Origin of the sequence: Zunongwangia profunda SM-A87, assembly GCF_000023465.1 — a bacterium.
Lineage (GTDB): Bacteria > Bacteroidota > Bacteroidia > Flavobacteriales > Flavobacteriaceae > Zunongwangia > Zunongwangia profunda.
The window spans coordinates 3,316,446-3,431,788 of the sequence record NC_014041.1; the positions used below are offsets into that span (position 1 = coordinate 3,316,446).

108 protein-coding genes (1 of these 108 only partly in view) are annotated in these 115,343 nt (G+C 35.7%); 50 read left to right on the top strand and 58 right to left on the bottom strand.

Annotation, left to right across the window (positions count from 1 at the left end):
- The first annotated feature begins 158 nt into the window (after window positions 1-158).
- Both ZPR_RS14475 and ZPR_RS14480 read left to right on the top strand, forming a co-directional pair.
- Window positions 159-1,787, top strand: a complete 1,629-nt coding sequence (locus ZPR_RS14475) for an acyl-CoA carboxylase subunit beta (RefSeq protein ID WP_013072472.1) — start codon at window positions 159-161, stop codon at window positions 1,785-1,787.
- An 82-nt stretch (window positions 1,788-1,869) separates the two neighbouring features.
- Window positions 1,870-3,501 carry a M1 family metallopeptidase gene (locus ZPR_RS14480; RefSeq protein ID WP_013072473.1) on the top strand — a complete coding sequence of 544 codons (1,632 nt, stop codon included), beginning with the start codon at window positions 1,870-1,872 and terminating at the stop codon, window positions 3,499-3,501.
- Window positions 3,502-3,568: 67 nt separating this feature from the next.
- On the opposite strand, the gene ZPR_RS14485 is transcribed toward ZPR_RS14480, so the two are convergent.
- The 10 genes from ZPR_RS14485 to holA all read right to left on the bottom strand — a co-directional run bounded on the left by ZPR_RS14485 (window position 3,569) and on the right by holA (window position 10,772).
- Window positions 3,569-3,787, bottom strand: a complete 219-nt coding sequence (locus ZPR_RS14485; RefSeq protein ID WP_013072474.1) for a PLD nuclease N-terminal domain-containing protein — start codon at window positions 3,785-3,787, stop codon at window positions 3,569-3,571.
- A gap of 64 nt (window positions 3,788-3,851) precedes the next feature.
- On the bottom strand, window positions 3,852-4,052 hold the full coding sequence (locus tag ZPR_RS14490; RefSeq protein ID WP_013072475.1) for a helix-turn-helix transcriptional regulator: 201 nt from the start codon (window positions 4,050-4,052) through the stop codon (window positions 3,852-3,854).
- Window positions 4,052-4,447: a hypothetical protein gene (locus tag ZPR_RS14495; RefSeq protein ID WP_013072476.1), complete on the bottom strand. Its 396-nt coding sequence runs from the start codon at window positions 4,445-4,447 to the stop codon at window positions 4,052-4,054. The genes ZPR_RS14490 and ZPR_RS14495 overlap by 1 nt, the downstream gene beginning before the upstream one ends.
- 149 nt (window positions 4,448-4,596) lie before the next feature.
- Complete coding sequence (locus tag ZPR_RS14500) at window positions 4,597-5,694, bottom strand: AMP-binding protein (RefSeq protein ID WP_013072477.1); 1,098 nt, start codon at window positions 5,692-5,694, stop codon at window positions 4,597-4,599.
- 76 nt (window positions 5,695-5,770) lie between these two features.
- Window positions 5,771-6,757 carry a CPBP family intramembrane glutamic endopeptidase gene (locus tag ZPR_RS14505; protein ID WP_013072478.1) on the bottom strand — a complete coding sequence of 329 codons (987 nt, stop codon included), beginning with the start codon at window positions 6,755-6,757 and terminating at the stop codon, window positions 5,771-5,773.
- A gap of 8 nt (window positions 6,758-6,765) precedes the next feature.
- Entirely contained in the window at window positions 6,766-7,800 is a 1,035-nt protein-coding gene (locus tag ZPR_RS14510) for an o-succinylbenzoate synthase (RefSeq protein WP_013072479.1), read from the bottom strand.
- A gap of 107 nt (window positions 7,801-7,907) precedes the next feature.
- The gene (locus ZPR_RS24060; protein ID WP_187288236.1) at window positions 7,908-8,006 is read right to left on the bottom strand and encodes a hypothetical protein; all 99 of its coding nucleotides are present in this window, start codon (window positions 8,004-8,006) and stop codon (window positions 7,908-7,910) included.
- 90 nt (window positions 8,007-8,096) lie between these two features.
- A complete protein-coding gene (locus tag ZPR_RS14515) occupies window positions 8,097-8,777 on the bottom strand; it encodes a metal-dependent hydrolase (RefSeq protein WP_013072480.1) in 681 nt (226 codons plus the stop codon).
- An 87-nt stretch (window positions 8,778-8,864) separates the two neighbouring features.
- Window positions 8,865-9,767, bottom strand: a complete 903-nt coding sequence (menA, locus tag ZPR_RS14520; protein WP_013072481.1) for a 1,4-dihydroxy-2-naphthoate octaprenyltransferase — start codon at window positions 9,765-9,767, stop codon at window positions 8,865-8,867.
- Window positions 9,768-10,772, bottom strand: a complete 1,005-nt coding sequence (gene holA / locus ZPR_RS14525; protein WP_013072482.1) for a DNA polymerase III subunit delta — start codon at window positions 10,770-10,772, stop codon at window positions 9,768-9,770.
- 83 nt (window positions 10,773-10,855) lie between these two features.
- Between holA and ZPR_RS14530 the strand changes: the two genes are divergently transcribed.
- The 3 genes from ZPR_RS14530 (at window position 10,856) to ZPR_RS14540 (ending at window position 13,240) form a co-directional block, all read left to right on the top strand.
- Window positions 10,856-11,305, top strand: a complete 450-nt coding sequence (locus ZPR_RS14530; RefSeq protein WP_013072483.1) for a type I restriction enzyme HsdR N-terminal domain-containing protein — start codon at window positions 10,856-10,858, stop codon at window positions 11,303-11,305.
- On the top strand, window positions 11,306-12,301 hold the full coding sequence (locus ZPR_RS14535; RefSeq protein ID WP_013072484.1) for a glycosyltransferase family 2 protein: 996 nt from the start codon (window positions 11,306-11,308) through the stop codon (window positions 12,299-12,301).
- A gap of 93 nt (window positions 12,302-12,394) precedes the next feature.
- The gene (locus ZPR_RS14540; RefSeq protein WP_013072485.1) at window positions 12,395-13,240 is read left to right on the top strand and encodes an OmpA/MotB family protein; all 846 of its coding nucleotides are present in this window, start codon (window positions 12,395-12,397) and stop codon (window positions 13,238-13,240) included.
- An 83-nt stretch (window positions 13,241-13,323) separates the two neighbouring features.
- Here ZPR_RS14540 and ZPR_RS14545 read toward each other — a convergent pair whose 3' ends face one another.
- Window positions 13,324-14,160 carry an alpha/beta fold hydrolase gene (locus ZPR_RS14545; RefSeq protein ID WP_013072486.1) on the bottom strand — a complete coding sequence of 279 codons (837 nt, stop codon included), beginning with the start codon at window positions 14,158-14,160 and terminating at the stop codon, window positions 13,324-13,326.
- 253 nt (window positions 14,161-14,413) lie between these two features.
- On the opposite strand from ZPR_RS14545, the gene ZPR_RS14550 reads away from it, so the two are divergent.
- On the top strand, window positions 14,414-15,292 hold the full coding sequence (locus tag ZPR_RS14550; RefSeq protein WP_013072487.1) for an AraC family transcriptional regulator: 879 nt from the start codon (window positions 14,414-14,416) through the stop codon (window positions 15,290-15,292).
- 190 nt (window positions 15,293-15,482) lie between these two features.
- On the opposite strand, the gene ZPR_RS14555 is transcribed toward ZPR_RS14550, so the two are convergent.
- The 7 genes from ZPR_RS14555 to ZPR_RS22605 form a co-directional block, all read right to left on the bottom strand.
- Window positions 15,483-17,267: a RagB/SusD family nutrient uptake outer membrane protein gene (locus ZPR_RS14555; RefSeq protein ID WP_013072488.1), complete on the bottom strand. Its 1,785-nt coding sequence runs from the start codon at window positions 17,265-17,267 to the stop codon at window positions 15,483-15,485.
- 17 nt (window positions 17,268-17,284) lie between these two features.
- Window positions 17,285-20,497: a SusC/RagA family TonB-linked outer membrane protein gene (locus ZPR_RS14560; RefSeq protein ID WP_013072489.1), complete on the bottom strand. Its 3,213-nt coding sequence runs from the start codon at window positions 20,495-20,497 to the stop codon at window positions 17,285-17,287.
- 814 nt (window positions 20,498-21,311) lie between these two features.
- The gene (locus ZPR_RS14565) at window positions 21,312-22,031 is read right to left on the bottom strand and encodes a hypothetical protein (RefSeq protein WP_013072490.1); all 720 of its coding nucleotides are present in this window, start codon (window positions 22,029-22,031) and stop codon (window positions 21,312-21,314) included.
- Between the two features lie 12 nt (window positions 22,032-22,043).
- Entirely contained in the window at window positions 22,044-23,963 is a 1,920-nt protein-coding gene (locus tag ZPR_RS14570; protein WP_041578962.1) for an OmpA family protein, read from the bottom strand.
- An 11-nt stretch (window positions 23,964-23,974) separates the two neighbouring features.
- Window positions 23,975-24,913, bottom strand: a complete 939-nt coding sequence (locus ZPR_RS14575) for a PorP/SprF family type IX secretion system membrane protein (RefSeq protein ID WP_041578963.1) — start codon at window positions 24,911-24,913, stop codon at window positions 23,975-23,977.
- 39 nt (window positions 24,914-24,952) lie between these two features.
- Window positions 24,953-30,355 (bottom strand): Ig-like domain-containing protein, encoded by a 5,403-nt coding sequence (locus ZPR_RS14580; RefSeq protein WP_013072493.1) that lies wholly within the window; start codon window positions 30,353-30,355, stop codon window positions 24,953-24,955.
- A 481-nt stretch (window positions 30,356-30,836) separates the two neighbouring features.
- On the bottom strand, window positions 30,837-32,180 hold the full coding sequence (locus tag ZPR_RS22605; protein WP_187288237.1) for a transcriptional regulator: 1,344 nt from the start codon (window positions 32,178-32,180) through the stop codon (window positions 30,837-30,839).
- A gap of 1,395 nt (window positions 32,181-33,575) precedes the next feature.
- Here ZPR_RS22605 and ZPR_RS14590 point away from each other — a divergent pair.
- The 3 genes from ZPR_RS14590 to ZPR_RS14600 all read left to right on the top strand — a co-directional run bounded on the left by ZPR_RS14590 (window position 33,576) and on the right by ZPR_RS14600 (window position 36,680).
- The gene (locus tag ZPR_RS14590) at window positions 33,576-34,922 is read left to right on the top strand and encodes a clostripain-related cysteine peptidase (protein ID WP_013072495.1); all 1,347 of its coding nucleotides are present in this window, start codon (window positions 33,576-33,578) and stop codon (window positions 34,920-34,922) included.
- Window positions 34,923-35,301: 379 nt separating this feature from the next.
- Window positions 35,302-35,835, top strand: a complete 534-nt coding sequence (locus ZPR_RS14595) for a DUF1003 domain-containing protein (protein WP_201765793.1) — start codon at window positions 35,302-35,304, stop codon at window positions 35,833-35,835.
- On the top strand, window positions 35,832-36,680 hold the full coding sequence (locus ZPR_RS14600; RefSeq protein WP_013072497.1) for a mechanosensitive ion channel family protein: 849 nt from the start codon (window positions 35,832-35,834) through the stop codon (window positions 36,678-36,680). The genes ZPR_RS14595 and ZPR_RS14600 overlap by 4 nt, the downstream gene beginning before the upstream one ends.
- 58 nt (window positions 36,681-36,738) lie before the next feature.
- Here ZPR_RS14600 and ZPR_RS14605 read toward each other — a convergent pair whose 3' ends face one another.
- Window positions 36,739-37,314 (bottom strand): Crp/Fnr family transcriptional regulator, encoded by a 576-nt coding sequence (locus tag ZPR_RS14605; protein ID WP_013072498.1) that lies wholly within the window; start codon window positions 37,312-37,314, stop codon window positions 36,739-36,741.
- Window positions 37,315-37,392: 78 nt separating this feature from the next.
- Between ZPR_RS14605 and ZPR_RS14610 the strand changes: the two genes are divergently transcribed.
- Together ZPR_RS14610 and ZPR_RS14615 are read left to right on the top strand one after the other, a co-directional pair.
- A complete protein-coding gene (locus ZPR_RS14610) occupies window positions 37,393-38,079 on the top strand; it encodes an HAD family hydrolase (protein WP_013072499.1) in 687 nt (228 codons plus the stop codon).
- Window positions 38,079-38,708: a CatA-like O-acetyltransferase gene (locus tag ZPR_RS14615; protein ID WP_013072500.1), complete on the top strand. Its 630-nt coding sequence runs from the start codon at window positions 38,079-38,081 to the stop codon at window positions 38,706-38,708. Before ZPR_RS14610 ends, ZPR_RS14615 begins: the two co-directional genes overlap by 1 nt.
- Before the next feature lie 112 nt (window positions 38,709-38,820).
- Here ZPR_RS14615 and ZPR_RS14620 read toward each other — a convergent pair whose 3' ends face one another.
- On the bottom strand, window positions 38,821-39,006 hold the full coding sequence (locus tag ZPR_RS14620; RefSeq protein ID WP_013072501.1) for a CsbD family protein: 186 nt from the start codon (window positions 39,004-39,006) through the stop codon (window positions 38,821-38,823).
- Window positions 39,007-39,117: 111 nt separating this feature from the next.
- On the opposite strand from ZPR_RS14620, the gene ZPR_RS14625 reads away from it, so the two are divergent.
- Entirely contained in the window at window positions 39,118-40,224 is a 1,107-nt protein-coding gene (locus tag ZPR_RS14625; RefSeq protein WP_013072502.1) for an esterase-like activity of phytase family protein, read from the top strand.
- Between the two features lie 47 nt (window positions 40,225-40,271).
- Window positions 40,272-40,817: a SixA phosphatase family protein gene (locus tag ZPR_RS14630; RefSeq protein ID WP_013072503.1), complete on the top strand. Its 546-nt coding sequence runs from the start codon at window positions 40,272-40,274 to the stop codon at window positions 40,815-40,817.
- Between the two features lie 348 nt (window positions 40,818-41,165).
- Here ZPR_RS14630 and ZPR_RS14635 read toward each other — a convergent pair whose 3' ends face one another.
- The gene (locus ZPR_RS14635) at window positions 41,166-42,566 is read right to left on the bottom strand and encodes an NAD-dependent succinate-semialdehyde dehydrogenase (RefSeq protein WP_041580031.1); all 1,401 of its coding nucleotides are present in this window, start codon (window positions 42,564-42,566) and stop codon (window positions 41,166-41,168) included.
- A gap of 185 nt (window positions 42,567-42,751) precedes the next feature.
- Here ZPR_RS14635 and ZPR_RS14640 point away from each other — a divergent pair, with 185 nt between their 5' ends.
- The 3 genes from ZPR_RS14640 to ZPR_RS14650 are packed head-to-tail and all read left to right on the top strand — an operon-like array spanning window position 42,752 to window position 44,919.
- Window positions 42,752-43,600 (top strand): hypothetical protein, encoded by an 849-nt coding sequence (locus tag ZPR_RS14640; protein WP_013072505.1) that lies wholly within the window; start codon window positions 42,752-42,754, stop codon window positions 43,598-43,600.
- A gap of 18 nt (window positions 43,601-43,618) precedes the next feature.
- Entirely contained in the window at window positions 43,619-44,395 is a 777-nt protein-coding gene (locus tag ZPR_RS14645; RefSeq protein WP_013072506.1) for a class I SAM-dependent methyltransferase, read from the top strand.
- Window positions 44,396-44,415: 20 nt separating this feature from the next.
- Window positions 44,416-44,919, top strand: coding sequence for a DUF4269 domain-containing protein (locus tag ZPR_RS14650; RefSeq protein WP_013072507.1), 504 nt, complete (start codon window positions 44,416-44,418; stop codon window positions 44,917-44,919).
- On the opposite strand, the gene ZPR_RS14655 is transcribed toward ZPR_RS14650, so the two are convergent.
- Entirely contained in the window at window positions 44,911-45,654 is a 744-nt protein-coding gene (locus ZPR_RS14655) for a DUF6503 family protein (RefSeq protein ID WP_013072508.1), read from the bottom strand. The genes ZPR_RS14650 and ZPR_RS14655 overlap by 9 nt on opposite strands.
- A gap of 245 nt (window positions 45,655-45,899) precedes the next feature.
- On the opposite strand from ZPR_RS14655, the gene smpB reads away from it, so the two are divergent.
- Window positions 45,900-46,361 carry an SsrA-binding protein SmpB gene (gene smpB, locus ZPR_RS14660; RefSeq protein WP_013072509.1) on the top strand — a complete coding sequence of 154 codons (462 nt, stop codon included), beginning with the start codon at window positions 45,900-45,902 and terminating at the stop codon, window positions 46,359-46,361.
- A 39-nt stretch (window positions 46,362-46,400) separates the two neighbouring features.
- Here smpB and ZPR_RS14665 read toward each other — a convergent pair whose 3' ends face one another.
- The 4 genes from ZPR_RS14665 to ruvX form a co-directional block, all read right to left on the bottom strand.
- The gene (locus ZPR_RS14665; protein WP_013072510.1) at window positions 46,401-46,748 is read right to left on the bottom strand and encodes a hypothetical protein; all 348 of its coding nucleotides are present in this window, start codon (window positions 46,746-46,748) and stop codon (window positions 46,401-46,403) included.
- A gap of 269 nt (window positions 46,749-47,017) precedes the next feature.
- On the bottom strand, window positions 47,018-47,440 hold the full coding sequence (locus tag ZPR_RS14670; RefSeq protein ID WP_013072511.1) for a DUF5606 family protein: 423 nt from the start codon (window positions 47,438-47,440) through the stop codon (window positions 47,018-47,020).
- 57 nt (window positions 47,441-47,497) lie between these two features.
- The gene (gene def, locus ZPR_RS14675; protein WP_013072512.1) at window positions 47,498-48,088 is read right to left on the bottom strand and encodes a peptide deformylase; all 591 of its coding nucleotides are present in this window, start codon (window positions 48,086-48,088) and stop codon (window positions 47,498-47,500) included.
- Window positions 48,089-48,270: 182 nt separating this feature from the next.
- A complete protein-coding gene (gene ruvX / locus ZPR_RS14680; protein WP_013072513.1) occupies window positions 48,271-48,675 on the bottom strand; it encodes a Holliday junction resolvase RuvX in 405 nt (134 codons plus the stop codon).
- Window positions 48,676-48,763: 88 nt separating this feature from the next.
- Between ruvX and ZPR_RS14685 the strand changes: the two genes are divergently transcribed.
- Genes ZPR_RS14685 through ZPR_RS14695 form a run of 3 tightly spaced genes read left to right on the top strand, consistent with a single transcriptional unit; the run spans window position 48,764 to window position 51,687 of the window.
- Entirely contained in the window at window positions 48,764-49,579 is an 816-nt protein-coding gene (locus ZPR_RS14685) for a 2,3,4,5-tetrahydropyridine-2,6-dicarboxylate N-succinyltransferase (protein WP_013072514.1), read from the top strand.
- The gene (locus ZPR_RS14690; protein ID WP_013072515.1) at window positions 49,580-50,629 is read left to right on the top strand and encodes a glycosyltransferase family 9 protein; all 1,050 of its coding nucleotides are present in this window, start codon (window positions 49,580-49,582) and stop codon (window positions 50,627-50,629) included.
- Window positions 50,626-51,687 carry a UDP-N-acetylglucosamine 2-epimerase gene (locus ZPR_RS14695; RefSeq protein ID WP_013072516.1) on the top strand — a complete coding sequence of 354 codons (1,062 nt, stop codon included), beginning with the start codon at window positions 50,626-50,628 and terminating at the stop codon, window positions 51,685-51,687. The genes ZPR_RS14690 and ZPR_RS14695 overlap by 4 nt, the downstream gene beginning before the upstream one ends.
- Window positions 51,688-51,733: 46 nt before the next feature.
- On the opposite strand, the gene ZPR_RS14700 is transcribed toward ZPR_RS14695, so the two are convergent.
- Both ZPR_RS14700 and ZPR_RS14705 read right to left on the bottom strand, forming a co-directional pair.
- On the bottom strand, window positions 51,734-52,489 hold the full coding sequence (locus tag ZPR_RS14700; protein WP_013072517.1) for a lipopolysaccharide kinase InaA family protein: 756 nt from the start codon (window positions 52,487-52,489) through the stop codon (window positions 51,734-51,736).
- 96 nt (window positions 52,490-52,585) lie between these two features.
- Window positions 52,586-53,674 (bottom strand): glycosyltransferase family 4 protein, encoded by a 1,089-nt coding sequence (locus ZPR_RS14705; RefSeq protein ID WP_013072518.1) that lies wholly within the window; start codon window positions 53,672-53,674, stop codon window positions 52,586-52,588.
- Window positions 53,675-53,774: 100 nt separating this feature from the next.
- On the opposite strand from ZPR_RS14705, the gene ZPR_RS14710 reads away from it, so the two are divergent.
- The 5 genes from ZPR_RS14710 to ZPR_RS14730 all read left to right on the top strand — a co-directional run bounded on the left by ZPR_RS14710 (window position 53,775) and on the right by ZPR_RS14730 (window position 58,604).
- Window positions 53,775-54,344, top strand: a complete 570-nt coding sequence (locus ZPR_RS14710; RefSeq protein WP_013072519.1) for an L-threonylcarbamoyladenylate synthase — start codon at window positions 53,775-53,777, stop codon at window positions 54,342-54,344.
- A gap of 93 nt (window positions 54,345-54,437) precedes the next feature.
- The gene (locus ZPR_RS14715) at window positions 54,438-55,889 is read left to right on the top strand and encodes a CCA tRNA nucleotidyltransferase (protein WP_013072520.1); all 1,452 of its coding nucleotides are present in this window, start codon (window positions 54,438-54,440) and stop codon (window positions 55,887-55,889) included.
- Window positions 55,890-55,932: 43 nt separating this feature from the next.
- On the top strand, window positions 55,933-56,958 hold the full coding sequence (locus tag ZPR_RS14720) for a COX15/CtaA family protein (protein WP_013072521.1): 1,026 nt from the start codon (window positions 55,933-55,935) through the stop codon (window positions 56,956-56,958).
- 24 nt (window positions 56,959-56,982) lie between these two features.
- A complete protein-coding gene (locus ZPR_RS14725) occupies window positions 56,983-57,495 on the top strand; it encodes an IS1096 element passenger TnpR family protein (RefSeq protein WP_013072522.1) in 513 nt (170 codons plus the stop codon).
- 50 nt (window positions 57,496-57,545) lie between these two features.
- The gene (locus tag ZPR_RS14730) at window positions 57,546-58,604 is read left to right on the top strand and encodes a nucleoid-associated protein (protein WP_013072523.1); all 1,059 of its coding nucleotides are present in this window, start codon (window positions 57,546-57,548) and stop codon (window positions 58,602-58,604) included.
- Window positions 58,605-58,663: 59 nt separating this feature from the next.
- Here the strand turns inward: ZPR_RS14730 and ZPR_RS14735 are convergent, their stop codons facing one another.
- Window positions 58,664-59,215: a hypothetical protein gene (locus tag ZPR_RS14735; protein ID WP_041578965.1), complete on the bottom strand. Its 552-nt coding sequence runs from the start codon at window positions 59,213-59,215 to the stop codon at window positions 58,664-58,666.
- 148 nt (window positions 59,216-59,363) lie between these two features.
- Entirely contained in the window at window positions 59,364-60,428 is a 1,065-nt protein-coding gene (locus tag ZPR_RS14740) for a hypothetical protein (RefSeq protein WP_013072525.1), read from the bottom strand.
- Window positions 60,429-60,624: 196 nt separating this feature from the next.
- On the opposite strand from ZPR_RS14740, the gene ZPR_RS14745 reads away from it, so the two are divergent.
- From ZPR_RS14745 to ZPR_RS14765, 5 genes are all read left to right on the top strand, one after another.
- Entirely contained in the window at window positions 60,625-61,527 is a 903-nt protein-coding gene (locus tag ZPR_RS14745) for an ABC transporter ATP-binding protein (protein WP_013072526.1), read from the top strand.
- Complete coding sequence (locus tag ZPR_RS14750; protein WP_013072527.1) at window positions 61,527-62,363, top strand: ABC transporter permease; 837 nt, start codon at window positions 61,527-61,529, stop codon at window positions 62,361-62,363. Before ZPR_RS14745 ends, ZPR_RS14750 begins: the two co-directional genes overlap by 1 nt.
- A 12-nt stretch (window positions 62,364-62,375) precedes the next feature.
- A complete protein-coding gene (locus ZPR_RS14755; protein WP_013072528.1) occupies window positions 62,376-62,963 on the top strand; it encodes a hypothetical protein in 588 nt (195 codons plus the stop codon).
- A gap of 101 nt (window positions 62,964-63,064) precedes the next feature.
- Window positions 63,065-65,071: an excinuclease ABC subunit UvrB gene (gene uvrB / locus ZPR_RS14760; protein WP_013072529.1), complete on the top strand. Its 2,007-nt coding sequence runs from the start codon at window positions 63,065-63,067 to the stop codon at window positions 65,069-65,071.
- A gap of 116 nt (window positions 65,072-65,187) precedes the next feature.
- Window positions 65,188-66,414, top strand: coding sequence for a hypothetical protein (locus ZPR_RS14765; RefSeq protein ID WP_013072530.1), 1,227 nt, complete (start codon window positions 65,188-65,190; stop codon window positions 66,412-66,414).
- A 57-nt stretch (window positions 66,415-66,471) separates the two neighbouring features.
- Here the strand turns inward: ZPR_RS14765 and ZPR_RS14770 are convergent, their stop codons facing one another.
- The 8 genes from ZPR_RS14770 to ZPR_RS14805 all read right to left on the bottom strand — a co-directional run bounded on the left by ZPR_RS14770 (window position 66,472) and on the right by ZPR_RS14805 (window position 74,301).
- A complete protein-coding gene (locus tag ZPR_RS14770) occupies window positions 66,472-67,638 on the bottom strand; it encodes a sigma-54-dependent transcriptional regulator (protein ID WP_013072531.1) in 1,167 nt (388 codons plus the stop codon).
- A complete protein-coding gene (locus ZPR_RS14775) occupies window positions 67,638-68,546 on the bottom strand; it encodes a DUF6268 family outer membrane beta-barrel protein (protein ID WP_013072532.1) in 909 nt (302 codons plus the stop codon). The genes ZPR_RS14770 and ZPR_RS14775 overlap by 1 nt, the downstream gene beginning before the upstream one ends.
- Before the next feature lies 1 nt (window position 68,547).
- Entirely contained in the window at window positions 68,548-69,441 is an 894-nt protein-coding gene (locus ZPR_RS14780) for a mechanosensitive ion channel family protein (RefSeq protein ID WP_013072533.1), read from the bottom strand.
- A 1-nt stretch (window position 69,442) separates the two neighbouring features.
- Window positions 69,443-70,738 (bottom strand): ABC transporter permease, encoded by a 1,296-nt coding sequence (locus ZPR_RS14785; protein WP_013072534.1) that lies wholly within the window; start codon window positions 70,736-70,738, stop codon window positions 69,443-69,445.
- A complete protein-coding gene (locus ZPR_RS14790) occupies window positions 70,731-71,660 on the bottom strand; it encodes an ABC transporter ATP-binding protein (RefSeq protein WP_013072535.1) in 930 nt (309 codons plus the stop codon). Before ZPR_RS14790 ends, ZPR_RS14785 begins: the two co-directional genes overlap by 8 nt.
- 140 nt (window positions 71,661-71,800) lie before the next feature.
- A complete protein-coding gene (locus ZPR_RS14795) occupies window positions 71,801-72,340 on the bottom strand; it encodes a fasciclin domain-containing protein (protein ID WP_187288238.1) in 540 nt (179 codons plus the stop codon).
- Window positions 72,341-72,563: 223 nt separating this feature from the next.
- The gene (gene dnaJ / locus ZPR_RS14800) at window positions 72,564-73,682 is read right to left on the bottom strand and encodes a molecular chaperone DnaJ (RefSeq protein ID WP_013072537.1); all 1,119 of its coding nucleotides are present in this window, start codon (window positions 73,680-73,682) and stop codon (window positions 72,564-72,566) included.
- Between the two features lie 31 nt (window positions 73,683-73,713).
- Window positions 73,714-74,301: a nucleotide exchange factor GrpE gene (locus ZPR_RS14805; RefSeq protein ID WP_013072538.1), complete on the bottom strand. Its 588-nt coding sequence runs from the start codon at window positions 74,299-74,301 to the stop codon at window positions 73,714-73,716.
- Between the two features lie 168 nt (window positions 74,302-74,469).
- Here ZPR_RS14805 and ZPR_RS14810 point away from each other — a divergent pair, with 168 nt between their 5' ends.
- On the top strand, window positions 74,470-75,144 hold the full coding sequence (locus tag ZPR_RS14810) for a YceI family protein (protein ID WP_041578966.1): 675 nt from the start codon (window positions 74,470-74,472) through the stop codon (window positions 75,142-75,144).
- A 156-nt stretch (window positions 75,145-75,300) separates the two neighbouring features.
- On the opposite strand, the gene ZPR_RS14815 is transcribed toward ZPR_RS14810, so the two are convergent.
- The 3 genes from ZPR_RS14815 to ZPR_RS14825 form a co-directional block, all read right to left on the bottom strand.
- On the bottom strand, window positions 75,301-76,203 hold the full coding sequence (locus ZPR_RS14815) for a TIGR01777 family oxidoreductase (RefSeq protein ID WP_013072540.1): 903 nt from the start codon (window positions 76,201-76,203) through the stop codon (window positions 75,301-75,303).
- A gap of 72 nt (window positions 76,204-76,275) precedes the next feature.
- A complete protein-coding gene (mnmD, locus tag ZPR_RS14820) occupies window positions 76,276-76,947 on the bottom strand; it encodes a tRNA (5-methylaminomethyl-2-thiouridine)(34)-methyltransferase MnmC2 (RefSeq protein ID WP_013072541.1) in 672 nt (223 codons plus the stop codon).
- Between the two features lie 3 nt (window positions 76,948-76,950).
- Window positions 76,951-77,460: a DUF4920 domain-containing protein gene (locus tag ZPR_RS14825; protein WP_013072542.1), complete on the bottom strand. Its 510-nt coding sequence runs from the start codon at window positions 77,458-77,460 to the stop codon at window positions 76,951-76,953.
- Between the two features lie 106 nt (window positions 77,461-77,566).
- Here ZPR_RS14825 and ZPR_RS14830 point away from each other — a divergent pair, with 106 nt between their 5' ends.
- Together ZPR_RS14830 and ZPR_RS14835 are read left to right on the top strand one after the other, a co-directional pair.
- Window positions 77,567-78,634: a branched-chain amino acid aminotransferase gene (locus tag ZPR_RS14830; RefSeq protein ID WP_013072543.1), complete on the top strand. Its 1,068-nt coding sequence runs from the start codon at window positions 77,567-77,569 to the stop codon at window positions 78,632-78,634.
- Window positions 78,635-78,837: 203 nt separating this feature from the next.
- Window positions 78,838-80,706 (top strand): BamA/TamA family outer membrane protein, encoded by a 1,869-nt coding sequence (locus ZPR_RS14835; protein ID WP_013072544.1) that lies wholly within the window; start codon window positions 78,838-78,840, stop codon window positions 80,704-80,706.
- A gap of 1 nt (window position 80,707) precedes the next feature.
- Here the strand turns inward: ZPR_RS14835 and ZPR_RS14840 are convergent, their stop codons facing one another.
- A complete protein-coding gene (locus tag ZPR_RS14840) occupies window positions 80,708-81,094 on the bottom strand; it encodes a pyrophosphohydrolase domain-containing protein (protein WP_013072545.1) in 387 nt (128 codons plus the stop codon).
- A 283-nt stretch (window positions 81,095-81,377) separates the two neighbouring features.
- On the opposite strand from ZPR_RS14840, the gene ZPR_RS14850 reads away from it, so the two are divergent.
- The 5 genes from ZPR_RS14850 (at window position 81,378) to ZPR_RS14870 (ending at window position 85,791) form a co-directional block, all read left to right on the top strand.
- Window positions 81,378-82,412 (top strand): SRPBCC family protein, encoded by a 1,035-nt coding sequence (locus ZPR_RS14850; RefSeq protein ID WP_013072547.1) that lies wholly within the window; start codon window positions 81,378-81,380, stop codon window positions 82,410-82,412.
- A 6-nt stretch (window positions 82,413-82,418) separates the two neighbouring features.
- Window positions 82,419-82,793: a fluoride efflux transporter CrcB gene (crcB, locus tag ZPR_RS14855; protein ID WP_013072548.1), complete on the top strand. Its 375-nt coding sequence runs from the start codon at window positions 82,419-82,421 to the stop codon at window positions 82,791-82,793.
- 172 nt (window positions 82,794-82,965) lie between these two features.
- The gene (locus ZPR_RS14860) at window positions 82,966-83,304 is read left to right on the top strand and encodes a P-II family nitrogen regulator (protein ID WP_013072549.1); all 339 of its coding nucleotides are present in this window, start codon (window positions 82,966-82,968) and stop codon (window positions 83,302-83,304) included.
- A gap of 29 nt (window positions 83,305-83,333) precedes the next feature.
- The gene (locus ZPR_RS14865; RefSeq protein ID WP_013072550.1) at window positions 83,334-84,548 is read left to right on the top strand and encodes an ammonium transporter; all 1,215 of its coding nucleotides are present in this window, start codon (window positions 83,334-83,336) and stop codon (window positions 84,546-84,548) included.
- 157 nt (window positions 84,549-84,705) lie between these two features.
- On the top strand, window positions 84,706-85,791 hold the full coding sequence (locus tag ZPR_RS14870; RefSeq protein WP_013072551.1) for an outer membrane beta-barrel protein: 1,086 nt from the start codon (window positions 84,706-84,708) through the stop codon (window positions 85,789-85,791).
- A gap of 87 nt (window positions 85,792-85,878) precedes the next feature.
- Here ZPR_RS14870 and ZPR_RS14875 read toward each other — a convergent pair whose 3' ends face one another.
- The 3 genes from ZPR_RS14875 to ZPR_RS14885 all read right to left on the bottom strand — a co-directional run bounded on the left by ZPR_RS14875 (window position 85,879) and on the right by ZPR_RS14885 (window position 88,511).
- Complete coding sequence (locus ZPR_RS14875; protein WP_013072552.1) at window positions 85,879-86,499, bottom strand: DUF1684 domain-containing protein; 621 nt, start codon at window positions 86,497-86,499, stop codon at window positions 85,879-85,881.
- A 136-nt stretch (window positions 86,500-86,635) separates the two neighbouring features.
- A complete protein-coding gene (locus ZPR_RS14880; RefSeq protein ID WP_041578968.1) occupies window positions 86,636-88,099 on the bottom strand; it encodes a hypothetical protein in 1,464 nt (487 codons plus the stop codon).
- Window positions 88,100-88,313: 214 nt separating this feature from the next.
- Window positions 88,314-88,511: a DUF1328 domain-containing protein gene (locus ZPR_RS14885; protein ID WP_041578969.1), complete on the bottom strand. Its 198-nt coding sequence runs from the start codon at window positions 88,509-88,511 to the stop codon at window positions 88,314-88,316.
- Window positions 88,512-88,716: 205 nt separating this feature from the next.
- Here ZPR_RS14885 and ZPR_RS14890 point away from each other — a divergent pair, with 205 nt between their 5' ends.
- Window positions 88,717-89,610: a class I SAM-dependent methyltransferase gene (locus ZPR_RS14890; RefSeq protein WP_041578970.1), complete on the top strand. Its 894-nt coding sequence runs from the start codon at window positions 88,717-88,719 to the stop codon at window positions 89,608-89,610.
- Here the strand turns inward: ZPR_RS14890 and ZPR_RS14895 are convergent.
- Window positions 89,594-90,052 carry an Lrp/AsnC family transcriptional regulator gene (locus ZPR_RS14895; protein WP_013072554.1) on the bottom strand — a complete coding sequence of 153 codons (459 nt, stop codon included), beginning with the start codon at window positions 90,050-90,052 and terminating at the stop codon, window positions 89,594-89,596. The two genes, ZPR_RS14890 and ZPR_RS14895, sit on opposite strands and share 17 nt — an antisense overlap.
- 118 nt (window positions 90,053-90,170) lie before the next feature.
- On the opposite strand from ZPR_RS14895, the gene ZPR_RS14900 reads away from it, so the two are divergent.
- Complete coding sequence (locus tag ZPR_RS14900) at window positions 90,171-90,557, top strand: hypothetical protein (RefSeq protein ID WP_013072555.1); 387 nt, start codon at window positions 90,171-90,173, stop codon at window positions 90,555-90,557.
- On the opposite strand, the gene ZPR_RS14905 is transcribed toward ZPR_RS14900, so the two are convergent.
- Complete coding sequence (locus ZPR_RS14905) at window positions 90,554-91,183, bottom strand: MarC family protein (RefSeq protein WP_013072556.1); 630 nt, start codon at window positions 91,181-91,183, stop codon at window positions 90,554-90,556. The two genes, ZPR_RS14900 and ZPR_RS14905, sit on opposite strands and share 4 nt — an antisense overlap.
- 174 nt (window positions 91,184-91,357) lie before the next feature.
- Complete coding sequence (locus ZPR_RS14910; RefSeq protein ID WP_013072557.1) at window positions 91,358-94,804, bottom strand: methylmalonyl-CoA mutase family protein; 3,447 nt, start codon at window positions 94,802-94,804, stop codon at window positions 91,358-91,360.
- 349 nt (window positions 94,805-95,153) lie between these two features.
- Here ZPR_RS14910 and purU point away from each other — a divergent pair, with 349 nt between their 5' ends.
- Window positions 95,154-96,005 (top strand): formyltetrahydrofolate deformylase, encoded by an 852-nt coding sequence (gene purU / locus ZPR_RS14915; RefSeq protein WP_013072558.1) that lies wholly within the window; start codon window positions 95,154-95,156, stop codon window positions 96,003-96,005.
- 45 nt (window positions 96,006-96,050) lie between these two features.
- Here purU and ZPR_RS14920 read toward each other — a convergent pair whose 3' ends face one another.
- On the bottom strand, window positions 96,051-97,541 hold the full coding sequence (locus tag ZPR_RS14920; RefSeq protein WP_013072559.1) for a catalase: 1,491 nt from the start codon (window positions 97,539-97,541) through the stop codon (window positions 96,051-96,053).
- A 134-nt stretch (window positions 97,542-97,675) separates the two neighbouring features.
- Between ZPR_RS14920 and ZPR_RS14925 the strand changes: the two genes are divergently transcribed.
- Window positions 97,676-98,380 carry a DUF4197 domain-containing protein gene (locus ZPR_RS14925; RefSeq protein ID WP_013072560.1) on the top strand — a complete coding sequence of 235 codons (705 nt, stop codon included), beginning with the start codon at window positions 97,676-97,678 and terminating at the stop codon, window positions 98,378-98,380.
- A gap of 128 nt (window positions 98,381-98,508) precedes the next feature.
- Complete coding sequence (locus tag ZPR_RS14930) at window positions 98,509-98,706, top strand: Lacal_2735 family protein (RefSeq protein WP_041580033.1); 198 nt, start codon at window positions 98,509-98,511, stop codon at window positions 98,704-98,706.
- Here ZPR_RS14930 and ZPR_RS14935 read toward each other — a convergent pair.
- Genes ZPR_RS14935 through prfA form a run of 3 tightly spaced genes read right to left on the bottom strand, consistent with a single transcriptional unit; the run spans window position 98,703 to window position 101,412 of the window.
- On the bottom strand, window positions 98,703-99,476 hold the full coding sequence (locus ZPR_RS14935) for an ABC transporter substrate-binding protein (RefSeq protein ID WP_013072562.1): 774 nt from the start codon (window positions 99,474-99,476) through the stop codon (window positions 98,703-98,705). The two genes, ZPR_RS14930 and ZPR_RS14935, sit on opposite strands and share 4 nt — an antisense overlap.
- 2 nt (window positions 99,477-99,478) lie before the next feature.
- Entirely contained in the window at window positions 99,479-100,300 is an 822-nt protein-coding gene (gene pyrF / locus ZPR_RS14940) for an orotidine-5'-phosphate decarboxylase (protein ID WP_013072563.1), read from the bottom strand.
- Window positions 100,301-100,335: 35 nt separating this feature from the next.
- Window positions 100,336-101,412, bottom strand: coding sequence for a peptide chain release factor 1 (prfA, locus tag ZPR_RS14945; RefSeq protein WP_013072564.1), 1,077 nt, complete (start codon window positions 101,410-101,412; stop codon window positions 100,336-100,338).
- Window positions 101,413-101,854: 442 nt separating this feature from the next.
- On the opposite strand from prfA, the gene ZPR_RS14955 reads away from it, so the two are divergent.
- A complete protein-coding gene (locus tag ZPR_RS14955; RefSeq protein WP_013072565.1) occupies window positions 101,855-102,505 on the top strand; it encodes an ATP-binding cassette domain-containing protein in 651 nt (216 codons plus the stop codon).
- Here the strand turns inward: ZPR_RS14955 and ZPR_RS14960 are convergent.
- From ZPR_RS14960 to ZPR_RS14970, 3 genes are all read right to left on the bottom strand, one after another.
- On the bottom strand, window positions 102,502-103,206 hold the full coding sequence (locus ZPR_RS14960) for a hypothetical protein (protein ID WP_013072566.1): 705 nt from the start codon (window positions 103,204-103,206) through the stop codon (window positions 102,502-102,504). The genes ZPR_RS14955 and ZPR_RS14960 overlap by 4 nt on opposite strands.
- A gap of 120 nt (window positions 103,207-103,326) precedes the next feature.
- Entirely contained in the window at window positions 103,327-104,508 is a 1,182-nt protein-coding gene (locus ZPR_RS14965) for an AIR synthase related protein (protein ID WP_013072567.1), read from the bottom strand.
- 104 nt (window positions 104,509-104,612) lie between these two features.
- On the bottom strand, window positions 104,613-106,799 hold the full coding sequence (locus ZPR_RS14970) for a glutamine synthetase III family protein (RefSeq protein WP_013072568.1): 2,187 nt from the start codon (window positions 106,797-106,799) through the stop codon (window positions 104,613-104,615).
- Window positions 106,800-107,024: 225 nt separating this feature from the next.
- On the opposite strand from ZPR_RS14970, the gene ZPR_RS14975 reads away from it, so the two are divergent.
- Window positions 107,025-108,035: a glutamine synthetase beta-grasp domain-containing protein gene (locus ZPR_RS14975; protein ID WP_013072569.1), complete on the top strand. Its 1,011-nt coding sequence runs from the start codon at window positions 107,025-107,027 to the stop codon at window positions 108,033-108,035.
- A gap of 418 nt (window positions 108,036-108,453) precedes the next feature.
- On the opposite strand, the gene ZPR_RS14980 is transcribed toward ZPR_RS14975, so the two are convergent.
- Window positions 108,454-109,401, bottom strand: coding sequence for a calcium/sodium antiporter (locus ZPR_RS14980; RefSeq protein WP_013072570.1), 948 nt, complete (start codon window positions 109,399-109,401; stop codon window positions 108,454-108,456).
- A 115-nt stretch (window positions 109,402-109,516) separates the two neighbouring features.
- On the opposite strand from ZPR_RS14980, the gene ZPR_RS14985 reads away from it, so the two are divergent.
- From ZPR_RS14985 to ZPR_RS15005, 5 genes are all read left to right on the top strand, one after another.
- Window positions 109,517-110,512, top strand: a complete 996-nt coding sequence (locus ZPR_RS14985) for a carboxypeptidase-like regulatory domain-containing protein (protein ID WP_013072571.1) — start codon at window positions 109,517-109,519, stop codon at window positions 110,510-110,512.
- Between the two features lie 77 nt (window positions 110,513-110,589).
- Window positions 110,590-110,955: a BlaI/MecI/CopY family transcriptional regulator gene (locus ZPR_RS14990; protein ID WP_013072572.1), complete on the top strand. Its 366-nt coding sequence runs from the start codon at window positions 110,590-110,592 to the stop codon at window positions 110,953-110,955.
- Window positions 110,956-110,958: 3 nt separating this feature from the next.
- A complete protein-coding gene (locus ZPR_RS14995; protein WP_013072573.1) occupies window positions 110,959-112,200 on the top strand; it encodes a M56 family metallopeptidase in 1,242 nt (413 codons plus the stop codon).
- A 17-nt stretch (window positions 112,201-112,217) separates the two neighbouring features.
- The gene (locus ZPR_RS22610; RefSeq protein WP_013072574.1) at window positions 112,218-114,359 is read left to right on the top strand and encodes a M56 family metallopeptidase; all 2,142 of its coding nucleotides are present in this window, start codon (window positions 112,218-112,220) and stop codon (window positions 114,357-114,359) included.
- 157 nt (window positions 114,360-114,516) lie between these two features.
- Window positions 114,517-114,669 (top strand): hypothetical protein, encoded by a 153-nt coding sequence (locus tag ZPR_RS15005; RefSeq protein ID WP_013072575.1) that lies wholly within the window; start codon window positions 114,517-114,519, stop codon window positions 114,667-114,669.
- Window positions 114,670-114,682: 13 nt separating this feature from the next.
- Here ZPR_RS15005 and ZPR_RS15010 read toward each other — a convergent pair whose 3' ends face one another.
- Together ZPR_RS15010 and ZPR_RS15015 are read right to left on the bottom strand one after the other, a co-directional pair.
- Window positions 114,683-115,339 (bottom strand): response regulator, encoded by a 657-nt coding sequence (locus ZPR_RS15010; RefSeq protein WP_013072576.1) that lies wholly within the window; start codon window positions 115,337-115,339, stop codon window positions 114,683-114,685.
- A protein-coding gene (locus tag ZPR_RS15015; protein WP_013072577.1) for a tetratricopeptide repeat-containing sensor histidine kinase crosses the window boundary here: on the bottom strand, window positions 115,324-115,343 show its 3' portion. The gene runs 2,005 nt beyond the window's last position; only the last 20 of its 2,025 coding nucleotides appear in the window; the start codon falls outside the window, past its right edge; the stop codon is at window positions 115,324-115,326. The genes ZPR_RS15010 and ZPR_RS15015 overlap by 16 nt, the downstream gene beginning before the upstream one ends.

Here is a 115,343-nt window from a genome sequence, read left to right on the forward strand (position 1 = left end):
CGGATATTTTGATTAGTAATTTAAAAATTGAATACTCCGTATTTTGTATTTTAGCCAATATTGTGAAAATTTTTAAATTATTTTTGAAAACAATTAAGCAAACTAAGGTTAAAATTCATTTTTACTCATTTTAAAATTGCTTCCAAAAAACTGTCTATATGGATATTACCTTCAATAAAAATGAAGATCATAATAAATTATTAGTTTCAGACTTAAATCACCACCTAAAAAGAGTGTATTTGGGAGGTGGCGAGAAACGTATCGAAAAACATCACGCCAAAGGAAAAATGACCGCCAGGGAGCGGATTGATTTTTTACTGGATACTCCTGAATCTGCGATAGAAATTGGCGCTTTTGCCGGCGATGGCATGTACAAGGAACATGGCGGTTGCCCCAGTGGTGGTGTAGTCGTAAAAATTGGAAAAGTTTCTGGCAAACAATGTATTGTAGTGGCTAATGATGCCACCGTAAAAGCAGGAGCCTGGTTTCCTATCACCGGAAAGAAAAACCTGCGTGCCCAGGAAATTGCTATTGAAAATAAGCTTCCCATCATTTATCTCGTAGACAGCGCAGGTGTTTATTTACCGATGCAGGATGAAATTTTCCCAGACAAAGAACACTTTGGAAGAATCTTTAGAAATAATGCCGTAATGAGTAGTATGGGCATCACTCAAATCGCGGCCGTAATGGGAAGTTGTGTTGCCGGGGGTGCTTATTTACCCATTATGAGTGACGAAGCTATTATTGTTGAGAAAACCGGAAGTATTTTTCTTGCCGGAAGCTATCTGGTTAAAGCGGCGATTGGCGAAACCATCGATAACGAAACACTTGGCGGTGCGACCACACATACCGAAATTAGTGGCGTGACCGATTATAAGGCCAAAGACGATAAAGATGCACTCACCAAAATTCAAAATATTATGGATAAAATTGGCGATTTTGATACTGCTGGTTTTAGCCGAAAAAAGGCGTTAAAACCAAAATTAGAACCTAACGAGATTTTTGGGATTTTACCTAAAAAGCGTTCCGATCAATATGATATGATGCAAATCATTGAACGTTTGGTTGATGGATCTGATTTTGAAGAATATAAAAAAGGTTATGGCGAAACGATCATCACCGGTTATGCTCGTATAGATGGTTGGGCTGTTGGCATTGTTGCCAATCAGCGTAAAATCGTTAAAACCAAAAAAGGGGAAATGCAGTTTGGCGGAGTCATTTACTCTGATTCCGCAGATAAAGCCACTCGCTTTATTGCAAATTGTAACCAAAAGAAAATCCCACTAGTGTTTCTTCAGGATGTTACCGGATTCATGGTGGGCAGCAAAAGTGAGCATGGCGGCATCATCAAAGACGGTGCGAAAATGGTAAATGCAGTAAGCAATTCAGTAGTTCCAAAATTCACTATTATTATTGGTAATTCCTATGGAGCCGGTAACTACGCCATGTGCGGTAAAGCCTATGACCCAAGATTGATCGTTGCCTGGCCAAGTGCAGAGCTGGCCGTTATGGGCGGCACGCAAGCCGCAAAAGTGCTGGCTCAGATAGAAACTGCTTCATTAGAGAAAAAAGGGGAAAAAGTAGATGCTGAAAAAGAAAAAAAGGTTTTTGAAGCCATTAAATCCAGATACGACGAGCAAACCTCAGCATATTATGCAGCAGCCAGGCTATGGACAGATGCGGTGATTAATCCTATGGATACCCGCAAATGGATCTCAACCGGAATCGAAGCTGCAAATCATGCCCCAATCGAAAAAGATTTTAATTTAGGGGTTATTCAAACTTAACCTCAAAATGATAAGTTTGGAAAATCGCACCTAAATTATAGAATTTAGTCACAAACCACATTGTTTAATTTAATCATCAGGAATGAAAAAACTTCTTTCTACATTTTTGTTTTCAATACTTGCTTTTACGGCTTCCTCACAAGTCCTAAGCAATAAAGAAAAATATACCGAAGCTGATACCCTTCGCGGTTCTTTACGAGCCGAGCGTGCGTATGATGCGTTAAGATACCATTTAAAACTGAAGGTAAATCCTTCAGAAGAATTTATTGATGGTAGCAACATTATCACTTTTAAAACCGAACAAAAATTACCGGTAATGCAAATCGATCTATTTGAAAATATGAACATCGATTCGATTGTTTTTCATGGTAAAAACTTAAAATATAACCGAAAATACAACGCTGTTTTTGTTGAATTTGAAGAAGCTCTGGCCAAAAACACAACAGATTCTTTAGAGTTTTTCTATTCTGGGCACCCCATAGTAGCCAAAAATGCGCCCTGGGACGGCGGTTTTGTCTGGACACAGGACAAGCAGGGAAATCCCTGGGTTGGTGTGGCCGTTCAGGGAACCGGCGCCAGCTTATGGTATCCCAATAAAGATCACCAAAGCGACGAGCCAGAAAGTGTGCAATTGGATATTGCAGTACCAAACGGACTAATGAATGTATCAAACGGTAGAATGATTGGCAAAAAGGAGCTTGGTAATGGTTATACCGAATGGAGTTGGAAAACCGTAAATCCAATCAATAACTACGATGTAATGATTAACATCGCTAACTACGAACATTTTTCAGATCAGTTCCAGGATCTTACACTGGATTATTACGTACTTCCTTATAATCTTGAAAAAGCTAAAAAACAATTTGAAGAAGTAAAAGATATGATGGCTTGCTTTTACGAAAAAATGGGACCTTACCCCTTTGTAGAAGATGGCTATAAACTAGTAGAGACTCCGTATCTTGGAATGGAGCATCAAAGCGCAGTTGCCTACGGAAATAAATATATGAAAGGCTATTTAGGCCGGGATCTTTCTGGCACGGGAATAGGATTAAAATGGGATTATATCATAATTCATGAATCGGGACACGAATGGTATGGCAATAGTATTACTGCAAAAGATATTGCAGATATGTGGATTCACGAAGGCTTTACCACCTACACCGAAGCTATTTATACTGAATGTGGCTGGGGAAAAGAAGCGGCTTTAAAATATATAAAAGGACAACGTTCTAATATCCAAAACAGAGCGACCATAATCGGTGATTACGGAGTAAATGCTGAAGGCTCTGGGGATATGTATTTTAAAGGATCTAATTTACTAAATACCATTAGAAGCATTTATGATAATGATGAACTTTGGTGGGATACCTTTAGGGATTATACGGCGACTTATAAACATAAGATCATCGATACCAAAACCGTTGAAGATTTCTTCAATAAACCTATAAAAACAGATTTAAAGCCGGTATTCGATCAATATTTAAGACATACCAGAATTCCCGAGTTACAATTTAAAAAAGATGGTAAAACTTATGCGTATCGATGGAGAGCAGATGTTCCAGAATTTAATATGCCGGTAGATGTATTTATCGACGGCAAAGAAACCCGTCTAAAACCAAGCTTAAAATGGAAAAAACTAGATAAAAAAGTATCTGGTGAAGATTCAATAAAACTCAATGATCTTGAATTTTACGTAAACATGAGTTTTAAATAAAAATACGAGTTATAACAGCTTAAGAATAAAGGTTGAGATTTGATAATTTCAGCCTTTTTTTATAGGTTTAGTTCAATTTCTGTTTTCTACCCATAATAAAATAGAGGATTGTCCCAAAAAAACTAAAGAAGATCACGATAAGTAACCACACTATTTTATTATTCCCTTCAAAATCGTTTTTTACGATATCTATGATGGCTAAAAGGGGAAATAATAATCCGAACAAAAAAACTATTAAAACTATAATAATTTGAGGAGCACCAATGGCTAGTATTTGATATAACATCGTTAATTGATTTTTATAAAACTAACGTTTTTCATCTAAAAAAAATAAATTTTATAAAAAATGCTTAATCTGTATCGTCCAGCTGAAAAATCTCATTTACTGAACAAGCAAAAATTTTAGAAAGCTTTAAAGCAAGAATCGTAGATGGCGCATATCTATTTTTCTCCATAGAATTTACTGTTTGTCTGGAAACCCCAAGTAATTTTGCTAAATCCTCCTGAGTCATATTCTTTTTGGCGCGCTCAACTTTAATTGTATTCTTCATTAATTAAATCTTTTCATGAAGTAAAAAACGCCAAAATACCATAAGAACATCGTAAAAAGTAACTGATTAGCCTGGAGATCGATCTCAAAACTTCCATTAAATAAAATACTTCCAAAAGGACTTATAAGGGCAAAAATAACTCCGTATAAGAAAGTAGCTGCAAAAGCTAACAATCTCAGTTTCATACTACGTTCATCTTCTACCTTTTCCTTTGAAAGAGCTAATACCAAAAAAGCGATCAATACTAGATCAAAGAAACCATTTTTAATAATTTCATTTTCTACTGCTATAAGGTCTATACTAGAAATAATAAAAAGCACTAAAGAAATAGCGAGTAATACATAGCCAACTATTTTAAATTTATGCGGAAGTAATTTGAGATCTGTATTTTTCATTTGTAAAGAATTTAAGTCTAAAAGACAAAAATACTTTACATCTCAAAAATATCAAACTATGCTGTTGTTAAAAAAATTGATTATACTCGTTTTAAGAAAAGAGCGATAACCTCATTATTTGTTATTTTTAAAATTGATTTTCGAGAAAATTACCCCACCCTGCTTTTTAGGGTGTTATCACGATGAATTTTCCCACTGGTAGTTTCTTCAAATTTTTCAACAAAATAAATCTTTTTTGGATGTTCAAACTTTTCTAAAGATTTTAGATTCGCGATGTTTTCTTTCATTTTTTCTAAACCTTCTTCAGAAAAAGCAGCTTCAATAAAAAGTACCAGTTTATTTCCTAACGCATCATCTGGAATTGATGTTATAAAAAAGCGAGAATCGATAATTTTACCCAGTTTTTTTTCAATTTCTTCGGGATGTAATTTTACTCCTCCACTATTGATCACATTATCAATCCTACCTTTCCAATTAAATTTTTTATAGGTAAGAATATCAACAACATCATTGGTAACAATGATCTCATCTGAAAGATTTGGTGCTTTAATAATCAGACAACCGCGTTCATCTTTACTTATATTGATATTCGGTAATACTTTAAAAGGGCGTGATTGCTTCTTTTTTTTCGTAGGATTTATACGTCTTGCGGCAATATGGGTAATAGTCTCGGTCATACCATAAGTTTCATATACCTTGGTATGTACCTCTTTTACCATTTTCTGTAGTCTAAGCGACATAGCTCCTCCTCCAACGATTAACTTTTTAACCAGGTGTAAGCGGGCCACCGAATTATCCAGCTGAAAAGGCGTCATGGCACAAAAATCATAAATTTTAAAAACCTGATCTAAAGGTGTAGCAGAGGGAGGCACTAAATCGAGTTGCCAACCACAAACAATAGCTCGAATGATCATCATTTTACCAGCAATATAAGTTGCAGGAAGACAAAGCAAGGCTTTAGTGTCTTCTGGAAGATCAAAATATTTGGCAGTGGCTAGAGCCGAATTGACCATGTATTCCTTTTTAAGCCGAATGGTTTTAGGTTTCCCTGTAGATCCTGAAGTTTTTACCTCTACAAACTCCTGAGGCTTTAACCAGTCCAGAATAAAACTTCCTACTTCTTCTTCAAAAGCTTCTCCTTCTTTTATAAAATGAAATGCATGCTGTCGTAATTCAGCATTACTGAAATGTCGCTTATTCAGCTTAAAATTAGGATGCGTTTCCGGAACCTTATAGAAGTCTGCCATATTGCTCTAAATATGATTCAAATCTGACTAATCTACGTTATCAAATTACTATTATAAGTTTAAAAATAGCTAATTTTTAGTAATCTCCGTTAATTTCAGATAAATCTTCAATATCTACGACACTATTAGAGGCAATAATTGCTGGTTTTTCCACTTTGCCAAACAGTCGATTGCTCCAGTTTTTCCAGTGATATTTCTTTGCATAAATCAAAAGAATTAAAGGATAAATAACCAAAACGCTTACCCAAATATCCCAACCGGCAACAGGACTGGAAACATCGCGTAAAATAGATTCTGTATTAAAAGCAGTCCACTCTGCGGTTACCAGTAGAGCAGCTACTAAATTATTAGCCGCATGAAATCCTAAAGGCAATTCCAAACCTTCGTCCATCAGTGTCATGATCCCTAACATAAAGCCGGTGCCTATATAGCTTACCATCACCAGATCTCCCATTTGGCTAACTTCAGGGTTCCAGTAATGCAAGCCACCAAAAACGACCGATGTAATCACCAAAGGAATCCATCTATAACCTGTTTTAATCCCTATGCCCTGCATTAAATATCCTCTAAAAAAATATTCCTCAAAACTGGTTTGTAACGGGACCATTACAATGGCAATCGCTGCCAATATTAAAAATGGAACCAGATTAAAATTAATCGTATAATCCTGTGGATTAATAAAGAAAAAATCAACAAGAATTAAAGTAACATTTAAAATCACAATCAAACCGAACGAGAACCAAAAACGTCCCCAGTCAATCTTTTTTCGGCTCGTGGTTAATTCTGTAAATGACTGTCGATGCAAATTTTTAACCAGAAAAAGCAGCGCTCCTAAGCCAATAGCAAAACTTAGCAAGAGAAAGAAAAAAGTGAGATTACTATCTAAAGCACTCATCATAGTAGCTTCATCCACCGTACCGAAATCTGCAGTAACACCAAGTTTAAAAATAACAGCTATTGCTAATGGAAGTTGCCCCATAAAAAGCGCTACGATCGTAACAATTGTACCTATAATATATCGCCACGCATTATTTTTGCTTTTAAAAGCCTGTTCTATATACATTTGTGTATTTAAAATTTAAAATACCAGTTTAAACCAGGATTATAACTAATTTGTCCGTTTTTAACCTCTAACGGACTCTCAACATTATTCGTGTACAAATTTCCCGTTCCTAATCCCTGTGGCATCGTTACATTTTTCTCGTAAGTAAATTGAGAAATAGCATTTAAACCAATATTACTCTCTAACGCGCTTGTATTCCACCAGCCAATATTATTATTTTCAGCTAGGTCTATCCATTGCTGAGTTCCTTTAAACCCACCAATAAGACTCGGTTTAAATATCAGATATTGGGGTTGTATGGTTTGTAGTAATGTTTTCTTTTTTGTTACATCAAAGACACCTATCAACTCTTCGTCTAGGGCAATTGGCAATGGAGTTTCGGCACAAAGCTTTGCCGTTTCTTCCCAATTTCCCTGTTTTATCGGCTGTTCTATGCTATGAAGTTTTAATTCACTTAAACGCTTCAGTTTTTCTAATGCATTTTTAGGATCAAAAGCACCATTAGCGTCTACGCGTAGTTCTATTTCTTCTGCAGAATATTGTGACCGAATATATTTAAGCAATTCGATTTCAGTATCAAAATCTATAGCTCCAATCTTCATTTTGATGCAATTAAAGCCCGATCTCAATTTATCTTCTATCTGGGATTTCATAAAATCTTTTTCCCCCATCCAGATGAGTCCGTTTATTGCAATGGCATCTTCGCCTTTTGTAAATGCTGAGGAAAATAATTCAAACTCATTTTTATTTTTGAGCGACTGAAAAGCCATCTCGATCCCAAACTGAATACTAGGAAATTCAATGAGCGCTTCCCAAAGTTCATTTTTTCCAAGATGGATATTTTCACAGGCCCATTTTAGCTTTGCTTCATAATCTGGCCTGTCGTCGATACTTAACCCCCGTAAAATGCCGCATTCACCATAACCAAAATTATCACCATCCTCTATTTTGATAAACCAGGTTTCCTTAACAGTAAGAACGCCCCGCGAAGTTCCGCTGGGGCGTTTAAAATTTAAAATATACTTTTTATAAGTTGCTTGCAACTGCGTTGTCTTTAGTCTGTTATTATTTTAGATTTTTAGTAAACTAGAATGAAATTCTTGTTAGAATTTTTAATAATTTAATGTCGGATTATGATCTTAATGTGATTCTAAGTTTTGAATTCATTTTTATTATTTCGTGAAAGTTCTTCAAAATTATTCAAATCTAAAAAATTAAGATCATTTACAATGATTAATTGCGTTTCCAATTCGTAACATGAACCTAGCGCAATCGCTAAAAATCTAACATTTTAATCTACTAATAATCGAAGATTCCAATAATCTAATATTCTTTAAAATTAAACACTTAATTTTTCACCAATATCCAATAAGATCAACTCCTTACCTTTATCCGCAAATTTCTTTTTAGCTTCAGCATGATCAATTTCGATATAACCAAAAGTATCATAGTGACAGCCTAAAATTCGCTTACACTCAATAAAATCACTGGCAATGACCGCTTCATCTGGCCCCATAGTAAAATTATCTCCAATTGGTAATACCGCTAAATCGAGTTTGGTAAATAACGGAATTAACTTCATATCCATACTTAAAGCCGTATCTCCGGCGATATAGAGATTTTTCTCTCCTGTTTGAATAACAAAACCACCCGGTAATCCACCAGAGGCACCATCAGGGAAGGTACTACTATGCCAGGCCTGTACATACTTTACCTTTCCAAAATCAAATTGCCAACTCCCTCCATGATTCATTGGATGTACCTTAAATCCTTTTTCCTCGTAATAGGAAGCGATTTCGGCATTACTTACAATAACCGCACCTGTATTTTTTGCCACGGTTTCTACATCTAAAACATGATCCTGATGGGCATGTGTTACTAAAATATAATCTGCTTTTATTTCTTTTAAATTGATTTTATCCTTTGCGTTTTCATTTCCTGAAATAAAAGGATCTACCAGAATATTAATATCTCCTATTGTAAGGCCAAGACAATTTTGACCATAAAATGTAAGTTCCATAACAATTTTATTTGATTTGCACCTAAAATACTAATTGATGCCTGGAGAAATAGAATTTAGAATTCTATAATTTTGTTAAACTTCAGCTTAAAAAATCTGGCCAACAGCAAATAGTAAAGACATGCCAAATGTTGATAGTGCCAGTACCTTAAGCTCTGGATCCAGTAAAGCCGGAGACTCATTTTGCATCACTCTTTTAAGGTGAAGAATAAGCGGAATAAAGGCGATATAAAAAATAATATCATCCCATCCTTCAAAAATCAGGGCTGAATATATCGTCATAAGAAAGATGGCTCCAATAATTAAAAAATAGTGATAAGTTTTTGCTCCTTTCTCGCCCAATTTTACCGCTAAAGTAATTTTTCCTGATCTCTCGTCAGGCACTCTATCCCTCATATTATTAAGATTAAGCACACCGGCACTTAAAAGTCCTATGGCTGCAGCCGGTATAAGCACTGCCCAATCAAAATCATTGACATATAGAAAAAAGGATCCAAAAACCGCGACGATCCCAAAGAAAATAAATACGAAAATATCCCCTAAACCACGATAGCCATAAGCTGAGTTTCCTACGGTGTATTTTATTGCCGCCACAATAGAGGCTACACCTAAGCCAATAAAAATAAGACTATACATAAAATCCTCACTATCAAAGGATGCATAGATCAAACAAATAGCCAGGATAAAGGTGATGATTGAAGTGAGGATAATTCCCCTTTTCATTTCAGCATGCGATATTAATCCACTTTGGATGGCTCGTTGCGGGCCTATACGTTCATCGTTATCTGTTCCCTTTACTCCATCACCATAATCATTTGCAAAATTAGATAATACCTGAAGCCCCAATGTTGTGGCCAGTGCCAATGAAAAAATTCCCAGACTAAAATAGCCTTGCTGGGCTGCGATGGTGCTGCCCACTAAAATTCCCGAAATGGATAAAGGCAAAGTTCGTAATCGGGCAGCATTTACCCAGGAATTTATTTTTCTCATTTAACGCATTATTTTAACCAACACTTCTTTTAAAAGATCTCCTGAAGATAAATTTACGGCACCAACCCCCTTACTCTTTACATCAGCTTCCTGCAAAACATTTATCGCATAACTCACTTTTTTCATCGGATAATTTCTGGCAGCCAGGGTATAATCGTTCACAAAATAAGGATTTACCTTTAGCTGTTTTGCCACATTCATTTTTGATTTATCGGATAAACCATGATATTGCAACAATTGCGAAAAATAAGAGAACAATAGGGATATGGTAACCACCAGCGGATTATCTTTTGGGTTTTGCGAAAAATAGTTGATAATGCGATGTGCCTTTATCTCGTCTTTTAAACCAACAGCTTTACGTAACTCAAAATTATTGAAATCTTTACTAATTCCAATATTTTGTTCAATTAGCTCTGGTGTAACATCGGTTCCTTTTTCACAAACCAATTGAAGTTTTTGCAATTCATTATCGATTTTCCCCAAATCTGTGCCTAGAAATTCAACCAGCATTTGGGAAGCTTTTGGAGATATTCCCAAACTTCTTGATTTTAAATTTCTCACAATCCAATCTGAAACCTGGTTCTCATATAGTTTTTTACTATCCAGAATTACTCCACTTTTCTTGATAGTTTTATACACCTTTTTACGCTTATCCAGCGTTTTATGTTTATAGCAAAGGACCAAAACTGTTGTTGGTTGTGGATTTTCAGCATAATCACTCAGTTTATCGATTGTCCTTGCAAGATCCTGAGCTTCTTTTACAATCACCACCTGTCTCTCGGCCATCATAGGATAGCGCTTGGCATTTCCCACAATGTCATCAACATTGGTATCGCGACCGTACATAATGATTTGATTAAATCCCTTTTCTTCTTCATGCAATACATTGTCCTCGATATAATCGGCAACTTTATCCACAAAATAAGGTTCTTCTCCCATTAAAAGATAAATAGGAGCAATTTTTCCATTTTTAATATCGGTCACAATTTGTTTTGCGTCATCCATGCAGAAAAAGAATCTTTTAGGCTGAAATTAGTTTTACCCGTAAAGGCTTTTAGATGTTGTATTCTTTAGTATTTTTGAGGTCTATGATCGACCTTAATTTTCCAAAATATAATTTCAGGTTCAAAAATAGTCAAAATAAAATAGCTGTTTTCGACGAACTAAGGAAAAAATTTATCATTCTCACTCCAGAAGAATGGGTACGCCAACATTGTACGCAATTCCTCAGGCAGGAAAAAGAATTCCCAAAAAGTCTTATTAATGTGGAAAAGCAACTGAAGATAGGCAAATTAACCAAACGTTACGATGTTGTGGTTTATAATAATGATGGCAGTATACACCTTATTGTAGAATGCAAAGCACCACATATTAAGATCACCCAAAATGTTTTCGATCAGATTGCGCAGTATAATATGACCTTAAATGCAGAATATTTAATGGTAACCAATGGTTTATCCCATTATTATTGCAAAATGAATTACGAAGCCGGCGAATATGAATTTCTACAGGAAATCCCTGCTTACAAATCGGCATAAATGAAAATAGCAATTGTCATATTAAATTGGAATGGGAAAGCTTTGTTAGCGCAATTTTTGCCTTCGGTGATCCAATTTTCTTCGAGAGCGAATATTTATGTCGCCGATAATGCTTCCACCGATGATTCTATCGATTTCTTAAGAAATGCTTATCCTGAAGTAAAAATCATTCAGAATAAAGAAAATGGCGGCTATGCCAAAGGATACAACGATGCATTGAAAGATATTTCAGAAGAGATCTTAATTCTTTTAAATAGTGATATTGAAGTAAGTAAGGACTGGCTAAACCCGATTTTGGATATTTTTCACAAGGAATCTAAAACTGCCGCCGTCCAACCCAAAATATTAGACTTTAAGAATAAATCGTATTTTGAATATGCCGGAGCTGCAGGTGGATTTATTGATAAATATGGTTTTCCGTACTGTCGTGGAAGGATTTTTGAAACTATCGAAGAAGATAAAGGCCAATATAATGATGAAGTTGATATTTTTTGGGCTAGCGGTGCCTGTTTAGCAATAAAAAATGCTGTATTTAAAGAAGTTGGAGGTTTTGATGAAGATTTTTTTGCCCACCAGGAAGAAATAGATTTATGCTGGAGAATAAAAAATCTTGGTTATTCGATAAAATACACTGGAAAATCATGCGTTTATCACGTTGGAGGGGCAACATTAGATAAAATGAATCCTAAAAAGACCTTTTATAATTTTAGAAATAGTCTTTTTATGCTGGTTAAGAACCTTCCTAAAGAAAAAATGCGTAAAATTGTGTTGCAAAGAATGGTTTTAGATGGTATTGCCGGACTTAAATTCCTTTTTCAGGGAGATTTAAGACATTTTTTGGCGGTATTGAAAGCTCACTCTGATTTTTATGTCAATTTTTCCAAAATGACTAAAAAAAGAATTGAAAAATCATCTAAATTTACATACTTTGATGTAAAATCTATCGTTTTTGAATATTTTGCATTAAAAAAAACAACTTATAAAAAATTAATATAAAGCTCATCTAAAGTATTGTTAATACTACTTTTAAGCTTTATATTTTTTTGATACTTTTGGAAAATCTAACATTAACAATAATTACAATAAGTTATGAAAAAAATCATGCTTTTATCAGCCTCTGCGGCTATCTTGCTATCTTCATGTGTTTCTAATAAGAAATACGCTGAACTAGAAGCGAAACAAAAAGAAACTCAAGACCAGCTTAATACCGCCACTGTAAAATTAAATGCTTGTCTTGAAAGTAAAGACGAAATGACTGAAAGGATTAAAGTTCTTAACAATACAAATGCTGCTTTACTAAACAATGTTGGTGATCTTGCAACACTTTCTAAGAAAGAAGCTCAAAATTTAGAGCGTTCTCTGGAAAGCATCAAAGAAAAAGATCTTGCTATCAAAAGCATGAGAGATGCGATCAACAAAAAAGACTCTGTTACTTTAGCTCTTGTAACAAGCTTAAAAGGAGCTATTGGAAACATGAACGATGACGATATCGAAATTAATGTTGAAAAAGGTGTTGTTTACGTTTCTATTTCTGATAAATTATTATTTGACAGTGGTCGTTACAACGTAACTAACCAGGCTAGAGAAGTTCTTGGAAAAGTTGCTACAGTAATTAAAAATAAACCAGACATCGAGTTTATGGTAGAAGGTCATACAGATGACAAATCTATATCTACTTCTATGTTCCAGGATAACTGGGATCTTTCTGTAAAGAGAGCTACTTCTGTAGTTAGAATTCTTCAGGACGAGTTTGGTGTAGATCCTAAGCGTATGACAGCTGCAGGTAGATCTTACTACATGCCAGTAGCTTCTAACGCAACTGCTGAAGGTCGTGCTAAAAACAGAAGAACAAGAATCGTTGTTCTTCCTAAACTAGACCAATTCTACGGAATGATCGAAGAAGGTATGGAACAAGCTTCTAAAGCCTCCAACTAATAAGATCAACCATCTTAATATCAAAAAGCCACGCAATTGCGTGGCTTTTTTCGTATCATCCAAATCGATTATACATTTAATTTCTAAGATTTAAGAAAATCAACCACAATTTTGTTCACCTGTTCTTTATGCGTAAACACTATTCCGTGAGGACCACCTTCAATTACTTTGTACGTACTGTTAGAGAGCATATTATCACTCTTTTCTCCTGCTGTTTTAATCGGTACAATTTCATCTGCGTCACCATGAACCACCAGTGTAGGAATATCAAACTTTTTTAAATCTTCTCTAAAATCGGTATATCCAAAAGCATCTATACAATCTAATGTTGCCTTTGCAGAAGCTTTAGTTGCAATAGTCCAGCAATAATGCAATTGCTGCTTACTAACTTTATCCTTGTTCTCTTCAAAATTAACAAACTGTTGTCCAAAATTCTCTAAAAAAGCTGCGCGATCCTTTCTAATTTCTTTCTTAAAGCCCTCAAAAACATCCTCTTCGATTCCTTCAGGATTATCCTTTGTCTTTAACATATAAGGCGGTACAGCAGAAATCAATCCTGCTTTCAGCAATTTTTTTGTTCCATATTTACCAATGTATCTCGCTACTTCTCCACCGCCCATAGAAAAACCGATGATAGAAACCTGAGTAAGTGTAAGTTTTTCTATAATATCATGTAGATCTTTCGCCAGGATATCATAATTATACTCTTCCCAGGGCTTATCGCTATCTCCAAAACCACGACGATCATAAGCAATCACTCGAAAGCCTTCATTTACTAAAGTTTCGATTTGATATTCCCACATACGATGACTTAAAGGCCACCCGTGAATTAAAATTACCGGTTTACCCTTGCCGTAATCTTCATAGAAAAGCTTAATGGGTTTTTCTTTTTCTACAGAAGTTGTTTCAATAAAACTCATAACTTATTTTTTATTTTCCCCTGAATTTAAATATTTAAGACTTCAAATCCTTAAATAAAATCCATCTTAACCAGTAATTAACTGAACGTAGCCATTATGTTATGATCTCATTAAAAATTTCTTTAGAGCTTGAGTTAAACGCAAAATCTTTCGTTAGTTCTAAACGGGCCGATTTTTAAAATTGTAAAAAACTTACTCAAAATAAAAGAACATTTTTTTAGTATATTATATGACCAATTAATCAAAAACGACCATGATTTTAAGAATCCCTAAAAATGCAGAAAGGGCAAACATCCCTTTGCCACCAGAGGACGGTTTTTTTATCTCAGAGAATATTGCAAACCATTTAGATGTACCCCTACATTTTCATCCCGAATATGAATTATCTTTTATAGAAAACGGGGAAGGTTTAAAAAGAATCGTGGGAGACTGCCTGGAAGAGACTGTAACCCCGTCTCTTGCCTTAATAGGTCCTAATCTTGCCCATGGTTGGGAGGCGCACAGATGTATGCGGGAAGGCATTCATGAAATATCCCTGCATTTTCAGAACAAACTTTTTGGTGATCAATTTTTAGGACTAAAAGTAATGCTACCTATTAAATGGATGTTAGAACAGTCTACCCAGGGAATTGCTTTTTCTCCCACTACCGCAAAGCAATTGTCACCAAAAATAAAAAATCTATCAAAAACAGCTGGCATCCAGTATATCCTGGAGCTTATTTTTATTTTACATGAACTGGCAATCTCCAAAAATAAGTGTTTATTATCTACCCCCCAGCAGTTTAAAAATCCTAAAGTAAATAGATTAGCGCTTGTGAATCATTATTTAAAACATCATTATAGTCGCAAAATAAAATTGGCTGAAATATCAAACTTTATGAACATGAGCCCGGGCTCTTTTAACCGTTTTATAAAAAAGAAAACCGGAAAAACCTTTACTGAATACACCAACTACCTAAGGCTAGGCTTTGCAGCGAAACAATTGATCGAAAAAGAAACAAGCATTGCTGAAATTGCTTTTAGCTGTGGGTTTAATAATATTGCACATTTTAACCGGGTCTTTAAGAAATATAAGCATTGTACACCCAGCGAATATCGTAAAGAGTTTAACTCACTTAAGTTGGTAGGATAAGAACTCTTAAAAACTGTTTCTTAAAATTACCAATCTAAAACCTAAGATCGGGCCCAATAGACCTCCTCTGGAAAACTTTTTTTGCAATTCTAAATCTACCAAAATGTAAGCGGACTATTATACGATCCTAGGTAAGAATAAAAAAACTCCCGCTACTAAATAGCGGGAGTTTTTTTAAAACGAAATTTACCTAATAACCAGGATTTTGCTGAAGCGTAGGCCCCTCTGCAGTTGTGCTTAAATCTATTTGTCGCTGCGGAATAGGAAAATATCTATCGTTAGTATTAAATTCGGCTCCACGAACATCGGTGGTAATTTGCCCCTCGTATTGTACAAAATCGTTTAATACCTCTTGAGCTATCCCCCATCGAACCAAATCAAAGAATCGATGACCTTCCATTCCTAATTCCACCCTTCTTTCAAACATAATTGCTTTCATAGCCTGCTCTTTAGAAGTGAAATATCCATCGGGATAGCGCTGAACGTGATAATTTGCAGCATAATCTTCCGAAAATCCCTGCATCGGATTATCAGGATCTATATAATCTTTTAACCAACTATCAGGATGATCGGCTATCCTTCCGCGTACACGGTTTACATACGATAAAGCCATAGTTAAGCTTCCTGCCTGTGCTTCAGCTTCGGCGGCCATTAATAATACATCAGCAAATCTTAGAATATTTACGTTAATGGCATTTCCTGGTGCCCAGGCACTCTGGTCTGAAAATTCATCTGCATTATATTGCCAGTAGATGTGCTTTTTAGGTGCATAAGGCCCTCCGGAAGATTGTTCTCTTACCCAATCGTAACCCGGGTGATATCCCCAATCATGATATGGGATTCCGCGTCTGCCCACTGTCCAGTCTAGTCTTGGATCTAAAGATTGGGTATCTGGTGTAAAAGCCTCATTGGAAAGAATTCCCATATCGTTCTTTACAGGGGTATTATTATAGTTGTCCAGATAAGGTAATCCTGTACTCTCGCTAGTTCTAAATGCATTTACAAGATCCTGTGTAGGCTGATAAAAGCCACAACATCTAAACGGACTATTATAAGGATAAGATAACATAAGGCCCTGATTTGCATTTGCAATTGTATTGGTACCATCGTTAGCTACCATTTGTATGGCAAATATCGATTCACTACCATTTTCATATAAGGCATTAAAATTATGGTGATAATTGTCTAACAAAGCATAGGCTAAACCTCCAGAGGTTTTTCCAGAACTAATAACCTCGGTAAATATTTCTTTAGCTTCAGAAAATTTATCCTGAAAAAGATAGGTTTTACCAAGATAGGACGCAGCAGCCCATTTATTGGCACGCCCTATTTCAGTTTGTGTTTCAGGAAGATTTTCATAAGCATATTTGAAGTCTTCTTCAATATATGGCCAAATATCCATATCGTTAGAGACATAATAATCTTCTGTAGTCTCATCGATCCAGGGCACCATATCAAACATCTTTTTCAATTCAAAATAATAATGCCCTCTTAAAAAACGTGCCTGTCCTGATATATTTGCTTTAACATCCTCGGCTATCCCTTCGGTTTCATTCAATACTTTTAATACGGAATTAGCTCGGGTTACCCCCTCGTAAACCGCTTTCCATTTCGAATTAAAAAAGCCATTACTGGCATCTACACTATAAGTTGCTATAGAATTTATTGCTGGTTGATCCCCTCCGTCACTTCCTTTATGGGCATCACCTCCGCTAATATCACCGTAAATCCAATTAGAAGGCGCGGCTTCCCAGGGAGATCCTCCACCCAGTGCGAGCACAGTACCATTATCCTCATCCTGACCGTCTAAAGCCGCATAAGCCGCTATTAATAGCGCTTCTACTCCTTTTTCATCGCTTAAAGTCTTATTGTCCAGTGTTCCGTAAGCGGGTTTATCTAAAAAATCCTCTGAGCAGCTATGGAATACTACCATACCTAATATCCCTGCTGCAACTATATAAATTGTTTTTTTCATATCACTCTTTTTTAAAACTAGAAACTAAGGTTTACACCAAAAATTAATTTTTTAGGGGTTGGATACGCGCCCTCATCAATACCAAAAGCCGTGGCAGAACCGGTAAGTTCAGGGTCTATACCAGAATATTTAGTAATTGTAAAAAGGTTAGCGCCCTGTACATACAGATGTAATTGGCTAAAACCTATTTGATCTAAAAACGCATCCGAAAAGCTATATCCCAACTGAATATTACGCGCCCTTAGATAAGATCCGTCCTCTACAAAATAGGAATTTGGAACATTTGCGGTACTAAAGCTGCCTCCTGTTTCCTGTATAGGAGCCGATGCATTATTATTTTCAGGGGTCCAGGAGTCATATAAAGCAGTATAGCTTTTTGCCCCGTTAAAAGAACTATAGAAATCATGCCACCAGGTAACCTGATTCCAAATATCATTCCCATAAACACCGTATAAAAACATGCTAAAATCCCAATTTTTATAGGTGAGCTCAATATTTAAACCAGCCGTAAAATCTGGATTCGGATTTCCTAAAAACTTACGATCTTCACTGCTAATCAAACCGTCCCCATTAGTATCTTCGTAACGAAAACGACCTACCCCTATATCTGACTGATACTCTGCGCTTGGATCGCCCAAAATTTGTTGTGCCTGTTGATTGGCTTCATCTACTTCTGCCTGGCTGTTCCAAAATCCAACGATATTATATCCAAAAAACTGTCCAACAGAATGTCCTATAGCATTTCTTACAATACTACTTCCGTTAAACCTGCGAGCTTCTTCATCAAAATAAGAAACCCCATCTGCTATATTCCTAATTTCATTAGTATAGGTGGTAAACGTAAGTGTTGAATTCATTTTAAAATCTGAAGTCAGATCGAAAAATGCCGTGGCAGAAAGGTCTAATCCACTATTCTGCATTTTAGCGATATTCACATAGGGTGCTTGAGATACTCCCGCAGTTCCAGGTAATTCGGGATTATATAATAAATCTACCACGTCTTTACGGTAATAATCTGCTGAAATTTGTAGGCTCCTGTTGAATAAACTGGCATCGATCCCAATATTTGCATTTATATTTTTCTCCCATTGAGCGCCAGGATTACCTATACGTAATCGTTGAAAACCTTCTATGATATTACTATTAGTCCCATTCAAATCGTAATAAGAAGATACTCTGCTACTACCGTAGGTGATAAAGGCATTGGCTGGATCAACGTTATTTTGATTACCCATTACCCCATAACCACCTCTCAATTTCAAATCGTTTATCCAATCTACATCCTCCATAAACGCTTCTTTACTAATTCTCCATCCCGCACTTGCTGCTGGAAACCACCCATGTCTTGGATTGGTAAACCTGGAGGTCGCATCCCTACGTATAGTTGCTCCTAATAAAAAGCGATCGTTAAAGGTATAATCTAGCCTTCCAAAGAGCGAAAAAAGAGCATCTTCAGTATAAATTCCATTGTTGGTTTGTGTACCGGAGCCGGTCCCTAAATTCACATAATTAGGATCGAAAGAATAAAAACCCTGAGTAATTGCCGTGATTAATTTATATTGATTGGAATAGGCTTCGCTACCTATTAAAACTGTTAAGTCATGAAGATCATTAAACGTATTTTGATATTGAAGCGTATTGGACCACGTCCAGTTATAGCCGGTACCTGCATCTTCTGTGAGCTGATTATAAGTGGTGTTTTCCGCATTTTCATAAGTGGGATATGCAAATGTCTTTGCGGTTGAGTTAGAGTACGTACCTCCAAAGCTGGTCCTTGCGGTAAATTTTTCCAGAAAATTTAATTCTGCAAAAATATTTCCGAAAACCTGATTGGTTTTGCTATAATTATTCCGATTTCTTTCTAAAATAGCCACAGCATTCTGAGAATTTCCTAGTGATGGGGCCTGGGTACCGGCAAAATTCCCTGCTATATCATATACCGGTATGATTGGCTGACTGCGGTAGGCATGGTTTATAGGGTTCTCTCCGGTTACATCAACTCGATTACCATCAGAAAGCGAAAAAGAAATATTCTCCCCTATCCTAAAGTTATCGGTAATGTTAAACTGACTGTTTACCCTGATGTTATACCGTTCAAAATAAGTATTGATCAAGGTTCCGTCCTGGTTCATATAATTTAAAGAGAATAAGAAGTTTCCTTTTTCCCCACCCTGACTTACAGCGATATTATGGTTGGTGATAGGTGCATTATTAAAGATCTCCTGAAACCAGTTAGTGCCATTCTGGTTCGCTCTAATAATTTGGTTAAAGCCATTTACTGCATCAGAACTTGTATAATAGGGATCTACGTAATATGTAGATTCATCAACTTCACCTTGAGCGGCTCCTCCCGGCAAAATATAATAAGGAAGTACGGGTTGCGCTCCAGACCCATATTGCCTATCGGTAATGCCTGCCCCGGGGTTGGTATTTTCCATAGCCCTCCATCTAAGGTCTGCATGCTCCTGCGGATTAAGTATATCGTAAACATTTCCTTTAGGAACTATTTGCGTACCGTAAAAGGCATTGTAATTAACTTTAAGTCCGCCCTTTCCTTTTTTAGTCGTTATAATTATCACTCCATTGGCGGCACGAGCACCATAGATAGAAGCAGAGCCGGCATCTTTGAGCACCTGCATGTTTTCGATATCATTTGGGTTTAAGTAATTGATATTTTGTGTAGGTACTCCATCTACAACATATAAAGGAGTACTGTCCCCAAAGGTATTAATCCCACGAATCCTTACCTGTGGCGCCTGGCCAGGTTGCCCAGAACTGGTAACGGTTACCCCTGATGCCTGTCCTTGTAACTGTTCGGTTACCTGCGGACTGGGCTGTCTGCCCATACTTTCCATATCTACTACGGAAACGGCTCCGGTTAAATCTGCTTTTTTCTGGGTTCCATATCCCACCACCACAACTTCATCGAGTGCTGAGGTTGCTGGTGCAAACGAAACTTGTAATTCGGTTTTGCCATTTACGGCAACTTCCTGGGTTTCATAACCCACAAAGCTAAAAACAAGAATTGCATCTGAAGGAACCTCTATTGCAAATTCGCCGTCAAAATTTGTGAGTACCCCATTAGAGGTTCCTTTCTCCACAACATTTACACTGGGAACAGGCATGCCCGTATCTGCTTCGGTGACCATACCGGTTACCAGTATATTTTCCTGAGCCAGTAAGGATATTGGTAGTATCAATAAAATAATTGCAAGTAATGGTACTTTCATATATAGTTTTTTAGTTGGTTATATAAATATGATTTATAGTAAATTACCTTTGGGCGATACCATAAGGCATTACCATAACATCCTCATTCTGATAATTATCAGAACGGGATTAATGCATTTAATCTCGATTATCGAGTAAAGGCTAACTTCGCTAATTTTAGTTTTGGTGGGTGGGGTCTATAACTAAGAGCAACATTTAAAATTGCTAAATTAAGATGTAAAATATTTTCTTTTCAGAAAGAGATATTGGCTGTAGGATTTAAAATAATTCATAAGGTTAAGGGGGTAAACTATAAAAAAATACAATACCGAAATTAAAAATCATAACGACAAATTTTATAAACCTATTCAAACGAAAACGTTTTAGTAAATACATTTTATATTTTTTTATCGATTATATTTTTTAGTATTAATCCTGTGAAATTTTTCTTGATGGATTATTGATTCATTTCGAAGAATTGAATAATCAAACAAATAGATATCAAAGAAAAAACTATTCGAATATAAAGAAATGCTTAAAGTTGGGATAATACTTATTTGTCAAAAAGCAATACTATTTTGTCAAATTATCTATTTTAAAATGTTTTTGTATTAAATCATTAAAACATCAAACATAATTTAAGTCAATATTATATAAAGACTGATTCCAGATGATTAATCTACCAAATTATCAATACCGACTGAATAATGCGTTCTTTTTTATAAAAAAGGAAAGGTATAAAATAGAGTCTGGCCTTAATCACCTCCTTCGAACTCTTCCACTGTTTTTTATGCGCTTAGATAGACGCTATTTCAAAAAAACAGGTATTCTTTATTAATTATCGAAGCCAATTTGTTCTATATTAAAATAAGTATCTGCCATGTCAGTAAGTACACTTAAACTTACTGTAGACCGAATTCTAAATTCCAAAGTTTCCCCTTTTTCCAGCCTTACCAGCCCGTTTATTACCCGTGAAGGAGGATTTACTCCTACATCTATTAAATTTAGCAGATTAACCCGAATATTGGAATAATAGTCTCTGGCAATATAAGTTTCCTGGCCACCTAAATTTCGTTTTACGGCAGCTATTCCTATATCGCCAATAAAAATTTGATTCATTGTTATTTTTGCATCAATCCGATATATACCAGAAGACTTAGCTGTAAATATATTACTGCTTGTATTAAACTCTGAGTTGCTATCAAATTCTGTATTATTAAATCTCAATTTTTGCCAGGAATTCAAGCTTATATTTAAACTTAATATGGCGTTTGTGGTAGACATTCCTCCTTTTACGATGGTCTTGCCTACTGCATTTATTACCTTAACAGCGGGTATCCGCTTTACTATTCCTTGTCCATCAATAACTAAAATAGAATCTTTAGCACTGGCCAGGCCCCCTATTGGTGTAGTGCCGATCCTCAGTGTACCATTAACATCTAATTTAGCTTTGGGATTCGTTGTTCCTATACCTACCTGACTATAAATTGAATCACTTAAAAGCATTAGGATAGACAGGATTAAAAATTGATAAATTTTATGTTGTGTTTTCATAAGCGCTCTTTTTTATTTTACGATAATAAAATTAGATCTGCGATTTTCTTCATGTTCTTCGTCATTACACTCTACACCATTAACACAGCGGTTAAGGATTTCTATTTCTCCGTAGCCTTTGATGCTTACAATTCGGTTTTCAGCAATACCTCTCGAGATTAGATAGTTTTTAGTTGATTTTGCGCGATTTTGAGATAACAATAAATTATAGGTATCACTGCCCCGGGAATCGGTATGGGACTCGATTTTAATCTTCATCTCGGGAAAACTTTCCAATACATAAACAATATGATCTAGCTGTTTTGCCGCTCTGGGCCTGATATCATATTCATTAAATTCAAAAAATATAGGATCGATCTTTATTTTCTCTTCATCTCCATCAATTTCTACTAAATCGTTGTAAGAAGAGAGTAGAAAGTTTACGCCATCCAACGTATCGCGGTGTACATTTCCTGTAGTAATCGATTTTACAGCTATAGAATAGTTATTTTTGGTACCAGTAACTAAGAATGTATTATTACAGGGAACTTGTGCTAAATAGATTCCCTTGCTATCGGTCATCACCGTTTTTATCTTGGTATCGAACTGATTTTTGATGATTACAGATGCATTCGCTAGTGGTTTCTTAGTAAGCGAATCCAAAACTTTTCCCGCCATCAATTGATAACAGGAACGGGTAAAATAGTAAATATCATCATCACCTTTACCCATACTTCGGTTAGACGACATATAACCTTCTTCTTGATTTTCAGCAATGATATACGAAAAATCATCCTTACTGCTATTAACAGGTTTTCCTAAATTCTGCGGAACACTAAACCGAAAATCCCCCAAATTTTTAGCCTGGAAAATATCCAAACCACCTAAACCATAATGCCCGTCTGAAGAAAAATATAAAACATCATTCTGATAATATGGAAACATCTCCCGACCTTCGGTATTGATTTGAGCCCCAAGGTTTTTTGGTAGTGTCATACTACCATCTGGATTTAGTTGAACCATATAAAGATCTGTATCTCCAAATCCCCCTGGCATATCCGAGACAAAAAATAAATATTTCCCATCTGCACTAAGCGCCGGATGTCCAACCGAATACTCCTTGCTATTAAAAATTAGGTCTTCTATACCCTCAACTTCACCTTCTACAATATGCCCTCGCATCACATGAAAATTATTCACCCCGTTTTTATTAGACCATTTGTTATTTTTGCTCATGTTAGTGGTGTAATAAATGGTATCCAATGCGTTAGAAAATGCTATAGTTGCATCGTGATAACGCGAAGCTAAACCTTCCATAAACAGTTGTTCATTTATAAGCTCGCCGTTATTTTTAGTGCGATCAGCGATATACAGGTCTAAATATGGCTGCTGATTCCATACATATATTTTATTACTAGTTTCATTATTTTTTTTGCTTGAAGAATACACTAACTGATCGCCATAAAATGCAGCACCGAAATCTGAATTCTCACTATTAATCGATAAATTATAAAGCACGTAATCTGAACTTTCTTCCTTCAAATCGCGGAGTTCTTTTCTCTGCTCTTTAAACCGATTGATAAGCATAGGATTTTTTTGACGTTTTAAATAAATTTCAGCTAACGCGTCAGCTTTTTCATAATCCTGCACACCACGCAAAGTTTGGATATACTTAAACAAATACTCGTTTTCCATCGCCTCTCCCTGGATTTTGTACAATTGGGCATACCATTTTAAAGCCTGTGGGATCTTACTAATAAAATAGTGAGCATCCCCGGCATTCTTAAGGGTTTCTATTTCTCTTTTATCAGTTTTTTCTAAATAATCATCATAAACTTTTGCGGCCTCTATATAATTCATCTCCTCAAATAATTGATCAGCATGCTTCACACGCTGTGCCTGAAGCGATATACCCAGAATCAAAAAAATCGATATTATATAGTAGTTTTTCATAGCGATTAAGATTAGAAAAAGCGAGGAGATTTAATTTTATTATTCCCTTTCAAAAGGTCAAAACGCAATAGAATCTCGTGAGTACCATCATTATACTTAGTAAAATCTGTAGTGGTGTAATCATATGAGTAGCCGACAAACAAACTTCTGGAGATTTGAAAACCAGCCAGCAGGCTTACCGAGTCGTTCCAACGATAAGCCGCTCCTAAATTCAGAAATTCCTGTAATAAAAAATTTGCTGATACATCTACAGAGACCGGTGCACCGCTAACGGCCTTCACTAAAAAAGCAGGCTTAAGTTTCAAGTTTCTATTGATATCGAATACATACCCTCCCATTATGAAATAATGTAAACGATTGGAAAGAACCGCCTCCTGTATATCATCATAATAATCTGAGCGGATAAAATTGGGGATCGATGCTCCAATATACCAGCGATCAGAATACCAATAAGCACCTGCCCCCAGTGAAGGCATGATCCTACTGTCGATATTGTTATTTAAAAGTACATCTTCTGGATCGTAAAATCGTCCTTTACTCCAATCTACATTTAAAACACGGGCGCCCCCCTTTACTCCAAAGGCAAGCTTAGTGTAATATCCGGTTTGAATAGTATAAGAGAAATTAGCATCAGCAAAGACTTCGCTCGAAGGACCAAGTTTATCATTCACGATATTAAGTCCCAACCCCATTTTTTCATTTCGAAGTGGAGAATGCATACTAAAGTTTTGAGTCTCTGGAGCTCCATCCACACCCACCCACTGGCTACGATAAAGCAATAGTGCTTGCAAGCTTCCCGTGCTTCCCGCATAAGCAGGGTTAATTGACATGGTATTAAACATATACTGTGTATAGTGTGGATCCTGCTGTGCTATCACCTCTTTTGTTAGCATGAGCATAAGGAGAACAAAGCAGGATTTTAAGTTTTTATATATATAAGCTGTATTCATAATTCTATGTTTTCTTTAAGATTTAATTTTATTGATACATTATCTCATTATATATAACCATCCCTGGATGTTTACATCTTCTACTTCTCCTCTTCCATCTACCTTTAGGACATAGTAATAAGTTCCTACCGGTAAAGGCTTGTTGGTGAATATCGCACCTTTATTTGCCGTGCCATCCCAATCATTTTGGTATCCCCTGGTTTCATATACCAGATCTCCGTAGCGATTGTAAACCTCTAACTTGTTATTTGGATAATTCTCAATACAATCAATTCTGAATACGTCGTTGGATCCATCATTATTGGGAGTAAATTCATTATAAACAAGAAGACAAATTGGATTAATTGTAATTTGCGCCTCATTATTAGCGGCATTAATATCTACTGGATCGCTAGATACGAGTTCTACCATATTCATATAATCGTCGCCTTCTAACACTTCTACCGTGACGCGAACTTCTGCGAACGCATTGGCTCTTAGCATTGGTATGCTCCATTCCTTACTTACCATACTGAATTCGCCCATTGCAGCGGTTACCGATTTTAATCGATATCCTGAATCAATTATATCACGAATCATGATATCCCTGAAATCACTATTCCCCAGATTATCAACCCTAATCGTGAAGGTAATATCATCACCAATCATTGGCGAGAGGTTATCTACGGAAATACTCAATGCAAGGTCTGAACAGTTGACTACGTTCACATCAATCATTTCCATAAGTTCTGTTGAGCAATTACCAGTATCCATGTATGAAACACTTACTGAAGTATTTAAAAGGCTTGTCCATCTTACGGTAACTGAATTATCAGACAATTCTCCGCCAGCTACAATTTCACCTCCATCAATATCCCACAAGTAATCTTCTTTACCGGAATCGGTAGTGTAAGTTACTTCCTGCATTAAACAAATTCCGTCTAAAAGACCATCTATAGTTGGTGCTATGTTTGTAGCTAAATTCACCCTTACCGCTAATAAGTCATTACTTGCACAGCCACTGGATGGATCAAAACCAGCATAATAGGTCATTCCATCTACCAGAATTTCTGTATCATCGAGTAAGGTATCCCCTTCTTCATCAGCATACCATACCACATTGCCTTCATTGGTCATCAAATCGGCTACCGTGGCTTCTCCACAAAAACTTTGGGTAGCCATATCCGTTGTAGGGGTTCCCGGATCGCTAACATTAACGGTAATCATTGCCGCTTCACCCGGTAGGTTTTCACATACACCGTCTCCGCTTACCGTTACATAGTAAGTGGTTGTTTGCGTGGGCATCACTTCTAAGTCGGTCAGTTCCATAGTCAGATCAGCATCTGTATAAAAGGTAAATACTGGATTCGTTATTGAGCTACTTGCCGCCAGTTCTACACTGCCGCCAGCACAGATATCGAAGTTCGTAGTCAACAGATCATCGGCGGTCGCAGTTGGTTGAATCTCCACCCTTACCGCTAATAAATCATTACTTGCACAGCCACTGGATGGATCAAAACCAGCATAATAGGTCATTCCATCTACCAGAATTTCTGTATCATCGAGTAAGGTATCCCCTTCTTCATCAGCATACCATACCACATTGCCTTCATTGGTCATCAAATCGGCTACCGTGGCTTCTCCACAAAAACTTTGGGTAGCCATATCCGTTGTAGGGGTTCCCGGATCGCTAACATTAACGGTAATCATTGCCGCTTCACCCGGTAGGTTTTCACATACACCGTCTCCGCTTACCGTTACATAGTAAGTGGTTGTTTGCGTGGGCATCACTTCTAAGTCGGTCAGTTCCATAGTCAGATCAGCATCTGTATAAAAGGTAAATACTGGATTCGTTATTGAGCTACTTGCCGCCAGTTCTACACTGCCGCCAGCACAGATATCGAAATTCGTAGTCAACAGATCACCGGCGGTCGCAGTTGGTTGAATCTCCACCCTTACCGCTAATAAGTCATTACTTGCACAGCCACTGGATGGATCAAAACCAGCATAATAGGTCATTCCATCTACCAGAACTTCTGTATCATCGAGTAAGGTATCCCCTTCTTCATCAGCATACCATACCACATTGCCTTCATTGGTCATCAAATCGGCTACCGTGGCTTCTCCACAAAAACTTTGGGTAGCCATATCCGTTGTAGGGGTTCCCGGATCGCTAACATTAACGGTAATCATTGCCGCTTCACCCGGTAGGTATTCACATACACCGTCTCCGCTTACCGTTACATAGTAAGTGGTTGTTTGCGTGGGCATCACTTCTAAGTCGGTCAGTTCCATAGTCAGATCAGCATCTGTATAAAAGGTAAATACTGGATTCGTTATTGAGCTACTTGCCGCCAGTTCTACACTGCCGCCAGCACAGATATCGAAATTCGTAGTCAACAGATCACCGGCGGTCGCAGTTGGTTGAATCTCCACCCTTACCGCTAATAAGTCATTACTTGCACAGCCACTGGATGGATCAAAACCAGCATAATAGGTCATTCCATCTACCAGAACTTCTGTATCATCGAGTAAGGTATCCCCTTCTTCATCAGCATACCATACCACATTGCCTTCATTGGTCATCAAATCGGCTACCGTGGCTTCTCCACAAAAACTTTGGGTAGCCATATCCGTTGTAGGGGTTCCCGGATCGCTAACATTAACGGTAATCATTGCCGCTTCACCCGGTAGGTTTTCACATACACCGTCTCCGCTTACCGTTACATAGTAAGTGGTTGTTTGCGTGGGCATCACTTCTAAGTCGGTCAGTTCCATAGTCAGATCAGCATCTGTATAAAAGGTAAATACTGGATTCGTTATTGAGCTACTTGCCGCCAGTTCTACACTGCCGCCAGCACAGATATCGAAGTTCGTAGTCAACAGATCACCGGCGGTCGCAGTTGGTAGTACATCTACTTCAAATGGAATTCTTTCCTGAATCAGACAACTATTCCGGGTAATTTCTAAATAAAATATTTGGCTGGTATTTATTTCTGACGTTGTAAAACTTCCGCCCGTGGCCAATAGAGTTCCTCCCGTTGGAGCATCGTACCAAGAGTATGATAATCCTGTTTCGGTTATGATATCAAAATTTATTGTTTCTCCGGCACATATTTCTACGATATCATTATCGACTTCCACTTCTGGCACCACAATATAGGCGCCATAGATATCTACACTGGTCAGGGCCGATACCAATCCCATATTACGGATCTCTACCCTGTCATAAGTGTTCTTTGCTTCGAAAATTGCATTGAACCTATTGCCAGACAGCAGACTTAAGTTCACTAAGGCATCATTAACATTTAATTGTTGTACCTGGGTCGTCCCGTTATACAAAGTCACCTGTATTCCGCCAAGTACCCCTATATCTGCAAGGCCTCCCGGAACAGCCAGATCCAAACGAATACTGTCGCCCGAAACTCCTGACTGTGGAAAAATAAGCTCCTGATATACCGAACCACTAACCCCTACTCCAAGGGTCAACCGGCTAAAATTATTGGGATCATTGTCCACGGCATTACCCGCATTGCTTACCCCACAACCTATACATAAAAGCCCGGAAATACCGTTGCCCTGTGCATTTGCTGCCGAACAATCCACAAGCGCTTCGATAGCTTCAACCACAAGAGTTACCTGGGTTGCTGTAGAGACCTGATTGGTAACAGGATCCCGTGATATTACCTCATAGGTGTAAGTCCCAGGTACCAGTGTGGATGGGGTCGTAAACTGATCCCCAACAAAAACTTCATCGCCTTGCTCATCAAACCATACATAGTCTACAGGGGAAGGATTATCACTACTGGCCATAAAACTTACGCTCTCCCCTTCTGAAATCGTCGCAGTAGCAGGTACCACTTTGGGTGGTAATAAATCCCCAAGTAAGGTAATGTTCGCACTCGTGGGTAAACTTATACATCCTGATCCGGAAACCGCTACTACACTATAACCGGACGAGGCGGTTACATCGGTTAGTTCATACGTCTCCCCCGTATGGACTATAGTGGATGTATCCCCCTCTGCATACCAGTTATAGGTTAGGCCAGTATCAGCATCGGCAACCTCAAAAGTTACATCTCCACCTGAGGCTACTTCAATAGAGCTTTCTACCAGTTGCGGTGCATCCGGAAGCGCTTCAACTTCTACACTTATCATTGTAGGTTCTGATTCCGTGGTACAACCTGCAAGGCTCTGGCTAACATAATAGCTATAGCTTCCCGAAGAAACATCGGATAGCTCATAATCCGTACCCGTATAGACCGGACTGCCACCACTGGATACAGAATACCACCGATAGGTGGAACCCGGCATAGGGCTTACCACAGATAAAGTCAAATCACCACCAGCACATAATTCCGCAATGCCACCCACAAGGGAAGGGGAAGTTAGCTCGGGTTTTGACGGGCTCTGCCCTATTTCATAAATATTTAAACCACTTAATGTCTCCAATAATCCACGACCAACGCTTATGCGTATCTTATCAAAAGATTGACTTATAGGCACGCTCAAAACTTGCTTATCAGAGCTTCCTCCTAATAAGGATAAACTAACTAACGAACTTCCTAAATCAATATCTGCTAGTTCCTGTCCGTTTAAAAAGGCCTTAATTTCAACTGAGGATGATAATAGACTAAGATCTAATAGCCCAGTAGCCTGACCTTGCAGAACAATCCTCGCTGATTCCCCAGGTAAACTATTTCTATTAAAAGGCACTTCTAAAAAGGCTTCTTCTAACAAGCTTACATTCGCCCTTAGCTCAGCACGTGAATTATCATCTCCATCTATAGCATTTGAAGGATTTCTTACCACATTTAATAAACTAGCTACATCCAGGCCATTCCCACTAACACCATATAATATATCCAAGGCTTCAGGACAACCAGTTTCTCCGGTATATTCATAATAAAAAGCCTCATAAACATTGAAGCTTGCGGCTAGACCTCCTAATGAGATCTTTACCCCATCATACGCTACTGATGGTATAAATGTTATTTCTCTTTGTTGTGGCCCTGATAATAAACTTGCTAAACTGCTTAGGCGGACTTCATTACCAACGGTGTTTCCTGTATTATTTATGGCACTCCCAACACCGTTAACGGCCTGTATAGTTACATTGTCTAACAGGGATAGTAATTGACTCTCTGATCCTACTTTTAGAGTTACCGGAGTACCTGCCGGAAGTTCTTTTCCAAATCTTAAACGTAATGAAGCCCTTGAAGAACCGGATAAAGATAACAAGGTATTCATTTGAGCATAAGTTTCCAGATTTTGATCTACAGCTGCATTTGCATTCTTTATATCTCTATTTAAAAGTACAGTGCTACTTGCTTGAAAAGTAGTTGCATACTTTCGCTCTTTAATATCTTGTGCAGAGCAAATCGTTGAAAAACTTAGCAGAAATAATAAAAATATAGAATAATAGGCTATTCCATATTGGGTTAGTAGTTTAGTTAATTTCATACACCTGAGATTTTTTGACGTATTAAAACCCAGATTAGCATGTACATAATATTCCTACCCCAGCTCTAAAACTAAAGCCAAGTATAAAATTGGAACTATCCAATTTATTACCTAAATGAATAAAACTTAAAGTAATACTAATCTATACCTAATCTATTTAGGAGGTTATAAATTAATCCTCTAGTAGGGTTTAGAGGTTGGAGTTAATAATGGGGAGAAAAATTAACTCAGGTTTTATTAAAAATTAATATGATAACAAATATGTAGAAGTGTTTTTATATTCTTAACATGTAGTCACTTCTATTATTAATCGAACATATTTTTTTCAATTTAAATACTGACTTAAAAATAGATCTTTACTTGTAAAAAGTAAAGAAAACAGCTGCGACAAAAGTACGACCATCATTTAAAAAGCTAATAATCAAAATATTAAAAATAAATATTTGTAAGATTAAACATACATTTAAATATCAATTAAGAACTAAAATTCATGTTCATCGTTAATTTTAGTAAGATAATCGTAGAAGTTTTCTTCAGAAGTTAAGCCCATTTTTTTTCTTAATCTGCTTTTTTTCTTTTGTACCGACCGGTGCTCAATAAAAGTGTATCTAGCAATTTCTTTTGTATCGAATTTTAGGTAAATCATCGCACAAAATTTCTTATCGGAAATAGTTAAATTGGAATGCTGTTTCATAAGGGCTCTATAAAAATCAGAATAGACTTCTTCAAATCTTTTCAAAAAGGTAGAGTCATTATTTTTAGCCATTATTATAACTTCTTCAAAAGCCTGATTGAGTTGATTTTTTAATTGCTTCGTTTCTTTTTCTTTTGCTATAGTGATCTTTTTTAAGTTTGCCCTGGTCATCAAAAAGAAATAAAAAAGGAAGCCTGATAAAGCTATAATTACACAACCTAAAAGGTTTACAGATGTTTTATTTGAATCTTCATTTTCTCCATAGCTTTCAGGGACTTCGGAGACTTTTCTCAACTTATCGAATAAAGCAATTGATCTTTCATTTTTCAATTTTGATATACTATCCAAAACTTCTTCATATTTTTTGCTATGATAATTTGCCTTTATAGTATCGTTTAATTTGAGGTAAGTTCTACCTAACTGATTATAAATATTTGGATAAAGAGACCAGTTTGCAGTTTGCTTTTCAATAATATCTAAACTTTTAAGATAGTTGGAAAGTGCCAGTTTATAATTCTGTTCTTTAAAATAAAATTCACCCAGATAATAAAAATGAGGAAATTTTTTAATGTAGTCGTTTTCATTGTTTAGACTTGAGTCCAGAAAAATAAGCGCTGAATCTGATTGATGGATGTGCTGATAGTATCCTCCTTTTAAAAGAAGATAATCATTATATTCCTTTGTTTTCTGGGGTTTTAAAAGAGAATCTGCATAGCGATCTGCACGTCTCATATATTTCTTTAAAGAATCAAGGTTCTTGGTAATACTATAATAATTACCTAAATTCAGAGCAATTCTCATCTTTAATAGATATTTATCATCCATTAATTGAAATGAGTTTAGTGTATCTAAAATATTTTCAGCCTTTTGTAGTTCCACAAAATATTGATCTTGCCAGCCATTATGCAAGTAATTGATTGCTAAATTTTCCCTGGTTTTAACTTCCAGGATCGGGTCGGTTTTAATATAAGTCTCCTGTAACACTTCATTAAAAAAATATAAACTGCTCTTATTCATTTCCAGACTAAACATCGCTCGGCCAATTTTATAATAGCTTTTTGCTTTGAATTCACTATTATTATTGTCATCTGCCCATTGCATCACCTGATAAGCATATGCTATCGATTCCATTTCTTTAGAAAACTCAAATTTTTTGTCGGAAAGTAATAATAAGCTATCCTGTTTTTGAAATACCTCCTGACCATAGAAAGGAGATGACAAGGATAAAACCGAAACTAAAAATAAAAGTATTTTAATATGAGCGCTTTGAAAAAAGTAATCATGTACCATCTGATAAATACAAAATTAAATTTTGATAATAATAACCTGGACCATCTAAGCAAGAGCATTCCTATAGATTTCCGTTTTTGAAAAACTTGTTCTAGGATTGCCTTACTACGATTGATTATCTACAATAAAAAATCCTTTTTTTGTTTAATAATACTTACGTAAAAACCCAGCTGGTGGACTGAGTTTTTTTCGTAATCATCTACTTCTCAAGTAAATAATAATAAAAAACACTAAGTGAATAACCTATAGAATGCATAGGTTATAGTTGATATGCATATGGCCAAAAATTATGGATTATCATATAAACATTAATAAAAATCCAATATCCTAATTTTTTTTACTAAAAACAGATCCTGTTTTGCTAAACGTTTATTAATTTTTTCTATTTATTTTCCAATACCCCAATGAATCCCCAAAAAATACGGTTAAAATAAACTGTTATTTTTTTCTCAATTATTATCAGGTTTTAGGCTATACATAATTGATTTACAGAAGCTATAAACCTATATTCCAAGCCTTTAATCAAAAAAACTGCTTTAAGTTATATTTATTATAAATTGTTATAGTAGCAATTTGATGTAGTATCTACTATTTTTAAGATTTTAATACCTGCTAAATCTTAAGGTAGCCATTTTGATTTCTTAAGAATATGCAGCTCAGGTGTAGAAACGCTTAAGTTTATTATTTAAGCGTTTTCATATATTTTTTAATTGACCGGTTTTTGGTTTCATCTAACAGGAAAATTTTAAAGTTCAAAATAACATACTTGAAACTTAAAGAAATAAGTCCTCATATATTTTCATAGTAAACTACTCAGGAATAAATTCTTAAAACATTTATTGTTACATGATCTTTTATTTCGAGATTTCTCTGTTCCAAATTCTCAACCACCAAATATGGCAGTTCACACTATCCCTTTTTGCTTATTTTACGAGAGGTTTAATTTTTTAGCATTAATTTATCTTTATAGAAAATTTTATGAGTACCCGTTAGATTGGCAGATGGCTGTATTTTGAATTTATAAGACGGAAGAGTGTTTTTAGAATGCTTGAACTTCAAAAAATTAGCCCAACATTGTCCCTATATCAATTCCGGTAGAATAACTAAGCAATAAGGATAGTAGAACATCGAATTTTTATTAGGAATGATATCATTTCAGCCAGGCTTTATGTATGTTTGTCATTCTATTCCTTGTTTTAAATTACAGTTCTTGCTGCTAAGACCATACTACAAATTATGAATAAAAATTTATTGCTTTTCGCCTTCTTCCTTACTGCTTTATTTAGTGCCTGCCATAAAAATGATGATCAGGAGCCGCTACCCAATAGTATCGCAAATCGCACCAACCTTATTTATATTGTAGCCGATAACAATTTAAGTGCTTATGCCAGCCGGGATATTGAAGAAATGATTATGGGGTATAAAAATGTAGACCAACCAGAACTTAATAACCTGCTGGTATATATTGATGATTATTCTACCCCCCGCTTACTCCAGATCAAAAAACAGGGTTCACAGGTAATTACCGATACCATTTATAATTATACCGAGCATAATTCGGTAAGCAAAGAAGTTATGTCTTATATTATTGGTCAGGTTTTAGAGGAATACGAAGCTAAATCTTACGGGCTGAGCTTTTGGTCGCACGGCGACGGTTGGCTTCCGGCTACTGACCAGGCAAAAACAACGGTTAATTCTAGAGCTTTTGGAGAAGATAGGGATAATAATATGTATGGCGAAGGCAAACGAATGGATATTTTAGACTTAAGGAAAACACTGGAAGAATTTCCTAAATTTGATTTTATTCTTTTTGACGCCTGTGATATGCAAAGTATCGAAGTAGCCTACGAATTAAAAAATACCGCCGATTATTTTATAGCTTCTGTTACTGAAGTTCCCGCCTATGGTGCTAATTACGCAGATATGGTGCCCGCGCTATTTTCTGAGACTAGAACCGCTGAACAAATTGCGGAGGCCTATTATCTGGAATATTCCGAAAATTACGATAAGGGTTTGAACGAAGAAGTCCCTAGCCGCAAGTTTAATATTAAAAATTCTGCGGCAACTACGACAAAGACTATTAGTACCACCAACAAATATCCGTATGGCATAGCAATTTCGGTTATTAAAAGTAGTGAATTGGATTTTCTTGCCGAGGCGACAAAAGCAATTATCCAGGCCGAAAAATCTAAAGGACAGCCAATAAATACAAAACAAGTAACTAATTATGATAGTAATTACTATAACTTTTATTATGATTTGGGCAGCTATATTTCCAGCTTAAGTTCTGCAGACCCCGGTATATTTCAGCAATGGGAAGATATTCTGGCAAAGGTCGTTCCGCTTAATCTGCACACTCCTACGGTTTACTCCTCCTATGCCAATGATTATAAAGGAGGAATCATTTCTATCCGAAATTCTTCAGGAATTAGCGTTTTTATTCCCAACAATAATAATTTTGCCGATGCCGTACACTGGGAAAAATATCCTGAACTCACACAAGCCTACCAGGTAGATCGGTTCTATTCATATTACCTGGATTATTATCATAATTACCGTTGGTCTGTAACTATGGGATGGTAAATTAAAAAATTAGGACTAAGGTGTAAAAGCTATTTTCACTAAGCTTTGCCAAATGTATAAGCGCAAGAATCCGATAAAGCACTGTTGGATTTTTAACGCCTATATTCTATGGTAAAAGATTAAAATACAAGTATAATTTTATAAAAAATCAAAGTCCGGTTCTTCGATTTTGTTAGTTTTATATAGCATTTCATTAGATGTTAAACTTAAAAAATGATAAATTACCTGCTTAACGCACATAAACCTAAGTACCTACACTCATTTATTCCTCTAAATTTTCATTAATTTAATTATATGATTTTTCCTTAGTTTTATGGGAAGTATCATACCCAAGTACTAATACGCTTATGATGCATTTATTAATAACCGAATTCTAAAAATGATGGATAAAGACATAGACAAAATCTTAACAGCTAAATCTGAGCAGGTAAAAAAACTTCAGGAAATTGTAAAGAAAGCGATTGAGGAAGAAACATTAATCACCAACAACCTGCTAAACCCACCAAAGGAAATACTTACCCGGGGTCAAACAATTTCTGATAAGGTTGCTAAATTTGGAGGCAGCTGGGCATTTATAATTTCTTTTTTTATCGTTCTGGTCGTATGGGTTCTTTTTAACACCTTAACCCCAGCAAGAGATAATTTTGATCCTTATCCATTTATATTAATGAATCTTATTCTTTCCTGTATCGCAGCGCTGCAAGCTCCGGTAATTATGATGAGTCAGAACAGGCAAGAAGAAAAAGACAGAAAAAGAGCTGAAAATGACTATTTGATCAATTTAAAGGCAGAATTAGAGATCAAGGCATTAAACCAAAAGATTGAACTTTTAATACAGGAGCAGGTACAAACTTTATTTGAAAGTCAGGAAGTGCAGTTGGAAATTTTAAAGAAACTTGAACAAAAATTATGACAACATCCTTTTTTACCGATTTTAAAACCGTAATAATAATAGGGATCATTATCGCAATAACCTTCTCTTTAGCGCTGGCTTTTAAATTTTTATCCAGAAAAAAAATAAATAAGCTCGTTAAAACAAAGCATATAGACCCAACAAGTTATCTTTTTGCTACAAACTTAATCACCGCAATAATTTTTATTATAGGTATTTCCCTGGCTCTAATTCAAATACCTGAAATGAAAACGCTGGGGCATTCGATTTTAGCGGGAGCAGGTATCATATCGCTTGTCGCGGGCCTGGCTTCTCAGCAGGCCTTAAGCAATATAATGAGCGGGTTTCTTATTGTGTTATTTAAACCTTTTAAAATAAATGATAGAATTACTTTTAACCAAACCTATACCGGAACGGTAGAGGAAATCAATTTAAGGCAAGTGATCCTTAGGGATTTTGAAAATAACAGGATTGTGGTTCCTAATTCCGTAATAAGCTCGAATGTGATCGTGAATTCTAACTTAAATGACACAAAAATCTGTAAAATGATCGAAATTGGTATTGGCTATAGTTCTGATATAGGAAGAGCTCTAAGCATAATGGAAGAGGAGATTAAAAAACATCCGCTCCACATCGATATTAGAACACCAGAGGATATAGAAAACGGCATTCCAGAAGTAACATCCAGGGTTATTGCATTAGCAAACTCGTCCGTTACATTAAAAGCATGGGCTTACGCAGATAATACGGCCAATGGATTTAGTATGTATTGTGATTTACTCCGTTCCATCAAAGAACGATTTGATAAGGAAAATATTGAAATACCTTTTAACTACCAAAACCTAATTATAAAAAAAGAGGATTAAAAATATACTCCTCTCATAGTTATGACTTCCCTTTTTCGTTCAGGAAAGATTGTTATACTTAGGACGGATTATCTTTTAAATTCTTAAGTGACCTGTTTAGACTTCGAACAGAGATTCCCAGATAGGCAGACAGATCTGATTTTGAGATTTCAACATTATTCTGTTTTTGCATTTCAATAATCTTTTTCAGAGAATATTCAATGGCATATAATTTTTGGTGTGAGGCCTTTTTACTGGTATTGATTATTCTCTCTGCAAACGAATGAATGATTATTTTATTTAGAGCAAAATTTTCATTCAACAGTTTTAAAAAGTAGTTTTTGGAAATCTTAAAAGCTTCGACTTCAACGATCGCTTTTACCGAGCATAAACAGGGCTCATCTCTTATGATTTCGAGTTCCCCAAGTATTTCACCGGTACTTAAAAACTCCAGGATATATTCTTTTCCGTTTTCCTCTTCAAAATAGACTTTGCAAATTCCCGATTTTATCAAATACAAATTTCTAGTAATCTTATATTGTTCCATTAAAATTTTATCGGCCTTAAAAGAGACCAATTCAATCTCGTCATTATCATTTGTAAGTTTAAAATGATCCTGTATAAATTTTAAAAAATCCTTATTTACCCTAACCATTTTTTCGTGGGACAAATGTCCTTGATTAAAAATTAATTTGAAAAGAAGTTTGCATCTCAAACAAAGATAAGGATGATAATGAATATAGAAACAATAGCCCTGGATGCGGATGATACTTTATGGGTGAATGAGCCCTATTTTCAGGCTACAGAAAAAGAATTTTGTGCTTTATTAAAGGATATCATGCCCGAGGATAAAATTTCAGCGGAACTCCTTAAAACCGAAATGAAAAATCTCGAGTTGTATGGTTACGGTATTAAAGGTTTTATGCTTTCCATGATCGAAACATTATATAAAATTACCGATGCAAAAGCCGATATAAAGCTTGTTCGGAAAGTAATCGATTTGGGCCACGATCTCATTCAACAACCAGTAGAACTTATAGAAGGGGTTGAAGATACATTGGAAAAATTAAGTAAGAAATATAAACTGGTATTGGCTACAAAAGGTGATCTTTTAGATCAGGAAAGAAAATTAAAAGCTTCTAAGCTTGGTAAATGGTTTGTACACATCGAAGTTATGAGCCATAAGACTCCTGATAATTTTCGTAAACTAATTCGTCATTTAGAGATCCTGCCAAAAAACTTTCTTATGGTTGGGAATTCGATACAATCAGATATTATTCCGGTATTAGAAATCAACAGTTATGCTGCACATATCCCCTATAGCATTACCTGGAATCATGAAAAACATGAAAAAGAACTGGAACATCCAAACTTGTTTAAACTAGAAAAAATCGAAGATCTCTTAAACCATTTAATTTAATGAAGAAGCATATCAACCTGGACAACTATGACAGAAAAGAACAGTTTAAATTCTTTAAAGGTTTTGAAGAACCTTTTTTTGGACTAACTACTCATTTAAATTGTGAAAACATCTATAATTACTGCAAAAAAAAGAAAATTCCCTTCTTTGCTTATTATTTATATCAAACCAATAAAGCAGTTAATCAAGTCAACAATTTTCGGCAAAGAATTATAAATGATCAAATTTATCAATTTGATGTTATCCATATTTCTACAACTATAGCCAGAAAAAACAAGACTTTTGGTTTTTCGTATCTTAAGCACAGTGAGCACTTTAACGAATTTCTTGATCAATTCGTTAAAGAAAGAAAAAGAATAGAAAACTCTGATTTACTTATGCCGGCAAATATGGATGAGCAAGTAATACATTATTCTGCTATTCCCTGGATTAATTTCAGTTCTATCTCACATGCAAGAAAATTTTCCATTAACGATACTTGCCCAAAAATTACATTTGGAAAAATCCATAAAAGTAAAGAAGGCCTTATGATGCCAGTTTCAATTCACGCCCATCATGCGCTTGTGGATGGTTATCACATAGGTCAACTAGTCCAAATAATCCAAAACAACTTTAATAACAATGAATAAGAGGTAATCCCCCTTATCCTTACTGTTTTATGACGTTATTGCTCTAGCTTATTTAAATAAAAAAGACTGCCTTTTTCAGACAGTCTTTTTTGTTTTGAGACGATTATCGTAATTACCACCTATCGATCTCTTTCTTCAATTCTTCTTTGGACTTACCGGTTCTTTCCTGCAGTCTTCCAAGCATTTCATCAAATTTCCCCTCAGAGTAGGTTGCATCGTCATCAGTTACTTTCCCGTACTTCTGCTTAAATTCACCTTTTATCTGTTTCCATTTTCCTTCTAGCTGATCATTATTCATAACATTTGTTTTTATTGGTTAACAATATAAAGTTACAATATCAATCAGCTGATTAATCATAAGAAATCGCCATATTTTACTTAAGCTTTTGTTATTTTTAACCTGAAAAAAATGATGATGAAAAAATTAGCAATATGGGGCCTGACGGGACTGTTTTTTTGTTCCTGCGCCACCACCAGAAAAATTGAAGATGACAGATTACAAATTCGTTTTCTGGACGAATATGTTATCGACAAAGATCTTAAAATAGACAACACTAAAGTTGGTGGTCTATCAGGTATCGATTATAAGGATGGTAGCTATTATTTTATTGTCGATACACCGTCAGATGCCCGTTTCTATCAAGCCGAAATTAAGCTTTCCGCAAATAAAATTGATACCGTAAACTTTAAAAAAACGGTAATGATCGAAAAGACTGCTGAATTCTTCAAAGATCATACTTTAGATCCTGAAGCCATTAGGTTTTTACCCGAAGAAAATCAAGTGTATATTAGTAGTGAAGGGAGCATTAATAACCAAAAAGATCCTTCCGTTTTTATTTTAGACGAAAGTGGAAATTTTAAGGATGCTTTTGAAATTCCTCAGCATTTTACTGCTCAAGGCGAACAAAAACCCAGACATAACGGGGTTTTTGAAGGTTTGGCGCAGTCTTACGATGGTAACGGATTTTGGGTGGCTACCGAACTTCCGCTGGAAAAAGATGGCCCCAAACCTAAATTATTTCCTACAAAATCATTTACCAGAATTACTTATTTCGACAAAGACATAAAAAAAGCAACCAATCAGTTTGCCTATCGATTGGATGGTATATCAAAAATTCCATGGATGTATTTTGCTGTAAACGGGGTTACGGAGCTGTTAGAGTATAAGGAGGGAAATTTTTTGGTATTAGAACGCGCCTATTCTGCCGGTCATGGCTCACATAGCAACACCGTGAAAATTTTTGATGTTGACACTAAGAGGGCGACAAATATTTTAGAAAAAGAATCACTTAAAAAAGCTAGTTTTTCGCCAGCCAGAAAGCGTTTGGTATTCGATTTTAAATCGGTTAAAGATCAACTAACCGATAAAATCATCGATAATATAGAGGGAATGTGTTTTGGCCCAAAACTCGAAAATGGTAAACAGTCTTTACTACTAATTTCTGATAATAATTTTAATAGCTTCGGGAGACAACTAACACAGCTTATTTTAATGGAAATTGATTTTAAGGAATAAACACAATTAGCTTGGTCTCAAATTTAAAACCAAAACGGGAAAAAATCATGACACAAAATATCAAATATCTTTTCTTAAGTCTTGTATTAATAGCTATTTCCTGCCAGCAAAGCCCACAAAAAAACATAGAAACAGCGCAGCCGAAATTCGATCAAATAAGCACGTATTATTTCATAAGGCATGCTGAAAAAGATACTACCGATAGAGAAAACCGCAATCCTAGATTAACTGAAGAAGGGAAGCAACGAGCTGAAAATTGGAAAAATGTTTTTACTGCCGTAGATTTTGATGCTATCTATAGTTCTGATTTTATTAGAACCAAAGCAACGGCTCAACCTACTGCACAAAGTAAAGGACTCAAAATTGAAATCTACGATCATACCAAATTAAATTCCGAAGCATTTAAAAAAGCTACTAAAGGAAAAAAAGTACTGGTGGTGGGACACACCAATACCACCCCGTATTTTGCCAATGCTGTGTATGGAGAAGAATATTTTAATAATGATATTGATGAAGCAGAACATGGAAAATTATTTATTGTTCAGGTACATTCAAATGGAAAAAACTCTATTCAGCAGTTAACCATAAACTAATTTGAGTTCGATTTAGAAATCCCTGATGCTGAGTAAATATTGCAAAAGATTTTATATCCAAGCTTGCAATTTACTTGTATTCCTTACAAATTTCGATGAAAATTCACTCGATGAACCAAATACCTGTACTAATAAGCTTAGGCTATAAATTAATTTTAATTTGTAAATATTTTTGAAAATATTTAGAGTATGGAATTTCGGAATGGCGAAAATAACTGTTATTTAAATGACCGATAATCACTAAAAAAGGGAATTGAAAAGCAAAAAGCCGTGAAAATCAATTCACGGCTTTATCCAACCAATTGCGCTGAAACTAAATTCAGCATCTTAAGTGTTGTTATAAATGTTTTATCCTTGCAGAATATTAATTGCTTTGGTGTTTACAAATTCTTTGATTCCAAAACCACCATGTTCTCTACCATAACCAGAGTTTTTAACTCCGCCAAAAGGCATATTAGGTTGCGCCACACCAAAAGAATTAATAAAAACCATTCCGGTATCAAAATGCTTTTCAGCTAACTCGATAGCTTTTTTCTCATCCTTAGAGAAAATTCCACCACCAAGACCAAACCTACTATCGTTCGCAATTCTCATCGCATCTTCGTCGTCCTTTGCTTTAATGACAGAGGCTACTGGTCCGAATAATTCATCATCATATGCTGGCTGTCCAGGATTCACATTTGCCAATACTGTTGCTGGGTAAAAGAAGCCATCTCCGTCTGGAATTCCACCGCCACAAAGAACTTTAGCGCCATTTTTCACACTTTCTTCCACCTGCTCATGTAATTTCTCCCTCAAGTCCTTACGTGCCATTGGGCCAATTTGTGTATCCTCTTTTGTTGGATCACCAAATTTTACATTTTTCATTTTTTCTACGAAAGACTCTAGAAAAGCATCGTAATTTTTCTCGGTTACCACAAATCTTTTGGCTGCTACACAAGTTTCTCCGTTATTATAAATTCTACCTTTTACACTCCATTCTACAGCAGTTTCCAGATCTGCATCATCTAATACCAAATACGCATCGTTAGAGCCTAGCTCTAGTACTGTTTTTTTAAGGTTTCCTGCGGCTTTTTTAGCCACTGCTCTACCCCCATTAGGACTTCCGGTAAAGGTTACTCCTCTTACAAAATCATTATCGATAATATCATCAGATTGATCATGATCTATAATCAATACGGTAAATAAACCTTTAGGTAAACCGGCTTTCTCAAAGATTTCCTCTAACATCAAACCAGATCCTGTTGTACCCTCAGCATGTTTTAATAATACTCCATTACCAGCCATTAAATTAGCAATAGCGTATCGTACGACCTGGTAAGCAGGGAAATTCCATGGTTGTATTCCGTAGATAACTCCAATAGGAGAATACGTAATGATTCCACGTCCTCCATCAGGAAGTTCACGCTCAGGTTCGTTAGCTAACTCTTTTTGACCATTTTCAGCGGTGTATTCACAAATAGCTGCACAAAGATCAATTTCTTCTTCAGCCTGAGAAACAAGTTTTCCCATTTCGCTGGTCATAAGCTTGGAAAACTCCTCTTTATAATCTTTTAATGTGCTTCCTATTTTTTTAAGCACTTCTGCTCTTTCCGCTAAAGAATATTTTTTCCACTTCACAAAGGCTTCGTGACATTTTTTTACGGCTTCGCTCGCTTCTTCATTGGTCATTAACGGATAATCCTTTAGGCTTTTACCTGTAGTTGGATTAACAGTTGTAATTGTTTTGTTTTCAATTAATGTACTCATAGCTTTTAATTTTTTTCTAAGGTACATTACCATGAATGGCCTGGCTGATAAATCCCCGTTAAAGCTTTTTGAATTTCAAGTTAATTGAGAATTATTAACAGAAAATTGTCTTCATTAAATCTTTGTTCACAATAGAGCAAATTAGACTTTATTTTGTTAAATTTATTTTTCATTTCTCAATATTTATGCGAAGATTACTTTCCTTATTTCTGGCATTAAGCGCAATATCCTGTGCTTCTAAAATGAAATTAATAGGAGAAGCCGTTCAGCAATTTACTCCGCTTCATAACAATGATGCCGTTGTTGTTATAGAAGAATATAAAAAGATACCCGATTCTATTCCTACAAAAACTATTGGGGAGTTTCACTTAAAAGATGGTGGATTAACGGTAGATTGCAGCTACGAACATGTATTGGACCTGGCCAAAAATGAGGCTCGAAAATTTGGCGGCAATGCCATAAAAATTACGGAACATAAATTACCCAATGCATTATCCACCTGTCATCGGCTTAAGTTTAAAATCCTTAAAATGGATGATATTTTTCCTTTTCAAGAGATGCTTATTTGGAGTAGCAAACATTCATTGGACTGGAAATATTTTAAAGGTGCCCCAAAAATAGAACGCCCTTCTTTTCTTTGCGCTACTTTAAATGTAGATTATAAAAATTATAAAATTGGCGGCAAAGGTAGCATTGAAGTCTTACCCATCATTGTTCTTAACTGTAGTTATATTCAGCCTCAATACCAAAACCAACATCAATTAGAATACAATCAGCTTAAGTTTGATTTACTAGAGCTTTACGCCCGAAAAATGCGCAAGGCTTTTAACGAAGCCAATATCGACTCCCAGATGAAATGGCAAAAGTTCGCTGAAAAAATTTATAATGATATTTTTAACGATTTTGAAACCGAAATCTATTACCTGGAAACCGAAACTAATTTTGGTTTGGAATATACAGAAACCTTACGTTGGAAATATCGTTTAAAAGGAGACCTGGCGGAAACTAGTTCTTTTAGCACCGATACTATTTAATTTTTTTAAAATTAAAAAATGGCGACAAACTGGGATGCGCAATTATATAATACAAAGCATGATTTTGTATTTAATTACGGAAGTGCTTTAATCGAACTCTTAAAACCGAAAACAGGGGAACTTATTTTGGATTTGGGCTGTGGTGCGGGTCAGCTTACTGCAAAAATTGCCAGTAGCAGCACCGAAGTTATTGGAATGGATGCATCTGAAAGCATGATTGCAAGTGCTAAAAAGAATTTCCCCGATCTTGATTTTAGAGTAGCTAATGCCGAAGATTTTAATTTTCCCGAAAAATTTGATGCTATTTTTTCTAATGCCGCCTTACACTGGGTAAAAGATTATAAAGCGGCCGCCATAAATATGCTAAGACATTTAAAGAAAAATGGACGTGTAGTACTGGAATTTGGCGGTAAAGGAAATGTGCAAAAAATTGAAACAACGTTAAAAGCGGTATTATTAGAAAAAGGATATCAAAATCAGGCCAATATTAACTTATGGTATTTCCCATCGGTTGCAGAATATACGACTGTTCTGGAACAAACAGGATTTGACATCCGTTTAGCCGAATTATACGATCGCCCCACCAAATTAGCCGATGCTGAAAGCGGAATTACAGACTGGCTTTCGATGTTTGGAAAGAGATTTTTTGAAGGTATTCCCGATGTTGAGGCTGAAAGTATTAAGAACGAAGTGCAAACAAGATTAAAAACAACACTTTTAAAAGAAGATGGCTGGTATGCCGATTATCGAAGGTTACGAATAATCGCATACAAAAACACATCCAATGGATTTTAAAAATATTGATTATCTAAAATATGGTAGCAATATTCAGCAACTGGCGTATCGTGCGTGAACTTTCAGATTTAAAAATCTTTTTAGTTTTACAAGAATTTGAGCCTGTACTTACAGGAACCATTCCGTTAGATATTGCCATTACTTCCAGCGACCTGGATATTTCCTGTGCGATAAAAAATCATGATGAATTCAAACAAAAACTGTTTGAGCATTATAAAGAGCAACTCCAATTTAGTTGTAGAACGAAATCAAGATTCGAGGAAACGGCCAGTATTTGCAGTTTCAAAGGCCAAAATTTCGAAATCGAAATCTTTGGACAAAACCTTCGGGTAGCAGAACAAAATGCCTATCGTCATATGATTATCGAACATAAAATCCTTCAGGAAAACGATGAAAAATTCCGTAGAGATATCATCAAACTTAAAGAAAGAGGACTAAAAACAGAGCCTGCCTTCGCAAAACTGCTTGGGCTGGAAGGTAATCCTTACCAAGCGCTTCTAGATTACAAAGCAAACTTATTCTGAAATATTAACCTTTACGTCTTCAGTAATTATTTCAGAAAATAATTTAAGCTTACCGGCCTCATAGAGTGCATCCAAATTTTCTAGTGGCGTAGAAAGATCATCTTCAGCATAATTTTTATAATCTACAAAACGTAATCCGTTAACTATTCTTGGGTTAAAAGCCGCTCTAAAACGAATTCCGCCAGCATTCACGTGATAACTGTACGCCAGATAATCTACTGTAAAAGTGCTGGTATTTATCCAATATAAATATTCATCCTCATAATCGGTGCCGCCACCATCCTGATTAAATGTCACTTTGATCTCGTAATATTCTTTTCCTTTGATACTGTCCTTGCCCAGTAAATTTTTATTCACAGCATCGCCATTTAAACCATAAGGAAGTTGCACGAAATAATGTACCGAATTTACCGAATTTGAGTATTTACTAGCTATGGAATCAAGCAAACTAAGTTCCTTATTATTCCTGTTCCTTGTAAAGCCGTTATTGGTTACTATATCGGTAATTTTATTTCCTAGAGAATCTTCCTGAAGGCGCTCCAAATGAAACCTACCGTTCTTTCGGCTACTTTTATACTGCTTGTCGCGAAAAGTAAATGAGATATTAGCTGAATCATATTTTTCACCTCCGGCAACTTCAATGGCTTTGTTTATAATTTGATTAGCGTCAAGCTCTTTTTCCTGACAGGAAATAACTACCAATAAAATTATGCAGAGTAGGGTAACTTTTTTCATAGCTCAAAAATAGTCGGCAAAGATAATAAATCCTTTCAGGTAGTCCAGATATTATAGAGCGTGATTGAAGTGAAATGGAAATGAATCACTACCTTTGTTTGTTACGATTTCTTTAAAATCCCTCAATAATCTTTTAAAGCTTACTATTTTTGCAGTCTATAAGAGGTACGTCTGGGATTTTATGCTATTATGCTTTAGAACCTCTAACATAGCAGAACATCGAAAATTATGAAATTTCAATGTAAATGAAACAAGCAAATACTATAAATATAAAAAACCGAAAGGCTAAATTTCAATATGAATTCCTGGATAAATATATAGCCGGAATTAAATTAGCCGGAACAGAAATTAAAGCCATACGCCAGGGTAAAGCTTCGATTGCCGAAAGTTTCTGTGAATTTCAGGACGGTGAATTATATGTGATCAATATGCATGTTGAAGAATATTCTCATGCCACACACTTTAACCATAATCCAAAAAGTGAGCGTAAACTTCTTTTACAGAAGCGGGAATTAAGAAAACTGGAAAAAGAGGTGAAAAACGGTGGATTAACGATTATCCCGCTTCGATTATTTATTAACGATCGCGGACTGGCAAAAATACAAATTACGCTAGCCAAGGGTAAGAAACTTTATGATAAGCGAGAAACCATTAAAGATCGGGATAACAAACGTAAATTAGATCGCATAAAAAAGGAGTATAATTAAAAAACTATACTCCTTTTCGTTTGGAAAAAATAATCTAATCTACTTTAACTCCCCGTAATTAAAAGCCTTATCTAAATTGGCTTTAATCGTTTTACGATGAATAAAGAAGTTTTCATCGTTGCTTCTTTTTAGAACTGCAAAAGTTCCTTTATTTGTGTTTTCTATAGAAATTACTTCTACTTCCATTCCATCCAGTTTTTTATAATTTGGTCGTTCCCCCTGCTTCACCAACATATTTAATTTTGGAAGTTTTAAAGAATGGAACTTTAAATTACTACTGGAATTAATCGTAAAAATATCTCCCTCTTTTACATTTTCAGATTGTTTCTGGCCGTAACTTATGCCAGAAATCAATAATCCTATAAAAACTAAAATATTAAATCTCATAGCGTTAATTTTTCTTTTTGATTTACATCAAAATTAAAAGACTCACTTTAGAATATTATTGGATTGAGATTAAAATCTGATTAGAAATCGTTAATACATTAATAATAAAAGTTAAATTTTACGAAAACATCAAAATATGAATTTATTAATTCTCTGAATCTCAGAAAAATAAAAAATTTTAGATATTCACCTTTTTGACAATACCAAAAAAAACCTGTTTGAGTATAATGCTCAAACAGGTTTTTGCTGTTTTGAAATAATCGTAATAACTATTCTTCTTCTCCGCTAGTTTGCGGTTCCTCCTCTTTAGAGAAATCGGTATATCCGTTTTTAGTAAGAAGATTATACCACTGGATAATTTTTTTAATGTCACTCAGGTATACGCGATCTACATCATAATCCGGCAACACTTCAGCAAAATAATCTTCCAGTTGGGCTTTAGAAGATTTGTGGCTAATTGCTTCACCACCATCTTCTTTTTGCTTTATATTTTCCAGTACCTGTCCAAGCGGTACTTCTTCTGTATAGGTATAAATCGCGATCTCGCTAAGAATGCTCACGTTATGACGCATATTAACGGCGATTTTCTTTCCATCCAAGATTGATTTTGCAATAAATCCTCCTCTGGTTTGTGCAGCAAGCTCATACAAACCTGGTTTTCCTGATATTGCTAAAATTTTATCTAATCCCATAGTGTCTTTTGAATTTGGGTGGCAAATATCACACCCCGCTTTAAATTATCAAAAATATTAACGACCTTTTTTTACGCTAGGAAAGCGCATCTTATAATCCACTTTAATCTTACCTGAAGAAATCTTTTTTAAACGCCCGTTAATCAGTCGTTTCTTAAGGCTAGAAATCTTTTCAGTAAAAAGAATTCCTTCCGTATGATCGTATTCGTGTTGTACTACCCGTGCGGCTAAACCAGTAAAAGTTTCCTTTTTGGTTTCAAAATTCTGGTCCTGATACTCGATAGTTACCTCTGGCTTTCTAAAAATATCTTCTCTAACATCGGGAATGCTTAAACAACCTTCAGAAAAAGCCCACTCGTCTCCGGTTTCTTCGATCACCTTGGCATTAATAAACACTCTTTTAAAGCCCTTTAAATATTCCTTTTCTTCCGCAGTTAAATCGTCATCTTCGGCAAAAGGTGCTGCATCGATTACGAATAAACGAATAGGAACCCCAACCTGTGGTGCAGCAAGCCCCACACCGTAGGCATTATACATGGTATCCCACATATTACTTATTAATTCCTCTAACTTCGGATAGTCCTTATCAATTGGTTTTGCCTTCTTTTTCAATACCGGATCACCGTAGGCAACTATTGGTAAAATCATATATCAATCTTTAATCGCTGTTTAAAATGTAATGTATACTGTTTAAATGATAAATGCCTAATGGAAAAGGTATTGTATCATCAGTATTCCTTTATTTCTAATGCTTTTACAGTAGCGGAAGCTATCTATAAAACTTGTACCCTTCAATTTTATTATTTTCAAACTTTCTACTTTCTCCCTTTTCAATAAAGATACGACTGCAGGATAATGGTTGCACTTACCTCATCGACCAAAGCTTTGTTTTGTCGTTTTTTCTTTTTGAGTCCGCTATCGATCATCGTCTGAAAGGCCATTTTACTGGTAAAACGCTCATCGACACGAACCAGCTTCATTTCAGGAAATTTTTCGGTAAATTTTTTAAGAAATTCAGCTATAAAAACTTCACTTTGGCTGGCCGAATTGTCTTTTTGCTTTGGCTCTCCAACCACAACTGTTTCTACTTTTTCTTTTTTAAAATAATCCTCAAGAAAATTTAAAAGAGACGAAGTATCAACAGTGGTGAGTCCGCTGGCAATCATCTGAAGCTCATCAGTAACGGCTATCCCCGTTCGCTTTACCCCATAATCTAATGCCATTACTCTTGCCATACTTCAAAATTTATGCAAAGGTAAGGTTTATATCCATAGCTCCCCAAAAATTACATTGAAGCTCTTATATTTGCTAAAAATTAGATGTATGGATCACTTAAAAACAAAAATCGAAGCAGCCTGGGAAAACCGTGAGCTGTTAAAAGATAAAGAAACTACGGATGCCATTAGAGAAGTCATTACTCTTTTGGACGAAGGTAAACTAAGAACAGCAGAGCCGGTTGAAGGTGGATGGCAGGTAAACGAATGGGTAAAAAAAGGAGTGGTTCTTTACTTCCCTATTCAAAAAATGGAAACCCTTGAAGCTGGTATTTTTGAGTATCATGACAAAATGCCTCTAAAAAAAGGCTATAAAGAAAAAGGAATTCGTGTAGTACCAAACGCAGTAGCCAGACATGGTGCTTACATTTCCAGCGGTGTGATTATGATGCCAAGTTATGTAAATATAGGTGCATATGTAGACGAAGGTACAATGGTGGATACCTGGGCCACAGTTGGTAGTTGTGCACAAATTGGTAAAAACGTTCACCTTAGTGGTGGTGTTGGTATTGGTGGTGTTTTAGAACCATTGCAAGCCTCTCCTGTAATTATAGAGGATAATGCATTCTTAGGATCTCGAAGCATCGTAGTAGAAGGTGTACGTGTCGAAAAAGAAGCAGTACTTGGTGCTAATGTTGTACTTACGGCATCTACAAAAATTATTGATGTAACCGGGGATGAACCCGTAGAAATGAAGGGGATTGTTCCGGCAAGATCTGTTGTAATTCCTGGTAGTTATACCAAAAAATTCCCGGCAGGAGAATTTAATGTACCCTGCGCATTGATTATAGGAAAACGTAAAGAAAGTACCAATAAAAAAACGTCTCTAAACGATGCGCTTAGAGAATATGATGTAGCGGTATAAATGAAAATTCTGGTAATACAACAAAAAATGATTGGGGACGTGCTTACGTCCTCAATCTTATTTGAAGCACTTCGGAAAGCCTATCCCGAAGCGCAATTGCATTACCTTATTTATCCTCATACCAAAGCGGTTGTAGAAAACAATCCGTTTATCGATAAGTTGATATTTGGTAAAAATACGCTTCCGTTTTATAAACTGGTAAAGCAGATTAAAATTGAAAACTATTACGCTATTATCGATGCTTATTCCACTGTAAAAACCTCAATTATCACCAGTTTTTCGGGAGCAAATTATAAAATTGGATTCGATAAAAAATATACCCGGCCATTCTATACGCATGTTTTTAACAGAACTATTGAGGCCAAAACAAACGCAGGTGCTGCGATCGAGAAAAGAATGCGATTAGTAACGCCTATTATTAAAGATGCTCCGCTACAACTAAAACCAAAAATATTCTTAACTGAGACGGAACGTGAAAAAGCAAAAGCAAAGTTAGTTGAAGGCGGTGTAAATATTTCAGATTCCCTCTATATGATAGGCGCTTTAGGAAGTTCTGCAAAGAAAACCTACCCACTGCCCTATTTAGCAAGGGTCCTGGATCAAATTGCAGCTAAAGAAAATACTTCGATCTTATTCAATTACATCCCGAGTCAAAGAGAAGAAATCAACACTTTGATAGGACATTGCAATACGCAAACCCGGCAAAAAGTTTATCTTGATATCTACGGCGAAAGTCTTCGGGAATTTTTAGCTCTTACCAGTTTCTGTGATGCGATAATTGGTAATGAAGGTGGCGCCATAAACATGGCAAAGGCTCTAAATATTCCTTCTTTTGCTATATTTTCACCAGCTTTAAACAAAGCCAACTGGAATATTTTTGAGGATGGAAAACACAATGTTTCGGTGCATTTAAAAGATTTTTCTCCAGAATTATTTACAGATAAAGACCAGGAGTATTTGCATAAAAACGTCTTTGAACTTTACGATAAATTTTTACCAACATTGATGGAAAAACCGTTACATCATTTTCTAAAAATAAATGCGAAATGACCTATCGTTTTCTTATTTATATAAGTCATACTTATGCCTTGCCTATCGGTTTACCACTTCAGGAAGAAATTAAGCAAAGAAATGATGAAGTAAAATGGTTTTCTGAGTTGGAGGCCCCTAAAAGTTATTTTCCTGAAAACGGGGAATTACTAGCGACTATCGAAGAAGCTTTAGCCTACAAACCGCATATTGTACTTTGCATTACCGATGTGGTTGCCGATTTTCTACCGGGATTAAAGGTGCAGATATTTCATGGATTTTTAGCCAATAAACACACCGATAAAAAAGGACATTTTAGAATTCGTGGCTTATTTGATCTTTATTGCACCCAAGGGCCATCGACCACCATTCCCTTTAAGAAAATTCAGCAAAAAAAGAAACATTTTTTAGTTCGTGAAACCGGTTGGTCTAAAGTTGATCCTTTATTTAAAATTGAAGAAAACCACCGGGAGAAACCTACAATTTTACTTTCTTCAACCTTCTCCCCTAAATACAGCTGGTTGTATAACGAAGAAGTAATATCCGAAATACAACGTTTATCGAAAACCGGGGAATTTAAGTTTTTAGCGGTACTTCACCCAAAAATGGACAAGGATAAGATTGAGATTGTACAGAAAATGCAGCATGAAAATTTTAAATATTACGACACTACCGATATTATTCCACTATTCCGCCAGGCAGACATTATGTTTTCAGACACGACCTCTGCGATAACCGAATTTATCCTTCAAAAAAAACCTGTGGTGACCTTCAGAAATAATAAACCTGCCAGTCACCTCATCAACATTTCAAATCCTGAAGCAATCGAAAGTGCCATCAGGCAAGCTTTTTCTCCTTCCAGGGAACTTTTGGAAAATATCGAATCGTACATCTATGATACGCATCCTTATTTTGACGGCAAAAGCAGCGAGCGCGTAATTTCTACCTGCATTGAAGTTTTGCATACGGATAAATCTGAATTATCCAGCAAGCCATTAAACCTGGTAAGACGCTATCAATTAAGAAAAAAATTGAATCATTTTACTTTTAAAAGTTACAGAAAACCTTTTACCCGATAATCAAAATTAGCTATAAACAGAGTATTTTCCTTTGATCTATAATAGGTTAGTTTTTCCAGAATTTGAGCTTTTTCTTTAATCTTTTTTTTCTAAAAAATTTCTCCTGAAATTCCTGTGTGTAACCCCACATAGTTTCAAAAACTTCATTCTCATTCCAGGCGGTAAGCTGTGAATACTCATTGGCCATAATCTGAATCATTTCCTTATTAGGCGTTAAACGAGAGAAATTTTTCATACGTTGTTTAAAATCCAGTCGCTTAAAATTCATTCGATTTAAATCGACTAAAAAGAATTGAAAACCTTCACCGTCGATCTGAATTAAAGTGTTGCCGGGAGAATGATCTAAAAATTCTATATTTTTTTCGTGAAGATCGTAAGTAAATCGTGTAAAAGCTCTTAAAACTGCTTCCTGATGCGCAGCATCTTCAAATTTTTCGATATCCCTAAAGGTAAAATCATATTCCAAATGATCACAAATGTAATAGCTTCTGCCAAACGTAAGCCATTTACATTCTTCGGCATAGGCCACGGGAAAAGGTGTTCCTACTTCGCGAGATAAAAGATATTCGGCATAACTAAAACTGCGCTCGGCTTTGGATTTTCGAAAAAAACGATAAACAAATTTATTAATCAGATTAGGGATTCTAAAGGACTTCACATTTACCGATCTACCATTAAGATCGAAGGTTTTAATGGTATTTCGCCCACTGCTAAGTGTTTTCCCTTTTTCTGAAAAATCAGATAAAATCTTTTCGATTTTTTCAGACTGATCCTTAAAAGCATCTGCGTATACGATTTTCATCAAGATTAAATTTTGTTCATGCTTAAACCCGCGCTAACGACCGCAAAAATAATATTTCAATAATTGAATGCTTTAGATAATTAGGGTTTATTAATCCTAAACATTTTGATAAATATCCAGTGTTTTCTGTACTAAACATTCTACACTAAACCTTTCCTTACAAATATGAAAAGATTTCTCAACAAACTGCTCCCTAAGCTCTTCATTTTCATATAGTTTCTCAATATAATCTCCTAAATCTTCATACTCTTCAACCTCAGCATAAAATCCATTTTCAGCTTGCCTTATCGCATAGGGTATCACTCCTACATTGGTAGAAACTACCGGTGTTTTATAAATCATAGCTTCCAGTACAGAGGTTGGACCGCCTTCTTTTTTTGAAGACATCAGGAAAAGATCAAAAGCTGAAAAATAGGAACTGGCATTTTCCTGAAAGCCCAGCATGAAAAAATTTGAGTTCAAATTCAAGTCATTAACTAATTCCTTCAATTCGGCGGTTAAACCGGAAAAGTGCCCAATTTGGAAAAAATACAGATTCTTATATCCTTTTTTATTGATCAGGTAATTGGCAGTATTTATTAAGGTTTTTAAGTCTTTGGATCTGGTGTGGTTTCCTATATTACCAATTATAAAAGCATCTTCTGGCAAATTATATTTGCTTTTTAGGGATATAGGTTCCCAGTTTTCCCAGGTAACACCATCCCATACTATTTCTAGTTTACTTTTGTTCTTTAAAGAAATTACATGCTCCAGATCGTCTTTAACTCTTTCTGACACACATATAATTTTGTCAATTTTTCGGTAATTGTATTTAAACTTACTTAAAAAAGACATGTTTCGGCTTATGCCTTTTTTAGAGAGCACTACCTTTGGTGCCAGCCCATAAAATAAATCAGCCAATACATAGCCGGTTAAAAAATTCCCTGTATGCACATGAATAATATCAGGTGCATAACTTTTAACCACAGCGCTAAATTTCTTTAGAAAATCAAAACTATAGGGCTTTTTATAAGCGACATTGAAGATTTTAATTTCGTCTTCCTTAAAAATATCTAACAAGGGATTTTTATGATAGCAAAATAAAGCCTGCTCTATTCCTTTGCTATTTAACCCACGCACCAAATAGAGCAATTGCTGTTCATTACCGCCCCAACTTCTGGCTCCATTTACATGTAAAATCTTCATCGTTGATTTTTTTTATCGGTTTTTTGCATATTTAAATACAAAAAACAACCAATCTTTTCTTCACTACCCTTAGTTTTGCAAACATATACAATATTAAGTAATGGAAGATAAAAAGACTGAGATTCAAAATTGTTTAGCCGTTCTTAAAAAAGGTGGAATTATCCTTTATCCTACCGATACGGTTTGGGGAATTGGCTGTGATGCCACCAATGCAGATGCTATTGATAAAATTTTTGCCCTTAAAAAAAGAGCAGAAAGCAAATCGATGATCTGTTTGGTTTCAGATTTTAAAATGCTCAATGAATATGTAGAAGAAGTTCCTGAAGTGGCATACGATATTCTGAAATATGCTGCAAAACCAACTTCCATTATTTACGACGATCCCATTCGTGTGGCTGAAAATATAATTGCTGAAGATAACACCCTGGCCATACGGGTCACTAAAGATCCTTTTTGCAAAGAGCTCACTAAGCGATTACGCCGGCCTTTGGTCTCGACCTCTGCAAATATTAGCGGACAGCCAACACCGGCTTCTTTTTCCCAAATTAGTCCTGAAATTTTAAAAGGTGTAGACTATGTAGTAAATTTGCACCGGTCTAAAAAATCATCAAAACCATCGGCTATAATTAAACTTGGCAACGACGGGACGGTAAAAGTGATAAGGAAATAGTTATAACCCACGAATATAGTTAAACAAGATTAGCCAAATTTCATCAGGATTTCATAGACCTAAAAGATATCTTTTACAAAAATTGGTGTATTCGTGGCAAAGAAAATTAATGTAGTGAAAAATTATAGCGAAGCTCTAAATCATCAAATTTTTAAAGTAATTGCTAAGGCAACCGAAGAACTTCAACTAGACAGTTACGTTATTGGCGGATTTGTAAGAGACTTTATCCTGCAACGTGGCAATGCTAAAGATATTGATATTGTTGCTGTGGGCAGTGGGATCGATTTGGCTCTAAAGGTTTCACAACTTCTTCCTCATAAACCAAAAGTACAGGTTTTTAAAAACTATGGTACTGCTATGCTGCGCGCGTTTGATATGGACATCGAATTTGTAGGCGCCAGGAAAGAAAGTTACGCTGAAGATAGTAGAAACCCTGTGGTTGAAAATGGTACGCTGGAAGATGATCAGAATCGTCGGGATTTTACAATAAATGCCTTAGCCTTAAGTTTAAATACCTCAAATTATGGTGATCTACTGGATCCTTTTGGCGGACTGGCAGACCTAAAATCGCAGTTAATAAGAACACCCCTTGAACCCGGAGTAACCTACTCTGACGATCCGCTTCGTATGCTAAGAGCGATACGTTTTGCTTCCCAGCTAAATTTTGTAATAGAAAAAAAATCCTTAGATGCTATCAAAGAGCATCATAAGCGTATAAAAATCATATCGAAAGAGCGAATTACAGAAGAATTACATAAAATCTTATTATCTAACCGGCCTTCTAAAGGCTTTGCGCTTTTACATAAAACAAAACTTTTAAAAATAATCCTTCCTGAACTTACCGCTTTGGAGGGTATAGACGAAATTGAAGGACAGCGCCATAAGGATAACTTTTGGCATACCCTTGAAGTTGTCGATAATATTAGCCAAAATACTGATAATCTTTGGTTGCGATGGGCTGCTTTACTTCATGATATTGGTAAAGCACCAACCAAGAAATTTCATAAAAAGATTGGATGGACCTTCCATGGGCATGAATTTGTAGGATCTAAAATGGTTTTTAAATTATTTAAACGACTTAAAATGCCATTAAATGATAAAATGAAGCTTGTCCAGAAAATGGTATTAATGAGTTCACGGCCAATCGCAGTGGTCGACGATGATGTAACCGACTCGGCCGTACGGCGATTAATATTTGATGCCGGTGAAAACATCGATGATCTTATGATCTTGTGCGAGGCAGATATTACCACTAAAAATCCGCGTCGCTACAAGAAATATCATAATAACTTTAAGATCGTAAGGCAAAAGATGAAGGAGGTTGAAGAACGTGATCACGTTCGTAATTTCCAGCCGCCTGTTAGCGGGGAAGAGATTATGGAAACCTTCAACATCAAACCCTGTCGAGAAGTGGGTATTATAAAAGATGCCATTAAAGAAGCGATCCTGGAAGGTGATATTCCAAATGAACATGCAGCTGCAAGAGAACTTATGCTAAGCAGGGGTAAAAAACTTGGACTAAAAGAAGTATCAAAGCAAGATTAAAACATCAGGAAATTCCCAATAATTCACTTTAAAAATTTAAATTGTGTATCGAAATTCGGTAAAAATTGCACTTATTTTAGTGTACCTGGTCATCGTAGCAGGTGCCGTAGTAAGAATGACGGGAAGCGGAATGGGATGTCCCGACTGGCCTAAATGTTTTGGTTATTACATTCCTCCTACTCAGGAATCCGAACTGCTATTTCAGGCAGAAAGGGACTATGAAAAAGGTCAGGTAATTATTGTAGACGAAAGTTTAAAAGTAGCTAAAAGCGATTTTACTTCGGCAGAACATTACAACCCGAAAAACTGGGAAAACTACACACGGCATGATTATGCCGTTTTTAATCCGGCACACACCTGGACAGAATATATAAACAGGCTCGTAGGAGCACTGGCAGGATTTGCAGTGTTAATCATGGCGGTGTTATCTTTTAGAAAATGGAAAACCAGAAAACGGCTTTGCATTTTATCCTGGCTTTCGGTTTTTCTAATGGTATTTCAGGCCTGGCTTGGTGCCACCGTAGTGTACTCAGTATTAGCACCGGTTAGAATCACCTTACATATGGTCATGGCTTTGGTTATCGTAGCGATATTGCTTTATATCCTGGCCGATTCTTCTGCTAAAATTTATGCTTTCAAGGTTTCTAAAAGTTTTAAAGCAGTCGTCCTTGTTTCGATCATTTTAAGTTTAATTCAGGTGATTTTAGGAACCCAGGTACGACAGTTTGTAGACGAACAGGTAAAAGTTTTAGGTTACGGTACCCGCGATTTATGGCTGAATAATCCAGAGATCTCTTTTTATATTCACCGCTCCTTTTCGGTTTTAATATTTTTAGTAAATCTTTTTATCTGGTGGAAAAACAAACAAAAATTCTATAAACTCGGTCTAACCAATTGGATCATATTCTTGATTGTGATCGAGATTTTTACAGGAATGGGGATGTATTACCTGGACTTCCCATTTTTAAGTCAGCCACTACACCTGGTGATTGCTTCGGTATTATTCGGAGTTCAGTTTTATTTATTATTAGAATGTTTTAAAAGCAGCAAACCGCTTAAAACTTCTTAACTTTGAAGCTCAAAATTTTCAATTATGGTTTATCGATTTAGAGTAATTCTAGACACGGCAGAAGATGTTTTTAGAGATATTGAGATTTTAAAAACCGATACGCTCGAGGATTTACACAATAGTATTGTGCAGGCGTTTGGTTTTGACGGAACCGAGATGGCTTCGTTTTACTTAAGTGATGACGAATGGACACAGGGCGAAGAAATTCACCAGTTTGATATGAGTGGTGGTGACGATAGCATTCGTTTAATGAATGAAACCGCTTTAGATAGCGTGCTTTCTGAAGACCAGACCAAACTACTTTACGTATACGATTTCTTTAATATGTGGACGTTTATGGTGGAACTAGCGCAAATTGCAGAGATTGAAGAAGGTCGTGATTACCCAAATCTAATGTTTGTACATGGGCAAATTCCTTCTAACGCACCAGATAAAGAATTTAAGGCTGAAGAAGATCCTGCGGCAGACGAGAATTTTAATGACGATTTTGATGTAGACGATTATGACAGTTTTTCTTTTGACGAAAACTGGAACTAATTTTCTATATTTTACGTAGTAATTTTACCGACTTTTAATTTTTAGACTGAATGATCAACTTATATAATGCACAAATTGAATCATTATCGATTCATCGTGTGGGTAACAAAAGCCGTAATGAAAACATTTTTTTATCTGCGGCACCCTACCAGTTAAATGATGAAATTACCCCTTTAATCAAGGAGTATTTTCTGAAGCCTTTTAGGGAAAAAGAAGAGAATTATTACAAATTTAATCATGAGACTGATTTAGAATTTAACGAACTTTACAATCTGGCAAATGCCATTTTTGATAATCCAGAAAATATCCACGAAGCATCAAAAAAAATAACCACCTTACTTTTTGAACAATCAGCACATCCACATATTAAAAGTGGCGAAGTGTATGTGGTATATTTTGAAAATGCGCAGCTGGATAACGAGAAACTTCCAGCTATAGGAATTTTTAAATCGGAATTAAAGCACGATTTCCTGCAATTTCAAGAAAAAGGAAGCATACTGGAAATGATCGTTCAACAGGGGATCAATCTGCAAAAATTAGATAAAGGAGCTTTGATTTTTAATAAACAACGGGCTGAGGGTTATAAGATTTTATCGATCGATTCTAACAAATATGACACTAAATACTGGTTAGAGAACTTTTTGGGTGTAGATGTAATGGCTGATGAAAATTATTACACCAAAAAGTATTTAAAATTCTGCCAGAATTTCGCCAAAGACGTCGTGTTACCTGCAGAAGATAAAAAGGAAGAAGTGATGTTTATGAACCGAAGTATGGATTACTTCGCGAAAAACGATGATTTTGAGGAATCCAACTTCTTAAACTCGGTAATTGATAATCCGGATCTCGTTCCTGAATTTCAGAATTATAAAACCGAGAAAGCGCCAAAATATAAGATCGAAGATCTAACCACCTTCCCTATCGCCAACAAAGCGGTGACTGATGCACGTAAAAAGCTGAAAAACGTGATTAACCTGGATACTAATATTCAGATTAAAATGGATTTTGTAAATGCAGAATCAGCAGACAAGTTTGTTGAAAAAGGTTGGGACGAAGAAAAACAAATGTATTATTACCTGGTGTACTTCAATAAAGAAGAAAAAAGCTAGACAGATCATAAAAAAATAAAGGTCGAAATTATCCAATTTCGACCTTTGGTTTTTATCACTTATTCTAAAACTTCTATAGCTTCAAAGATATAGGCTTCATGATAATCACCAATAATTCCAGAATTCGAGTGAGAGAACACCATTCTATCTTCAGATAGTTCTGATAATCTATAACTAGAAAAAGTAGAACCAAAAACTGTATGATCTTCATTTGCATAACCTCTACCAAAACTCAAATAAATACTTTCAGGATCGCCGATCATTTTTAAAGTAGCCGAAAATTGCTCATGATCTGCACTAAAAAGTCCCTCGTCTAAATGATCGAAACAAAGTACTTTTCCATAAGTGATTTCTACTTCTTTATTAGCCATAAATGTGTACACATCATCACTTACACAATCTGCAGTAATAAAAAAATCATCAGTTTCATCTGAATAGTCATCAATCACTTCTACTAGACGCCATGATTTCTGACTGTCACCATGAATTAATGACATATTGGATTCTGGAAAGTTTGGTATTCGGTTTTCATCGTCATTTGCACAATTCATAAATGTAAATGCTAATACAATGACGCTTAATAATTTAATTGATTTGTAAAGTTTTACCATAAAGTTTGCTTAAATTTGATGTTCTTATTGAGTCATTAATAAAATATCAAAATCTGCAAACCTAAATAATTTTTCAGGTTTATCGACTTCCCCAAACTTTTTCAGTACTAAAAAATTTCAATAGAAATTCATCTAAAACCGAAAGGTTTTACTGCAACAACCTTTTCATATTTACATCTTCGTAATTACGTTGCACAAAATCTAGCGCAGTTCTTAGAATTTGTCCCATGGTGCTGGCGCGTTTAAATTTCACATCTTTGGTAAAATGGTATAACTCAGTTCGCAACTGATTTACATTTTCTCTGGTTGACACATGATCGTTACTCATACATTTAATCAATCGCTTAAACCGTGCCTGGGTGTTAATCATCCTTTTAGCCAAAAGGGAACGCTCTTCTTTTCTATATTGTTCGATTGAAGACAATTGAAGTCGCTCTGAAACCAGTTTTACCATCTTATAATTCTCTTTAAAAAACTGTGGACGATATACCTTAAATTTCCCTTCAAAACATTGTTGATCAAAATCTATGGCTCGTATTTGATATTGGACATGATCAAAATCGTGAGTTGGGATCACTACATAATTGTACGATCGCATATCGCCCAAAAGCCTAACCGTACAACGTTCATTAAACTTTACGAATTGTTTGGCGATTTGCGCTTTTTCCCATTCCGATAATCTTGGCAAATGATCTTCGATAAAAACATCTCCGGGAATTCCAGCAATATGAGCTTCGATCAAGGTGTCTTTATACACCAAAAAAGTAATACGGTGGGGAGATAATAAATGCTCTAATTCTAAGCCGTAAATTCGGGAAGCATCTGCCTTTTTAACATAGAAATAAGTAAAAACATCGTTTAGGATATTTCTAACTTTTATGCGAAAAGGTTTAGAATTCCCAAAGGTACAGTAATCAATAGCATCAACAGCCAAAAACTCCAACATATCATCGCTACCATCAGAATGCAAGATATTATAGATCTTCTTTAGGCTTTCGTCGATCTCCTGTCGTTCAAATTCAGGATAATAACAGCGTACCCAGTAGGTATCTTCATCATCTTGATCATATACCACTACAGATCCAGAAAACCGCAACAAGTCTTCATAAAACACAGGGATTTTTGTGTTTCGGTTATAACGTGCCAGATATTTATTGAAACGTTCGTTTACAGGAAAAGAAGGTTTCTTTTTAGACATCAGTTTAGGTTCCATATTCTTGCGCTTTTTAAGTGTTCTGAAGAACGTCTGAAGGTATTTAAAATATTAGGATTAACAGAATTCCAATTTCAGATAAGTTTTAAAAATTAGAAGCTAAAACCTCAATTATCAAGTAAAAATAAAGATAGTAAGGGGAAAACTGTAACAAAAATGTAAATTAGTCGTCGTGTAAGAAAAGAAACCATCTATTTTGGAAACAATCCTTAGCATTAATCAATTAACAAAAGTTTACGGTCCCTTAAAGGCCGTAGATAATTTATCCTTTACGATCGAGAAAGGAAACGTGTACGGAATTTTAGGACCTAACGGAAGTGGTAAATCAACCACCTTAGGTATGGTTCTTAATGTGGTAAACAAAACCTCTGGAGACTTTAAATGGTTTAACGGCTCCGAATCTACACACGAGGCTTTAAAAAAAGTAGGAGCCATCATCGAGCACCCAAATTTTTATCCTTATATGACGGCGTCACAAAACCTTAAATTGGTTTGTAAAATTAAAGGTGTACCAGAACATAAAGTTGAAGAAAAATTAGAAATCGTTGGATTGCTGGATCGTAAAGACAGTAAATTTAAAACCTTTTCTCTAGGGATGAAACAGCGTTTAGCCATAGCCTCTGCCCTACTTAATGATCCTGAAATTTTGATTTTAGATGAACCTACTAATGGATTGGATCCACAGGGAATTCATCAGATTCGTGAGATTATTCGTAAAATTGCTTCTAATGGCACAACTATCTTATTGGCATCGCATCTCTTAGATGAAGTAGAAAAAGTGTGCAGCCATGTGGTGATCATCAGAAAAGGAGTAAAACTATATAGCGGACCGGTTGACGGTATTAATGCCAGCCATGGTTTCTTTGAATTGGAAGCTGAAAATACCGAATTACTTGAGCAGTTATTAAAGCAGCATCCTTACATCGGAAAAGTAAGTCTTAAAGGAAATTTGGTTACTGCGATTATCGAAGAGCCGATGAGCGCATCTGAAATTAACCGGTATCTTTTTGAAAAAGGACTTAGCCTTAGCTATTTAATAAAACGAAAAGAAAGCCTGGAAGAACAATTCCTTCAACTAACCAATCAAACTAGCGCCTAATGTTACGACTCTTAAATATAGAATTTTTAAAACTTAGATATAGTAGATCATCAAAGATCCTTATTCTCACCTATTTTATCTTAATCACGTTTATCGCCCTTATCGCATCTATAGAATTCCCCATTGGACAGGTCAATTTTAGAATCGCAGATCAGGGAATTTTCAACTTTCCGTTTATCTGGCATTTTAACAGCTATATCGCGGCTACACTAAAACTATTTTTAGCTATCGTTATCGTTTCGATGATGTCTAACGAATATAGTAACAGGACACTAAAACAAAACCTTATCGACGGCCTGTCAAAAAAGGAGTTTATTTTATCGAAATTTATTACGGTGATGGTATTTTCTGTCGTTTCTACTATCTTCCTTTTTGTGGTTTCATTGCTATTAGGCCTTTCTTTTTCAGATTATAACGAGTTTTCGATCATATTCTCTGACCTGGAATATATCCTGGCCTATTTCGTAAAACTGACCGGATTTTTTGCCTTTTGTTTATTTTTGGGAATTTTGGTAAAACGCTCTGCTTTTGCACTTGGTTTTTTGTTTATCTGGTGGATTGTAGAGAGTATATTATACGCGGTTCTAAAATGGCGAATTTTTAGGGGCACTGATATTGCAGATAAAATCGTTCAATTTTTTCCACTAGAATCGATGAGTAATTTGGTAAAAGAACCATTTTCAAGACTTAATGCTGTAAAATCTGCTGCAAATCAATTAGGATCTGCTTTCGAGAAAGATTACGCCATACATTGGTATCAGATTCTTATCGTATTGGTTTGGACTGCCCTTTTTGTATATTTTTCTTATGCATTATTAAAGAAAAGGGATTTGTAATATTTTATAGCTATGAAATTAATTCAGAAATCGGGATTAAGAAGAAAAGAATTTGAATTCCTAAATAACGGTGAGTTAATTGTCAAGGAGAAAAGATTTCTGAAAACAACCGAATTTTCCGTCAACATAGAACACATAGGGACTAAAAAACATATTGAATCTCATTCCAGAACCGGATTAAAAATCGTTGCATCATTCTTTTTTCTAATTGCTTTTAGCAGTTGGATCGCTCCTTTTTTTGAGGAGAAAAGTGAAATTTCTGAAAATATTTTATTGGCAATAAGTGGTTTATTTATATTTGGTTTAGGGGTAAGCTGTTTTTATGCACCTCTTAATAATTTTCTTACTTTACATGGTGGCCAGGTCAATATTCAATTCTTTTTAGATAGTCCATCACGACAAAAGGTGGAAGATTTTGCCGATCGTATTATTAAAATATCAAAAGAGAAAATTAAGAAAAAATATACGCGAATCGATCCTGATATTCCTGAAGATGTTTTCATGCAACAACTACATTGGTTATTGAACAACGATTATATAAATGAACAGGAATATGCCGAAAAGAAGAATGATTATAAAATATCTAAACTTACCAGATAATTCCAAAATTTCATTTATTAATCTTTAGCCTATTATTTCTTAAGCCGCATTTGAATAGGCACATTTATTGCTTAACTTCGTAAGGCTAAGAAAAAGAACGCATGAAATTTAAGATTGAATCTGACTATAAACCTACCGGAGACCAACCTAACGCGATAAAACAACTGGTTGGCGGAATCGAAAAAAACGACCAGTTCCAAACCCTTTTGGGGGTGACCGGTTCCGGAAAAACTTTTACCGTTGCAAATGTTATTGAAGAAGTACAAAAACCAACGTTGGTTTTGGCACATAACAAAACACTTGCCGCACAGTTATATTCAGAATTCAAACAATTTTTCCCGAATAATGCGGTGGAATATTTTGTTAGCTATTACGATTATTATCAGCCGGAAGCTTTTATTCCCTCTTCCGGAACCTATATTGAAAAAGATCTTTCCATAAATGATGAAATCGAAAAACTACGCTTAAGCACGACCTCTTCCCTTTTAAGCGGAAGAAGAGATGTAATCGTGGTCGCCTCGGTTTCCTGCCTGTATGGTATTGGTAACCCGGTAGAGTTTCGTAAAAATGTGGTTTCCATTGAACGGGATATGGAAATCTCCAGAACAAAATTTCTGCACAGCCTGGTGCAAAGCTTATATTCCAGAACGGAAGCTGAGTTTGTTCACGGAAATTTCAGAATAAAAGGGGATACCGTTGATGTTTTCCCTAGTTACGCAGATAATGCGTTCAGAATTCATTTTTTTGGTGATGAGATTGAAGATATCGAAGCTTTTGATCCTGCTACCAATGATGTTATCGAAAAATATGAGCGCTTGAATATATATCCTGCCAATATGTTCGTGACATCGCCTGATGTTCTTCAGAATGCGATTAGAAACATTCAGGACGACCTGGTGAAACAAGTCGACTATTTTAGGGATATCGGAAAACATCTTGAAGCAAAAAGACTGGACGAAAGAACTAATTTTGATTTAGAGATGATTCGCGAACTGGGTTATTGTTCTGGTATCGAAAATTACTCGAGATATCTTGATGGTCGCCAACCCGGCACACGTCCTTTCTGTCTTTTAGATTACTTCCCGGATGATTTCTTAATGGTTGTAGACGAATCTCACGTTACCATTCCCCAAGTTCATGCTATGTATGGAGGTGACCGTTCCCGTAAAGAAACTTTAGTAGATTATGGTTTTAGGCTTCCCGCTGCAATGGATAATCGTCCGCTGAAATTTGAGGAATTCGAAATACTTCAAAATCAGGTGATTTATGTAAGTGCTACTCCGGCTGATTACGAACTTCAGAAAAGTGAAGGGGTTTATGTAGAACAGGTAATTCGACCAACCGGACTTTTGGATCCGGTGATTGAAGTTCGCCCAAGTCAAAACCAGATCGACGATTTGATCGAAGAAATTCAAATACGGGTTGAAAAGGATGAACGTACGTTAGTGACTACCTTAACCAAAAGAATGGCGGAAGAACTGGCGAAATACCTGACCAGGATCGATATTCGTTGTAGGTATATTCACAGTGATGTAGACACTCTGGAACGTGTAGAAATTATGCAGGATTTACGTCGTGGACTTTTTGATGTGCTTATTGGGGTTAACCTGTTACGAGAAGGGCTGGATCTCCCCGAAGTTTCTCTGGTAGCAATAATTGATGCCGACAAAGAAGGCTTTCTAAGAAGTAATCGTTCTTTAACCCAGACCATAGGACGTGCTGCAAGAAATGTAGAAGGGAAAGCAATTTTGTATGCTGACAAAATTACGGACAGTATGCAAAAAACCATGGATGAAACCGAATATCGACGTACCAAGCAAATGAATTATAATAAAGCTCATAATATTACGCCAAAGCCTTTGGTTAAAAAATTAGAGTCTTCTACGCTTGTTAAGAAAAAGCTTGAAATATTTGAAGGTGACAACAAGCCTCCAATGCAAGCTGCCGAGGAAGAAGGAGCTTATCTAACAAAACCTCAGATCGACAAAAAAATCCGGGAAAAGCGTAAACAAATGGAAACTGCCGCTAAAGAACTTGACTTTATGGAAGCTGCCCGATTACGTGATGAAATTAAGATATTACAGGATAAATTAAAGGATTTAGCATAACACGCCTTTATAATTAACATATAAAACATTGACTCATAGCGTTTTAATTTTTATTTTTAAATAAAAATTAGTTCCCCAGAAACCTCTAGCTTTTTAGCAACCTAAAATTTATTGCTATGAAAAGTTATGTATCAGTATTATCATTTTTTTTAGTTGTCTTTTCCACCCCGGCTCAGGTAGGTATCAATACAGAAGAGCCAAAGGCAAGGTTAGAGATAAAAAGTTCAGATACCGAGGATCCTTTAAATACCGATGGAATTTTGATTCCTCGTATTTCAAGGTTTCCCTCAGATGATCCTACGACAGATCAAAATGGCATGATGGTTTTTCTTGCTACTACTATTCCGGATTACTCAAAGGGATTTTATTTCTGGAGTGCTGAAGAATCTTCCTGGTTTCCTATTCAGGGTAATTCTTCCAAAGCTAATTTTTATGAAGCCAAAAAAGAAACTTCGCCAGAAAACATAGCCTCCTCCATTTATCGTAAAGGTAATATTGGTATTGGTACTGATGATATAGAGGCTAAACTACAAATTGACATTGTTGCCAATAGTGATGAGGATATCAAAAAAGGAATAAAAATAGACAATCAAAATTCTGAAGAAAATAACCTGACGACTTATGGTATCGAAAATATCAACCGAAGCTTAACCAACGGTACAAAATATGGAATTAAAACCAATGTAAGCGGATCCGGATCGGGAATTCATTATGGAATCTTTAATGAAACATTTCAAAGTACAGGAACAAACGATATCTATGGAATTTTTAATCGTGTAGGTCGTACGTACGGAGCAAAAAGCAATAATTACGGAGTGTATTCTGAAATTGGAAGTTCTACAGCTCAGGGAAATATTTACGGAATTTACAGTAAAGCGCAGGGTGATCGCAATGCCAATATTTTTGCCGGCTACTTTGCGGGTCGCCTGGGAATTGGAGCTACTCCTTCCACAGAATACGTTTTCCCCTCTGAAAAAGCAAAGGAAGAAATGGTATTGGCACTCTCTGAAAATGGAATAATGCGATGGCGACCACCTACCTATTATCCATATGTTTCCTCTACCAGTACTACGGGAACATTTACTATTGAAGATCATCTGGGAATTCTAAGAATAAATGATAATCTAAGTTCGGTTCAGCTTCCAGAAGCCTCTAAGCATAAAGGAAGAACTATAATCTTAGTATCCTGGCCCACTACTTCAGATAAACCTTTGTCTTTTATAGATGGGGATGATTTATTTGATGTTACCACCAACAGTAAAGTTACAAGTATTGAAAGAGGAACAGTACTTACGATTTTAAGTGCAGGGAACAGATGGCTTGTCATTAATAAATACCAATGAATGAAAAAAGCTAAATCTTAAGATTTAGCTTTTTAATATACTTTGTTTCTCAGGCTGTTAAACTTTACTGGCAAAAAGACTAACATCTTCCTCTGTAATCTCTGCTCCTCCCAAGATCAATAGTCGCTCTACAACATTTCGTAATTCTCTAATATTTCCTGTCCAGTTGTATTCTTTAAGCTGATTAAGCGCCGCTTGAGTAAAGGTTTTTTTGTTTGTCCCCTGCTCACTGGCAATTTTTTCGGAAAAGTACTCTACCAGTAGAGGAATATCTTCCCTACGATTGTTTAAGGAAGGAACTTCTATCAAAATTACCGCAAGCCGGTGGTATAAATCCTCTCTAAACTTTTTATCTTCAATTTCTTTTTTCAGATCCTTATTGGTAGCTGCGACTACACGTACATCTACCTTGATATCCTTATCGCTACCAACGCGTGAAATCTTATTTTCCTGCAAAGCCCTTAACACCTTAGCCTGAGCAGAAAGACTCATATCTCCGATTTCATCCAAAAAAATGGTTCCTCCATTCGCTGCTTCAAATTTACCAGCTCTATCTTTATTTGCTGAAGTAAAAGCTCCCTTTACGTGTCCAAAAAGTTCGCTCTCTATAAGTTCTGATGGAATCGCGGCACAATTCACTTCGATCATCGGTCCTTTGGATCGTTCACTTTTCTGGTGAATCCAATGCGCCACAAGTTCTTTCCCGGTTCCGTTAGCCCCGGTTACTAAAACACGTGCATCTGTAGGAGCAACTTTTTCAATAATTTCCTTAATCCTATTGATCTCTTCAGACTCTCCAATCATCTGAAAGTTTTTGCCTACTTTCTTCTTAAGCCGCGCATTTTCCTGCACCAGTTGTTTTCGGTCTAAGGCATTACGAACAGCATTCAGCAATCGGTTTAAATCCGGCGGTTTAGAAATATAATCGAAAGCCCCCATCCTCATGGTTTGCACGGCAGTATCAAGATCTCCATGCCCCGAAATCATCACAAAGGGAATTTCAGGCTTAATTTTACTGGTCGCTTCCAATACCTCTACACCATCCATTTTTGGCATTTTGATATCACAAAGTACCAGATCATAATCTTCCTTTTTGATTAATTCCATCCCAGCCAAACCATCTTCGGCTTCGGTAACGTTATAATCTTTATTTTCTTCGTTTAGAATTTTAACAAGCACCCGTCTTATGGCTGCTTCATCTTCTATTAATAATATTTTAGACATTAAAATACGCTAAATTTAAGTCCGCCACGCGCATAGAATGTGTTTACAGAATTAATAGTATAAACATCATTTCTATCTACATCGCGCAAACGAATATCATTCATAATTGTATGACCGGCATAAACATATAGCCCTAGATGTTCAGTAATGCTATATTCATATCCCAAACCAGCTAATATGACGGTCATAGACATACTATCGGCCAAAGCGGTACTATCCTGAACTGACGGGGTAATATCAAAATTGTCCTGAACATTGGCATAAAAGCCATCTAAAGTTACAAAAGCCTGCAGAACATTACGGTTGTTAGCGTGATATTTTAAGTTAGTTTTAGGAACTCCCAACATATACGACCATTTAGGATGAAATTTTTTATAATAATGCGCCACAGGCAACGGGAATGGAAAACCAGTAGTCGTGGAATAATGTAATCCAAAAATTATACGGGTTGGTTTAAGTATATCTTCTCCTTTTTTAATCTTGATAAAATATACTGCTCCTTCATAAATGATATCATCACTTAGTAGGTGGTTAGTCGAAAAGTTAGAAGCTGCCTTTGCCCCTGTTTGCAAGCCCACTCTCCAGTCATTGTTTAAATGAAAAACATAAGCTAAAGTTGCAGTAATGGATTGAAACCGATCTAAATGAAATGTTTCAAAAGAAGTATCATCATAAAATTTAAAATTTACATTTCGATATTCTATCCCTGGCACTAAATAACTACCTTCTTTCTTCAATTTTATGGGAAAATTGAAAAAAGTTCTAAACCTCCTAAACGAATTATCAGAATCAGATTGGGGAAAATAAGTAAATTCTATCCGTGCCAGATCTGTTAATTGTGCTTTTGCCGAGAATCCAAAAAATAGCAAAAAGAATAGCACTAAAATACTTCTAAAAGTGTTTTTCATGTTAGTCAGTTTTTGGTTGATTCGGGGTATGGATTAAATGAACATCGCGTTGTGGGAAAGGGATGCTTATGCCATTTTGCCTAAAACTATCGTCGATTTTAAAACGTAATTCACTTTTTATTTTTGGATCGGTAAAACTATCACCGATGTAAAAATACACTCCAAACAATAAAGCTGAATCTCCAAAATCTTCAAAAAGCACAAATGGTTTTGGGGTTTTAAGCACTCCTTTTTGCTTATCCACACAATCCAAAAGTAGTGTTTTGACCTTTTGAGTATCACTCCCATAAGCTACGCCCACATTTACACATTCTCTGGTGGTACGATGATTTTGGGTATAATTATATACCGTATCACTTATAAATTTATGATTTGGTATAATCATTACTTTATCATCCCTGGTAAGCGCTCTGGTTGTCCTTAATTTAATTTCGAAAACTCTGGCAACTTTATTATCTATTTCTATTATATCACCTACCAATAGGGATTTATCTAAAATGATAAAAATCCCCCCTATAATATCCTGGAAAAGTTCTTGTAAGGCTAAACCTACTCCAACGAATAAAGCGGCTGAAGCGGTTAGTAAAATCGAAATATCAACCCCACTTGAGCTTAGGGTAATTAAAATTACAATAAGATAAACTACGTACTTTACAAACTTAAAAGCACTTATAAACTTTAATTTGTCCTCGTTTAAAAGTTTACCCGCAATAAAATTACGTATAAGCCTGAGAATAACAGAGGTTAAAATAAATACAAAAATCACCAGTAAAACTACACCTACGGTGAGTTTAAATGGTTGACTAAGCAGGTTAAAGTTTAAAAACTCTTTTATACTTCCCCAAATATCCTGCTCTAATACTTCTGAAATCTGATTGGCCGTTTCGTTTTGCATTCTAATATTTAAGCCACTTATAAATTTCTTTATAACTAGCTTTCTTACCATACATTAAAATACCAACACGGTATATTTTTGCTGCTATCCATACCACTGTCGTATTGGTTAGCAGCAATATAAGAATAGATAGGGAAATTTCCCACCATGGTACTCCAAATGGGATACGCATTAACATAACTATAGGAGAAGTTAAAGGAATCATTGAGAAAATCGTACTTACCGTCCCATGAGGATTTTCTATTACCGCAAAAAATCCAACATAAATCCCAAGCATCAATGGGATAATAACCGGTAGCATAAATTGTTGCGTATCGGTCTCGCTATCTACCGCTGCACCGATAGAAGCATAGATTGCACTATATAAAAAATATCCGCCTAAAAAATAGATCAGGAAATAAACAATTAAACTAAAGATTGGTAGGTTAAGCACATCGGCAACCAATTGGTTCACTTCAGGAATATTTAATTGATGTGTATCTATCTGGCCGGGTTGTGCATTCATTAAATCAATACCAAAATACAATCCGGCTATCGTATATAGAATTCCGCCTAAAATGACCCATACCGTAAATTGTGTGATTCCTGCCAATGAGGTGCCCAGTACTTTTCCTAACATTAATTGTATAGGTTTTACTGAAGACACTATAATTTCAATTATTCGGTTTGTTTTTTCTTCAATAACAGATCGCATCACCATATTCCCATAGATGATAATAAACATCATCAATAAGTATCCGGCTGCACCTCCAAAAAACATTCGGAGATAATTCGCCATTTTCGAGGTTGTTTCTCCGGAAAAATTCTGAATTTCTACATCGACCTTTGTTTTTACAGCATCGATCTGTGCTACATCTATACCACGTTGAATCAGCTCATTTCTTTGTAATTTATTGGAAATGATTTTTTCTATATTCTGAACCGTTCCCAAACCGGGAGATTCTTCCCCAAAAAATTCTACCTTTCCCGTAAGATCATAATTATTGTCGGCTCTCGGAATATGTATAAGTCCGTAATATTCACTCTCACGGACGATTTTCTTGGCTTCCTCTAAAGTTTTATCAGAGAAATTTAAATATTGAAGATTTTCATCATCCTGAAATTCTTTTAGAAACAAACCAGTTTCATCGTGCAGTCCAATAATATGCTGTTCACTACTATTCAGCATACTTAAATAAGCAATTAAAGCAAACATTCCTACCAGTATAAGCGGACTAAGAAATGTCATTACGATAAAAGTTTTATTACGAACTCTCGCTAAATATTCCCGCTGAATGATAAGTTTTAAACTACGCATTATGAGTAACCGTTTTGATGAAAATATCGTTTACCGAAGGAATCACTTCTACAAAATGATTGATCCTTGCTTTGGTTAATAAATACTGAATTAAATCATTAGGATTTTCGTGAGGTTGTAACTGAATACTTACTTTAAGATCATCATTAATACTCTTAAAATGAGCTGCACCTACCTTAAATTTTTCCTGAAGCTCGGCCATTAAAGCTGCTTCGTGTTCGCACTCTAATCCTACTTCAAAAGTATTGTTTTTATATTCTTTTTTTATTTCAGAAACCTTACCATCCAATAATTTATTAGACTTATTGATAAGCGCCATATAATCACAAAGTTCTTCTACGCTTTCCATACGATGTGTTGAAAATAAAATTGTAGCGCCTTTTTCTTTTAATTCTAAGATCTCACGTTTAATGATATTAGCATTTACGGGATCAAAACCACTAAAAGGCTCATCAAAAATTAACAATTTTGGATTATGAAGCACCGTAATTACAAATTGTACTTTTTGCGCCATTCCTTTAGAAAGTTCCTGAATTTTCTTATCCCACCATCCGGTAATTTCCAGTTTCTCAAACCAGTATTGCAATCGTTGCTTAGCTTCAGCCTTAGAAAGTCCTTTCAACCTGGCCAAATAGAGCGCCTGTTCCCCTACTTTCATAGACTTATACAATCCGCGTTCCTCGGGCAGATAACCAATATGCTGTATATCTTCTGGGTGCAAAGGTCTTCCATCAAGATATACCTGGCCTTCATCTGGCATCGTTATCTGATTGATTATCCTGATGAATGTGGTTTTTCCTGCACCATTAGGGCCTAACAAACCAAAGACACTCCCTTTAGGTATGGTGATCGATACATTATTTAGTGCAGTGTAACCTCCAAATCGTTTATAGATGTTCTCTGCAACCAAAAGATTTTCCATAAAATAACTTTAGAGGTGTAAAGATATTCAAATACTATTACAGACTTGAAAATTGGTCTGGATAATTTATAAATTCAGCTTTAGGCATAAAAAAACTTCCTTAGTGTAAGGAAGCTTATGAATGTTTTAAAATTTATTTTTTAATAACTGGTAGCAAAATAGTCTGTTGGGGTTACCAGTTGATCGATCACATGAATAATTCCGTTCTTAGATTCGATATCGCTGGCTATGATATTTGCACCTCCAATGGCCACATGTTGGCCATTCAGCTCAGTATTAATTTTAATCGATTTATCTTCAGAAACCGTAATGACTTGCGAGCTATTAAACTCATTTTTAAGCACTTTTTGAGGAATGATATAGTGCTTTACAAATTCTACTAATTTTATCTTATTTTCAGGATTCGTAAGTTGAGACAACTCTCCTAGTTTCATATCTTCGAAAGCCTGATTCGTAGGCAAAAAAATAGTATAACCTTCTACATATTCTACCGATGTATCTAATCCTGAAGCTTTAAGAAAAGTTAGAAACGTAGAAAACCTGCTGTCCATTTCAGCCAATTCTACGATAGTATACTCGTTAGTATCATCCACCATTTCAAAGAATTTCTCTTCCTGTGCATAGGTGAGGGTAGTTAATAATATAACTACAACAGATAGAATCAAATTTTTCTTTTTCATAATTTTCATTTTTTATTTTTTATTTTTTGAAAATTACTAAAGAACGTACCTGATTACAAGCTGTTTAAAACAGGTTTAGAAAAGGTTTAACGGCGATGTTAAAAAACAAAACCCACCCTTAATTTAATTAAGGATGGGAAAAAAATTGCTATGAAAAAGAAAAATTATCACTAAAAGTCTTAGTGAGAATCAAATATATAAATTTTTTCTTAAAATAAAAGTTCTAAGAAAACATATCTTTAACTTTTTCAAAAAATGATTTATCGCTTTTTTCGGGATTCGGCTGAAAGTTCTCGTCATTCGCCATTTTCTCGAAAAACTCTTTTTGATCTTTAGTTAAGGTTTTTGGGGTCCACACATTTACATGAACCAGCAAATCACCTTTACCATACCCGTTTAAACTATTTACACCTTTACCACGAAGCCTTAAAATTTTTCCAGATTGCACACCTGGTTCAATTTTAATTCTCACCTTTCCGTTTACGGTTTGGATTTCTTTAGATGCGCCAAGAGCTGCTTCAGAAATACTTATATAAAGATCATAATGCAGGTTATCACCTTCTCTTTGTAAACTCTCATGAGCTTTCTCTTCGATAGCTACTAAAAGATCTCCAGGAATTCCATTTCCAGGAGCTTCATTCCCTTTACCAGAGACTTTTAGTTGCATTCCATCTTCTACCCCGGCAGGAATTTTAATAGAAACCATTTCTTCCTGAACTTTCAATCCCTGTGCATCTGCATCTGCCGGTTTTTGATCGATCATTTGCCCACTACCACCACAGGTAGTACAGGGGGAAGCAGTTTGCATTCTACCTAAAATCGTATTGGTCACGCGGGTTACTTGTCCGGTACCATTACAGGTAGAACAGGTTTTATAAGTAGTTCCAGGCGCCTGAACTTTACGCTTTACTTTAATTTTTTTCTCTACTCCATTAGCTATTTCTTCTAACGTAAGCGCTACCCGAATTCTTAAATTACTTCCCTTTGCGCGACGTTGACCGCCACCGCCAAAGCCACCAAAACCTGAGAATCCGCCGCCAAAGCCGCCGCCAAAGATATCGCCAAACTGGCTGAATATGTCATCCATATTCATACCACCTCCGCCGCCAAAGCCACCGCCTTCAAAGGCCTGATGTCCAAATCGGTCGTATTTAGCTCTTTTTTCTTCGTTTCCTAATACCTCGTAAGCCTCAGCTGCTTTCTTAAATTTATTTTCGGCCTCATTGTCACCCGGATTTTTATCTGGGTGATATTTGATCGCCATCTTGCGATAGGCTTTCTTGATTTCAGCTGCCGAAGCACCTTTGCTTATTCCTAATATGTCGTAATAATCCTCTTTCATGGTCTAAGTTTACTTTTAAAAGTTGTACTCCCTACTTACCGGTAACAACTTTTGGATAACGAATAATACGCTCTCCTAATCTATATCCTCGCTCCACAACATCTACAATCTTCCCTTTAAGATCGTCATTAGGAGCAGGAATTTGCGTTATGGCTTCATGAATATCGGCATCAAAAGTGTCTCCACTTTCAACTTCGACAGGTTCCAAGCCTTTATTTTTTAGTGTTTCTCTGAACTTGTTATGAATAAGCTCTACCCCTTTTAAAAGATTTTTGTCTTCAGTCTTATTGATCTCAACTAAAGCCCTGTCAAAATCATCTAAAACTGGCAACATAGCAAGCATTACTTCCTGATTGGCAGTTTTAAAAAGTTCTAAACGTTCTTTGGAGGTTCGCTTTTTATAATTTTCAAATTCAGCAAAAAGACGTAAAAACTTGTCTTTTTCTTTTTGAAGATCTTCTTTTAACTTATCTGTTTCAGAAGTATCTTCATCTGCTACCTCTTTATTTTCAGACTTTTCTGCTTGTTCTTTTTCTACCTCATCGATTGCTTTATCGATATTTTCCTCTACCTGATCCTTTATTGTGTCCTGATCTTTATCGTTAGCTTTCTTTGTCATTTTTTTCTATCAGTTTTTTGATGCTTAACAATAGTCAAATTTATTGCCAAGCGCTTAGTTGTGTCAAAATGTCACCGATAATTTTTAATAATTTTTTAATACAAAAAAATTTAATTCATATTACTTTTGCGCTTCAACCAAATTGCAAAAAAACTAAATTTCAACAAAATGAAAAAAAACATTTTAAAAGGATTTATGGCCTTAAGCCTTATCGTAGGTTTAGGAAGTTGTAAAAACAATAACAATCATGATAGCGAAGCTGAAGATGCTAAAGAAGTAGCAGAAGCAACAGCTGAATCAATGGAATATGTTGTAGATACTACAGCTTCTTCTATTAGCTGGATAGGTAAGAAACCTGCAGGACAGCACACCGGTACTATTAAAGTTGAAGAAGGAACTTTTAAGGCTAACGACAGTATTATCGAAAGTGGAAACTTTACGATAGATATGATGTCTATAGAAGTTACAGATCTTGAAGGTGACGACAAGAAAAATCTTGAAGCACATTTAATGGGTACTGTAGAAGGTAAAGAAGGTGATTTCTTTAATGTAAATGAATTTCCTGAAGCTACTTTTGAAGTAACAGGAATTTCTGAAACAGATGGTAAAACCATGATGGAAGGAAACCTTACGATTAAAGATGAAACCAAAAATATTTCTTTTCCGGTGTCAATCAACAAAACTGACGATGGTTATGAAATTTCCAGTGAAGAGTTTACTATAGATCGTACTAACTGGAATGTGAACTACGGATCTAAATCTGTATTTGACAGTTTAGGTGATAATTTTATCTACGACGATATTACTTTAAAATTAGATATTAAAGCTGATAAAAAAGCTTAATTTAATTTTTATATAAGACTTAAAGCCGGCAATTTGCCGGCTTTTCTATTTTTTAAAAGTGAACACAAATTCCAATCCAACCCATAAGGTATCATTAGAAAAGTGTTCTTTATTCAAAGCTTCTTTTTTTTTGATTGTCGTTATAAGAAGTTTTTCTTATAACAAATCTTCTAGTGCCGGTTGCAAATGCACATATTCAAAGTGGTATCCCTGTCCTTCAATTTTCTTACTACTTACCAGTTGACTAGATAGTAAAAGCGTGGACATCTCTCCAAATGCAGCTTTAAGCACAAACTTTGGTACATTTGGCAACCATAAAGGTTTATCAAGTTGTTTTGCTACTTCCTGGGTCATTTCTTTATTAGTCACCGGATTTGGTGCTACACCATTAAAAGTACCCGCAAGTTGATTTTCTAAAACATACAGGAAAATCTGGGTCAGATCTTTAATATGAATCCAGGACTGCCACTGCTTTCCGCTACCTAAAGGTGCTCCAATATTAAAATTAACCGGTTCTTTTAGCTTTTCCAGCATTCCGCCATTTTCAGCCATCACCAGTCCGATTCTTATTTTTGAAACTTTAAGTCCTAAATCTTTAAAATTGTTTACTGCACTTTCCCATTGTACCACTACCTTGCTAACAAATGAATCATCTATCTTTTCTTCTTCTTCAAAATAAAGCTTTTGTAAAGAACTTGGATATACCCCAATGGCACTGGCTGAAACAATGTGTTTAATTTGGTGATCGTTTTTTGATAAGGTATCAAAAAGCAGGTTGGTACTTTCTACCCTGCTATTTAAAATTTTACGCTTATTTTCAGTCGTCCATCGCTGCGCGATACTGGCACCCACCAGATTAATTATCGCATCCACGTTTTCGATCGCTCGTTTATCGATCTCTCCACCTTGCGGATCCCATAAAAATCCGCGATAATGATCTTTATGCTGAATTTTATCTTTACTAGTTGTAAGATAATTTACATCTATGCCTTTCTCATGGCATAATGCTGAAATTTTTGAACCAATAAGCCCTGTAGCTCCAGTGATTAATACCCGCATTTTTTTCTTTTGAAGATAGTGCTATACTGCAAACTAAGAAATTACTTTAGCGAGCTTTAACAGCCGTATCACCTATTTTTTAACGGCTCTTAACATTTCCCGTTTCCCCGGCGGTCCAGGTAATCTTTCTACCGTGAACCCTACCGCTTGCATTGCTCTTCTAACGCTTCCTTTCGCTGCGTAGGTTACCAAAACTCCGTTTAATTTTAACGAATTATACATTTTTAGAAAAATTGGCTCAGTCCACAATTCAGGCTGGACCCTTGCGCCAAATGCATCAAAATATATTAAATCAAAAATAGCACGCTCATCGATTTCCTGAAATGTTTTTTCCTGTTTCTTTAAATTAAAATGAGCAGTTATAGGCAGCATTTTTTCCCATTCGGCATGGTGCATTTTATTAAACACCTCTGCCGCAGTTTTAAAGTCCGGTAATACAGATGCATAATCCAAAATTGCTAATTCTTCAGGTTTTACAGGATACGCCTCAACACCGGTATAATTAATTGTTATTGCGTCCCCGTAAAAAGCGGTAAGTAATGCATTTAAACCGGTTCCAAAGCCAATTTCTAAAATCGAAAGTTCATTCTTATTAAATTCGGCTACCGTGAAATCCAAGCCAGTTCTTATAAAAACATGCATCGCTTCCTGCAAAGCACCATGCTTGGAATGGTACTGTTCATTCCATTCTGGAATATGAATAGTAGACGAACCGTCTCCGGTTTTAATGATTTTTCGTTCCAAATATTACTGTTTTAAAAGTACTCCATTAGCTAAAAATGCCAATTCTTGCTTAGGTTCTGTAATGGCAGCAATCTCTTGTGCAGATTTACCGGCGTCTTCGGCAAAATGCTGTTGATCCTTTACAGATACTTCTTTAAGAAATGCTTTTCCTTCAACCACCACTTGCTTCCCCTCGATATCTTTAGGTACAAAAAAGCCGTAATCTTTAAATTTTACGCTAACATCTTCATCACCTGGGATTTCTAGATTCATCCAGCAGCCTTTCATTTTACAAACCGAGTTTACCGTAGTGGTAAAACTGGTAGTAATAGTGTCCCCAGGTTTTAACTGGGCATATTGATTGGCCATTGTATTTGCATCTATCGCAGCTTCTGCATCAACGTTGTCACCAAACCTTGCGTAGGCCAACTCTTCATTACTGGTTGAAGTCTTTACAGTTTCTTGCTTTTCTTCTGAATTTTTACACCCTATCAGTGCACAGCACAGTACAATTGAAAATATAATTTTTTTCATATTAAATCCTTATTGGTTTTTGCCTGAATATCACCAAAAATACCAAAAGTTTAGATTTTAATTTTACTTTTATTTAGGTAAATTTGAAGTTCTTAAATAATATAAAATGGAAAACATCGCGACGAAAGTAAAAATCACCAAAGCATCTTCTTCTAAATTATCCAGTGTAGATTTTAGTAATCTTACCTTTGGTAAAGTCTTTACCGACCATATGATGGTTTGTGATTATAAGGATGGTTCCTGGCAAACTCCTGAGATTGTTCCTTACGGACCTTTACAAATGTACCCATCTGCAAAAGTATTTCACTATGGGCAGGCAGTTTTTGAAGGAATGAAAGCGTATAAAGACGATGAGGATAAAGTATGGCTTTTTAGACCAGAGCAAAATTTTGAACGTATTAATAAGTCCAGTAAACGTCTTGCTATCCCTGAATTTCCTAAAGGTCATTTTTTTAATGGACTGGAAGAACTACTAAAATTAGACAAGGAATGGATCCAAAAAGGTTTTGGAAACTCCATGTATCTTCGTCCTTTTGTCATCGCTACTGAACCCGGTGTATCTGCTTCTACATCTAGTGAATATAAATTTATGATCTTGTGTTCTCCTGCACAATCCTATTATAGCGGTGAAGTTCGCGTAAAAGTTTCTGAGGATTATAGCCGTGCTGCAGATGGAGGGGTTGGTTTTGCAAAAGCTGCCGGGAATTATGGGGCTCAATTCTTCCCTACAGATATTGCAAACAGTGAAGGTTATCAACAAATTATTTGGACAGACGCGAACACACACGAATATCTAGAGGAAGCGGGTACCATGAACCTTTTCTTTAGAATTGGTGATAAATTGGTTACCGCTCCAATTAGTGATAGAATTCTTGACGGTGTTACCAGAAAAAGTATCATCGATCTTGCCAAAGATGCCAATATCGATGTTGAAATTAGAAGAATAAAAGTTGCTGAACTTATTGAAGCGGCGAATGCGGGCGAACTAAAAGAAATTTTTGGATCGGGTACAGCAACTGTTGTGACACCTATTTTAGGTTTTGGTTATAAAGGCGAAAAATACGAATTACCAAAAATTGAAGATTCGTATGCCAAATCTTTTAAGGATCAGTTATTAAAAATTCAATATAATCAGGCAGAGGACAAGTTCGGCTGGAGATACGAGGTAAAATAAAAACACTGCCAAAAGCAAATGAGTTTTTAAACAATTGCGAACCAGGCTCCGGGTTATAAATCCATTTGGCACCAAAAAACTATAAAAATGCGCTGATTCTCAGCGCATTTTTTGTGTTTACAAGTCTTATTTCTTTAACATAGGCTAAATATTTCCATTCAAAAAAAATACATAAGTTTGGCCTTTGTAAAATAGATTTAGAGTTGAGATACTGTATTCTTATATTATTCTTCTTCTGCCTAAAAGTATCTGCTCAAAATGATAGTCTGCAGCGATTTCCGGTTCGTGATTCTATTCAAATAGCCAAAGATCGTAATTTCTACAGACAACTTCAGGAGAAAACGAAGAACAGTAAATTTACCAGGATGCTTTACGATTTAATGTTTGATCCTGTAAACCCTGCAGATGCTAAAACAGCTACCAAAAAAATAGAAAACCAACTACAGCGTGATTTTTCAAAATACCAGGGAAAAACCATACGTAAAATTTATATTACCTCGCTGGATCCTTTTGGATACAGCGAAAAGGACACGGCTGTAAAGCCTACTCAAAAAATCCAGAAAATAGGGAATGTTTTACATGCACGCACCAAAGAGTTTACCATTAGAGGGTTATTATTAATCAAGGAAAACTCCCAAATGGATTCTTTGGAAGTTTTAGAATCTGAGCGTGTTTTAAGAGCACAAAATTATATAAGGAGAACCCTAATACGCCCCACCAATGTTACGGGCGATCCAAACATGGTAGATTTATATGTATATGTGTTGGACAGCTGGAGCATATCAGCAGATGGCAGTGTTTCCAGCCGCAAAGGTGAATTAAGATTACGGGAATACAATAGTTTTGGTTTGGGACATCGCACTACTCTAGCCTACAAGCAGGGCTATCAGAACGAAATAGGAACAGGATATACCTTAGGATATCGAGCTCAGAATTTATTCAATACCTACATCAATGCTGAAGTTTTAAGGGATTTAGATGTTGATGGGACATATGAAAATTTTGCTAGTATAGATCGGGAATTTTATTCTCCCTATGCGCGTTGGGCGGGAGAAATAAGCATCAGGCAAAGCTTTTATGATGAACATATTTATCTTGGAGATCTGGATACATTACTTTTAGAACCTTTAAAATATAGGGATTTTAATGTATGGGGCGGTTACGCCATTCCTGTTGCCAATAAAGATTCTGAAGAAAAATTACCAACCAACCTAATATTAGCGGGAAGGTACACCAAAAGGGATTATTTAGACAGGCCGGGAGAGAATATAGATTCTGTTGCGTATTTCTCGAATAACAATGTTCTTTTAGGTTCTGTGGGGATTAGAGATATTAACTATACGCGAGATCGGTATATTTTTAGAAATGGAGATATTGAAGATATTTCGCTTGGCCACAGCTATTTTATAAATTCTGGAATTCAGCGAAATGCGGGCAATCAGAATTACTTTTATTTAGGGATCGATTTAACCTATTCAGATTACATTAAAAACTTTGGTTATCTAGCAACCAATCTTGGCTACGGAAGTTACTTTTTTAAAAATACAGCACGACAATCACTTTTTAGATTCGGAACCACCTATTTCTCTCCTATTTTCAGGGTCGGTAACTGGTTTTTCAGGCAATTCGCAAAGTCTAACGTCGTAGTTGGTATTAACCGAAAAGATTTTATCAGAGACCGGATCTCCATAAATGATGAAGATGGGATTTATGGCTTTGATACCCATCAGGTTTTTGGAACGCGCAAGTTTGTTTTTAATTTTCAGACACAATCCTACGTGCCTTTTAGTTGGCTGGGTTTTAGGATGAGCCCGTTTATAAATTTTGACCTTGGGTTCATCGGTGAAGCCCCAAAACCTTTTTTCAGTAATGACCTTTATACCAAATTTGGCATGGGACTTATAATTAGCAACGATTATTTTGTATTTGATAATATTCGCTTATCCTTCGCCATTTTTCCTAACATGCCGGGCAGGGGTCGTAATATCCTGGATTTTAACATAAATACCGACAATCAATTTACCTTAGAAAATTATCGTTATGAACCTCCTCATATTTTGGAATATCGATAGATTATTTATCAAGAATTTCCTTTATATTCGGTTTAAAATAATTAGGTCCTTTTAATACTTTCCCATCTTCTCTGTAAATTGGTTTCCCATCAGCCCCCAGTTTACTCATATTACTACGCTGAATTTCATCAAAAACCTCCTCTATTTTATGTTGCATACCATGCTCGATAATGGTGCCGCACAAAATATAAAGCATATCTCCAAGGGCATCAGCAACTTCAACAAGGTCGCCATTCTGTGCTGCTTCAAGATATTCTTCATTTTCTTCTTTCATTAATTCAAACCTCAGCTTGTTTTTAGCCGCTCCCAAACTTGCTATAGGTTGCTCACTTACCCCCAATCCAAAGGCACTATGAAATTGCGTAACCGCATCAATTCTTTTTTTCATTACTTTATTAGCTTATTCGTTTAAATTTGCATAAAAATAGATAAAATGTTTAGCACAGGACAGTGGATATTTGCAGGATTTTTTCTTATCACTTTTATCATTGTAATGATTTTTATGTACAGAAAAGATTTAAACCTTCATCGTAAGTATTATAAGAACAGTATTTTTGTATTAATAGGATTTATTGCATTCATACTTCTGTTATTTGTAATTAAGCTATATTTAAAATAAATGCTTCGCCGCTATTTTACTATCTTAGCAATAACTGTGATTTTATAAGCCCATGAAGATTTTTAAGTATTTACTTTTTTTAATTCTTATCGTACTTATTGGAGGTTCTATTTATATAGCAACCAAAGATGGAGATTACAAATTTGAAGAGACTCAGGTTTTTAACGCTCCTCAGGAAATTATCTTTAACGAAGTAAATAATCTTAAAAACTGGGAATACTGGGATCCCTGGAATCAGGAATCAGACCATCTGATTATAAGTTACGGAGATACCATACAGGGAGAAGGGGCTGTGCTTTCCTGGGAAAGTGATGAATTAAGCGATGGAAAAGTAGAAACTTTAGAAGCCAAGCCTTTTAAAGAGATTATCCAAAAAATCACCTTAGCACAAACCTTTACCAATACTAGCGGTAAAATCTACTGGAATTTTGAACCCCTGGAAAACAATCAAACCAAAGTAACCTGGGGTATGGAAGGTAAGCAAAGCTTTAAGGAAAAACTATCCTTTCTTCTAGCCAAAGAATCCTTAACCCAGATTATGCGACCTAAATTAGAAAAAGGACTTACTAAAATGCAGCAAATAATTACTAACAAGATGAATCAGTACAGCATTAGTGTGGATGGTGTTGTAAATCATGGAGGAGGTTATTATATGTATACTACCACTGCAAGTAAAATCAGTCAGGTAAATGAAAAAATGCGACCTATGGTTACTGAAGTAGCGAATTTCATGCAATCTCAGAACATTGAAAAAATAGGGAATCCTTTTGTTCTTTATAATGAATGGAATCAATCCAATGGTACCGCTATTTTCTCGGCAGGTTATTTTACACCTAGCGAAGTAATCACCCCAATGGATGCCAATGTTCTAAATGGTAACATGCCAAATCAAAAAGTGTTGAAAACCGTTTTAAAAGGTAAATATGACAATCTGGAAGAAGCCTGGAATAAGGCTTATGATTATATTGATAAAAACGGACTTGAAGTTGCGGAAGAATCAAAACCTTTTGAAGTTTATCTAACTAATCCTGATACAACCCCAAATCCTGCAGATTGGGTGACTCATATTTATATTCCGGTAAATTAAAGCTGAATGTTTAAAAGTGCTATTTTAGTATTTCTTGGGGGAGGTTTAGGCAGCGTATGCCGCTATTTGATTAGTAAAGCTTTAAATAGCAGAGGAACAAACTTACCCTGGGGCACTTTTACCGTTAACATTTTAGGCAGTTTTATTATTGGTCTATTATTGGGAATAGCCATAAAAAACAACAATCTTAATAATACGACCAACCTTATTCTTGCCACTGGTTTTTGTGGCGGGTTTACCACCTTCTCTACTTTTTCCTTTGAAAATCAAGCCCTTTTAAAATCGGGCGACTACTACAATTTTGCAATTTATGCCATAGGAAGTTTAATTTTTGGAATTGCGGCAGCAGCTATTGGTCTTTATTTTTCAAAATTGGTGTAATAGCATTTAGAAAGTTTCTACCTACAACTTCAATTTTTACTTTTTTATTGTACACCCCGTAACAAGACGGGGGTAATTTTCTGATATTCACATTTCTTTAAGCTTAACCCCTATTTTTTTAACTTCATTTAAGAATTTTTAATACTTTTAAATCACTAAACCTGAAATTCTTATGAAGAAAATTGAAGCTATTATCAGAAAGTCAAAATTTGACGAAGTAAAAAAAGCCTTACACAGCACTGAGGTTGTCTTTTTTACGTACTGGGATGTTACAGGGGTCGGAAACGAAAAACAAGGTCATGTATATCGCGGGGTATCTTATAGTACCACCGATATACAAAGACGAAAATTATCTATTGTCGTTTCAGACGAATTCCTGGACAACACTGTAAATGCCATTTTAGAATCTGCCTATACAGGTTCTGTTGGTGATGGTAAAATATTCGTTTCCACAATCGACGAAGCTTACCGTATACGTACTAAAGAAAAAGGGACCGATTCCCTTAAATAATTAACTAACATAGAAATAACTAAATTATTATGGAAATAGATGCTGTATTAGATTTAATGTGGATTGTAATTTGTGGGATACTGGTATTCTTCATGCAAGCAGGATTCACACTGGTTGAAGCCGGTTTTACCCGCGCAAAAAACACATCGAATATTATCATGAAAAACCTCATGGACCTTGCCGTAGGTTCTATAGCTTTCTGGGCTATTGGGTATACTATTATGTATGGAGATTCTATTGGTAGTTTTATAGGAACCCCCAGTTTATTTTATGATGTTCGTGGGGATATGCATAATTTATTCTTTCAAACAGTATTTTGTGCTACCGCGGCAACTATCGTATCTGGTGCTGTGGCGGAAAGAACAAAATTTTCTACCTATCTTATCTTCTCTCTATTAATGACAACCGTTATTTATCCTATATCGGGTCACTGGGTATGGCAGGGAGATGGTTGGTTAACTGCACTAGGATTTATCGATTTTGCCGGTTCTACAGTTGTTCATTCTGTAGGTGGATGGGCTGCATTAGTGGCTGCGGCCTTAGTAGGCCCCCGTATAGGAAAATATACCGATGGGAAATCTAATGCAATTCCTGGTCATAACATGCTTTATGGTGCACTTGGTGTATTTATCCTTTGGTTAGGATGGTTTGGTTTTAATCCCGGATCAGAACTGGCTATCTCTGGAGATAGTGCAAATAATGTGGCTGGAATTGTAATCACTACCAACCTTGCCGCCGCTGCCGGAGCTGTAGTTGCTTTATTTCTTACCTGGATTAGATACGGAAAAGCCGATATTTCTATGACACTTAACGGTGCACTTGCCGGTCTTGTAGGTATTACAGCGGGATGTGCCGCCGTAGACCCAATGGGGGCATTTATAATCGGAATTATTTCTGGTATCGTTGTTGTTTTCTCTATAGAATTTATTGACAAAGTACTTAAAATCGACGATCCTGTTGGTGCCATATCTGTACACGGTGTTGTAGGTGCCTTAGGGACTTTACTTGTAGGAGTTTTTGCTACTGATGGCGGACTACTATATGGCGGTGGATTTGGACAGCTTGGCGTACAGGCTATTGGTGTGGTTTCTATTGGCGCATGGGCAATGATCACAACTTTTATCCTGCTTTCTATTCTTAAAGCAGTAATGGGATTAAGAGTTACCGAAAAAGAAGAATTAGAAGGATTAGACCTTCACGAACATGGTATCGATTCTTATCCAGAATTTGGAAGAGATAAATAATAACTCTCCCACACATTAAAATATAACAAGCACACACGTTTACTATTACAGTCTGAAAAATAAAGAAGGAGCACTTGGCGGAGTGCTCCTCTACTATGAATTTTTCTTACTGCTTACTATTAATTCATTTTTGTCGAACAAACTAAATCATGTAAACATGTTAAAATTCACTTTTGCAAATATCCGACTTTTTCTAGTATTTTCTTTGATAGCCTTATTAAATATAGACCTTCAGGCACAAGAAGAAAGTAAAAGTCCTTTTATTATTTCCGGTACTGTAGATGCTTACTTTAGAACTAACTTTAACGGTATAAACAAAACGGTATATGACGACAATGGCGATCCTCTGGAGCCAGCCGCTGCACCAGTAACTTCTTTTGCTAACGACCCTGGATTTGCCATTGGTATGGCCAATGTTATATTGGGCTACGAAGGGGATAAAGTTGGCTTTGTCGCCGATCTTGTAGTTGGACCTCGTGGTGAAGATGCCGTATTTTTATCTACCGGTTCTCCAGCTATTGTAAACCAGTTATATGTTTACTATAATCTTAGTGATAAAGTACGCTTAACATTTGGTAACTTTAATACCTTTCTTGGCTATGAGGTTATTTCACCTGCCGCCAACTTTAACTACTCCACTTCTTATATGTTTTCTTATGGGCCATTTTCTCATACAGGTTTAAAAGCAGATTTTACCATAGATGAAAACTGGAGTGCCATGTTAGCGGTAATGAATCCAACTGATTATACGGAATTCAATCCTATTGGTAAATATACCTTTGGTGGACAGTTAGGCTATGCTAATGATGCTGGTAGTGCTTATTTAAATCTAATTTATGGCGAGCAGTCTTTATCTGATGATGCGTTATTTCAAGTTGATTTAACTACGGGATGGAACCTAAGTGACGCGTTCTATTTAGGATTTAACGGAACCTACCAAACTACAGACGGGGAGGGATTTGCAGGAGCCGCTATCTATCCGCAGTTAAGTACTTCAGATAGTTTTGCTATTGGATTAAGAGCTGAATATTTTAATGAATTAGCTGATGGTGGACCAGCTTATGGAGCCGATACTAATACCACAGCTATTACATTAACCGGGAGCTATACCTACGGAAACCTAATTATCAAACCTGAATTACGATTGGATAGCGTAGATGGCGCTAAACCTTTTATGGATTCTGATCTTATGATGCAGGATAACTTATCATCATTTTTAGTTGCAGCGATTTATTCATTCTAATCAATCAACAAATCGACAACTAACTAACCAAATTTTTATGCATAATAAACCTATCTCCTTTTAGTCTCAATTTTTATTATGCACCTGTCAATGCTTAATGTAAGCCTTTACTCCTGCTGTAATAGCCATATCCAGGTTATTTTCAGCAGGGGGCACAGGACAGGAATACCCGCCACTATACGCACAATAAGGATTATAAGCTTTATTAAAATCTAAACTAATTTTTTTCACCCCTTCTTCGGGAATCCTTAAATCAATATATCTTCCACCTGAGTAGGAACCTTCGCCATTAGTAAGATCAGTAAATGGCAAAAACAAATAATCAAAATACTCTGGATTCTCTTTTAAAGACTGACTTTGATACACCGCTAATTTCATCTTTTTACCTTTTAAGGTAAAGTACAGATCGGCATATTTCACATACACGGGTTGACGATCGGAAGAGGTTTGCATTCTAAAACTAGCTTCATACGGAGTTCTCAAAAATTGAGCATCTACAATAAAAGAAGTATCGATCTCGTAAAAATCGTGTTGCGTGAACGACAATCGTTCATCTTCAGATAATGGTGATTCTTCCGGGTCTTTATATTCTTCGTTAAGATCGTGCTGAAATTTTATTATACTTTCAAGTTGACTTTCATTGGACTGCTGTGCAAAATTCAGAAATGAAATTAATAAAAATACACAGCTAAAAATGGTAATTTTCATCAATTATTTTTTGGTTTTTATAGTATACAATCTTGCAATAGGATATATCTTTTTCTAGCAAAATTCACAATTTGAGCTTATACTGCGGAAAAATCAAGAACCTAGGCGTACCCGCAAGGTATGAATCGGAAAAGCATTAATTACTTCTGGTTGCTTCATTTTTTCCGGTATCTTTTTCTGAATCGAATATGATATATTTTGCTTCGCCGCCATATTCCTCAATTAATAAATTAAATTCAGTACTCATCTGTAAATCCAAGATGCCCTCTATTGTATATAACCTATCAAAATCTTTATAACCGGTTTTTAAAAGATCCTCTAAATATAGCATGGCCGTCCCAGCATCACCATCGTGACCAGCGAGTTGAATAATACTTAAATATCCTTCTGGGTTTTGTTTGTCTACGATCGTTTTAAGGATGGAAATAAAAATCTTTGTATCAATAAAACTTTCTGAAACTATCACATTATTATAAGTCGCGCTAACCAAATCATTTAAATAATTTTCAAGTCGGTAGGCCATATTTCTTTCTATCGTATTTTTTTGCTGCTGTCCTGCCTTTAAATTCTCCATCTGTTCTGCCCACCAACCAATATTATCAAAATTGTTAGTTAAAATATCCATTTCCAGAAAATGAGCATAGTCTTCTTTTTGAAAAGCTTCTTCCTCTTTTACATCAAACCATTTTCTTCGTTGTTGTTTAAAAGTCCTGTCTTTTCGAATACGCTTTTTCAAATTTTTTAATTGATCGTCAAAACGATTAAAATCATCAAATTTCTCTTCTGCTTTTTTCAGCTGTAGAAAGGCTGTATAATAGGCCCCATTACTTATTAAATTGTCGATGGCTTTAATTTCATTCTTAAATATAGTATTGATAATGGTGTCATTTTTTTCTCTTCCGTCATTCTTCATCGCCTCCAGCGTAAATTTCGCCACAGCATTATTAATGGTATAAGTATCCGGCCAGGACTCTGGCCCACCTTCAAAATAATTAACTTCAGTAGGAAAGTCTTCTCCTTCTAAAAATTCTGCCACTTCCAGTAATCCAAATCTGGAGAAATCCCTGGTGCCCGATATTGCTGAAAAAACATAAGGTTTTTTTCTGTTTTCGATAAACTTTCCATTAATCCAGGTTTTGTTCATGGCTAGAACACCACTAATATTCTCGTTAATTAACGGCAAAGCAGAAGCGATTTCTGCCCCTTTATTAATACCGGCGATATACAATAAGTTAGGATCTACTTTAATGGTACGATAAAATCCGTTCATAAATTTTACGGTCTGTAGTATATCTTCCTGAATAGAATCGTTTTCCATCTTTTGATTGCTTGCTGCTATCACATAATACTGATCTTCTGCCGTTTGTCTAAACAACTGCACTGCTTCCCTTCCCTTTCCATCTTGAGCTAAAAGGAAAATAACGGGAGCCGGCTTTTCCACATTATAAGATTTGGGAAGATAAACCGCATAAGTAGCATTTGTAGAATCATTAATTCTTACATTATCGGTTACATTTCCTTTTTGGAGTCTTATCTCTTGCGCACATACTACTGCTGAGAGTAGTAAAGCTAAAAAACAGGTTAATGTTTGTTTATACATAGGTGTTGGATTATCAAATTAATTACCAAAAAACAAGCCTTCAGGCATTTATGAGAAAATTAATGTTCTTGAGACATCCCACTTCAAATAGTTATCGAGATGGCTCTGGAATATTTAATCTCCATTATCTAGTAAATATAACTTGTTTTTAAATTGAAAGCATAAAAAAAGCTTTCACTACTGTGAAAGCTTAAACCCTTTGCAAGTGCAAATTCTATTCCTTTTTTATTCTTTGTAATCTTAATTTTTTATCTGGGAAAAATAATTTGGCCATCAATGAAATTACAAAAAGGTCTGCTGCGACTAAACAAACTACGCGTATAACTTCAATACCGGTAAATCGCAATCCCGTGAATCCAACAAGACCGGTTATTACTGCCAAGATTAAAAACAACACTGTATACTTTTTCATAATCCTTTTTATTTTTTCTCAAAGATACAGTCTAATCACTGAAAATTTTATTAAAGAAATTCCAATTTACCTAAATTTAACTAATCTAAGACAATAATTTAATAACTGTTAATTTACAGGGTATCAACAATTTATTTTTCAGAAAAACTTTACACTTGGTAGAACCTGAAGACTAAAGTATATTTGTTCCACTAAACTATTCGCATTGCACAAAGGACATTCACACAATTATTTTGGATCGTATCGTGACTTTTGGTGGAACAAAAGTTTTCTTGATCTTACCGCCCAAAGGCTAGAATTACATCAATTTTCGAACATGTTGGATGTTGGCTGTGGGCAGGGACACTGGACAAAAACCCTTGCACCATATTTAGCCGAAAAAGCGAGTATAACGGCTATCGATAACGATAGTAATTGGTTTGAAAAAAATAGCGCACTCAAAGACTACTTTAAATTATCGAATATTGGGTTTAATTTAAAGAAAGGTGATGCTGAAGACCTACCTTTTGAAGATGAAGCTTTCGATTTTGTAACCTGCCAAACGGTTTTAATTCATCTTAAAAATCCTAAAAAGGCCCTTAAAGAAATGACCCGTGTGCTCAAACCAAACGGACTTTTACTTTGCGTAGAGCCTAATAATATCATTCAAACGCTTACTAAGAATTCTATTACTCAAAACGATAGTATTGAAGAAACTTTAGATCATATAAAATATCGCCTAATTATCGAAAAAGGGAAAAAGAAACTTGGTGAGGGCGATAATTCTCTGGGTGATTTATTACCCGGCTGGTTTGCATCTGAAGCGCTTAAGGATATTCAGGTTAGATTATCAGACAAAGCGATTGCCATGTATCCTCCTTATGATAATAAAGAGCAAATCGCTACTCTAAAACAATGGATGCAGGGAAGCGCCTGGAAATCTGAAACCCGTAAAGACATTGACTATTTTAATGCAGCCGGCGAAGAATATATGCCGTTTTATTTCGAATACCAGGAAAAATACGACACGCGATCAGATCATATTATGGGTGCCGTACAACGTGAGCAGTATCATGCTGCAGGTGGTTCCCTAATGTACCTTGTTAGTGGGACGAAGTAATTTTACTATTTCTTACCGGTGCATGTTCGATGACATTCGATAAAATAATATGGGTTTTAGTTTCGCCATACGTAATCAATTTATCGATAAAAACTTCCAAATGCCCCTGATCCTGAAAAATTACTTCCATGATAATATTTTCGTTTCCGGTAATTCTGTAACAATTTATTACCTCCTTGAATTCTGTAACCTTTTCCAGAAAAGGTTTTAATCGCCCCATAAAAGCACGTAAGGTAATAATCGCTTTTAAATGGTGTCCTGTTTTTTGGTATGAAACTTCGGTTTTATAGCCTTTTATAATCCCAGCATCCTCCATTTTTTTTACACGCTCTGCCACTGCCGGGGAACTTAATCCTACTTTTCTTCCTATTTCTGAAAAAGAAAGCCTGGCATTATCCTGAAGAGACTCCAGTATCGCCCAATTCAATTTATCTATATTCATATTTAAGGTAAACAAACCAAATATATTTAAAAATTAAAACAAAATAACGTTTTCACCTTAAATATTAAATACAATCTCAGCGATTTCTAGGTAATTTTATAAAAGAAATTCCCCCGTTATGAATGCTTACCAATTGCCAGTTTACAAGAAAGCCTTAGAAATCTTTAAAATTTCGAGTGCTGTATCTTCTTATTTTTCTGACAATAGACATGTTATTGAAATGGAACTTTCTTCAGTGCCCGCCCATAATTATGCAGGCCGCCTGGTAACCGAATCGTTGCAACTCGCTCCCGGGATTGCCGGTGTGATGACAGCCCGAACAAAAGAATTACAATTAAAACGTATCGAGAAAATACGAAAAGCGGCAAAAAGAATTAAATCCAATTGCCGCAATATAGAAATTACCGGTATTAAAGAAACCGAATTTTTAGATTTACTTCGAAGAGAAATTCTTCATTTTGAGCATTTAATTTCAGATTGGATTCACCAAAATCAGAAAAACTAGGATAGCGTTTCTCCACTAAAAAATGCTAATTTTATTCCCTGTATAAGCATATTGGTACCAATAATCGCAATGATTAATCCCATAATCTTTTCAATTACTACAATTTTGTTTTGCCCAATAAACCTAACCAGATAGTCGCTGGAAATAAATGCCAGGTGATTTAACCACATAATCAAACCGAACATTACTAAAATAACCAACAAATCTATATAACCGGCATTGGTGGTATAGTTCATGGCAGTTACAATAGAACCGGGACCGGCAAGAATTGGTATAGCCAATGGCGATGTAGAAATCCCCTCATTAAAGTTAATTTCGCTCTGGTTATCAATACTGGCTTCCTGTGCTCTAATCATTTCGAAACCAACAAAAAATATAAGAATCCCACCCGTGATTTTAAAGGCAGGAATCGTTAACCCAAAAAGGCTAAAAATATATTTACCTAAAATCACGAAGCCAGAAACAATGATAAAAGCGGTAAAAGTTGCTTTCTTAGAAATATTCTTTCGGGTTTTACGATCAGCCTGCTTTGTTAGACTAATAAAAACCGGGATATTTCCAATAGGACTATTTATTGCAAAAAAACCGGTAAACACCGCAATTGCAAATAACCAAACATTTTCCATGACTACCAGATTCTTTAAAAATTATACTGCAAAACTCATTTTAAAAAGCCGGCAAAATTAGAGTGGAATTATCGATTTACAAACAAAAAAACCATCTTTTTTCACAATAAAAAAAAGATGGTTTAAAATGTTGATTTTTGGTATTTTAAGATAGAATCCTAGCAAATATTTATCTTACATATTTCTTCGGTATTGCCCACCAACATCAAACATCGCATTGGTGATTTGGCCAAGACTACAAACCTTAGTTGCTTCCATTAAAACTTCAAAAATGTTCTCATTTTGTACAGCAGCCTTTTTGATGGCTTCTAAAGCTTCCTCTGCTTTCGTTTCTTTAGCCTTATGCAGGGTTTCTAAGGTTTTGATCTGGTTTTGTTTTTCCTCTTCAGTTGCTCTAATCACCTCTCCAGGAGTTACCGTTGGCGATCCTGTAGAACTAAGGAACGTATTTACACCTATGATTGGGTAATCACCATTATGCTTCAAGGTTTCGTAATACAAACTTTCTTCCTGTATTTGTCCGCGTTGATACATGGTTTCCATTGCACCCAAGACACCACCTCTCTCAGTGATACGATCAAACTCGGCATACACCGCTTCCTCTACCAGATCGGTCAATTCTTCAATAATAAAAGAACCCTGAATAGGATTTTCATTTTTTGCTAATCCTAATTCTTTATTGATAATAAGCTGAATTGCCATGGCGCGTCGCACCGAAGCTTCGGTCGGTGTTGTGATCGCCTCGTCGTACGCATTGGTGTGCAAAGAGTTACAGTTATCATAAATGGCATATAATGCCTGAAGCGTTGTCCTTATATCATTAAAATCGATTTCCTGCGCATGTAAAGAACGGCCTGAAGTCTGGATATGATATTTTAGCATTTGTGCTCTTGGATTCGCTTCATATTTATGTTTTAAAGCTTTAGACCAAATTTTTCTTGCTACACGGCCAATCACCGCATATTCGGGATCTACGCCGTTACTGAAGAAAAACGATAAATTAGGTCCAAATTTATTAATATCCATTCCACGGCTTAAATAGTATTCTACATACGTAAAACCATTCGCCAGCGTAAAAGCCAGCTGCGTAATTGGATTGGCTCCGGCTTCAGCAATATGATAGCCTGAAATAGAAACCGAATAAAAATTTCTTACTTTCTCTTTAATAAAATACTCCTGCACATCGCCCATTAAGCGCAGTGCATATTCCGTAGAGAAAATACAGGTATTTTGTGCCTGGTCTTCTTTTAAAATATCGGCCTGAACCGTACCTCGAACCGATGCAAGGGTATTGATTTTTATTTCCTGATATGTTTCCCGTGGAAGAACCTGGTCTCCGGTTAGTCCTAATAACATCAAACCTAAACCGTCATTCCCTTCAGGAAGCTCTCCTTTATAAGAGGGACGTTTAATGCCGTTATCATCATAAAGGGCTTTTAGCTTAGCTTCAACTTGAGCTTCTAAACCATTTTCTTTGATATACTTTTCACATTGCTGGTCGATAGCAGCATTCATAAAGAATCCAAGTAACATTGGTGCGGGACCGTTAATCGTCATACTTACAGACGTATACGGATGCGCCAAATCAAAGCCCGAATATAATTTCTTAGCATCATCCAGACAGCAAATAGAAACCCCGGCATTCCCTATTTTCCCATAAATATCGGGACGATGATCGGGATCATTTCCATAAAGGGTAACCGAATCGAAAGCGGTAGACAAACGCTTTGCCGGCAAACCTAAACTTACATAATGAAATCTTCTATTGGTTCGCTCGGGTCCACCTTCGCCGGCAAACATTCTAGTAGGATCTTCTCCCTGGCGTTTAAATGGATATAATCCTGAAGTATAGGGAAATTCTCCCGGTACGTTTTCCTGTAGACTCCATTTTAAAATATCACCCCATGCCGAGTATTTTGGTAAAGCGATCTTTGGAATTTGCGTATGTGACAGGGACTCGGTATGTGTTTCAATTTTAATTTCTTTATCCCTAACCTTAAACGAATAAATAGGTTCGGTATATTTATTTACCTTCTCCTGCCATCCCAGAATAATTTCCCAGTTATAAGGATCAAGATCCATTTTTACACGATTAAATTCTTTAAATAGAAGACCTAAAAATTCATGATTTTCGGTTTGAGTATCGTCTAGCAATTCTTCCTGTACTAGTCCGTTTTTATCAAGATGCGCACTATATTTTTCTTCAGAAATATTCGCAACACTCAATATGGTTTTATAAATACCGAAAAGTTTTTGTGCAATATCCGACTGCTTTATTGCCGTTTCGTTATAAGCGCGATTATTCTCAGCAATTTCAGAAAGATAACGGGTACGCTTAGGAGGGATCACAAAAATCTTCTCGCTCATTTCCCGGGTTACTTCAAAAGTAGATTCTAATTTTGAAGCTGTTTTTTCATCAATCTTATCCATGATCTTACGATACAGCGTATTCATACCGGGATCATTAAACTGGGAGGCGATCGTCCCAAATACCGGAAGTTTTTCGGCATCTTCATGCCACAACTGGTGATTTCTCTGATATTGTTTTTTTACATCACGTAAGGCATCCTGGGCACCACGTTTATCGAATTTATTGATCGCAACCAAATCGGCAAAATCCAACATATCGATTTTTTCCAACTGAGTCGCGGCACCAAATTCTGGCGTCATCACATATAAAGAGACATCAGAATGATCTATAATTTCAGTATCTGATTGTCCAATTCCAGAAGTTTCCAGAATAATAAGGTCGTATTCCGCTTTTTTCAGGACCTCAACAGCTTCCTGTACATATTTAGATAAAGCAAGATTACTTTGCCGTGTTGCTAGCGAGCGCATATACACGCGTGGGTGATTTATTGCATTCATACGAATACGATCCCCAAGTAAAGCGCCACCGGTTTTCTTTTTAGAAGGATCTACAGAAACAATTCCAATATGTTTTTCAGGAAAATCACTTAAAAACCTACGAACCAATTCATCGACCAGACTGGATTTCCCCGCACCACCAGTTCCTGTAATTCCCAATACCGGAATATTTTTCTCGGTTTCGGCAACCGCTTCAAAATGTGTTTTAAATTCATCATGTTTGTTTTCAGCAAGCGATATTAACCGGGAGATGGTATTTGTGTTTTTAGATTTTAAGTTGGAAGCAACATCGGTATCCTTAGGTAAGGACGGTACTTCCTCATCTACAGTTTTTACCAGGTCATTGATCATTCCCTGTAATCCCAGTTCCCGACCATCATCAGGCGCATAAATTCTGGTAATTCCATATTCGTGAAGATCTCTAATTTCTTCGGGAAGGATTACTCCACCGCCACCGCCAAAAATCTTGATTTGACCGGCATTTTTTTCCTGTAATAAATCGTACATGTATTTAAAATACTCGGTATGCCCGCCCTGATAACTAGTCATCGCAATGGCATGAGCATCTTCCTGTATCGCACAGTTTACCACTTCTTCAACACTACGATCATGGCCAAGGTGAATTACTTCTACCCCGGTAGCCTGGATAATACGACGCATAATATTGATAGCAGCATCATGCCCATCAAAAAGTGAAGCTGCAGTAACAATTCTTATTTTATGTTTAGGTAAATACGGAGTCTGTTGTTCCATTTTCAATAAAGAGTGAAATTATAAGTCGCAATTTACGAAAATTGTAAATAATTTTTGATTATTATGAAAAAAGCATAAATCTTACTTCACATTGGTTCAGTTAAAGCGATTAAGCTAATTTTACTGATATTCGATGCTTTGAGTACATTTTAAAAAACTGATAAATAACCTATCCAATAGCGATTTTACAAAGCATTTAGAAAAGTATATTACCTCAGAGCTGAGGCAGCGATTAAAAATTATTTTTATTCCGAGGTTAGCCTTGGAGCATTTCATCTGGGTTATCGAGTAAAACCTATTAAGCCCAGGTTGGTTTAGCAAACAAAAAAACTGAAACGATCTCATTATCATGCCTAAAGTTACCCTACTTATAAATTGTAAAGACAAGAGCGGAATTATCGCTACCGTAACAAATTTCTTCCATAATAGAAAAGGAAATATTATTTACATCGATCAATATGTAGATACCGAGAAAGGGATCTTTTTTATGCGTTTGGAGAATGAGTTTTCAACTGAATATGATATTGCTGATCTACGAGTGGAATTTGATGAAGAGATCGCCGAAACCTACAATATGAACTGGAAGCTATTTGCAGAAGAACGCATCTTAAAAATGGCTGTTTTTGTCTCTAAATACGATCATTGTTTATACGATATTTTAGGGAGATTTAAAGCCGGAGAACTAAATGTTGAAATTCCGTTTATTTTAAGCAACCACAAGGATCTTGCCTCCATAGCCCGGGCGTTCGACATCCCTTTTTACCATGTACCGGTTACTAAAGATAACAAAGCTGAAGCCGAAGCAAAGCAACTGGAGCTGCTAAAGAAATTTGAAGTCGATTTTATTGTACTCGCCCGTTATATGCAGATTGTTTCAGATCAATTAATCAGTGAATTCCCCAACAATATTATTAATATCCATCATTCTTTTTTACCTGCTTTCGCCGGAGCAAAGCCATATCATTCGGCTTATAAACGCGGAGTAAAAATTATTGGGGCCACCTGCCATTATGTTACGGCTGAACTTGATGCGGGTCCAATAATAGAGCAAGATATTACCCGGATTTCGCATTCACACTCCATAAAAGATTTAATCTTAAAAGGAAGGGATTTGGAAAAAATCGTTTTTTCACGGGGCATCAAGCTGCATATTCAACGAAAAACGATGGTCTTCAATAATAAGACCATCATTTTCACATAAAAAAAGCGCTCAAATTGAGCGCTTTTTATTCAATACATTTAAATTTTATCGTGCAAATTCTTCCATATTAATTTCTACTCCAAGTCCGCTGGCAATTCGCCCCCCTAATTCAGAATCAGCTCTAAACCAGTGGCACAGCTGGCGCATTATAATTTCATCCTTCTTTTCGCCTTCAATCTGGCTCATTGATCCAACAGTATTTGAAACCAAATTCGATTTCGCTTCATCACTCATAATCCGGTACAAATTACCGGGTTGCGTATAATGATCATTATCCCCTGCATCCGCCGAATTTCGGTCAAACCATTCAGCTTCTGCATCAGTTATCCTTGGTGCTTTTAATTTATATTTTTCATCTACGTTAATATCGTCAAAGCTGTTTGGATAGTAATTTTCGCTTCTTCCGCCATTACCATCAACGCGCATAAAACCGTCACGTTGATAATTATTTACCATATAAGGGCAACGATTTACCGGTATTTGCTCATAATTGGCTCCTAAACGATAACGATGCGCGTCTGGATAAGACAACAAACGTCCTTGTAACATCTTATCTGGAGAATAACCAATCCCATCTACGATATGTGCTGGCGCGAAAGCAGACTGCTCAATTTGCGCAAAATAATTATCTGCATTCTTGTTCAGTTCCATCTTTCCGACTTCGATTAAAGGATAGTCGTCATGGGGCCAAACTTTAGTAAGGTCAAATGGATTCCATTTATAATTTTGAGCTTCTTCTTCCGGCATTACCTGTATTTTTAATGTCCAGGTAGGAAAATCCCCTTTTTCTATGTTCTCCAAAAGATCTTGTTGCGCAAAATCTGGATTCTCACCTGCCATCTTCACAGATTCCTCATCAGTAAAATTCTTAATTCCCTGATCGGTTTTAAAGTGGAACTTCACATAAAAACGTTCATCTTTATCGTTGATTAAAGAAAAGGTATGCGACCCATACCCATTCATATGTCGGAAACCATAAGGTGTACCACGATCACTCATCAATATAAGTACCTGATGCAGTGATTCAGGATTTAATGACCAGTAATCCCAACGCATGGTTTGAGATTTCATATTAGTGAATGGATGGCGCTTTTGAGTATGTATAAAATCGGCAAATTTCTTAGGATCTTTTATAAAGAATACCGGAGTGTTATTTCCTACTAAATCCCAGTTCCCTTCTTCCGTATAAAATTTAAGAGCAAAACCACGTGGATCACGATCTGAATCTGCAGAACCTTTTTCACCACCTACGGTAGAAAATCTTGCCAGCATATCGGTTTTCTTACCAATTTCAGAAAACATTTTAGCCCGTGTATATTTAGTAATATCATTGGTTACGGTAAAAGTTCCAAAAGCACCGGAACCTTTGGCATGTACCACCCGCTCTGGGATTCGTTCTCTGTTAAAGTGAGCCATAGATTCATGAAGCACATAATCTTCAAGTAATAGTGGTCCTCTTCTACCAACGCTTAACGAATCTTCCTTTTCTACAAAAGGCCTCCCGGAAGCCGTGGTTAATTTTTTCTCGTTAGACATAATTCTAGTTTTAGTTTCAATTTTTTAAAGGTAAATAGGATGTTTTAATAATAGAAATCGATAATTTTAATTTATTCATAAATTTTTATAATAATAGATCTACTTTAGATAGCTTATATTTGAAAAAAAGCTCCATGAAAAAATTACTTTGCCTTATTGCTATTTTCACCTTATTTTCTTGTGCTGAATTGCAGGACATTGCAAGCCAATTACCCCAAAGCGGTTATGGGATGACTAACACTGAAATTGCCTCTGGACTACGCCAGGCCTTAGATTTTGGGATCGACAAACAGGTAACCAAACTTACCCGTGAAGATGGCTTTTTTAAAAATGAATTAGTAAGGATCACTTTACCGCCTGAACTTCAAAAAGTGGATAAAACTTTAAGAGATGTAGGTTTAGGTAATCTGGCTGATGAAGGCCTAAAAGTATTAAACCGAGCTGCTGAAGATGCTGTTAAGGAAGCTACCCCTATTTTTGTAAACGCTGTGCAGCAAATAACTTTTACAGACGCACGTAATATTTTGCTTGGGCAGGATGATGCTGCCACCCAATATTTAATAGGAAAAACACAATCACAACTTTACGATAAATTTAGCCCTGTAATAACCTCTTCTTTAGATAAAGTTGGTGCTAATAGGATTTGGAGCAATATCATACAGAAATATAATAGTATTCCGCTCACCAATAATGTGAATCCAGACCTGTCAGATTACGTAACTTCAGAAGCTTTAAATGGCGTTTACACCATGATCGCGGTAGAAGAAAAAGATATTCGGAATGATATTTCTGAGCGTACAACCACACTACTTAAGCGAGTATTTTCACTACAAGATTAAGAAGTCTCAAATATTTTAACATAATGGCAATTTAATCTATAAACTTTAAATTAACCTTAACTGCTACTTAGTATATCTTAAAGCAACTCAGGCTTATCTTTGTTCTATTGATGAAGAACGACTGGATTATGTTTAAAATATTCAAACAAAAGACAAAAGAAGAGTGCATGTGTGAGAAATACACACAGCTTATGCACAGAGCTTATAAATTGGCTCTTGTAGATAAGGAGCGTAGTGATAGGATTAATGCCAAAGCAAAGAAAATATTAAGTGAATTAAGACGTATGCATTATCCTGAAGTGGAAGATTGGGCGACTGATTATTAATTTAAACTTCTAAAATAATCAAAGGCCTTTTTTAATCTTGAGCCATACCAGCTAAAGTATTCCCCATCGACTAACATCGCAGGAATCCCCAATCGTTCTATATGCTTTAAATGATCTTTCTTAAAGGGAAAGGGTTCACTGGACAACAAGACCACATCTGGTGAATATTCGACCAATTGCTCCTCGTCGATGACCGGATATCGATCGTTAGCAATTATATTTTCAAACTTATTTAGTTTTAGAAGATCATTGATAAATGTGTCTCTTCCTGCCGCCATATATGGATCTTTCCAAATTAAGTAAATACAACGTTTCCAGTTTTTATATTGCATTTCTTCAGAAAAAGTTAGCCCTTCATTTTCTAAACAGGTAACTAATTTTAAGGCTTTTTCCTGAACATTAAAAAGTTGCCCATAATCTTTAATAAGCTGAAGGGAAGCTGCAATAGTGGAAACTGCTGAAACATGTACCGGGGCAATTTTTTCTAATTCTGTAACCATATCCCGGGTATTCTCTTCTTTATTGCACAGGATCACATCTGGTCTTAGAGCTTTGATCTTATCAAAATGTACAGATTTTGTGCCTCCTACCACAGTTTTATCCTTTCTAAGATTTCTTGGATGTACACAAAACTTGGTAATACCTACCAAGCAATTTTGTAGACCAAGATCTACCAAAAGCTCTGTTTGACTTGGCACTAAGGAAATGATTCGATTAGGAGTATCCTGAAGTATTAATTTTCGGCCCAAATGATCGAAAATTGTTATCACAACTATTGAAATTTCTGTAATTCTTCAGCCATTTGCTGCTGCAAAATTTCGGCTTTCGCTGCGGCTACTTCCGCAAAATTATTATTTGTTGAGGCATAAATGATCTTACGGCTGCTATTCACTAAAAGTCCAACATTTTTGGTCATTCCGTATTTGCAAACGTCTTCTAAATTTCCTCCCTGGGCTCCAACTCCGGGAACCAGTAGAAAACTTTCGGGTACAATTTTACGAACCTCGGCGATATATTCTGCTTTAGTAGCACCAACCACATACATCAGATTTTCTGAATTCTCCCATGTTTTGGAAGTTTCCAGTACTCTTTTATAAATTTCGGTTTCATCAGATTTTAAAGTCTGAAAATCAAAGGCTCCTTCGTTAGAGGTTAGTGCAAGTAAAATAGTATGCTTGTTTTCAAACTCTAAAAATGGTTCAACCGAATCTTTTCCCATATAAGGAGCTACGGTAACCGAATCGAATCCCATATCCTTAAGAAAGGTCTTCGCATACATTTTTGAAGTATTCCCAATATCGCCACGCTTGGCATCGGCAATGGTATAAATTTCAGGATAGTTATCGTGAAGGTAATCGATGGTTTTTTGCAAAGCCTGCCAGCCTTTTAGACCGCAAGCCTCATAAAAAGCAGTATTAGGCTTATAGGCCACGCAAAACTGATGCGTGGCATCTATAATGGCTTTATTGAAACTAAATATGGGGTCCTCTTCAGAAAGCAGGTAAGTTGGAATTTTTTTAAGGTCTACATCTAGCCCTATACATAAAAAAGATTGCTTTGTTTTAATCTGCTCTACTAATTCCTGCGTGGTCATATTTAGGTTTTAAATGGCATTTAAAATGCCTGATATTAAAATATATCTGAATTCTCTTTAAGCTTCTCCGTATTTTCTACCAATCGAAGCTCATCAATAATTTTTTGAATATCTCCATTTACGATATTGGATAGATCGTAAAGTGTAAGATTAATTCTATGATCGGTTACACGTCCTTGTGGATAGTTGTAAGTTCTAATTTTGGCACTACGATCACCGCTTGAAACCATTGAGTTTCGTTTTGCAGCATCAGCTTCCATTTTTTTGGCCAACTCTATCTCGTATAAACGGGAACGCAATACTCTAAATGCTTTTTCCCGGTTTTTATGTTGCGATTTTTGATCCTGACACTGGGCTACCAAACCTGTTGGCTCGTGTGTTAAACGTACAGCTGAATAGGTGGTATTTACCGATTGCCCTCCAGGACCCGATGAACAGAAATAATCGATACGAACATCTTTAGGATCGATCTCCACATCAAATTCTTCTGCTTCCGGCAATACCATCACGGTAGCCGCTGAGGTATGCACACGCCCCTGAGTTTCGGTTTGCGGCACACGTTGTACACGGTGAACACCAGCTTCAAATTTCATAGTCCCATAAACGTCTTCTCCAGAAACTTCAAAAATCATCTCCTTAAATCCGCCGCTGGTCCCTTCACTAAAATCTACGATATTATGACTCCAACCTTTACTTTCCACGTATTTGGTATACATTCTGTAAAGATCACCCGCAAAAATACTTGCTTCATCCCCGCCGGTACCGGCACGAATTTCCATCACTACGTTTTTGGCATCTTCAGGATCTTTAGGAACCAACATCATCCGTATCTTTTCTTCAAGCGCTGGCAACTCTTGTTTCGCTTCTTCCTGCTGGAGTTTAGCCATTTCTGTCATTTCAGGATCGCTCCCGTCTGAAATTATCTCTTCAGCTTCTTTAAGATTATCGGTAAGTTCAATATATCTTTCACGCTCGTTCATAAGCGCTCTAAGATCCTTGTATTCTTTATTAAGTTCAACATAACGTTTCTGATCGGCAATAATATCCGGCTGGATAATAAGATCATTCACTTCATCAAAACGTTGTTTAACAATATTCAGCTTCTCTAACATACAATTCTTAAGAATTTAGATCACAAATTTACAATAATTTGACTGAATTTTTATCTTCTCTAAACTTTACCTGTTCGTTTTCTTTATTTTGATGATATTCATAATAAATTAAACTTTTTAACGCTTTCGTTTTAAAGCATCAATCACAATTTTATTATATGCCCAATAGTTTTATCGTATTTACACAATTTTATCGTAAATTTTTAATTGCATCCCTTTTAATCAATTTTCTACTATTATCCCTTGGAAGTCCACTTTTCGTAATTGTGCTCGATAAACTCTTCATTGCCCTTATTATCTATCTTTTATATCGGTTCACCTCATTAAAAAACGAGCTGGTGTTTTTTTATAATCTCGGTTTTAGCCGTTTGCAGCTTTTTAGCTTAGCCATCTTAGCTGATATTTTTTTGCTTATTCTTTGCTCCTCCATAAACTATTTAATATGATTTTTGAAATTGATAATGTCGAACTAAATTTTGATAATAAACCAATTCTAAAAGCAGCTTATATAAAAGCAGAAACAGGAAAAGTTACTGGATTGTTAGGTAGAAATGGAAGTGGAAAAAGTAGTATTTTAAAAATTTTATTCGGAACCTTAAAACCAAAACATAAACTATTTAGAGTAGATAACAAACCGGTACTAAAAGCCTTTTACAAAACAGGAAAGATTACTATGTTACCTCAGTTTCCTTTGCTTCCGCCTGGGATTACGACTAAAAAAGCTTTCTACATGTATAAAGTCGATTTTGGAGAATTTTGTGATGTATTTTCAGAAATGTATGCTACAAAAAATCAAAAAACAAAGGAACTTTCTGGCGGGGAACAGCGGATTATAGAAACCTATCTGGTCTTAAAAAGAAATGTAGATATTGTACTATTAGACGAGCCTTTTGCCCAGCTTTCTCCCTTAATGATCGATAAATTTACTGCGGTTATTCAGCAAGAAAAAAAAGATAAAGCGATTATCATTACAGACCATCGTTATGAGGCAATACTAAAAGTTTCAGATCTGTTTTTTTTATTTCAGAACAAGCAAACTAAAATTGTGAAATCTAAAAATGAATTGATAAAATCGGGATATTTACCTCATTAAATTTTAATATCTACATCGATAAATTCTTCTTTTTTACCGAAACTTGTAGCAAAAAGCATCAAAAAGCCCGAGCCAAGTACATTAAAAAAACGATCTGCATAATAAAATTCCGGAAAATCCAGATAATAGGCTATAAAATAAGTAAGATCTGAAAATATCATCCAAAGTACGCCACATAAATAGAATACACTTTTTTGATTACTATAGCGATTACTATAGGATACAGCGATGATCGTTGTGAGTATAGTGATGATAGCAAAACCATAAAAAACCGGATTATAAATTTCTGTAGTATGCGTGAAAGTAATCATACTTTCCAGTTCAACCAGTAAGGCTAGATTAATCGCTACCAGTATTAAACCTATAAAAAGTTCTAATGCCGTTATTTTAAACCGTTTTAATTTCACGAGTCCAATGCTTCCCACCACAATAAATGCAGCTCCTCTGCTTATAAAAGTTATTGCATTAAAAACAGGATCTTCAAAATAAATCAGTGAAAAGTCACAAATAGAAAATAATAAAAAAGTAAGAAATAATTTCCAGGAAAAAGGTTTGTGTAATGCAGCAATGATCATAAAGAAGGCGCTACAAATAAAACGAACCCATCGACTTACTTCTTCATTAAACATCGATAGACTTGCTAAATTTACAGCAACCCAAAATACAATGGAAAAAGCAATTAATTTTCGACGTTCACTCATCTAGCATAAAATCAGACATCCACAAATATAATGAGATATTCCAATAAAAAAAGCTATAAAATTAACACTAAACCAATTTATTTTAATTTTCTCACCATATTTTTAGAATAAACGTAAAAATTACGAGTATTGATAATCCCCAAATTCACTTTTTATACTCAAGGATTTTTTATCTGAAGCTTCTACTCTACCCACTACTTTAGCATCGATATTAAACGACTTGGAGATTTGGATAATTTCATCTGCAAGTGCTGGTTTTACGTAGATCTCCATACGATGTCCCATATTAAACACCTGGTACATCTCTTTCCAATCGGTTTTACTTTCTTGCTGGATTAATTTAAACAGCGGCGGAACCTCGAAGAGATTGTCTTTTATAATATGTAGATTATTAATAAAATGAAGAATCTTGGTTTGGGCACCTCCACTGCAATGCACCATCCCGTGAATTTCTTTATTACTGAATTTAGATAAGATTTTTTGAATGACCGGCGCATAAGTTCTTGTTGGCGACAGTACCAGTTTACCGGCATCAAGCGGAGAATCTTCAACCTCATCGGTTAATTTTTTCCCTCCAGAATAGACTAAATCGCTCGGAATTGAAGCATCAAAGCTTTCGGGGTATTTTTCAGCTAGAATCTTAGAAAAGACATCATGGCGGGCAGAGGTCAAACCATTGCTTCCCATTCCTCCATTATATTCTTTTTCATAAGTAGCCTGTCCAAAAGAAGCTAAACCTACAATTACATCTCCGGGCTCAATATTACTATTATCAATCACTTCGCTACGCTTCATTCTGGCGGTTACCGTAGAATCAACGATAATAGTTCTTACCAGATCCCCTACATCTGCGGTTTCACCACCGGTAGAATGAATTTCTACGCCAAATTCCTTAAGATCCGCAATAAGTTCTTCTGTTCCGTTTATAATTGCTGAAATTACTTCTCCCGGCACCAAACTTTTATTACGACCAATGGTTGAAGACAATAAGATTTTACTGGTTGCGCCAACACAAAGTAAATCATCTATATTCATAATTAAGGCGTCCTGAGCAATCCCTTTCCAAACGGAAAGATCGCCGGTTTCTTTCCAGTACATATAGGCTAACGAAGACTTTGTTCCTGCCCCATCGGCATGCATAATCACACAATAATCATCATCCCCGGTTAAATAATCCGGAATAATTTTACAAAATGCTTTAGGAAAAAGTCCTTTATCTACATTTTTAATGGCGTTATGCACATCTTCCTTTCCAGCTGAAACACCACGCTGACTATACCTTTTACTTACGTCCTGACTCATGAATTTGGTTTAGGCTCCAAAGATAAACAGTTTTAAATTCTTTAAGAAGTTTTAAAACGAAAAAGCCCCGCAAGTATGCGAGGCTTTAAAGAACTTAGATAATATTATCTGGTATAAAGTAACTCACGATATTTGGTTAGTGGCCAAAGCTCGTTGTCTACTAATAATTCTAATTTATCGCAATGATACCTGATCTCATCAAAGTGAGGTTTTACCTCGTTACAATAAGATTCGGCTTTCTTCTGGATATCCTCAATTTTGTTTGCTACTTTTCTGGCTTCGATCATAGCATTTACTTTGCTGTTAATCACGGCAATATGAGTAGAAACACTTTCGATAAGCTCTAATTGTTCTTTGGCGTGCTTTTCGTAATTGTCACCATAGATACTCTTTAAACCGGTAACATTCTTAATCAGGATATTTTGATAACGAATTGCGGTTGGAATAACATGGTTTCTGGCGATATCTCCTAATACACGACCTTCAATCTGCACTCGCATGGTATACTCTTCAAGCTCGATTTCGTGACGGGCTTCGATCTCAATTTTATTCATCACGCCCAAATCTCCATAAAGCTTAATTGCTTTTTTGGATACCTGAACTTTAAGTGCCTCTGGAGTGGTTTTATTATTACTTAGGCCCCGCTTAGCTGCTTCTTTTTCCCAGGCTTCTCCATAACCGTCACCTTCAAACCTGATTTTTTTACTCTGTTTAATATACTCTCTAAGAACGTTGAAGATAGCATCATCTTTCTTCATCTTTTTGTCCTTAATAAGCTTATCCACTTCAGCTTTAAATTCTTTTAACTGTTTGGCCATAATAGCATTAAGTACCGTCATTGGATTAGCACAGTTTGCAGTAGAACCTACTGCTCTAAACTCAAATTTATTCCCGGTAAATGCAAAAGGAGAAGTACGGTTACGATCTGTATTATCGAGTAAAATTTCAGGAATTTTCCCAACTACATTTAGTTTAAGATCTGTTTTTTCCTGCGGAGAAAGTTTACCTGATGTTACTTTTTCAAGCTCATCTAATACCGCGGTTAACTGACTACCTATAAATACTGAAATGATCGCAGGCGGTGCTTCGTTAGCTCCTAAACGATGATCATTGGATGCGCTGGCAATAGATGCTCTTAATAACTCTTCGTTTTCATAAACCGCTTTAATCGTATTGATAAAGAACGTTAAGAATTGAAGGTTTTTCATTGGGGTTTTCCCAGGAGATAAAAGGTTTACGCCAGTATCTGTTCCTAAAGACCAGTTATTATGTTTACCACTACCGTTGATTCCGGCAAATGGCTTTTCGTGCATTAATACTACAAAATGATGACGCTCGGCAACCTTATTCATCACATCCATAATTAAGGAGTTGTGATCTACCGCAAGGTTTGCTTCCTCAAAAATTGGCGCCAGTTCAAATTGATTTGGAGCAACTTCATTATGTCTTGTTTTTACGGGAATTCCCAGTCGCATACATTCGATTTCCAAATCTCTCATATAGGCTAAAACACGAGATGGGATTGATCCAAAATAGTGATCGTCTAATTGTTGCCCTTTGGCGGGTGAATGTCCTAAAAGCGTACGCCCCGCCAACTGGATATCAGGACGAGTAGCAGCCAAAGCAGAATCGATTAAAAAATATTCCTGCTCCCAACCTAAAGTCGCATTTACTTTAGTCACATTCTTATCAAAATATTTAGCAACATCTGTCGCCGCCTGATCTACTGCCTGTAGAGCTCTAAGAAGCGGAGTCTTATAATCTAAGGCTTCGCCGGTATAAGAAACAAAAACGGTAGGAATACATAAAGTAGTACCCCAGATAAATGCGGGAGAAGTAGGATCCCAGGCAGTATACCCACGAGCTTCAAATGTATTTCTAATCCCTCCGTTAGGGAAACTTGATGCATCTGGTTCTTGCTGAACTAAAGAACCTCCGCCAAATTTTTCTATAGCAAGCCCTTCTCCAATAGTCTCAAAAAAGGCATCATGCTTCTCGGCTGTAGCCCCGGTTAATGGCTGAAACCAATGTGTGTAATGCGTTACTCCTTTATTGATCGCCCATTCTTTCATTCCCGCCGAAATATGATCGGCTACGGTACGATTAATTTTTGCGCCGGTTTTTACCGCATCCATCACATTATTATATGCTTCTTTGGTGAGGTATTGCTTCATTACCGACTCGTTAAAGACATTACTTCCAAAAATCGAGGAGCGTCTTCCGGGCTCTTCTATATTTAAAGATTTTCGGTTAAAGGTTTCTTCTATTGCCTTAAATCTAAGTGTTGACATGTTAAGCTGTTATGATTAATAAAATTTTGTTACCAAATTTAAATATTTCTCATTAGAAGACCTTAAAAAACATAAAATAATCTACACCCCCTAATTTTTAAGGGTTATTTTTCATAAATTAAAAATTCTTACCAAATCACCCCTTAAAATACATACAATGTATTCAAAATATTATATTTTTGTTAACGTTAGACGTTCAATTTTTTATAAAAACCGAATTAGATTATGAGCAAATCAAAACTGGAGTATATCTGGCTTGATGGTAGCAAGCCGACTCAGAAGTTACGTGGTAAAACAAAAATAGTTACCGATTTTTCCGGAAAACTTGAGGACTGTGAAGTATGGTCTTTTGATGGATCTTCCACAGGTCAAGCTGAAGGAAATTCTTCTGACTGCCTACTAAAGCCAGTATTTATTTGTCCAGATCCACAACGTAAGAATGGTTACCTTGTAATGTGCGAGGTACTTAATGCCGATAGCACTCCACACGAAACTAATGGTAGAGCTACTATAGACGATGAGGATGATGATTTCTGGTTTGGATTTGAGCAAGAATACTTCCTAATCGATAATGAAACAGGTAAACCACTAGGATTCCCAGCTAACGGATATCCTAGACCGCAAGGACCATACTACTGTTCTGTTGGAGCAAGCAATGCTTACGGTAGAGCTATCGTAGAAGAGCATTTAGATGCTTGTCTTGAAGCTGGATTAAACGTAGAAGGTATTAACGGTGAGGTTGCTGCAGGACAATGGGAATATCAAATTTTCGCAAAAGGTGCTGCTGCTGCTGGTGACGAAATTTGGGTTGCTAGATATTTACTGGAAAGAATTGGGGAACAGTATGGTGTATCTGTAGATTTACATCCAAAACCTCTTGGAGAATTAGATTGGAATGGTAGTGGTATGCATGCCAATTTCTCTAATTCTACTTTAAGAAATGCAGGAAATCGTGAAACTTACGAACAAATATGTGAAGCTTTTCGCCCAGTAGTAAAAGAACATATTGATGTTTATGGAGCAGATAACCATATGCGATTAACCGGAAAACATGAAACAGCTTCTATCCACGACTTTAGCTATGGAATTTCAGACCGTGGCGCTTCAATCCGTATTCCAATCGCAACTGTAGAGCGCGGATGGAAAGGATGGTTAGAAGACAGAAGACCAGCTTCTAATGGTGATCCTTACAAAATTGCAAGCCGAATTATAAAAACGGTTAAAAAAGCAGAATAAGCTTTAGGCTAGATTATAATTAATCTTAGATTAGGCGTTCCTTTTAGGAAACGCCTTTTTTATTGAACTTAATCAATTGATTTCAACACTCAACAAGATCATAAATCCGGTCATGATTTCTGGCTCCTACTTCTTTCATCTGTTCTCTACTCTAGTTGCTAAAGCGAAGCGATCTCTATTCTAACTACTAAATAGTGAATTCAAGATTTACGGTTTTAAATTCGAGGTTTATCCTAAAGGGAATGAGAAGTCTATTTTCAGTATACAGTTTACAGCAACCAGCCGTTAACTAAAAAGAATTCAAAATTCAACATTTTAAAATCTTGATTCCTTGCCCCTGCTTCTATCCTCTATTCTCTAGATCTCGTTGTACTTTCTACTTTCTACTTTCTACTTTCTACTTTCTACTTTCTACTTTCTACTTAAAAATAGTCATATAAAGAAACACAGAATATCCGGCTAAAATCACCAATCCTTTTATTCTACCAAATAAAAATTTCTTCGGAAGAAAAGCTAAGGGCACCAATATAAAAGAAAAAGCAATCATCCAGTAAATATCATTACTTAAAACCTGCTGGGATTGCATAACAATAGGCTGAATTAAAGAGGTTATTCCCAATACGGAAGCGATATTAAATATATTAGAGCCAATAAGGTTTCCAAAAGAAAGTGCTTTTTCCTTTTTCAAAGCTGCAATTACCGAAGCCGCAAGTTCTGGTACGCTGGTGCCTATAGCGATCATAGTTACAGAAATCACACGTTCACTAACTCCCAGATCCCTTGCTAGGGCAACCGAGCCGTTCACTAATAGTTCTGATCCTCCATATAAGGCAGCACCACCAATAATCAACCAAATAATGATCTTAAACCAGGAAGTTCCTTTTAAGCTCTCATCCACCTCTTCAACCACTTCTTCTTTTACCTTACGGCTTCTTATAATTAAAAAAAGTAAATAAAGAATCAGTCCCAATACCAAAGCACCTCCTTCAAGACGATCGATATCTTCACCATTAAGTAAAAAGAAATATAATGCGAAGGAAAACGCCATCATTACCGGCCAGTTAAATTTGTAAAAATCACGATCTACGGTGATGGGTGAAATCATAGCAGTAATACCTAAAACCAAACCTATATTAGCAATATTAGACCCCATGATATTTCCTAAGGAAATATCTGAAAATCCATCTAAAGCAGCCTGTAAACTTACCAGCAATTCGGGTGCAGAAGTCGCAAAAGACACTACGGTAAGCCCTATCACCATTCGGGAAATATTCATTTTAAAAGATAAAGCAACAGAAGACCGTACTAAAAATTCACCTCCTACTACAAGTAAAGTAAGCCCTATAAGTATGTAAACTATATCCATTTCAGCATTTTTATGCGAATATAACTTAATCTTTAGAGCTATTCTATTTCGTAGAATATAGATTTAAAAACTATATAAGTAGTTAAAAAACTAAATTATTCGTTATATTGCAAACATGAAAAATATCGCCTTTTTACTTCTTTTAATCACCATACCGCTTAAAGCGCAAAAAACATATACCGGTAGGGTTTTAAGTGCAAAGGATTCTACGGCAATTCAAGGAGTTTCTATTTATTTTGATGGTACAAGTTTAGGTACAATCAGCAATGCCAAGGGATATTTCAAAATTAAAAATACTGCTTCGAATATTTCTCCGCTTATTTTTAGATCTATTGGATATACCACCCAAACTGTTCCTAATATTTCGGTTTTTGAAGATGAAAATTTTCCCATTGTTTTTCTGCAAGAGAGTATAGATGAGCTAGAAACCGTGATTTTGGAAACCGATCCATGGACACGAGCACATAAACTTAGGGTCTTTAGAAGCGAATTTCTTGGAAAAACCAAAGCTGCCGGCAAGTGTAAAATCCTTAACGAGGATGACATTAGGTTAAAATATAGTCCTTCTAAGCATACGCTTATCGCTTATGCAGACAAACCTGTGATTATAGAAAATAAGCATCTTGGCTATATTATTGAATATGAATTGATGGATTTTACGGTAAAATACAGTGGCGGGAGTTCTGGACTTCGACTAGTAGATTATACCTTTTTTGAAGGTAGCAGTTTTTTTAAAGAGCTAAAAACTAAACCAAAAAAGCGTTTTATAAAAAATCGTGAAGATGCTTTTACAGGTTCATTGCTTCAGTTTATGCGCGCCTTATCAAAAAAGGAACTTGAAGCGCATCATTTTAGAATTTTCTACGATAAATTTGAGGTCCAGCCCTATAAATATTTTGATATCCAACCTGATGCAGACTTTACAAAAGTAACAATGCTGGCAGATAAAATAAGTATTTTACATAACAATCAACAATCGTCCATCATTTATAAAAGTCCTTTCTATATTGATCAATTTGGGAATTTCACCCCTACCCGTGCCTTTAGTATTGGAGGCTTTATGGGACAATCCAGAATCGCCAGGTTGTTACCCTTAAACTATGGATTATAAATTATTTACTACATATTTAGTTTAATAACTATTTTTTTCGTTATATTTATCAAACATTTAATAGAGATCATTTTAGCATGGAAAAATTAACAAATAAAGAAGAAGAAATTATGCGGATTATCTGGAAGTTAGAAAAAGCTTTCGTGAAAGAGATCATTCCGCATATCAAAGAACAAAAACTGCATTACAACACCGTTTCTACCATCGTTCGGAACTTAGAGGAAAAAGAGTATGTTTCGCATATCGCCTATGGGAAAACCCATCAATATTACCCTTTAGTCACTAAAGAAGCCTATCGTAAACAGTTTATGAATATCGCAACCAAGCGCTTTTTTGATAATAGCTACAAGAGCGTGGTTTCATTTTTTGCAAAAGAAGAAAAAATAAGCGCCAAAGAACTCAGAGAAATTTTAGAAATTATAGAAAATAAAAAAGAAGATTAAATCGTGGAATTTTGGAATTATATCCTTGAGAATTTCCTGTTACTGGCAGTATTTTTTGCCGGCTACGAGCTATTTCTTAAAAATTCCAAATTCTTTACTTTTTCCCGTTTTTATTTGATTTTCGGAATACTAATTAGTTTTATTTTACCACTATTTCACTACTCTATACAGGTAGAATTACACCCGGAAGATTTTATGAATGGCACTTCAGTTAATTTTGCAAGTCTCTCTCAAAATCTTACGAATATTAGTCTTCGAAATTCGATAAATTTTGAGGGATTTATTTTTTCAGTTTATCTACTTATTAGCCTGGTCTTTTTTGTACGATTTTTATTTCAATTACTTCAGCTTAAAAAACTAATTATTGCTTCTGAAAATATTTCAAAAATAAAAGGTCTCAAACTAAAGCGATCTCCAAAAAACTGTGGTGCATTTTCGTTCTTTAACTATATATTTTTAGATAAAATTTCAGAAAAAAAGGACAAAAACTATGTATTAAGGCACGAATTAATCCATGCACAACACTATCATAGTCTGGATGTTCTTTTCATCAATCTGGCATCTATTTTTTTCTGGTTTAATCCGTTAATGTATTACTATAAAAAACGAATTATCGATAATCTGGAATTTATTACAGATGATGCCGTAATGGCAAAAATCAGTAGTGAAAATTTAAAAAATGAACTCAAAAATTACCAATATCAACTTTTATCACAAAGCTTAGCTATTCAACATTTACCCATTTTATCATTTAATCATTCATCAATCAAAAAGCGAATCATCATGTTAAACAAAAAAACAGGCAATAAACTACAGCTTTTTAAAATTTTTCTCTTAATTCCGTGCCTTTGTTTTATCTTTTACAGTTGTAATGTAGACGAAGTTGCGAGCCTCGATGAAAATGCTGAATATTCTTTTTATTTTGATAAGAATACCAGCGAAGAAAATCTTCAAAACAGGGTTAAAATTTTTAATCATTTTTACAAAACTGAAGTTGCTTTAAAAATCACCGATACTAAATACCAAAATCAATTTTTAAATCAATTTACAGTATCTCGTAAATTTAAGGATCAATCCAATTTTACATCGGGATATCAGGCAACTGGAATAGCGGAAGAAAATATTAGTTTTCTTGTAACCTACAGAGAAGGGAAGATTATATTAAACTCCAATAACAGTTACAGGATAGAACTAGATAATGATGCTAATCGTATGATTATTTCTGAATCTGCAAATAAAAAATAATTTAATACCAATCAGCTATGCAAGAATTACTGCTCCACCTTTTAAAATCTTCTGCATTAATCGGAATATTTTATTTTGCCTACCTCATTTTACTGAAACAGGAAACAAGTTTTATGCAAAATCGTAAGTTCCTAATGGTTGGTTTAGTAAGCTCGGTAGTGCTTCCATTTATTTACTTTACGCAGAAAGAATATATAGCAGTTGAAACTAATGAGGTGCCATATATAGCTTTTACTCAATTCACCCCGCAGGATAACATGGTGAACGAAGAACCTATAGATTGGTGGCAGATCGGTTTTTATGTTTATTTCCTAGGTTTAGTGGTTATGGTTTTTAAGTTTTTATTGCAGTTATATAGTCTTCAAAATCTTATAAATTCCGGCAAAAAGAAACGCTACAAAACTTTAAAGCTGGTTCGTACTACTAAGAATATTAAGCCATTTTCATTTTTTAAATACATTGTTTTCAATCCTGATAAACATCGCGAAAAACACCTGAAATTAATCTTAAAGCACGAGCAAATTCACGCAAAACAATGGCATTCTCTAGATGTAATTTTTGCATCTATATTAAGCATTGCGTTTTGGTTTAATCCTTTTATATGGCTTTATAAAAAAGCAATAATCCAAAACCTGGAATTTTTAGCAGATCAAGATGCCGTAGCAAGTATCGCTAGTAAACAAGACTATCAAAAAGCTTTGGTTATGGCCACCGTAGGCTTACAACCGGCTATGACCAATCAATTTTATCAATCATTTATCAAAAAACGAATTATTATGCTAAACAAATCGAAAAAGAAAAACAACCAATGGAAACCCCTTTTAGTCATTCCAGTTTTATGCTTGTTTTTATACAGTTTTAATTTAAAAACTGAAAATATTTCTCTTCATTCTTCTACTGAAAAGATCTCGCAATTAAACGATACGCTAAAAAAGAACAGTATTTCTGGAAAAGTATCTTATGAAGAAAATGAAAATGCAAAATTACCAATACGATCAAAAGATTTTGAGATTTTGGGTGAGAACGCGCTATATATTTTAGATCACAAAACCTATACAAAATCTGAAATTACAGGAAACGCCGTAGTGTTTAAATCTATTCAGGTAATAAAACCGAAAACTGCAGAAAAGCAATTTGGTAAAAAAGGAAAAGATGGTGCTGTACTATTATCCAATGCTGAATTGATCGAAGATTTCCAAGGATATTTGAGAGAATTGGATAAACAAGAGGAAGCTATTAATCTTCAGTTTTTAAGGATTACCTCAAGAAAGAAACCCGAAATAATTACACTGCAGAAAGAACAAAGTTCTGTACAACCCCTTCAGAGCAAAACAGTTTCTTCTGAGACAATTGAGGAAAATAATTCTAAAACCACTCAAAATGATGAAAAGGTTAAAATTGTTAGTTATTCTAAATTACTGAAGGATACCCTATATGTTTTAAATGGTGTTCCAAAAAAAGACAAATCCTTTCTTCAGCATTTAAAGAAGGAAAATATTGAAAATATCACCTATATACAAGGCGATAAAGCTAAAGCGCTCTACGGGTCCAGAGTGTCCGAACACGGTGTGAAACTTTTTACTACTAAAGTTGAAGATTCTAATGCTCTCCTTCGTAAAAAGTCAAATCCAATACAATTTATTCGAATAAATGACTCTGCAGTCATAGATGGTAATCGACCTTTATATGTTTTGAATGGTAAAGTAGTTTCTTTGAAAGAATTTAAGCAGATACAACCTGAAAATATTAAAGCTGTTTATGTCATAAAAGGCAAAAAGGCTGCTGCTAAATATAAAGATGAAAATGCAGTATATGGTGTCGTGGAAGTTTACACCATAGATTTTAAGCGAGAATTACCTGGGCAATCTGCTACTAAAGTCTTCGTATATACTATTCATCATTATGAGACCGATGCAGCGATTAATAAAATGATTGCCCTGATTAAAAAAGAATATGATATTGAAGTAGATATTAAAAAATTACATCGAAATACTGATGGCATGATCAACAGTATTAAGATGAAAGCTAAACATACTGGTTCTTCCTCATGGAACGTTACCTATAGCTCTTCTAACAGTAGCGATCATGTCGAAACAATTTATATGATTATGGATACTGAAAGCGATGATTTTAAAATTACGAATCAAAAACCTGAATAGTAAATTCACTAAAAAGCACGTTGTACCTGTATAAAAATGGTTTTTAATTAACACCAGCCTTGGTTCCTGTTAATTTTGAATATCAGGTGAAGCTTACAATAACTTCTTTTTTATTGAGAGTCAATATTTTAATATCTTTGAAATAAACTGACCAAAAATGAAAAAGAAGTTGTTTAAAACCTTAGCAAAACTCAACAAAAAAGTACTGCCCAGTTATTCTAAAAAGGAATTAGATTTGGCAAAAGCCAATAAATTGCAAATGGCAATAATTGGATGGAAAACCTGGGTTACAAAAAACGCTTTAGATTAATTAATGAATCCGCTTATAGAAAACCGTACTCTGCCGCTTTGTCTAAAATAGGCTTATCTCCAGATTCTTCAATTCCAAAGATTTTTCTAATATTTCGTTTCCGCTTCTCTATTGCAGCCAGAGAAAGGGGTATGTAATCTACCAGGTTCTTGGTTTTGGTTCCTTTCGACAGATAATATAAAATTTTACGGTCATTTTCGTCTAATGTAATATTTTGTGTCATTTGTGTTCTAAACAGTTCGCGAACCGTTTTACTGTAAAAAGGAATTCCGCTATTAATAGATGAAATTGCCGAACAAAGCTCTGTTGATCCCACATCACTTTTAATCATTAGGGATTCTGGATTTATGCTTCTTAGAATATTCTGTAACCTGTATTTTTCATTAAACATCGTAAGCACTATCAGTTTAGACCCTGGCGCTATTTGGCGAATCCTAACTCCTAAATCTTCCCCAGAAATTATTTTTCCATCTTTAGAAGCCGGTATTTTTATATCAAGAATAATAATATCAAAACATTTTTCTGCCTGATTGATTTGATGTAGAGCACTATCGACGGTATTAGCCGTGTGCAATAACAAGTTAAATTCGCAAGATTGTAGTGTACTTTTATAGCCTTCGATGATGATGGGATGATCGTCTACAATTAACACTTTTAAGCGCTTAGCCATATTT

Coding starts and splice junctions, on each gene's coding strand:
- ZPR_RS14475 (WP_013072472.1), top strand. CDS start 159: ATGGATATTACCTTCAATAAAAATGAAGATCATAATAAATTATTAGTT.
- ZPR_RS14480 (WP_013072473.1), top strand. CDS start 1,870: ATGAAAAAACTTCTTTCTACATTTTTGTTTTCAATACTTGCTTTTACG.
- ZPR_RS14485 (WP_013072474.1), bottom strand. CDS start 3,787: ATGTTATATCAAATACTAGCCATTGGTGCTCCTCAAATTATTATAGTT.
- ZPR_RS14490 (WP_013072475.1), bottom strand. CDS start 4,052: ATGAAGAATACAATTAAAGTTGAGCGCGCCAAAAAGAATATGACTCAG.
- ZPR_RS14495 (WP_013072476.1), bottom strand. CDS start 4,447: ATGAAAAATACAGATCTCAAATTACTTCCGCATAAATTTAAAATAGTT.
- ZPR_RS14500 (WP_013072477.1), bottom strand. CDS start 5,694: ATGGCAGACTTCTATAAGGTTCCGGAAACGCATCCTAATTTTAAGCTG.
- ZPR_RS14505 (WP_013072478.1), bottom strand. CDS start 6,757: ATGTATATAGAACAGGCTTTTAAAAGCAAAAATAATGCGTGGCGATAT.
- ZPR_RS14515 (WP_013072480.1), bottom strand. CDS start 8,777: ATGGAACTTACATTTTATGGTCAAAATTGTCTTGGCCTTACAATAGGA.
- menA (WP_013072481.1), bottom strand. CDS start 9,767: ATGAGAAAAATAAATTCCTGGGTAAATGCTGCCCGATTACGAACTTTG.
- holA (WP_013072482.1), bottom strand. CDS start 10,772: ATGGATGACGCAAAACAAATTGTGACCGATATTAAAAATGGAAAAATT.
- ZPR_RS14530 (WP_013072483.1), top strand. CDS start 10,856: ATGATCGACCTTAATTTTCCAAAATATAATTTCAGGTTCAAAAATAGT.
- ZPR_RS14535 (WP_013072484.1), top strand. CDS start 11,306: ATGAAAATAGCAATTGTCATATTAAATTGGAATGGGAAAGCTTTGTTA.
- ZPR_RS14540 (WP_013072485.1), top strand. CDS start 12,395: ATGAAAAAAATCATGCTTTTATCAGCCTCTGCGGCTATCTTGCTATCT.
- ZPR_RS14545 (WP_013072486.1), bottom strand. CDS start 14,160: ATGAGTTTTATTGAAACAACTTCTGTAGAAAAAGAAAAACCCATTAAG.
- ZPR_RS14550 (WP_013072487.1), top strand. CDS start 14,414: ATGATTTTAAGAATCCCTAAAAATGCAGAAAGGGCAAACATCCCTTTG.
- ZPR_RS14555 (WP_013072488.1), bottom strand. CDS start 17,267: ATGAAAAAAACAATTTATATAGTTGCAGCAGGGATATTAGGTATGGTA.
- ZPR_RS14560 (WP_013072489.1), bottom strand. CDS start 20,497: ATGAAAGTACCATTACTTGCAATTATTTTATTGATACTACCAATATCC.
- ZPR_RS14565 (WP_013072490.1), bottom strand. CDS start 22,031: ATGAAAACACAACATAAAATTTATCAATTTTTAATCCTGTCTATCCTA.
- ZPR_RS14570 (WP_041578962.1), bottom strand. CDS start 23,963: ATGAAAAACTACTATATAATATCGATTTTTTTGATTCTGGGTATATCG.
- ZPR_RS14575 (WP_041578963.1), bottom strand. CDS start 24,913: ATGAATACAGCTTATATATATAAAAACTTAAAATCCTGCTTTGTTCTC.
- ZPR_RS14580 (WP_013072493.1), bottom strand. CDS start 30,355: ATGAAATTAACTAAACTACTAACCCAATATGGAATAGCCTATTATTCT.
- ZPR_RS22605 (WP_187288237.1), bottom strand. CDS start 32,180: ATGGAATCGATAGCATATGCTTATCAGGTGATGCAATGGGCAGATGAC.
- ZPR_RS14590 (WP_013072495.1), top strand. CDS start 33,576: ATGAATAAAAATTTATTGCTTTTCGCCTTCTTCCTTACTGCTTTATTT.
- ZPR_RS14595 (WP_201765793.1), top strand. CDS start 35,302: ATGATGGATAAAGACATAGACAAAATCTTAACAGCTAAATCTGAGCAG.
- ZPR_RS14600 (WP_013072497.1), top strand. CDS start 35,832: ATGACAACATCCTTTTTTACCGATTTTAAAACCGTAATAATAATAGGG.
- ZPR_RS14605 (WP_013072498.1), bottom strand. CDS start 37,314: ATGGTTAGGGTAAATAAGGATTTTTTAAAATTTATACAGGATCATTTT.
- ZPR_RS14610 (WP_013072499.1), top strand. CDS start 37,393: ATGAATATAGAAACAATAGCCCTGGATGCGGATGATACTTTATGGGTG.
- ZPR_RS14615 (WP_013072500.1), top strand. CDS start 38,079: ATGAAGAAGCATATCAACCTGGACAACTATGACAGAAAAGAACAGTTT.
- ZPR_RS14620 (WP_013072501.1), bottom strand. CDS start 39,006: ATGAATAATGATCAGCTAGAAGGAAAATGGAAACAGATAAAAGGTGAA.
- ZPR_RS14625 (WP_013072502.1), top strand. CDS start 39,118: ATGATGATGAAAAAATTAGCAATATGGGGCCTGACGGGACTGTTTTTT.
- ZPR_RS14630 (WP_013072503.1), top strand. CDS start 40,272: ATGACACAAAATATCAAATATCTTTTCTTAAGTCTTGTATTAATAGCT.
- ZPR_RS14635 (WP_041580031.1), bottom strand. CDS start 42,566: ATGAGTACATTAATTGAAAACAAAACAATTACAACTGTTAATCCAACT.
- ZPR_RS14640 (WP_013072505.1), top strand. CDS start 42,752: ATGCGAAGATTACTTTCCTTATTTCTGGCATTAAGCGCAATATCCTGT.
- ZPR_RS14645 (WP_013072506.1), top strand. CDS start 43,619: ATGGCGACAAACTGGGATGCGCAATTATATAATACAAAGCATGATTTT.
- ZPR_RS14650 (WP_013072507.1), top strand. CDS start 44,416: ATGGTAGCAATATTCAGCAACTGGCGTATCGTGCGTGAACTTTCAGAT.
- ZPR_RS14655 (WP_013072508.1), bottom strand. CDS start 45,654: ATGAAAAAAGTTACCCTACTCTGCATAATTTTATTGGTAGTTATTTCC.
- smpB (WP_013072509.1), top strand. CDS start 45,900: ATGAAACAAGCAAATACTATAAATATAAAAAACCGAAAGGCTAAATTT.
- ZPR_RS14665 (WP_013072510.1), bottom strand. CDS start 46,748: ATGAGATTTAATATTTTAGTTTTTATAGGATTATTGATTTCTGGCATA.
- ZPR_RS14670 (WP_013072511.1), bottom strand. CDS start 47,440: ATGGGATTAGATAAAATTTTAGCAATATCAGGAAAACCAGGTTTGTAT.
- def (WP_013072512.1), bottom strand. CDS start 48,088: ATGATTTTACCAATAGTTGCCTACGGTGATCCGGTATTGAAAAAGAAG.
- ruvX (WP_013072513.1), bottom strand. CDS start 48,675: ATGGCAAGAGTAATGGCATTAGATTATGGGGTAAAGCGAACGGGGATA.
- ZPR_RS14685 (WP_013072514.1), top strand. CDS start 48,764: ATGGATCACTTAAAAACAAAAATCGAAGCAGCCTGGGAAAACCGTGAG.
- ZPR_RS14690 (WP_013072515.1), top strand. CDS start 49,580: ATGAAAATTCTGGTAATACAACAAAAAATGATTGGGGACGTGCTTACG.
- ZPR_RS14695 (WP_013072516.1), top strand. CDS start 50,626: ATGACCTATCGTTTTCTTATTTATATAAGTCATACTTATGCCTTGCCT.
- ZPR_RS14700 (WP_013072517.1), bottom strand. CDS start 52,489: ATGAAAATCGTATACGCAGATGCTTTTAAGGATCAGTCTGAAAAAATC.
- ZPR_RS14705 (WP_013072518.1), bottom strand. CDS start 53,674: ATGAAGATTTTACATGTAAATGGAGCCAGAAGTTGGGGCGGTAATGAA.
- ZPR_RS14710 (WP_013072519.1), top strand. CDS start 53,775: ATGGAAGATAAAAAGACTGAGATTCAAAATTGTTTAGCCGTTCTTAAA.
- ZPR_RS14725 (WP_013072522.1), top strand. CDS start 56,983: ATGGTTTATCGATTTAGAGTAATTCTAGACACGGCAGAAGATGTTTTT.
- ZPR_RS14730 (WP_013072523.1), top strand. CDS start 57,546: ATGATCAACTTATATAATGCACAAATTGAATCATTATCGATTCATCGT.
- ZPR_RS14735 (WP_041578965.1), bottom strand. CDS start 59,215: ATGGTAAAACTTTACAAATCAATTAAATTATTAAGCGTCATTGTATTA.
- ZPR_RS14740 (WP_013072525.1), bottom strand. CDS start 60,428: ATGGAACCTAAACTGATGTCTAAAAAGAAACCTTCTTTTCCTGTAAAC.
- ZPR_RS14750 (WP_013072527.1), top strand. CDS start 61,527: ATGTTACGACTCTTAAATATAGAATTTTTAAAACTTAGATATAGTAGA.
- ZPR_RS14755 (WP_013072528.1), top strand. CDS start 62,376: ATGAAATTAATTCAGAAATCGGGATTAAGAAGAAAAGAATTTGAATTC.
- uvrB (WP_013072529.1), top strand. CDS start 63,065: ATGAAATTTAAGATTGAATCTGACTATAAACCTACCGGAGACCAACCT.
- ZPR_RS14765 (WP_013072530.1), top strand. CDS start 65,188: ATGAAAAGTTATGTATCAGTATTATCATTTTTTTTAGTTGTCTTTTCC.
- ZPR_RS14770 (WP_013072531.1), bottom strand. CDS start 67,638: ATGTCTAAAATATTATTAATAGAAGATGAAGCAGCCATAAGACGGGTG.
- ZPR_RS14775 (WP_013072532.1), bottom strand. CDS start 68,546: ATGAAAAACACTTTTAGAAGTATTTTAGTGCTATTCTTTTTGCTATTT.
- ZPR_RS14780 (WP_013072533.1), bottom strand. CDS start 69,441: ATGCAAAACGAAACGGCCAATCAGATTTCAGAAGTATTAGAGCAGGAT.
- ZPR_RS14785 (WP_013072534.1), bottom strand. CDS start 70,738: ATGCGTAGTTTAAAACTTATCATTCAGCGGGAATATTTAGCGAGAGTT.
- ZPR_RS14790 (WP_013072535.1), bottom strand. CDS start 71,660: ATGGAAAATCTTTTGGTTGCAGAGAACATCTATAAACGATTTGGAGGT.
- ZPR_RS14795 (WP_187288238.1), bottom strand. CDS start 72,340: ATGAAAAAGAAAAATTTGATTCTATCTGTTGTAGTTATATTATTAACT.
- dnaJ (WP_013072537.1), bottom strand. CDS start 73,682: ATGAAAGAGGATTATTACGACATATTAGGAATAAGCAAAGGTGCTTCG.
- ZPR_RS14805 (WP_013072538.1), bottom strand. CDS start 74,301: ATGACAAAGAAAGCTAACGATAAAGATCAGGACACAATAAAGGATCAG.
- ZPR_RS14810 (WP_041578966.1), top strand. CDS start 74,470: ATGAAAAAAAACATTTTAAAAGGATTTATGGCCTTAAGCCTTATCGTA.
- ZPR_RS14815 (WP_013072540.1), bottom strand. CDS start 76,203: ATGCGGGTATTAATCACTGGAGCTACAGGGCTTATTGGTTCAAAAATT.
- ZPR_RS14825 (WP_013072542.1), bottom strand. CDS start 77,460: ATGAAAAAAATTATATTTTCAATTGTACTGTGCTGTGCACTGATAGGG.
- ZPR_RS14830 (WP_013072543.1), top strand. CDS start 77,567: ATGGAAAACATCGCGACGAAAGTAAAAATCACCAAAGCATCTTCTTCT.
- ZPR_RS14840 (WP_013072545.1), bottom strand. CDS start 81,094: ATGAAAAAAAGAATTGATGCGGTTACGCAATTTCATAGTGCCTTTGGA.
- ZPR_RS14850 (WP_013072547.1), top strand. CDS start 81,378: ATGAAGATTTTTAAGTATTTACTTTTTTTAATTCTTATCGTACTTATT.
- crcB (WP_013072548.1), top strand. CDS start 82,419: ATGTTTAAAAGTGCTATTTTAGTATTTCTTGGGGGAGGTTTAGGCAGC.
- ZPR_RS14860 (WP_013072549.1), top strand. CDS start 82,966: ATGAAGAAAATTGAAGCTATTATCAGAAAGTCAAAATTTGACGAAGTA.
- ZPR_RS14865 (WP_013072550.1), top strand. CDS start 83,334: ATGGAAATAGATGCTGTATTAGATTTAATGTGGATTGTAATTTGTGGG.
- ZPR_RS14870 (WP_013072551.1), top strand. CDS start 84,706: ATGTTAAAATTCACTTTTGCAAATATCCGACTTTTTCTAGTATTTTCT.
- ZPR_RS14875 (WP_013072552.1), bottom strand. CDS start 86,499: ATGAAAATTACCATTTTTAGCTGTGTATTTTTATTAATTTCATTTCTG.
- ZPR_RS14880 (WP_041578968.1), bottom strand. CDS start 88,099: ATGTATAAACAAACATTAACCTGTTTTTTAGCTTTACTACTCTCAGCA.
- ZPR_RS14885 (WP_041578969.1), bottom strand. CDS start 88,511: ATGAAAAAGTATACAGTGTTGTTTTTAATCTTGGCAGTAATAACCGGT.
- ZPR_RS14895 (WP_013072554.1), bottom strand. CDS start 90,052: ATGAATATAGATAAATTGAATTGGGCGATACTGGAGTCTCTTCAGGAT.
- ZPR_RS14900 (WP_013072555.1), top strand. CDS start 90,171: ATGAATGCTTACCAATTGCCAGTTTACAAGAAAGCCTTAGAAATCTTT.
- ZPR_RS14905 (WP_013072556.1), bottom strand. CDS start 91,183: ATGGAAAATGTTTGGTTATTTGCAATTGCGGTGTTTACCGGTTTTTTT.
- ZPR_RS14910 (WP_013072557.1), bottom strand. CDS start 94,804: ATGGAACAACAGACTCCGTATTTACCTAAACATAAAATAAGAATTGTT.
- purU (WP_013072558.1), top strand. CDS start 95,154: ATGCCTAAAGTTACCCTACTTATAAATTGTAAAGACAAGAGCGGAATT.
- ZPR_RS14920 (WP_013072559.1), bottom strand. CDS start 97,541: ATGTCTAACGAGAAAAAATTAACCACGGCTTCCGGGAGGCCTTTTGTA.
- ZPR_RS14925 (WP_013072560.1), top strand. CDS start 97,676: ATGAAAAAATTACTTTGCCTTATTGCTATTTTCACCTTATTTTCTTGT.
- ZPR_RS14930 (WP_041580033.1), top strand. CDS start 98,509: ATGTTTAAAATATTCAAACAAAAGACAAAAGAAGAGTGCATGTGTGAG.
- pyrF (WP_013072563.1), bottom strand. CDS start 100,300: ATGACCACGCAGGAATTAGTAGAGCAGATTAAAACAAAGCAATCTTTT.
- prfA (WP_013072564.1), bottom strand. CDS start 101,412: ATGTTAGAGAAGCTGAATATTGTTAAACAACGTTTTGATGAAGTGAAT.
- ZPR_RS14955 (WP_013072565.1), top strand. CDS start 101,855: ATGATTTTTGAAATTGATAATGTCGAACTAAATTTTGATAATAAACCA.
- ZPR_RS14960 (WP_013072566.1), bottom strand. CDS start 103,206: ATGAGTGAACGTCGAAAATTAATTGCTTTTTCCATTGTATTTTGGGTT.
- ZPR_RS14965 (WP_013072567.1), bottom strand. CDS start 104,508: ATGAGTCAGGACGTAAGTAAAAGGTATAGTCAGCGTGGTGTTTCAGCT.
- ZPR_RS14970 (WP_013072568.1), bottom strand. CDS start 106,799: ATGTCAACACTTAGATTTAAGGCAATAGAAGAAACCTTTAACCGAAAA.
- ZPR_RS14975 (WP_013072569.1), top strand. CDS start 107,025: ATGAGCAAATCAAAACTGGAGTATATCTGGCTTGATGGTAGCAAGCCG.
- ZPR_RS14980 (WP_013072570.1), bottom strand. CDS start 109,401: ATGGATATAGTTTACATACTTATAGGGCTTACTTTACTTGTAGTAGGA.
- ZPR_RS14985 (WP_013072571.1), top strand. CDS start 109,517: ATGAAAAATATCGCCTTTTTACTTCTTTTAATCACCATACCGCTTAAA.
- ZPR_RS14990 (WP_013072572.1), top strand. CDS start 110,590: ATGGAAAAATTAACAAATAAAGAAGAAGAAATTATGCGGATTATCTGG.
- ZPR_RS22610 (WP_013072574.1), top strand. CDS start 112,218: ATGCAAGAATTACTGCTCCACCTTTTAAAATCTTCTGCATTAATCGGA.
- ZPR_RS15005 (WP_013072575.1), top strand. CDS start 114,517: ATGAAAAAGAAGTTGTTTAAAACCTTAGCAAAACTCAACAAAAAAGTA.
- ZPR_RS15010 (WP_013072576.1), bottom strand. CDS start 115,339: ATGGCTAAGCGCTTAAAAGTGTTAATTGTAGACGATCATCCCATCATC.